Origin of the sequence: Streptomyces cyaneofuscatus, from assembly GCF_000718135.1 — a bacterium.
GTDB classification, from domain to species: Bacteria; Actinomycetota; Actinomycetes; order Streptomycetales; family Streptomycetaceae; genus Streptomyces; species Streptomyces cyaneofuscatus.
Map to the genome: position 1 here is coordinate 226,155 of NZ_JOEM01000005.1, position 113,479 is coordinate 339,633.

Here is a 113,479-nt window from a genome sequence, read left to right on the forward strand (position 1 = left end):
GCCCAGGCCGCCACGGCCAGGCCCTGTATCTGCCGCACATGGGCGTTGCAGGCGAGCGGGGTGGGCGGGACCAGGCGTATGTACCCGGCGATGCGCTTCCCGTCCACGTCGGTCGCGGCCTCGGCCACCAGGATGTCCTCGGGCCGGTGCCGCTCGTCGAAGAAGGGCTCGTACGGCGGCCGGGGCCGCGGCAGGACCGCGTGCAGCGTCGACCAGGTGGACCGGTCGAGCTCACCGAGGGTTTCCCCGTCGGCCGGCAGGGCGGGGCGGACGGAGACGGAGTGGAGGGTGGTGGTTGCGGACATGGCGCCACTGTCCCATGCCGGGTTCTTGGCACTCCATAGTGTTTTCCCCCGTATCCACTGCCGGGTTTCCCGTAATCGCCACTGCCGTGTTTCCCGTGATCCGTGGGGCAGGATGGCACCATGCCGACCTCCCGTATCGCCATCACTGGTTCCTCCGGACTCATCGGAGCGGCGCTCGTGCGCTCGCTGCGCGCCGACGGGCACGAGGTGGCCCGCCTGGTGCGACGGCCCGCCAGGTCCGGTGACGAGGTGGAGTGGGACCCCAAGCGCGGTTACGTGGACGTGGCCGGGCTGGTGGGCTGCGACGCGGTCGTCCACCTCGCCGGCGCCGGAGTCGGCGACCACCGCTGGACCGACGACTACAAGCGGGAGATCCGCAACAGCCGGGTGCTGGGCACGGCCGCGATCGCCGAGGCCGTCGCCTCGCTCGACACCCCGCCGCGCGTGCTGCTCTCCGGGTCCGCCATCGGCTACTACGGCGATACGGGAGACCGCGCCGTGGACGAGAACGCGCCCCCCGGGGACGGCTTCCTGCCCTCCGTCTGCGAGGAGTGGGAGGCCGCGACGGCCGCCGCCGAGGAGCGCGGCATCCGGACGGTGCACGCCCGCACCGGTCTGGTGGTGGCCCGCGAGGGCGGGGCGTGGGGGCGGCTGTTCCCCCTGTTCAAGGCGGGGCTCGGCGGGCGGCTGGGCAACGGCCGCCAGTACTGGAGCTACATCGCCCTGCACGACCATGTCGCCGCCCTCCGCCACATCCTGGACACCGAGTCGCTGTCCGGCCCGGTGAACCTGACCGGTCCCGACCCCGTCACCAACGCCGAGGTGACCGCCACGATGGGCCGGGTGCTGCGCCGCCCGACCCTGTTCACGGCCCCGGCGCCCGCGCTGCGGGTCGCGCTCGGGGAGTTCGCCGGCGATGTGCTGGGCAGTCAGCGGGTGATCCCCGGGCAGCTGCTGGACTCCGGCTTCTCGTTCGCGTTCCCCGGCATCGACGCGGCGATCCGCGCGGCGCTGCGCTGAGCGGCACGGTCCCGGGGCGGCACGCTCAGGAGCGTGGCACTCAGGAGCGGCACGGTCCCGGGGCGGCCAGGTCCCGGGGCGGCCAGGTGTGCGACCCCGTGCCCCGGTGCTCCCGGCCACGCGCGTCTGACCCACTATCAGCCATCCTCCTAACCTCGGTGCGAACTCCGGCATTCCGGGGACCTGTTGGGGGCAAGAAGCCCCCACCAGTCGCACCGACTCGGGGAGGGCCTTGTGCGCAGCACGGCACACCACGCGGACGTGATCATCATCGGGGCCGGGATCGCCGGCCTCTCAGCGGCCCATCTGCTGACCGGCGCCGGAGTCGGCGTCAGTGTCCTGGAGGCGGCCTCCACCGTGGGCGGCCGGCTCGCCACCCATGAGGTGGACGGCTTCCGCCTCGACCAGCTCGGCCCCCTGCTCTGCACCTCTTGGCCGGAGCTGACCTCCACCCCGGGTCTCGGCACCCCGGAACTGCGGAAGTTCGCGCCCGGGGTGCTGGTGCACAGCGAGGGCCGCCGCCACCGCACCGGTGACATACGGAGCGCGAGGGGCGCACTCAGAGCCGTACGCGCCCGATCGAGCGCCCCCCAGGCCTCGCCGGGCGGCTACGGGGGCCAGCTGCGGACCGCGTCCCGGAGCGGCCTGGGCGCGAAGACCTCGGGCCTGCGGAGCAGCACCACCGTGTCCGAGGCGATCGACCGGGCCCGGCTCGGCGCGGCGCTCTCCCGGCTGGCCGCCACCCCGACGGCCCGGCTCCTGGCCCGCCCCGAGCGGACGGCGCTCGCCGCCCTGAGGGCGGGTCAGATGCCGGCCCGTACGGTGGACGGCGTCCTGCGTCCGCTGCTGACCGCGCTGCTCGGCGACCCCGGCCTCACCACGTCCAGCCGGTACGCGGACCTGGCGCTGCGCGACTACGCGCGGGGCGGACTGTGTGTACCGGCGGGCGGTTCGGGAACGCTGCCGGATCTGCTGGCGGCCGCGCTGCCTCCCGGCACGGTCCGGACCGGGGTGCATGTCACGGCCGCCGACATCACCACCGTACGCACCAAGGAGCACGGTGAACTGGGGTGCCGTTCCCTGTTGCTGGCCACCGGGGCGGGGGCCGCGGCCGAGCTGCTGCCCGGGCTGCGGGTGCCGGCCTTCCGCGCGGTGACGGTCCTTCACCACACCGCGCCCGCGCCGCCGCCGACCGGCAGGTCGCTCGTGCTGGACGGGGACCGCTCGGGACCGGTGGCGTACACGGCGGTGATGAGCGAGGTCGACCCCTCGCGCGCGCCGGAGGGCCGGGCGCTGATCACCTCGACGGTGCTCGGGACGCCGCCGCCGGACCTGGACCGTTCCGTACGGACGCATCTGGCGGCGCTGTACGGGACCCCGACGGGCGACTGGGAGCTGCTGGCCGCCCACCACGACCCGGAGGCGGTGCCCGCGATGGAGGCCCCGCACGACCCCCGCCGGCCGGTGCGGGTGCTGGCGGGGCTGTACGTGTGCGGCGACCACCGGGACACCAGCTCGGTCCAGGGGGCGCTGCACTCGGGGCGCCGGGCGGCGGAGGCGATCCTGACGGATCTGGGGGTGGCTCCGGCGCGTCCGGGGGGTGCCCGGCTGCCGGAGGCGGCGTAGCTCCCTCGTAGGCGCCCGCCCCCGGGTTCAGCTTTCGAAGGCGCCCGCCCTGGGGCTCAGCCCAGCGCCGCCACCCGGTCGCGGTAGCCGCGTACGGGGGCGGCGTCCCGGTACGGCTCCAGGCTGCGCTCGAAGGCGCGTACGTACTCGGCGGCCCGGACCGAGCGCATCTCGGAGGCCTGCTGGGCGGCCTCGGCCCCCAGCCGGCAGGCCTGCTCCAGCTCGCCGAGGCCCAGCCGGGCGGAGGCGAGGACCACCCGGCAGAACAGCCGGCTACGAGCGTACGCCGGGGCCCGCAGCTGGAGCGAGCGCTCCGCGTGCTGGGCGGCGGCCCGGTACTGCTGGAGGTCGCGGTGGCAGTGGCCGAGCTCGTGGGCGAGCTGGGCCTCGTCGAAGGGGCGGGCCCAGGCCGGCGCTTCGTCCCCGGGGCGCGCGGTCTCCAGGGCGTGCTCGGCCCGGGTCAGCGCGGCGGTGCAGGCCCGCGCCTCGCCGAGGATCCCGTGGCCGCGCGCCTCGACAGAGTGCAGCAGGGCCTGGACGAGGGGCGGGGCGGCGGAGCCGATGCCCTGCTGGGCTACGCGTGCGAGCTGCACGGCCTCCCTGCCGTGGCCGAGGTAGACGGCCTGGCGGCTCATGGTGATCAGGACGTACGCCCCGTAACCGCGGTCCCCGGCGGCCTGGGCGAGCCGCAGGGCCTGGACGAAGTACCGCTGGGCCAGGCCGTGGGCGGCGATGTCGAAGGAGGTCCAGCCGGCCAGCCGGGTCAGGTCGGCGACCGCGGCGAAGAGGCGGCGCCCGGTGGCTTCGCCGTAGCTCCCGCGGAGCATCGGCTCGGCCTCGTGCTCCAGATACCGCACGAGGGCCTGGCGGGCGTGGCCGCCGCCGTAGGTGTGGTCGAGGGTGCGGAAGAGCTCGCCGACCGAGCGCAGCGCCGCGACGTCGCCGTTGCCGACGCGCAGGCCGGGCCCGCGCTCGGTCTGCCGCTGGCGCGGGACGACGGGGAGCACCTCCGTACCGGAAGAGGCTCCGGACGTACCCGAGGAGGCTCCGGACGTCCCGGAAGAGACTCCGGAGCCGGGCAGTCCGCCGGGCAGGGCCCCCGTCCCCGCCAGACCTGGCCGGGCCCTTCCGGACGGGTCCGCCGACGGCTGGCCACCGGCCGGGACAGGGTGGCCGGTGGCGGGCCGGCCCGCGGGGCGTACGGATCCGCCGGGGCGGGGCGCGCCGCGGAGGTCGGTGCGCAGGCCCCCATCCGTACGGCCCGGCGCCTGCGCCTCCGTACGGCCGCCGGGTGCCGGGGCTCCACCGGCGGCCCCGGCACCCGCCCTGCGGTGCGGGGCGGGCGGCTGGGCCGCCCCGCCGTCGCGGGCCACCCACTCGTCGGCGCGGCCGATCAGCCAGTCCCGGCTGGGGACGACGAGACCGGCGGGGGTGAAGGCGATCTTCCGCAGCTCGGTGTGCGTCCCCGAGTCCTTGCGCCACAGGCCGCTGACGATGTCGACGGCCTCGGTGGGGGTGGCCGCGAACTCCAGCCCCGCGTAGACGGGTGCGCAGGCGTCCAGGCCGAGGTCCTGCGCGGAGAGCCGCCGCCCGAGCCGCCGGGTGAAGACCTCGGCGATCAGGGCGGGGGTCGTGCCGCGCGGCTGCTGTCCCCGCAGCCAGCGGGTGACCGAGGTTTTGTCGTACCGCAGGTCCAGTCCGTGTTCGAGGCCGAGCTGATCGACCCGGCGGGCGAGGCCCGCGTGGGAGAACCCGGCTTCCGCGATGAGTGAGGCGAGGCGGCGGTTGGGCGTGCGCTGCGGGGGTCGTTCCGACATCAGCTGTACGGTCTCCTGCCTTCGGGGGCCCGGGCAGCCCCTGGGGAACGGCGCGAATTTAGCGTCCGCCGGGGCGGTCGGAGACACCCTTTGCTCCACGTTCATCCGATCGTGTGAGGATTGCGGACAGAGCTGACAGAAGGGACCGGACCTCCCTCACGTCGGAACACGCCGGAACACACGGCCAGGAGGCACCTCCTCCACCTGCCGGTGGGCCGGCCGGATGACGGCCGTACAGTGGATGCGGGCGCGATCAGTGCAGGGTGCCGTCATCCCGGGGACACCCCTTCGGGCACACGGCGCCCGACGTAGGGAGGCATCTGTCGTGAGCGAGCTGCGGTTCGTCCGTCTGGGCTTCGGTGACGAGGCCGTCGAGTACACGGAGGCCTGGCAGAAGCAGCGCGAGGTGCACGCGGCCCGGTTCGAGGACCTGGTGCCGGACACCTGTCTGCTCCTGGAACACCCGCCCGTCTACACGGCGGGCCGCCGGACCGCCGAGAACGAGCGTCCGCTGGACGGCACCCCGGTCATCGACGTGGACCGGGGCGGGAAGATCACCTGGCACGGCCCGGGGCAGCTCGTCGGCTACCCGATCCAGAAGCTGCCGCGCCCGGTCGACGTCGTCGCGCACGTCCGCCGCCTGGAGGACGCGCTGATCCGTACGGCCGCCGACTTCGGGGTGGAGACCTCGCGGGTCGAGGGCCGCAGCGGTGTCTGGGTGCTCGGCGACCCGGTCGAGGAGCGTCGTACGCTCGGCGGGCTCTCGCTGGACTTCGACCCCAGGCTCCAGGACGAGGAGTTCGACCCGCGGCTGAACGGCCCGGAGTACGCCCCGTCCAACGCGGGCCAGCGCCGCGAGGACCGCAAGCTGGCCGCGATCGGGATCCGGGTTGCCAAGGGCGTCACGATGCACGGCTTCGCGCTCAACGTGAACCCGGACAACACCTGGTTCGACCGGATCGTGCCGTGCGGTATCCGTGACGCGGGGGTGACGTCCCTCTCGAACGAGCTGGGCCGGGAGATCACCATCGAGGAGGTGCTGCCGGTCGCCGAGAAGCACCTGCGGGACATCCTGGAGAACGCGGAGCTCGCGCCCCGCGTGATCGAGCAGCCGGCCGAGCGGTCGGCGGGTCAGCCGAAGGCCGCGGCCCCGGCGTAGTACCGACCAGTAGCCCCGACCGGCGCCACCGGCCGGGGAGGGACCGGGGAATAGGCCCCGTCGGCCACAGGTTGGCCAGGCGTAAGGCCGTTTGATTTACGGGCGTACCCTGGTGTTCGCCGAAGAATCCCATGCGAATCCCACGCAGCAGAAAGCAAAGGGGAGCCGGAGTGTCCGCTGTCGCACCCGACGGGCGCAAGATGCTGCGCCTGGAGGTCCGAAACAGCCAGACCCCCATCGAGCGCAAGCCCGAGTGGATCAAAACGCGGGCGAAGATGGGCCCCGAGTACAAGCAGCTGCAGAATCTCGTGAAGGGCGAGGGGCTGCACACGGTCTGCCAGGAGGCGGGCTGCCCCAACATCTTCGAGTGCTGGGAGGACCGCGAGGCCACCTTCCTCATCGGCGGCGACCAGTGCACGCGGCGCTGCGACTTCTGCCAGATCGACACGGGCAAGCCGCAGGCGCTGGACCGTGACGAGCCCCGCCGGGTCGGCGAGTCCGTCGTCAAGATGGACCTGAACTACGCCACCATCACCGGCGTCGCCCGCGACGACCTGGAGGACGGCGGATCCTGGCTGTACGCCGAGACCGTCCGCCAGATCCACACGCTGACGGCGGAGCGGGAGGCGGGCGCGACCAAGGTCGAGCTGCTGATCCCCGACTTCAACGCCGAGCCCGAGCAGCTCGCCGAGGTCTTCTCCTCGCGCCCCGAGGTGCTCGCGCACAACGTGGAGACGGTGCCGCGCATCTTCAAGCGCATCCGCCCCGGCTTCCGCTACGAGCGGTCCCTGGAAGTCATCACGCGGGCCCGCGAGGCCGGCCTGGTGACCAAGTCCAACCTGATCCTCGGCATGGGCGAGACCCGCGAGGAAGTCAGCGAGGCGCTCCAGGACCTGTACGACGCGGGTTGCGAGCTCATCACGATTACGCAGTACCTGCGGCCCACCGTGCGCCACCACCCGGTGGAGCGCTGGGTGAAGCCGATGGAGTTCGTGGAGCTGAAGGACGAGGCCGACGCGATCGGCTACTCCGGCGTGATGTCGGGGCCGCTGGTGCGTTCCTCGTACCGCGCGGGTCGGCTCTTCCAGCAGGCGATGGAGGCCCGCGGCGCGGCCACCGGAAGCGTGCCGACGGCCCAGGCCGTGTGAGTGACCGTGTGAGTCCGCTCACCCGGGCTACCGAGCAGTAACCGCACGGCCGAGGCGGCCCGTGCGCTCCCCGCAGGTGAGGGACGCGTACGGGCCGCCTCGGCGTGCGGGGCGCCGGAATGAAGGGTTCATTGGTGTTTGACCCACCGGTCACGCACTGGTAACACCGAGCAGTGACCCTAGGTACACGTGCAGCGGCAGCTCCCACAGCCGTCGCCGTCACTGCTTCCCGTACTCAGTCCGCGCCCGGGTGGGCGCATCCACTCCGAGGGGGAACACCATGCAGGCCGCACCGGTCCGCGCCCACGCCCTTCCGTCCGTCACCACCGCCCTGCGCGCCGTCGAGTCGCTGCTGCTGAGCAGCGGCCAGCGCACCGCCCGCCGCAACGCCTGGACGGCCGTCCTGGAGGACCGCCGCCGGGCCAAGGACCGGGTGGAGTCCCCGTACGTACCGGACGCGGTGGCCGACCACCGTTCCTAGGTCGCTTCCACGCCACGTAAACTTCGGTACATGGCGAGGAAGGCAAAAACTGAAGGCGCGGACAGCGCCGAGAACGCAGGGCGGCTCAAGCAGATCGCCCTGACCTACAAGATGACCAGGCGGTCCGACAGCAAGATCGGGTTCATCGTCGCGGGCGTGGGAATCGCCACGTTCGGTGTCCTCCTCGGCATCGGCTTCGTGATCGGTCACCCGGTCTACCTGGGCATCCTGGGCTTCGTCCTGGCCGTCCTCGCGATGGCGATCATCTTCGGACGACGGGCCGAGCGAGCGGCCTTCGGACAGATGGAGGGCCAGCCCGGTGCGGCGGCCGCCGTCCTGGACCGGATCGGACGCGGCTGGACCACGACCCCCGCGGTGGCGATGAACCGCAGCCAGGACGTCGTGCACCGGTCCGTCGGCAAGGCCGGCATCGTCCTGGTCGCCGAGGGCAACCCGAACCGGGTGAAGGGCCTCCTGGCGGCCGAGAAGAAGAAGATGGCCCGCATCGTGGTGGACGTCCCGGTCCACGACATCATCGTCGGCAACGGCGAGGGCCAGGTGCCCCTGAAGAAGGTCCGCACCAAGATGCTGAAGCTTCCCCGCGTCCTGACCGGCCCGCAGGTGACCACCACCAACGACCGGCTGCGCGCGATGGGCGACCTGATGAGCAACATGCCGCTGCCGAAGGGCCCGATGCCCAAGGGCATGCGGATGCCGCGCGGCGGAAAGATGCGCTGAGCGCGGACGTACACGTCATACACAGCACGGCCCCGGACCGAGGAATCGGTCCGGGGCCGCTGCGTTCTCACGTACTGGTGGGGTGGGACTACATCCGGACCTGTACGGCGCGGCCGAGCCGGTCGTGGAGGCCGCGCCCGTCGCGGTCCCAGACGAGGGCGGGAATGACGAGCAGAAGCAGGACGGTGCGTACGAGAACCCGCCCGAAGCCGAGACGCCCGCCGTCCTCGGAGACCACGCGCAGCCCCAGGAGGCGCTTGCCGGGGGTGCAGCCGATGGTGCCGACGGTGAGGGCGCTCATGAGGAGGAAGACACCGAGCGCCCAGTTCCCCGCCGCCTGCTGGTCACCGCGAGCGAGCAGCCCGTATGCGATCACCATGCAGATCGACCAGTCGATGAAGACGGCCCCGAAACGGCGGCCGAGCGGGGCGATGGCCCCCGGCCCCTCCTCGGGCAGTCCGAGCCGCTTGCCTCGGTAGCCGAAGTCGGCGCCCATCTCTTCGGCGGCCGCGCGGGGCCCCGAGAGCCACGATCCGATTGCTTGCCTGTTGTCCACCCGTCCACGGTACTGCGCCCAGGTTTGGGCCAGGCAGGGCGGGGCACGGAAAAAGCCGCGCGGAGACAGCCGCTGAGATGCCGCCCACCCTCGCCCCGGTTAACTTGGGCGAAACAAATGGGTCATGCTTGAGAAATCACGCCTGCCTAAGGTCGGGTCCAGCGTGTGCCACCGCACTGGCCGCACCACGAGCTACAACCCCGTCCCGCCCGGGCCGGGAGTAGGAGGAGTTGGATGTTCCAGAACGCCGACGAAGTGCAGAAGTACGTAGCGGACAACGACGTCAAGTTCATCGATGTCCGGTTCTGCGACCTGCCCGGGGTGATGCAGCACTTCACGATCCCGGCAGCGACCTTCGACCCGGCCGAGGAACTCGCCTTCGACGGCTCGTCGATCCGCGGTTTCCAGGCGATCCACGAGTCCGACATGGCGCTGCGCGCGGACCTGTCGACGGCTCGGGTGGACCCCTTCCGCCGCGACAAGACCGTCAACATCAACTTCTTCATCCACGACCCGATCACGGGTGAGCAGTACAGCCGTGACCCGCGGAACATCGCCAAGAAGGCCGAGGCGTACCTCGCCTCGACCGGCTTCGCGGACACCGCGTACTTCGGCCCGGAGGCCGAGTTCTACGTCTTCGACAACGTCCGCTTCCAGACGTCGGCGAACGAGAGCTTCTACCACATCGACTCCGAGGCCGGCGCCTGGAACACCGGGTCGGAGGAGAACAACCGCGGCTACAAGGTCCGCTACAAGGGCGGCTACTTCCCGGTCCCGCCGGTGGACCACTTCGCCGACCTGCGTGCCGAGATCTCCCTGGAGCTGGACAAGAACGGCCTCCAGGTCGAGCGCCAGCACCACGAGGTCGGCACCGCCGGCCAGGCCGAGATCAACTACAAGTTCAACACGCTGCTCGCCGCGGCCGACGACCTGATGCTCTTCAAGTACATCGTGAAGAACGTCGCCTGGCGCAACGGCAAGACCGCGACCTTCATGCCGAAGCCGATCTTCGGCGACAACGGCTCGGGCATGCACGTCCACCAGTCGCTGTGGCAGGGCGGCACGCCGCTCTTCTACGACGAGCAGGGTTACGCCGGCCTGTCGGACATGGCGCGCTACTACATCGGCGGCATCCTGAAGCACGCCCCGTCGCTGCTGGCGTTCACCAACCCGACGGTGAACTCGTACCACCGCCTGGTCCCCGGCTTCGAGGCCCCGGTCAACATGGTGTACTCGCAGCGGAACCGTTCCGCCGCGATGCGCATCCCGATCACCGGCTCGAACCCGAAGGCCAAGCGCGTCGAGTTCCGCGCCCCGGACCCGTCCTCCAACCCGTACCTCGCGTTCTCCGCGCTGCTGATGGCTGGCCTGGACGGCGTCAAGAACAAGATCGAGCCGGCCGAGCCGATCGACAAGGACCTCTACGAGCTGGCTCCCGAGGAGCACGCCAACGTCCAGCAGGTCCCGACGTCCCTCCCGGCCGTGCTCGACGCCCTGGAGGCGGACAACGAGTACCTCCAGGCGGGCGGCGTCTTCACGTCGGACCTGATCGAGACGTGGATCGACTACAAGCGCACGCACGAGATCGCCCCGATCCAGCTGCGCCCGCACCCGCACGAGTTCGAGCTGTACTTCGACATCTAGGCCGCGGGGCGCGCTCACTGGGCGCCTGAGGCACTGAGCACCGAGGGCCGCCACTTCCTTCCGGGAGTGGCGGCCCTCGTTCGTGCTGTCAGCCGCGCTGGGCCCCGATCCAGAAGGACCGGGCCTTCTGGAGGAGTTCCTTGGCTTCGTCGCCGTCCAGCGCCGCGTCGCTCAGCCGGCTGAATGCCTTCCGGTAGAGGTCGAGTTCGCAAGGCTCGGTCACATTCAGGCCGGAGGAGACCAGCTCTACGTGGACCTCGTCGCCGTGCAGGTTGAAGGCATGGACGGGAAGCATGTTCACAGGTGCCGTGGCGGGGATGATGCCGAGGGTGAGTGAGGGCAGGTCGATGTCGCGGAGGATCCGGTCCATCTGCTCCCGCATGACCTCGGGCCCGCCGATGTTCGTGTAGAGGGCCTGCTCCCCGAGGATGACGTCGTAGTGGTGCTCGCCGTCGTACAGCACCTGCTGCCGCTGCATCCGTTTGGCCACCCCTGCGGGCACGTCGTCCGGAACCCCGAGGAAGTCGACGACCTGCCCCAGGATCACGGTGGCGTACGCCTCCGTCTGGAGCGTCCCCCAGATCATGGTCGGCACGTACGCCTGGCCCTCGGGCGTCTCCTGATACCAGCGGATCACTTCGTCCTGGACTGCTTCGGTGCCTGCGGACAGGCGCTCCTGCCATGGTACGGAACTGGTCACGGCGTCCCCCTGCTTCCCGAGTCGGCCGGATCGGCACGTCGGTCGTATGGCTCCGCGCGCGTGATCAGCGCTTCTTGGTCTTCCTCTTCTGGCGTGGTGTCCACTCGCCTCGGTGCAGTTGGCACCGGGAGTAGCCGACCATCGCCGGGTTCTTGCACGGCTTGCCGGACGTGGTCTTCGTCGATCCGCACGTGACCTGCTTGCCCATGAGCCCTCCCGTGCCGTCGGTCGGTGCACTGAAGACATCGTCAGGGGCGGGCGTGTTCTGTGTCCGTCGACCCGTGCGTTTCGGCTGGTTTCAGGCCTAGAGCGACCGGTTACCGACTCGGCCTCAGCGCAGCGACGGGCGCGGGCGGCCCGCCCAGTACTCGTCCGCCGTGATGCCCAGCAGGACCACGTCGTGGTAGGCGCCGGCGAAGAACTCGTGCTGGCGCAGGCGGCCCTCCTCCACGAAGCCGAGTTTGCGGTAGAGGGCGAGGGAGGCGTCGTTGAAGGCGTATACCTCGACCTCGCACTTGTGGCTGCGCTGTTCGGCGAACATGTAGGTGAGGACCAGTTCGGTGGCCTCGGCCGCGTAGCCCTGGCGGCGGTGTTCGCGGGTGACCTCGATGCCCGTACGGAAGCGGCCGGCGCGGGCGTCCGTCTCGCCGACCGACACCGCGCCGACGAAGGCGTGCTCGAAGCGGGTCTCGATGACCAGTTGGTACGCGGCCGGGTTCGGGGTGCGGTCGGCGCGTTCGGCGGTCCAGGATCGGAAGCTCTCGTCCGAGCGTGGCGGGTCGACCACGTCGGCGTTGCGGGCGTCCACGGTGTGCAGGGCCAGGGCCCGGAAGCCCTCCCAGTCCGCCGGTTCGATGCCTCGGAGGCGTACCCGCTCGCCGGTCCACAGGTCGCTCATCGTCCGGGTCCGTTCTTCGGCGTGGTGGCCGCCTTGATCGTCATCCGGTCAGAGTAGGGGCAACCGGGACCGCGTTCGATGCGTTTTCGGGCGTCACGGGCCCGCGAGGCTCGTCCGTGCCGCGCTCATGAACGCGGACTTGGACGCCTCCAGGTGCTCGTTGACCTCGACGTCCCCGATGTCCCGCCACACCGCGGCGTTGAGTGCGCGGCCGTACGTCGTCACGGGCTCGATCAGGGCCTCGTCGCACAGGAGCGTGACCTGGCCGGACGCGGTCCACAGTGCGGTCATGACCGGACCCGTCTGTGTCATCCAGCCGTCCTCGTCGTCGCCCCAGGGGTCGGGGCGGCGGTAGGCGGCCCGTTCGGCGGCCTGGGCGCAGGCGACGAACTCCTTGAGCGCCTCGATCTGTTCGGCCCGGCGGCTCTCCGTGGTGGCCACGGCCTGGCGGCGTTCCTCGACCCGTTCCGCCGAGCGCTGGGTGGCGCGCTGGGCGAGTGCCGTCAGACCGCCACCCAGCGCGACACCGGCGAGCGAGACGACTGACGTCCATAGATCTGCGGCCACGGTGATCCCCTTCGCCCGTTTCTCTGTGCGGTCGGGGGCCATGGTCCCGCATGGGCGGTCGGGGCAGCCGTGTGCCCCCGGGCCACGTTCGGTCCGGGGGCACAGGGCTGTCGGCGGGTGGGTGGTGGTGTCAGCGGCCGTAGCGGATCAGGGCGCGGACCATGCGGCACGTGGTGTCGGACGGCGGGTGCATGCCCAGGCGCTCGGCGGTGGTCCGTATGCGGTGGTTTCCGGCGCTGGACGGCTGGTAGACCCCGCTGTCGAGCAGGGCGATCGCCAGGCGCATGGCCTTGAGGCGGCGGTTGTGCGAGACGTACCACTCGCGGGGGCGGCCGGCGGGCAGGCGCTTCTTCGTCGGCGGAGTGGGCAGCGGCGGGTGGAAGGGCATCGGGAGCTGTCGGTCGAGCGGCTCGGTCGTGGCTGCGGCAACGGCCATCGGCATCCTCCTGGCAGGGTGGTGGAACCCTCACGAACTCCCTCCATTTTACTGCCCCCCACTGACAATCGCCCCTGGCCAGAGGCGCTTTCAGCAGTCCCTCGCGTAACCTTGGCCCCATGGAGATCTGGATCAATCCGGCCTGTTCCAAGTGCCGTGGCGCGGTGAGTCTGCTGGACGCCGAAGGGGCCGACTACACCGTCCGGCACTATCTGGAGGACGTGCCGTCGATCGAGGAGATCCGGGTCGTTCTGGACCGGCTCGGCCTGGAGCCGTGGGACATCACGCGGATGCAGGAAGCGGCGGCCAAGGAGCTGGGGCTCAAGGAGTGGCCTCGGGACGCCGGTTCGCGGGAGCGGTGGGTCACCGCCCTGTCCGAGCACCCCAAGCTGATCCAGCGGCCCATCATCACCGCCGACGACGGCACGGCTGTCGTGGCGCGGAGTGAGGAAGCCGTGCGGGATGCGTTGGGGCGGTGAGACCGGTTTTCAGCGTTCGTCCGTGCCCGCTCGCTTCGCCGTGGCCAGGGCTATGCGGTTCCAGGTGTTGATCGTGAGGATCAGGGCGAGGAGTTGGGCCAGCTCCTCGTCGGTGAAGTGCGTCGCCGCCCTGGTGTAGACCGTGTCCGGGACCCCGGCGTCCGCGAGCCGGGTGACCGCGTCGGTCAGGGCCAGGGCCGCCTGTTCCCGCTCCGTGAAGAAGTGCGGCGCCTCCTGCCAGACCGCCACCATGTGCAGCCGCTCCTCGCTCTCCCCCGCCTTCCGCGCGTCCGTCGTGTGCATGTGGAGGCAGTACGCGCAGTGGTTCAGGTGCGAGGACCGGATCTGGACCAGCTCGACCAGTGTCGGGTCCAGGCCCTCGCGGGCCGCCGCGTCCAGGCCGATCACGGCCCGGAACACCTTCGGGGCGGCCTTCGCGAAGTTGAGCCGAGCGGTGGGGGCGGGGGTGGCGGTGCGGTTCTGCGGCTTGGTCTCCGTCGTCTTCATGGGTACGAATCTAGGGGCGCAGGCGACTGGTTGTGGGGTGCATTCCGATGGCTGAATCGCGGGTCAATTCGGCGGAGATCCTGGGCAGTGATCTGCCGTTGGAGCTCTCCGGTACGGGCAATCGCCGGGCCGTCCTGATGGGCGCACTCCGCGAGGCCGTCCGCAGCGGGCGGCTCGCTCCGGGTACGCGGCTGCCGCCGTACCGTTCCCTCGCCGCCGACCTGGGGCTCGCCCGTAACACCGTCGCCGACGCCTACGCGGAGCTCGTCGCGGAGGGCTGGCTCGCCGCCCGCCAGGGCTCGGGCACCCGGGTCGCCGAGCGGGCCGCGCCCGTCACCCCGGCCCACCGCCCCCGCACCCCGGAACGCCCCTCCCGCCCCGTCCACGACCTGGTCCAGGGGCAGCCGGACCCCGCCGCCTTCCCGCGTACCGCCTGGCTGGCCTCCGCGCGGCGGGCGCTCGCCACCGCCCCCAACGACGCGTTCGGGCCCGGCGATCCGCACGGGCGGCCCGAGCTGCGGCGGGCACTGGCCGCATATCTGGCCCGGGTACGCGGGGTGCGGGCCTCCCCGGAACGCATCGTCCTCTGCTCGGGCGCCGCGCACGGGCTGCGGCTCCTGGCGGAGGTGGTGGGCGGGCCGTGGGCGGCGGAGGCGTACGGGCTGCCCTTCCACCGCAGGCTGCTCGCCTCGCACGGCGTCGGCACCCGGCCCGTGGGCGTCGACCGGGACGGGGCCCGGGTCGGTGAACTGACCCGCCGCGACCGGGCCGTCCTGCTGACGCCCGCCCATCAGTTCCCGACCGGCGGGCCCCTGCACCCGGCGCGGCGCGCGGCGGTGGTCGACTGGGCGCGGTCCACGGGCGGGCTCGTCGTGGAGGACGACTACGACGGGGAGTTCCGCTACGACCGGCAGCCCGTGGGCGCCGTTCAAGGGCTCGACCCCGAGCATGTGGTGCTGCTGGGGTCGGTGAGCAAGAGCCTCTCCCCCGCCCTGCGCATCGGCTGGATGGTGTTGCCGGAGCGGCTGGTGGCGCCCGTCGTCGCGGCGAAGGGCGAGCGCGAGCAGTTCTCCAGCGCCACCGATCAGCTGACGCTGGCGGACTTCGTGGAGTCGGGCGCGTACGACCGTCATGTACGCCGGATGCGGCAGCGCCACCGGCGGCGCCGGGACCAGCTGGTGGCGGCCCTGGAGCAGCGCGCGCCCCACGTCCGGGTCACCGGGATCGCAGCCGGACTGCACGCGGTGGTGGAGCTGCCGCCCGGCACCGAGCGGTCGGCGGTGCGGGCGGCAGCCTGGCAGGGGCTCGCGGTGGAGGGGCTCGCCGACTACCGGCACCCGGGGGCGGAGCAGGCAGCGCAGGCGGACGGTGCGCGGGACGGGCTCGTCGTGGGGTACGCCACGCCTGCCGAACACGCCTACCCGGAGGCGTTGGAGGCCCTGTGCCGGGCCCTTCCGCCGCCGGGGTGAGCCGATCCGTTACCGGCCCGCCTGGGTCTCCGCCTCCGCCAGCAGCTCCGTCAGCCGGAGGCCGAAGCGGGCGTCGCAGGCGTGCGGCACCCCCGTACGTACCGCTTCGGCCAGCGCGTCCACCGCTCCCCGGAACGCCGTCTCCGCCCCGTCCCAGCCCGGGATCGCTGCCGTACCGTGCTCGCCCCGCAGCTCGATGTCCACGCCCGCCGCGGCCGGCGGGGCGCTCAGGCCGAGGGTCACCGTGCTGGAGGCGCCGGAGGTGTGGCGCAGGATGAGGTGGGTGGTGTCGGCGGGGCCGCGGGCGGCGGTCAGGTGCTCGACCTCTCCCAGGACCGGGATCAGCACCGACAGCGCGTGCGGGCCGACGTCCCACAGGCCGCCCTTCTCGCGCCGCCACGGCGAGTCGGCGTACTCGCTGGCCGAACCCACGGCGTAGAGCGAGCCGAGCCACTGCGCGCGGGCGGTGAACCAGCCCTCCACCGCCGCCTGTTCAGCGATCCACGCGGCGGTCTCGGGCGCGAAGCGGAGCGTGCAGAAGACCACCGAGGCGACCTCCGCCTTCGCCGCCGCCTCCGCGACCGCGCGGGCCCCGTCCACCGTCGTGGCGACCGGCTTGTCCATCAGGAGGTGGCAGCCCGCCTCCGCCGCCCGGACCGCGAGCGGCGCCTGGATGTCCGGCGGCAGCGCGAACGCCACCGCGTCGCTCGTCTCCAGCAGCGCGTCGATCCCCGTCTCCCCTGTGTACGCCCGGGTCCCGTGGGCGGCGGCCAGGGCCTCGGCCGCCTCGGCCCGGCGGCCCCACACCCCGCTCAGCTCGACGCCGGGGTGGGCGGCCAGCGCGGGGGCCTGGGTGTTGCGCGCCCAGGGGCCCGTGCCGAGGAGGCCGATGCGGAGGGGGGTGGTGGGGGTGGTGGGGGTGGCGGGGGTGGCGGTGCTCGTAGTGCTGGTGGTGTCGGCGGGTGTCGTCATGGGGGTCAGTGTGCCCGGTGTGCCGCAACGCCGCGGTGCCGCCCGAATGCGGTGGCGAAGAACGGGCGGGCAAGGTTACGTTTCCGGGGCCGGCCGCGGGACTTCGGCTGCGACTACCGGGACTTGCCTGTGAAGCGATGATTTCGTTGTTCGCGCCTCCATTCCCCGGCCGGCGTCCGCACTCCGCACCGGGGGAAGTCCATGCGTACGTCCGAGAACTCCGCCGATCTCGTCGCCGCCGAAGACGTCCTGCTCTTCGCGAATGCGGCGATCACCGCGACCGGACAGCGCGAATTCCGTTCGGGCGCCCTCGACCAGCAACTGTCGCTGGACTTCCTGCACACTTACGTACGGGTCAACTACCGCCGTCTGTACGCCGCTTCGCTGGCCCTCGACATCAACGACCACAATGCCGCCCGCATCGTGCTCGGCCTCCTGGCTACCGCGGGCGAGGCGAGCGCCGAGGAGCGGCGCACCGAGGGCCGGCTGATCGCCGCGCGGCTGGCGCGGCTGCCTCCGCAGCGGGTCTACCGCCTCTTCGGCGAGGTGCGCCGGGCCGGGATCAACAACCGGCGCACCCGGGCGATCATGCGTGACTGGCTGGCGGCCCGGCCCGATCTGGGGCACGACGCGGTGAAGTACCGGAGCGGGGTGAAGACGGCCGCCCGCCATGTCCATCTGCGCTGCCCTCAGGGGGCGGAGCCGCTCGCCGAGGTCGGGGCGTTCCTGTTCCGGCCGGGGAAGCTGCCGCGCTACGAGCACCCGCTGCTGGACGCCTGGCGGCGCGCGCACTACGAGCAGGGGGCCGTGGCCGAGCTGCCGTTCACCGTCGCGGAGGGGTTCGCGGCCCGGCACGGGATGAAGCGCGAGGTGTTCCTGAAGCGGGCCGCGCCCCGGATGACCCGGCTGGAGCGGCTGCGCACCCACGCCGTGACTCAGCGGCCGGACGTCGACCTGGCTGCGATGCCGCTGACCCGGCTGGCGCTGTACGTCCTCGCGCTCCCCTTCGAGCAGCGTGCCGCCCTCCGCACCGAGCTGACCGGTGCCCTGCGTACGGCCGCGCGCCGGGCTGCGGGGAAGCACGCCGGGAGCTGGGGCCCGGTGCACGCGGTGCTGGACGACAGCTTCTCCTCGTCCGGGTCGGGGCAGAAGCGGCGGCGGCCGCTCGCCGTGGCCCTGGCCTGTCACCACCTGCTGGAGGTGCTCGCGGCGCCGGGCGCGTACCGGGGGCTGTGGACCTCGGGGCGGGGTGACGCCCTGCTCGTACGTCCGTGGGGGCCGACCCCGCTCGGGATGCGGGTCCTGGACGCGCTGGAGCCCGGGCCGGGCGGTGCGGAGCCGGACCGGCTGGTGATCGTGTCGGACGGCTGGGACAACGCCCCGGCGGGTCTGGCGGGCGAGGTGCTGCGGGTGTGGCGCGCGCAGCTGGATCCGGGGCGGCGGACGGCGGTGGTGCACGTCAACCCCGTATACGACGCGGACGGTTTCGACGTGCGGCGGCTCGCGGTGGGGGTTCCGACGGCCGGGATCCGGGATGCGGAGGATCTGCCCGCGCTGGTGGAGATCGCCCGGTTCGCGGAGGGCCGGACCGGGGCGGCGGAGCTGCACGCGTATCTGGACCGGCGGGTGGCGCTGTTCCTGGGAGAGAAGGCGACGGAGAAGGGGGCGGTGGCGTGAACCGGCTGGAGCTCACCGGGCTCACCACCCGGCCCGCGCAGGTGTGGGGCGGCGTCCGGCTCGTACCGCTGGTGCGTGAGGCGCCGGTGGAGGGGCTGCGGCTGCACCGGGAGGTGTACGAGCGGCTCGGGGCGGGGATCGTCGAGCTCGGGCCCCGTGACCACTACGTCTCGTACATCCCGCACGGGCTGGTCGCCGACTGGTCCACCGGGGACCTTGAAGTACCGGTGGGCGGCAGGCAGTCGGCCGCGTACGGGACTCAGCTCGGTGGCGGCCGGGATGTGCCCCGTACCCTCCGGCTGCCCCGGCCGCCCCTCCACCGCATGGCCAAGCGCCGCCCCGGCGACCGGCTGCGGTTCCTGCCGCTCCACCTGGCCCTGGAGGGCTACCTCGCGCTGCACTTCGGCGGCCCGACCACCGCCTGGGAGGAGTGGTCGCGCCGGGCGCTGCGTGACGGGCTGTCGCCGCGCGCGGAGGACGCGTACCTCGGGTGGTCGGTGCGCGGGCTCGGGGACGCGCTGCGGATCTTCGAGATCCACCCGGACCAGTGCGGGGTGATGGTGTACGTCTCCGACGCCCTCGCCGCCGCCTTCGTGGTGCCGCACCCGGAGGACTACCGGCTGCTGCACGCCTCGCTGGTGGAGGACCTGTACGGGGAGCTAATGCACCAGTACGCGCTGTACGGGGCGCCGGTGGCGGAGTTCGGGGCGCGGCTCGGGGACGGGGCGCACATCCGTACGCTCGCCGAACTGCGGGCAGCGGCGCGGGGGCAGCAGCGGGTGTGGGAGGAGGCGCACGAGAGCCTGTTCGCGCGGGAGCTGCTGGACTCCTCGTACGGCTTCGACCGGGTCTACCGGATGGGGTCGTTCACGCTGTGGCGGTTCCTGCCGCCGTTCGTCCGGGACGGCAGCGGGCAGCACATCGGCGAGACGGTCACCGACCACAAGGGGCGGGTCGCCTACCTCAAGACGTTCCGGCTCTCGGACGCCCAGATCCGGCGCGGCTATCTGCTGCACGTCCTCGCGGGCGCGGACTGGGAGCTGTCCCGGGCGGCAGCCACGCTGGGGTCGAGCAGGGAGGAGCTGGTGCTGCGGATCCGGGCCGCCGGGTTCTCGGAACTCCTCAAGGGCAACGTATGACGAGTCCCTACAAGGCGGCCTTTTATCGCAGGAAACCTCGGTAACACGGGGTTCACACTCGGGCAACGGACGGGAAATCGCGTCTTGCCAAGCTGCGCGGCATAGACCGCTGCACCCGCAAAGGATGGCGTCCGTGACGTTCAAGGCTGAGTACATCTGGATAGACGGCACCGAGCCGACCGCCAAGCTTCGCTCCAAGACGAAGATCATGGACGGCACGCCGTCGGGCGACGTGAAGGATCTCCCGATCTGGGGGTTCGACGGTTCGAGCACCAACCAGGCCGAGGGCCACGCCTCCGACCGGGTGCTGAAGCCCGTCTTCACCTGTCCGGACCCGATCCGCGGCGGCGACGACATCCTCGTGCTGTGCGAGGTCTTCAACATCGACATGACGCCGCACGAGTCCAACACCCGGGCCGCGCTCCGTCCGGTCGCCGAGCAGTTCGCGGGCCAGGCCCCGATCTTCGGCATCGAGCAGGAGTACACCTTCTTCGACGGCCACCGGCCGCTCGGCTTCCCCGAGGGCGGCTTCCCGGCCGCGCAGGGCGGCTACTACTGCGGGGTCGGCGCGGACGAGATCTTCGGCCGCGAGATCGTGGAGAAGCACCTCGACAACTGCCTGGCCGCCGGGCTCGGGATCTCCGGCATCAACGCCGAGGTCATGCCGGGCCAGTGGGAGTTCCAGGTCGGCCCGCTCTCCCCGCTGGAGGTCTCCGACCAGCTGTGGGTGGCCCGTTGGCTGCTCTACCGCACCGCCGAGGACTTCAACGTCTCCGCGACGCTGGACCCGAAGCCGGTCAAGGGCGACTGGAACGGCGCGGGCGCGCACACCAACTTCTCCACCAAGGCGATGCGCGAGGGCTACGAGGCGATCATCACCGCGTGCGAGTCGCTGGGTGAGGGCTCCAAGCCGCTGGACCACGTGAAGAACTACGGCGCGGGCATCGACGACCGGCTCACCGGCCTGCACGAGACCGCCCCGTGGAACGAGTACAGCTACGGCGTCTCCAACCGCGGCGCCTCGGTCCGTATCCCCTGGCAGGTCGAGCAGGACCAGAAGGGGTACATCGAGGACCGTCGTCCCAACGCCAACGTCGACCCGTACGTCGTCACGCGGCTCATCGTGGACACCTGCTGCACCGCGCTGGAGAAGGCCGACCAGGTCTGATCCCGACGCCACGGATGCCCCAACGGGCGTCCCAACGCGTGTCCCAACGGATGTCCCAGGGGCCCGCCGGTTCACACCGGCGGGCCCCTTCCCGTGTGTTTCCCCGCTCGTTCGAGACCCGGGGGAAGGAAAAGTGAGCAAGAAAAAGCGCAGCGTGAGGAAGGTAACGCCAAGAGGCCGTATCGACGGGTGAGAGGAGTCTGATGCATTGCCGCAATGTCTGCTTCAATGGAGCCATGGCCAGCTTCCAGTACATCGCGTCGGGTCGCAGCGACCTTGAGCCGTTCTGGCCTTCCCGTCAGCACCATGATTTCGACCGGGTGTGTTGCCGCGCGTGGAACGCGCAGGCCCTCTAAAGCCGCTCACCCCGGCCTTCGGTCCGCGCGCACGACGTAAGTCCGTCCTCGACGACTCCTCGCGCGAAAGAGCTGACCCTCCATGGCGAACACCCGTACTTTCTCCGCCACTTCCGCTGCCACCGCAGCCTCCCCGGCGCCCGCTGCGGCCAACCCCACCGCCCGCTCCCTCTCCCCCAACCGCCACCGCCTGCGCGCCGTCGACCGTGACGAGGTCGCCCGGCTCTCCGACGTGGCCGACTTCCTGCCGCCGGGCGCGACCTGGCTGCCCGCCCCCCAGCACACGCTGCCCGCCCTGCCGGGCCAGCCGCCGATGATCGGTTACCTGGTGCTCGTGCCGGCCGACCAGCAGCCGGCGCTCGCCGGTGCGGTCGCCGCCTCCCAGCACGCCCGGCAGCTCGACCGCCAGGGCGAGCGGCAGACCGACCGGCAGGGCGACCGTCAGGGCCGCGCGCCCTTCGCCCATCAGCCGGCGCCGGAGCCGGCCGAGGAGGCGGCGTCGCCCGGGCCGGTCCGGATCGACGCGACCCGGCGTACGGCCTCCGTCGACGGCGTCACCCTCGACCTCACGTACCTGGAGTTCGAGCTGCTGGCCCACCTGGTGGCGCACCCGCACCGGGTGCACACCCGGGACCAGCTGGTGACGACGGTGTGGGGGTACGGGCACGTGGGCGACGGGCGCACCGTCGACGTCCATGTCGCCCGGCTGCGCCGCAAGCTCGGTGCGGAGCACCGGCGTTCGATCCAGACGGTCCGCCGGGTGGGGTACAAGTACACGCCCTGACCGGCCCGTCGCACACGTGACGGCCCCGGGCCACGGTCTCGTACCGTGGTCCGGGGCCGTCCCCGTGTGTCACACCTTCCCGGCCACGGGGGTGGCGTCCGCCCTCAGGTCCGGCTCCCTCAAGTCCGGCTCCCTAAGTTCCGGCTCGTCGCCCTCCAGGCTCGGCAGCCGCGAAGGCCGAGCATGGCGATGAACACGACGATGATCGTGGCGAGGGCGAACCCCTTGAACAGCAGGAGCCCCGAAAGGAACATGCGGCCATCGCGGCCATCACGGTCAGCCCGGAGACGAGCACCGCCCGGCCGCTGGTGGCGGCGGCGATCCGCAGCGCGGTCTCGGCGTCCCGGCCCAGGGCGTCCTTGCCGTCCTCGGAGGGGAGGGGCGCGGCCAGGTCCCGTACCGCGCCGGTGTCGCCGGGGGCCCGCCCGCCCCAGCCGTCGGAACCCCCCTTCGCGAGGAGCCGGCACGAGGTCCCGGGGTGGTGCTGGCTACACCCCCGGGCGGGTGGCGTACCGGCTGCCGCCGCGGGGTGGGCGAGGGCGAGACTTGCAGCACGACGGGGGCCGGCTCGGGTCCCGTGAGGGGAGAGGGATCACGATGAACGCATTCGCGACACGGATACGGCCTCCGATGCTGGCGGCGGGACGAGGACTGGTCCTGTCGGTCTACGGGCTGGCGGTCTCCATCATCATGTTCGTCCTCGCGGTGCTCTCGATCACCTTCATCCTGCTGGGCATCGGGGTGTTCACCACCCCCGTCGTGCTGGAAGGGGTGCGCCGCCACGCCAACCAGCGGCGGCTGTGGGCGGCCGACTGGTCCGGCGTACGGATACCGGTGCCGTACCGCCCGTTCCCGCCGGATCTGCGGAAAGGCGTGACCGGGCAGGTGGAGCGGACCACGCTGCTGCTGAAGGACCCGGCGACCTGGCGGGACCTCCAGTGGCTGCTGGTCGACATGACGGCCGGGACCGTGCTGGCCGTGGTGGCCGCAGGGCTGATGATCTACCCGATCGAGTCGGTGGTGCTGGCGGCCGGGCTGTGGCGGGCGTTCCAGGACGACCCGTACTGGTACGGGTTCGTGCCGGTGAGCAGCCAGCTCACGGGGCTGGTCGCCCTGGCGCTCGGCATCGCGCTCTTCCACCTCGGCCTGCGGGCCGCCGAGCCGGTGCTGCGGGCGCACTTCCTGCTGGCCCGCACGCTGCTGGCGCCGACGCCCGAGCAGACGCTGGCGCGGCGGGTGGACCGGCTCACCGAGACGCGGCACGAGGCGGTGGACACCGCCGCCTCCGAGCTGCGGCGCATCGAGCGGGACCTGCACGACGGGGCGCAGGCGCGGCTGGTCGCGATGGGGATGAACCTGGGCACGATCGAGTCGCTCATCGAGAAGGACCCCGCGCAGGCGAAGAAGTTGCTGGCGACGGCCCGGGAGTCGTCGGCGGAGGCACTGACCGAGCTGCGTGACCTGGTCCGGGGCATCCACCCGCCGGTCCTCGCCGAACGGGGCCTCGGCGACGCGGTCAAGGCGCTGGCCCTGCGGCTGCCGGTGGCCACGGAGGTGACGGTGGAGCTGCCGGGACGGGCGGAGGCGTCGGTGGAGTCGGCGGCGTACTTCGCGGTGAGCGAGGCCCTGACCAATGCGGTGAAGCACGCCGACGGCGACCGGATCTGGGTGGACCTGCACCACGGCGAGGGGATGCTCCGGATCTCCGTGACGGACAACGGCGGGGGCGGTGCGCGGATCGGATCGGGCTCCGGTCTGAGCGGAATCGAACGGCGGCTCGGTACATTCGACGGCGTCCTGGCCGTCAGCAGCCCCGCGGGCGGCCCCACCATGGTCACCATGGAGCTGCCTTGCGCGTTGTCCTAGCCGAAGACCTCTTCCTGCTGCGCGACGGACTGGTGCGCATGCTGGAGGCGTACGGGTTCGAGATCGCCGCCGCCGTGGAGACCGGGCCCGAACTGAGCAAGGCCCTGGCCGAGTTGGAGCCGGATGTCGCGCTCGTCGACGTCCGGCTCCCGCCGTCCCACACGGACGAGGGGCTGCAATGCGCCCTGGCCGCCCGGCGGGCGCGGCCGGGGCTGCCGGTGCTGGTGCTCTCCCAGCACGTGGAGCAGTTGTACGCACGGGAGTTGCTGGCCGACGGCAACGGAGGCATCGGCTATCTGCTGAAGGACCGGGTCTTCGACGCGGACCAGTTCATCGGCGCCGTACGGCGGGTGGCGGCGGGCGGCACGGCGATGGACCCGCAGGTGATCTCCCATCTCCTGTCGCGCCGTTCGCAGGACAAGCCGATGGGCGGCCTCACCCCGCGCGAGCGGGAGGTGATGGAGCTGGTGGCCCAGGGCCGGTCCAACACGGCGATCGCCGCCCAGCTGGTGATCACGGAGCGGGCGATCGCCAAGCACACGTCGAACATCTTCGGGAAGCTCGGCCTGCCGCCCTCGGACGACGACAACCGCCGCGTGCTGGCGGTGCTGGCCTATCTGGACCGCGGCTGAGCGCCGGGTTGCTGCCGTATTGACCTTGTTCGCACGGCAGTTGGGCATTCGGGACCGCTTTCCCGCTGGAGCTTCGCACGAATCGGCCGGGAGGCTGAACAGCGCGCCGGGGCCGCGCGTATGGGACGTCACGCTTCTCCCTCGAAGCAGAGGAGTCCCATGCGACGCACAGCACGTACACCCCGTACGTCCCGCAAGAAACGCTCAAGCCTGGCCAACCGGGCCATAGCCGCCTCCGCAGCCCTGATCCTGGGCGGGGGCGGGCTGGTGGCGGTCAATGTCTACGCCTCCGCGGGGGAAGGGCCGTCCGGATCACCGCCCACCACCCGGGCCCAGAACACGGGCCGCCAGATGTCCACCATCGACTGTCCCGATGCCGGTAACGAACTGCCCGACGTGCCCGAGCAGGCACGCCCCGAGGTCGACCGCGAGCTCGCCGCGATGGATACCCAGATCACCGATGCCTACCGGCAGTTCGCCGACCGGAAGGAGCAGATATCCCGGGACCCCGGGCTCGCCGAGAACGCCGTGCTCGGCCCGTTGCGGAACAAGCGGACGGCGAGTCTCGACCGCATCGGCATCGCGATCGGACGCGTCGGAGAGCGGCCTGCGGGGATCGAAGGCCTCGCCGGGTGCAGCCTCCGCGCCGACGACAGCGCCTCCGGCAACCCCGGCGGCGATGCGGGTGACGGCGGCAACAGCAGCAATGGCGGTGACGGCGGCAGCGGCGATGGTGGCCAGGACGACGGCCAGGGGCAGGACCAGGGCCAGAATCAAGGCCAGGGCGATGACCAGGGCCAAGGTGACAACCAAGGCCAGGGTGACAATCAGGGCCAGGGTGATGACCAGGGTCAGGGTGATGACCAAGGCAACGGCCAGGACCCCGGCCAGGGTCAGGGCGGTCAGGGCGGCAACGGGCCCGAGCCGTCCGATTTTGTCGACATCCAGTCCGTCCAGCCCAATGTCCAGCGCCCCCGCCAGCGCCGCGGCGCCTCCCGGGGCACCTTCACCACCGACTGCGGCCGTAACGAGAACGGGAAGTTCAACCCGGACAACGTCATCGTCGCGCCCGGCGTGAGCAACGGCGCGCACCACATGCACGATTACATCGGCAACCAGGCCAACGACGCCTTCGCCAGCGACGACGATCTGGCGAACGGCGCCACCACCTGCCGCAACCAGGGCGACCGGTCGACCTACTACTGGCCCGTGCTGCGCCTGCAGAACGGGCAGGACGAGGCCGACGTCAACGCCGACGGCGGCGGCAAGGACCAGAACGTCGGCGAGATCCAGACGCCGTCCCAGGTGACCCTGAAGTTCGTCGGCTCCCCCGTCAGCAGGGTCACGGCCATGCCCCGCTTCCTGCGGATCATCACCGGGGACGCGAAGGCGTTCACCAACGGCGACGCCAACGCCAACGCCTCCTGGAGCTGCACCGGCTTCGAGGACCGGCAGCTGAAGGACAAGTACCCGATCTGCCCCGAGGGCAGTCAGGTGGTCCGTACGTTCGCCTTCCAGAACTGCTGGGACGGGCAGAACACCGACAGCGCCAACCACCGCACCCATGTGGCGTTCGCGCAGCCGAACGGGCGGTGCCCGAACGGGTTCCGGGCGGTTCCGCAGCTCGTCCAGCGGATCGTGTACGACGTGCCGCCGGGGCCCGGCTTCGCCGTCGACTCCTTCCCCGAGCAGCTGCACAAGCCGATCACCGACCACGGTGACTTCATCAACGTCTTCGACCAGAGGCTGATGAAGAAGATGGTGCGGTGCATCAACGACGGGCGCAGGTGCCGCTGATACGGCCCTGAGACACCTGGGACACCCGAGGGGGCCGGTGCCGGTGATTCGGCACCGGCACCGGCCCCCGTAAGGCCCGTCCCCCTCGACCTGCGCGGTCAGCTCCCGTGGTGACCGGAGTGCCCTTCCTCGCTCCCCCCATCCCCGCTCTCCCCCGAGTGGTGCGGCGAGGCGGTCTCCACCGTCCCCCCGAGCCGGCCGCGCAGCGCCGCGACCACCTTCGCGTCACCGACGGCGACCCAGCGCCGGCCGACGAGGTACGAACCGCCGTAGTCCTTGGCCTCGTTGATCCACTCGCGCTGGCCGCGGTCGGTCGCGAAGGTGGTCAGTACGTAACGCCCGTTCGAGGTCTTGCAGTTGGCCTGCCGGAGCTCCTGGGCGTCGGTCTGTACGTTGGGTTCGCAGCCGGCCTTCTCGGCCAGCTGCTCCAGGGTTCCCGTCGCGGTCGGCGGTGCCGAGGGACGGTCACTCCCGGGGCCGTCGGCCGCGTTCTGTTTGCCGTCCGCGCTGCACCCGCTCAGGAGCAGCAGCGCTGCCAGGAGGGTGCCCGCGGCCCGGGGGCCGGCTCCGCGTCGCCATTCCGGTTCTGTCGCCATCGGCCCATCCTGCACCCAAAACCGGTCTCAGGTACGGGTGACGGCCAGGCTCGTCACATAGGCCTCCCGGACCATCCCTCCGGGGAACGCGGCGGCCAGCAGGGCGCGTTCGCGCTCCAGCACAGGCTCCGCCACCGCCCGGTCCGCGACCAGGAAGATGGAGTGGCTGGCGAGGTTGGCCAGGTGGACGTCGAGCGTCACCTCACGGCTCCACTCCACCTGCCGGGTGCGGAAGTCGACCCCGGCGGGGAGCTCGGCCCGGAGCCGCGCGTCGGGATCGTACGCCGCCACGTGCTGGTCCTCCTGGCCCTCACCGAAGGCGTCCAGCACCCGCCGCCGCTGCTCGCCGATCCACGCCACGCGCGGGTCGGAGTCGTTCCACCACAGGGCGAGCGCCCCGCCGGGCCGCAGGACGCGGCGCGCCTCGGGGACCGAGCGGGCGGGGTCGGTCCAGTGCCAGGACTGGGCGTACGTGATCAGGTCCAGCGCCCCGGTCCGCAGCGGCAGCCGGTTGCCGTCACCCCGGACCACGGGCACGTGCGGCAGCCCCCGGCGGAGCTGCGCGGCCATCCCGTCGCCCGGCTCCACCGCCACCGCCCGGGCGCCCCGGCCGTCCAGCAGGGCGGTGGAGATACCGGTGCCGGCCCCGACGTCCGCGACCCGGGCTCCGGCCAGCGGGCGGCCGGACAGCTCCTCGATCGCGTCCAGCAGGGCGGGCGGGTAGGAGGGGCGGCTGGCGGCGTAGGAGGCGGCCACCGCGTCGAACGAGCGGGCACGGGCCGAGTTCGTCGTCGTCATGCCTTCATCATGGCCCGGCCCCTTCCCGTGCGGGACGGCGGGGAAATCCGTGCACACCTCTGGTCCCCCCGGGTACCCGTCAGTACATTGACACCATGTCTAACACGCAGCCAGCGGCGGTCGCGTCGGAGCGGACGACGCTCAAGGCCCGCAAGGTCTCCTTCGCCTGGGAGAAGACCCCCCTGCACTGGGTGCCGGGCGACCCCTTCACCACGCACACCATCAACGTGCTCCACCTGCTCCTCCCGGCCGGGGAGCGCTGGTTCATCCATGTGTACCGGCAGATCCTCCCGTACATCCATGACGAGCAACTCCGTGAGGACGTCGTCGGGTTCATCGGGCAGGAGGCCGTGCACTCGCAGGCACACGACGATGTGCTGCCGCACATGCGGGAGTTGGGGCTCGACCCGACGCCGTACACCGCGCAGGTCGACTGGTTCTTCGAGAAGCTGCTCGGGGACCGGACGCTGCCGCCGGGGCGGCCGTCGCAGTGGTGGCTGATGGAGCGGGTGGCGATGATCGCTGCGATCGAGCACTACACCGCCTTCCTCGGCGACTGGATCCTCAACGCCGAGGCGCTGGACCGCAAGGGCGCCGATCCGACCATGCTGGACCTGCTGCGCTGGCACGGGGCGGAGGAGGTGGAGCACCGGTCGGTGGCGTTCGAGGTGTTCATGCATGTCGACGGCGGCTACCGCAGGCGGGTGCGGACCTGGGCGGCGGCCTTCTCGGCGCTGGTCTTCCTCTGGCAGCGCGGGACCCGGTTCTTCATGGAGAACGACCCGAGCCTGCTGGACGGGAAGGCTTCGTTCAAGGCGTTCCACGCCAGCGGGAAGGAGGGGACGCTGCCCAGCACGGGCGCGATCCTGCGGTCCATCCCCAGCTACCTCAGCCGGTCGTACCACCCCTCCCAGGAGGGCAGCACGGCCCAGGCCGTCGACTACCTCGCCCACTCGCCCGCGGCGCTCGCCGCCGAGGCCCGTACGACGGGAACGTCCTGACCCATGGCCCTGCCCCGTCTGCGTACCGTCGCCGTTGTCGCCGGCGCCGCCCTGCTCACCCGCCGGGCGCTGCGCCGCCGGATCGCCCGGTCCCCGCTGTGGCCGATGCCCGCGCTGCCGGAGCCGATCTCCGGTCACCCGCAGCGGCGGGCCACCAGCATTCGCCGGCTGCTCATCACCGAGCGGGCTTCCGTCGCCGAGGGCGTCGTACAACTGCGCCTGGAGGGTACCGCGTTGCCGCGCTGGCAGCCGGGTGCCCACCTCGACCTCGTCCTGCCCTCGGGGCTCGTGCGGCAGTACTCGCTCTGCGGCGATCCGGACGACCCCGGTACGTACACGGTCGCGACCCGGCTGGTGGAGGACGGGCGGGGCGGGTCCCGTGAGGTGCACGAGCAGTTCCAGGAGGGCGTGGAGATCGAGGTGCGCGGGCCGCGCAACCGGTTCCCGCTGGTCGAGGCGGAGGCGTACGTCTTCGTCGCGGGCGGGATCGGGATCACCCCGATCCTGCCGATGCTGCGCTCGCTGGCCGCGCGGGGGGCCGACTGGCGACTGCTGTACGGGGGGCGATCGCGGGGGTCGATGCCGTTCCTGGACGAGATCGAGAAGCTCGGTGCCGAGGGCGGGCGGGTGACCGTGGTCGCGCAGGACGAGGCCGGGCATCCGGATGCCGTCGCCGCGCTGGCGGACATCGCGCCCGGCACGGCCGTCTACTGCTGCGGGCCCGAGCCCCTGATGGCCGCCGTCACGGCCGCGCTCCCCTCAGGCTGCACCTTGCACTTGGAGCGGTTCTCCGCCGCGACGGCCGACGCGGTGGGTGCGGTGGACTCTTCCGCCTTCGAGGTGGAGCTGCACCGCAGCGGGCGGACCGTGCAGGTCGCCGCCGGGCAGTCGGTGCTGGCAGCCGTCCGCGAGGAGCTGCCCCATGTCTCGTACTCCTGCGAGCAGGGCTTCTGCGGGACCTGCCAACAGCGCGTCCTGGAAGGCGAGATCGACCACCGGGACGAGCTGCTGACCGACGACGAGCGCGGCGACTCGATGCTGATCTGCGTCTCGCGCTGCCGGGGCGGGCGGCTGGTGCTGGACCTGTAGAAGCCACGCAGCCGCGCCCCGGTTAGGCTGTCCGGATGACGACCGGGGTACGGCGCAGGATGGGCGTCGATGAGCGCAGGCAGCAACTGATCGGCGTGGCACTGGACTTGTTCAGCCGGCGCTCCCCCGAGGATGTGTCGATCGACGAGATCGCCGCCGCCGCGGGCATCTCACGGCCGCTGGTCTACCACTACTTCCCGGGCAAGCAGAGCCTCTACGAGGCGGCGCTGCGGCGGGCGGCCGACGAGTTGGCCGCCCGCTTCCTGGAGCCCCTCGAAGGGCCCCTGGGCGCACGGCTGTTGCGGGTGATGGGGCGGTTCTTCGACTTCGTCGACGAGCACGGGCCGGGCTTCTCGGCGCTGATGCGCGGCGGCCCGGCCGTCGGCTCGTCCACGGCCAACGCCATGATCGACGGGGTGCGGCAGGCCGCGTACGAGCAGATCATCACCCACCTGGGGGTGGAAGACCCGCCCGCCCGACTGGAGTTGGTGGTCCGCTCCTGGGTCTCGCTCGCCGAGTCGACCGCGCTGATCTGGCTGGACGGGCGGCGCATCCCGCGCGAGGAGCTGGAGATCCAGCTCGTGCACGACTTCGCCGCGCTGGCCGCCGTCAGCGCCGCGTACGACCAGGAGATGGCGGGCATCGTACTGCGGGTGCTCTCCCAGGAGCCGGTGGAGGGCCCGTTCGGGGACCTGCTGAGCCGGCTCTCCGCCCTCGCCCCCGCCGTACCGGCCGTCCCGGCACAGCGGCTGCCCCGCGACGAAAGCCGCTGAGCCGACAACACCCCTACGCAGGAAGCCCGTTGCGGTGGGAGACGCGGCGGGCGGCGGCCAGGAGGGCATGGATTTGCGGGCCCGCCTGGTCGATGTCGGTCACGGGCTTGGGGAAGGGCAGCCGTACGTCGCGGTGGCTGCGCGGGTATTCCAGGCGCAGCGTCACGCCGTACCGGTCCATCGCCAGCGGCACCGCCCGCACCATCCCCCGCTCCGGGTGGGGGCGGACGAGGCGCAGCAGCAGGGGCACGAGCTCGCTGTGGTCGTCGACCAGGTGCGTCAGCATGCCCGCCTCGCAGGCGGCGACCGGGTCGGTCTCGGTCTGCTCCAGCTCTTCGAGGGTGATGAAGGTGCGGCCCTCGGTGTCCTCCAGGACCGCCTGGCCGAACTCCATGCAGGTGGAGCTCTCGGTGTCCGTGCTGTACGGGGCGGCCAGCAGGCCGGTCACCGTGACCCGGGCCCGCAGCCGCTCGCGTACGGGGGTGGGGGCGATGTCCGTGAACTCCAGGCGGGCCGGGACCCGCTCACCGGCCGGGGCGTGACCGCCCTCGGTGGGGGCGTGCAGGTGGATGTGGCCCATCGCCCCCGTGCCGTCCAGGCGGCGGACTTCGGTCTGCACCCCGTCGCTCACCACCGTCATCGAGTGGGCGACGACGAGGATCGACCGGACGCGCTCGGCGCGGGTCGGCTGCGTGGCACGGGCGCTGAAAGGACGCATCCGAGTTCTCCAGAGGCGGTCAGGAACCCAAGCGGTCACTTAGGTATGCCTAACCTAACCCACGATGCGCGGGTCGGGGTAGTCCGCTGCACGGATCGGTCCCCCGCGTCACTCCTGCGGGGTCCCCTCAGAGCTGGAGATCGCTGTGCAGCGCCGCCGCGAGGCCGACCTCCGTGTTGTCCGCCTGGCCCCGCTCGAAGGCGCGCTGGTACGCCTCGTCGCCCACCGCCGCCCGGGCCTGGAGCTCGCAGGTCTCGCGGACCGGGCCCAGCTCCGGCGTACCGCGCTGGGGGTGGCCGACCATCCGCCAGTACGCGTGCCCGGTGCCGTACACCCGGGCGGCCTGGGCCCCCGCGCCCTGGGCGGCGATCGCGGCGGCCAGAATGTCCAGGCCCAGCGCGATGCCGAAGCTGTCCCGGAGCCGGTGCTTGCCCGCGAGCATGGCCCGGGCGTGGACGGCGGAGGCCTCCGGGCGGCCCTGGAGCAGGGCGATCAGGGCGAGCTGGTAGTCGGCGTAGGAGCGGGTCCAGTATTCGCCGCCCCGCTCGCAGGACCGGCGCAGCGCGGCGGCGGCCCGCCCGGACTCGGCGAGCCGGCCGAGCGCGGTGAGCGCGAAGACGGTGATGAGGCGGCAGCGCAGCCGGTGGGCGGACTCCAGGGGCGCGGAGTCCCCGCCGGGCTCGGAGGCGGTGGACTCGGACGCGGTGGGCTCACAGGCGCCGGGCTCGTAAGCACCGGGACCGGAGGCGGCGGGGTCGCGCGCCGTGTCGGTCGCGGTGGCCCGCCGTCCCTCGGGACCCCCGTCCGGAGGGGCCGTCTCCGTCATCCGCAGCACCCGTTCCGCCGCCTCCAGGGCCGCCGCGGGCTCGCCGTTCATCAGCTGGGTGAGGCCGGAGAGGTACGTGGCGCCGAGCATGCCCTCGTCGTCGTGGTCGTACAGCGCGATGGCCGTGCAGAGCGCCCCGTACTTCTCGGCGGTCGCGAAGTCGCCCTGGAGCAGCGCCGCGACGCCCAGCACCCACTGGAGCCGGGTCCGGTGCGGGCCCTCCACCGGGCCGGCGTCCAGGGCCCGTTGGGCGTAGCCGCGGGCCTCCGACAGATGGCCGCAGCAGGCCCAGAAGAAGCCGACCCGGCCGGCCATCTCCTGGGCCCCCGCCACATCGTGGGCGAGCAGGTGGTCCAGGGCGGCGCACAGGTCCAGGTGGGCGTCGGCGACCGTGTGGTACCAGGTGATCTGGTCGGGGCCGGTCCAGCCTTCGTGGGCGCGGCGGGCCAGGCCGAGGAAGCTCTTCGCGTGCCGGTCGGCGGCGGCCCGCTCCTCGCCGAGTTCAGCGAGCCACATGCGGCCGTACTCGCGCAGGGTGTCGAGCATCCGGTAGCGGGTGCCGTCGCGCTGGACGACGGACTGGGCGACGAGCCCTTGCAGCGCCCGGTCCACGTCGTGAGGGGTGAGCGGCCCCCCGGTGCACACCTCGCGGGCGGTCTCCTCGTCGAAGTCCGTACGCAGCACGGTGAGGCGGGCCCACAGGAGCCGCTCCAGCGGGGTGCAGAGCTCGTGGCTCCACCCGATCGTCGTGCGCAGGGTGCGGTGGCGGCGAGGCCAGAGGGAGTTGTCGGCGAGGAGGTCGAGGCGGGAGGCGGTGAGGTCCTCGGCGTCGACCGGGGCGTCGAAGCGGGTCCCGATGCGGGTGGCGAGCTGGGCCACGGTGTGGCGGCCGATGCCCGCGGCGGCCAGTTCGATGGCGAGCGGGATGCCTTCGAGGCGGCGGCAGATGTCGGCGGCGGCCGCCCGGTCCCCCGGCGCGTCGAGCCCCGCCCGGGGGTCGCCCGCGCGGAGCCGGTCCTCGAAGAGCTGGAGCGCGTCGGGGGCGCCGTCCACCGGGAGCGGCTGAATGCGTACGGCGTGCTCGCCCCGGGTGCCCAGCGGTTGCCTGCTGGTGACCAGGACGGTCAGGCCGGGCGAGGTGGTGAGCAGCTCGGCCAGCAGGTGGGAGCAGGGGGCGCGGAGGTGTTCGGCGGAGTCCAGGACGAGCAGGAGGCGCTTGTCGCTGAGCCATTCGCAGAGCGCCTCGACGGGCATCCGCAGGGTGTGGTCCGCCAGCCCGACCGCGTCGGAGACGGTGGGGAGCAGGAGCGCGTCGTCGTAGAGCGGGGAGAGGTCGGCCCACCAGGCACCGTCCGGGTAGCGGTCGGCGGCCGCGCGGGCGGCGCGGAGCGCGAGCCGGGTCTTGCCGACGCCGCCGGGCCCGATCAGGGTGGTCATCCGCCGCGTGGCCAACGCGGTTTCCAGCCGGCCCAGTTCGGCCCGCCTCCCGACGAAGCTGCTCGTCTCATCGGGAAGGAATCCCACCTTGGTCATCATCACCGTCCGGCACGCTGGGGCAGAGGGCGCCGGTGAGCCGGCCGCCCCGGGGCGGGGCGCCTGCCGCACGGACCGGGCCGGTCCCGCCTCCCTCTGCCGGGGAGGCGGGACCGGCCCGGTGGTGGACCAGGACGGCTGTCGCGGCTCCATCGCCGACGTCTGCCGTCACCGTAGTGCCGGTGGGAGTCAGCGCAGGACGAAGACCGCCGCCGTGCGTCCCGGTACGGTGAAACTGGCTGATTTCGCGTCGTACCTGGCTCGTTTGACCGTAAGATCCGCCCCCTTGGCCTGGACCGGGTGCAGGGCGTACGCCTTCCCGACCGGCGCGGCGAGCCGTTGGGTCGCGGTGTCCGGGGTGGCGTTGAGGACGACCGCCAGCTTGCCCAGGCGCATGGTGATCACGCCGGGGGTCTCGTCCTTGCCGGAGAGCGGGAAGGACAGAGCGGACTGCACCTGCCCGGTGGTGGAGAGCGAGAACTCCTTCTCGGTCGTACGGATGGTGAGCAGGTCGCGATAGGCGGCCGAGGCGCCGTCGATCTGGGCGCACTGGGGGGCGATCGTGGCGGAGGCCGTCAGCAGCGGCTTCGCGTACGACCACTTGTCCTGGTTGTCGGCGGCGGGCGGCAGGCCCCGGCCGAAGCCGTTGCCGTCACAGCAGTCCCAGTGCAGGGCGTTGAACCAGTCGCCGCTGTCGTAGGAGTTGCGGTCCAGCGACTTGGAGCGCAGCAGGTCGGTGCCCGCCTGGGAAAGCGAGGGTCCCTGCGACAGGACGGAGGCGGCCATGGCGACCACCTGGGCCCTGGCCCGGCTCTCGGCCGTGGTGGAGACCGGGAGCTTGAAGGCGAGGGTGTCGAAGAGCGTCTCGTTGTCGTGGGCGTCGGAGTAGGCCAGCGCGTCGCCGGGGACGGCCGCGTAACCGGCGGGCGCCCCGTTGTAGTCGACGTCCGAGCCCTTGACCGTACGGCCGGAGGTGTCGGTGAAGGTGTAGTCGGCGAGGTTGCCGGTGAGCCCGACCTTGATCAGGTCCTGGTAGTGCAGCAGCCGGGCCTTCTGCTCGGCGCGGGTCCCGTTGGCGGGCGAGAAGTTGGGGTCGGTGTAGAGGCCTGAGGCGAAGCCCTGGACGCCGGGGTCCTCGTCGAAGGGGCCGCCGCCGCGCACGGCGTCACGGGCCCGGTCGGAGAAGGTCGCGATGCCGGTGCCGGCCATGTTCTTCTGGGTGGCCTGGACGAAGCGGGCGTCGTCCGCGATCTCGCCGAAGTTCCAGCCCTCCCCGTACAGGATGATCTTCTTGCCGTCGACGCCGTCCTTGGCGAGCGTGAGCCGGTCCAGCGCCTTGCGGACCTGCAGGATGTTGTCCTTGGGGTGGTGACCCATCAGGTCGAAGCGGAAGCCGTCGACCTTGTACTCCTTCGCCCAGGTGACGATCGAGTCCACGACGAGCTTGCCCATCATGGTGTTCTCGGGCGCGGTGTTGGCGCAGCAGGTGGAGGTGGCGACGGTGCCGTCCTCCAGGAGCCGCTGGTAGTAGCCCGGCACGATCCGGTCCAGCACCGACTTGTCGTCCTGGCCGGAGGCGACGGTGTGGTTGTAGACGACGTCCATGACCGTGCGCAGCCCGGCCTGGTTGAGGCCCTGGACCATCTGCCGGAACTCGACGGTGCGCTTGGTGCCGTCGGGGTCGGAGGCGTACGAGCCTTCGGGGACGGTGTAGTGGAAGGGGTCGTAGCCCCAGTTGAACCCGTCCTTGGCGGCGGCCTTGCTCACGCAGGCCTGCTGCTCCTCGGAGTCGGGGGCGTAGACGTGCAGGTCGCACGCGGGCTTGGCCCGGTCCTTCTTCTTCTCGGGGATGGTCCCGATGTCGAAGACGGGCAGCAGGTGGACGTAGCTGGTGCCGGAGTCCGCGAGCTTCTTCAGGTGCCGCATGCCCTTGGACCGGGTGTCGGTGAAGGCCAGATACTCACCCGGGTGGGTCGCCGTGCGGTCCGTGATCGAGAAGTCCCGGACGTGCAGCTCCTGGATCTGGGCGTCCCGCAGCGGGGTGGCGGCGGGCTTCTTCAGGCCGGACCAGCCGCTCGGCGCCAGCTTCGGGTCGGTGAGGTCGACGACGAGGCTGCGGGTGGAGTCGGCGGTCAGGGCTGTGGAATAGGGGTCGGTGACCTTGTTGGTGACGAGCTTCTGGACGGTGGGCGCCCAGACGGTGACGGCGTACCGGTAGGGCTTGCCCCGCCAGTCCTTCTTCCCGGTGACCGACCAGACGCCGGTGCGGTCGTCGCGCTTCATCTCGTGCGTACGGCCGTCGAGTTCGAGGGCGACGGCCTGGGCGGTCGGGGCCCACACGGAAAGGGTGGGCACCGACTTACGGAAGACCGGGCCGAGTTCGGCAGAGGCCGCCTTCTTCCCGTACAGGTCGTCCAGGATGCCCGCCGTCTGTACGCCGGTTGCCGCGAGCAGAGCGCCGTTGGCCGCGCGCTGGGTGGCGATGAGCTGGCCGCGCAGGGACTCGCGGACCCGGTCGCGGTCGCGCGGGTCGACGGTGAAGGCCGGATAGTCCTTCAGGTGCGGGAACTTGGCCTTCTGCGCGTCACTGAGCGCGGCCGCGGTGAGCCGCAGCCACTGGCCCTCGTCGGAGAGCGCCCCGCCAACAACGGAGATGCCGCCCTTCTTGGCATACACGAGCTGCTGGCTGGTGGCGTCGGTCGTCTTCACCTTCCAGACGACGGTGTCCGCGTCGATCCACTGCGCCTCGGCCTTGGTCAGGTCTGGGGCCGCGCCCCCACCGACCTGCGGGAGCAGGTAGCCGGGCTTTCCGCCGAGCATCCAGACCTCGTGGCCGTACGTCGCCAGGTCGAGGGACTGGTCGCTGGGGAGGTCCTTCTCGTCACCCTTGTGCAGGATGTAGCTGAGCGAGGTGGCCCCGTCGACGAGCGGCACCTCGAAGGTGACCCCGTACGCGTTCTTCTTCACCGGCATCAGCGGCTTGGCCCAGTCGGTGGGCTCCTTGGCACCGGTCCAGGTGTGCAGCCCCCAGCCGTCGTAATTCCCGTCGGCCCGGTGGTAGTTGAGGACGGCCTTCGTCTTGTCCTGCGGCGGCGCCTCGGGGGCTTCGACCGCCTGCCCGTCCTTGCCCTGCTCGATCCAGACCTGCCCGGTCCCCCCGAGGTCGATGGTCCGCCGCGGCCCGTCCGCCGTGCCGTTCTTCTCGACGGTGTACGGGACGGAGTCCGTGCCCTTCTCCAGGTCGATCCAGGCGAACGCACCGTACGCGTCAAGCCCGATGAACTCGGCTGTCTTGTCACCGGACTTGAGCTGCCAGCCCTCGTAGTCGTCGTCCGCACGCTGGTAGTGGACGACGGCCCGGTCCCGCTCGATCGCGACGGGCTTCGGCGTCGGCGGGGTCTGGCCGGCGGTGGTGGCGGCGAGAGCACTGGAGGTGCGGCCCGCCCGGTCGATGACAACGGCCTTGTAGCGCAGGGGCGTTCCCGCCTTGACGGTCTCGTCAAGATACTGCGTGACCTTGTACGGGGCGTGGTCGGCCGAACCGAGCGTCTGCCACTTCCCGTTGCCCACCTGGGCGGCGAAGACGACCCGGTTGAGCTGCCCGCCGTCCACGTCGGCCGTGATCTCGACGGTGCCGGTGGCGCCGGCGGCCGGGGCCTTCAGCGCGATCGCGGGCTTGGCGGCGGGAGCGCCGAGGGGCTTGTCCGCGCGCAGCACGATGCTGGAGAGGTCGGGCACGGTGACGGTGACCTTCTTGTCCGCGCCACTGCGGACCGCGCCGGAACCGCCGTACAGCGTACGGAAGTTGGTCCCGGCCGACTCGGTGGTCAGCTGGACCTTCTTCGGGGTTGCCGCGTTGTTGGAGGCGACGAGGTACTCGTACGGCCGCTTGGCGTCGATACGGGAGGTGGCGTACACGGACCCCTCTGCATACCGCTCGCTCTGCGCGCCGTCCCGCAGCGCCGGGTGCTCCTTGGTGAGCTTCGCGAGCCCGGCGATGGAGCGGTAGATCGGGTGCTTCGTGTCGTACGCGTCCGAGGCGTGGGTACGGTCGGTGCCGAGCTGGTCGTCGTCCAGGTAGTCGGCGGTCTGCGAGGCGAAGAGGGTCTGGCGGGAGTCCTTGTCGCCGCCCGCGCCGGTGAAGCCCTGCTCGTCGCCGTAGTAGATCACCGGGTTGCCGCGGCCGAGGAACATCAGCTCGTTGGCGAGCCGGGCCCGCTTCAGCAGCTCCGCGTCATCGGCCTGCGGGTTGTCCTGCTTGAGGAAGGTCCCGATGCGGCCCATGTCGTGGTTGCCGAGGAAGGTGACCTGCTCGTAGGCGTTGGCCTTGTCCGTGGTGTAGCGGTAGTCGTTGCCGTACACCGAGGCGAGCCGGTCCGCCGGGGCGCCCTGGGAGGCGAACTGGCGGGCGGCCTCCTGGAAGGGGAAGTCGAGCGTCGAGTCCAGGCGGCCCCGCGTGACGTACGGCGAGGTGATCGCCGGGTCGGCGGAGTAGACCTCACCGAACATGAAGAAGTCGTCCCGGCCCCGCTTGGCGGCGTACGCGTCGAGCGCGGTGGCCCACTGGGTCCAGAAGTCCAGGTCGACGTGTTTGACCGTATCGATGCGGAACCCGTCGATATCGAAGTCGCGGACCCACTTCTCGTAGATCTTCTCCATGCCCTTCACGACCTCGGGACGCTCGGTCCACAGGTCGTCGAGGCCGGAGAAGTCGCCGTACTCGTTGGACTCGCCGGCCCACGTCGAGTCGCCCCGGTTGTGGTACATCGTCGGGTCGTTGAGCCAGGACGGGACCTTCTTCTCCGTGCCGGCGGTCTGCACCGGGGTGTACGGGAAGGAGTCCTCGTCCACCTTCTTGACGCCGTCGCGGTCGTCGAAGGGGCGACCGGTGCTGTCGAGGTAGGGGAAGGCGCCCTTGGGCTTGTAGCCGTAGGCCTTCTCCGCGTAGTCGACGGTGTCGGCGGTGTGGTTGGTGATGACGTCGAAGAAGACCTTCATGCCCTTGGCGTGGGCCTTGTCGATCAGCTTCTCCAGGTCGGCGTTGGTGCCGAAGTGCGGGTCGACCTCGGTGAAGTCGGTGATCCAGTAACCGTGGTAGCCGGCCGAGGCGTCCTTGCCGGTGCCCTGGACGGGCCGGTTCTTGAAGATCGGGGCCATCCAGATGGCGGTGGTGCCGAGGCCCTTGATGTAGTCGAGCTTCTGGGTCAGGCCCTTGAGGTCGCCGCCTTGGTAGAACCCCTTGTCGGTGGGGTCGAAGCCGTGCTCCAGGCGCGAACCCTTCAGCCCGCCCCGGTCGTTGGCGGTGGTGCCGTTGGCGAACCGGTCCGGCAGCACGAAGTAGAACTGCTCGCGCGTGAGGTCGTGCCGGGCTGCCTCCTTCGCCAGTTTCGCGTCGGACGGCGGTGCGGGCGGTCGGGGCGATGCGGCGGCGGTGGCCGCAGGGACGACGGGCAGCAGCGCCACGCAGAGCGCGGCGATCACCCCTCGCCTGAGGGTGGTTGTGGACACGAGAGGGGTGCTCCTCGGCTGGTGTGGCAGGAGGGTTGGCTGTGGGCCGGAGGCAGCGCGCCTCCGGCCCACGGGGAGCTACGGGTCAGCTGCGCCAGACGTCGGCGGTCAGCGTGACCTTTCCGGAGGTCGGGACGGTGGCGGTGCGGTTGGCGCCGCTCTCCCAGGTGACGTTGCCTTGTCCGTCCTTGCGGAGGTACTTGTACGCGAACGACGTCCCGGCGGGCAGGTTCACGTCCAGCTTCCAGACGGGGTACGTGGCCGGGTCGAGCTTCAGGGCGGCCGCCGGGTTCCAGTTGCCGAGGGCGGCCTGGTCACCGGTGACGTAGATGTTCTGGCCGAGCTGGGTGGTGGCGTTGACGCCGAAGGAGGCGCCGGACTGGCCGTTGCCCGGCCCCGGGTCGGGGTTGGAGCCGCCGCCACCGGAGCACGTACGGGCGTTGGCGTGCAGGGCCACGGCCGTACCGGCGCCGAGCGTGGCGGTGAACTGGCCGGAGCCGTTGACCGTGACGCCCCGGCCGCTCTGCACGTCGCAGTAGTCACCGGCCGGCAGCGAGGTCTGGAAGGTCCGGGTGAGCGAGGAGCCCTCGTGGTTGATGGCCACGTACGCCTTGTTCCCCCGGCCGAAGGCGATCTGGTCGGCGCCGTTGTCCCACCAGTTGGTGACGGCCTGGCCGCGTGCGGTGTTACGGAAGCCGACCATGGAGGAGATCTCACGCCAGTCGTGCTGGCACTTCCAGCCGTCGGCGTAACAGGCGTTCACCTGACCGCCGTTGGGAGGCCCGGCGTCGTGGTTGCTGAACTCGTAGCCGGAGTGGACGTCCGGAGAGCCGTAGGGCCAGGCCAGCATGAAGACGTTGGCGAGGGTGTAGGCGGAGCCGTATCTGTAGTTGAGGGTGTCGCCGCCGCGCTCGGTGTCGTGGTTGTCGACGAAGACACCGGACTTCCCGGACTCCATGAAGCCCCAGCCCTCGCCGAAGTTCTTCAGGTGGGCCAGGTTCTCGTTGAGGAAGACCTGCTTGAGGCTCCGCCCGTAACGGAACTCCTGGACGTCTCCGCTGCCGAGGTACTCGGAGGGCGAGACGGCCTCGCCGGCCCCGTAGATCGCCTCGTGCTTCCAGTAGACGTTCGGGTTGGTGAGCCGGGTCTTGATGTTGGCGAGGTCGGCGGCGGGCATGTGCTTGGCCGCGTCGATCCGGAAGCCGTCGACGCCGAGCGAGAGCAGGTCGTTGAGGTAACCGGCGATCTTGCCGCGTACGTAGTCCTCGCCGGTGTCCAGGTCGGCGAGGCCGACCAGTTCGCAGTTCTGGACGTTGGCGCGGTCGTTGTAGTTGGTGATCTGGGCGCGGCAGTCGTCGAGATCGCTGCCGGAATAGAGGCCCGGATAGTCGTACTTCGTGTACGACGAGCCGCCGGTGCCCGTGCCGTTGCCCGCCGCCATGTGGTTGATGACGGAGTCCGCGATGACCTTGACCCCGGCCGAGTGACACGTGTTGACCATGGCGGAGAAGGCGGCGCGGTCCCCGAGGCGACCGGCGATCTTGTAGCTGACGGGCTGGTACGACGTCCACCACTGGCCGCCCTGGATGTGCTCCTGGGGCGGCGAGACCTGGACGTAGCCGTAGCCCGCCGGACCGAGGGTGTCCGTGCAGGCCTTGGCTATGGAGGCGAACTTCCACTCGAACAGCACGGCGGTGACGTCCTTGTCGCCCGGAGCGGCGGCCTGCGCGGGGGACGCGGTGCCGAATCCGGTGGGGATGACAAGAGCGGCAGCGGCGCCGGCCACGAGGGCGAGCGCGGCAGACAGGGGTCTGCGTGCCATGTCTTTCCTCCTGCGGGGGTGGGGGAAACGCGGGTGACGGTGCAGCCTCAGCCGGCAACGCGCCATGCCCTCAAGGCTCCTGAAGGTTCTTGCTGCAAGAATGCAAACCTTGCCGCGGACCAGACCGTACGAGGCCGTCAGGCGCCGGTCAACCCTTTGGACATGCCCCGCTCACATCCACGAAACAAGCCATTTTTCTTCGTGGTTTCTTGCTGCAAGGTCTTTCGCAAGATATTGCGGGCCTGTTACGTTTCACCTGACTCCGGTCCGGTCGGCCGAGGGTTCCGGCGCTTCACCGTGCCCGGACTCCACGCGCCCGGCCGGCCGGGCCGGTCACGACAAGAGAGGCGTCCAGGAGTCGCACAACTCCCCGCCGGCCCTTCCTGGGCCGACTCCTGGACGCCTCTCTGTACGTGTCCTCCCGTCTCCGGGTCAGTCGCTCCGTACCGCCGCCGTCGAGCCCCGTACGACCAGCTCCGGCTGGAAGACGTACTCGGTGCGCTGCACCGGACTTCCGCCGATCTCCTCGAGGAGCGCGCCCACCGCGGCCGCCGCCATCGCCTGCACGGGCTGGCGCACGGTGGTCAGCGGCGGGTCGGTGAACGCGATGAGCTGCGAGTCGTCGAAGCCGACGACCGAGACGTCACGCGGAACGTCGAGTCCCCTCCCCCGGGCGGCGCGCACGACGCCCAGGGCCATCAGGTCGCTGCCGCAGACGATGCCGGTGCACCCGGCGTCCAGCAGCGCGCCCGCCGCCACCTGGCCGCCCTCGACGCTGAACAGGGTGGAACAGACGAGCCCTTCGGCCTCCGCCCGGTCCATGCCGAGCAGCGAGATGGCCGCCTCCACGAACCCGTCCCGCTTCCGCCGGGAGGGGACGTACCGCTGCGGGCCGATCGCCAGGCCGACCCGGCGGTGGCCGAGGTCGGCGAGGTGGCCCACGGCCATGCGTACGGCAGCGTTGTCATCGGGCGAGACGAACGGGGCGCTGATGCGCTCGTTGTAGCCGTTGATCAGGACGAACGGCACACCGCGCTCGGTGAGCGCGGCGTACCGGGCCGGGTCGGCCGAGGTGTCGGCGTGCAGCCCGGAGAGGAAGACGATGCCGCCGACGCCCCGCTCCACGAGCTGTTCGACGAGCTCGTCCTCCGTTGCCCCGCCCGGGAGTTGGGTGCAGAGCACGGGCGTGTAGCCGTGCCCGGCCAGCACCTGTTCCACGGACTGCGCGAACGCCGGGAAGATCGGGTTGGTGAGTTCGGGCGTCACCAGGCCGATCAGTCCGGCGCTGCGCTGCCGCAGCCGTACGGGCCGTTCGTAGCCCAGGATGTCGAGCGCCGCGAGCACCCGCTGACGCGTGGTGTCCGCGACGCCCTGCTTCCCGTTCAGGACCCGGCTGACCGTCGCCTCGCTGACCGCCGCCTGGCCGGCGATGTCGGAGAGGCGGGGCGCCGCCGTGGTCCTGGGTGCGGGCAGTGTCACACCGTCCACCACACCGTGGTGTCGGCGGGCAGGACGGCCTCGGCGCCGTCGACGGTGACCGGGGAGCTGGCGAGCAGCACCCGGCCGCGGGCAGCGATGCGGACCGGGGCGCCGGTGGTGTTGACGGTGCAGACGAAGCCGGGGCGGGCGAGGACGAGGACGCCCTCGGGGCCGTCCAGCCACTCCACCTCGGAGCCCGCGCCGAGGCCCGGGTGCTCGCGGCGGGCGGCGATCGCGGTCCGGTACAGCTCCAGGGTGGAGCCCTCCACGCCGGTCTGCGCCTCCACGGACAGCTCGCCCCAGCCGGCGGGCTGCGGGAGCCAGCTGCCGCCTTCGCCGAACCCGTACGACGTGCCCTCGCGGTTCCACGGGATCGGGACGCGGCAGCCGTCGCGGAAGCCGTCCTGGCCCTCGGCGCGGAAGAACGAGGGGTCCTGGCGGGCCTCGTCGGGCAGGTCGGTGACGTCGGGCAGGCCCAGCTCCTCGCCCTGGTAGACGTAGGCGGAGCCGGGGAGGGCAAGCATCAGGAGGGTGGCGGCGCGGGCCCGGCGCAGGCCGAGTTCGCGGTCGCCGGGGGTACGGATCTGGGTGCCCAGGCCCGCCGGGTTGGCGAAGCGGGTGGCGTGCCGGGTGACGTCGTGGTTGGAGAGCACCCAGGTGGTGGGGGCGCCGACCGGGCGCATCGCGTCGAGCGAGGTGTCGATGACCTTGCGGAGCTCGGCGGCGTCCCAGGCGGTCCCGAGGTACTGGAAGTTGAACGCCTGGTGCATCTCGTCGGGGCGCACGTAGTTGGCGGTCCGCTCGACGGTCGGGGTCCAGGCTTCGGCGACGGCGATGCGCTCGCCGGGGTACTCGTCCAGGATCGTGCGCCAGCTGCGGTAGATCGCGTGCACGCCGTCCTGGTCGAAGAAGGGCATGACGTCGTTGCCGAGCAGCTTGAGCTGGTCGTGGGCGCCGAGGTCGGGCAGGCCCTCGGCCTTCACGAGGCCGTGGGCGACGTCGACCCGGAAGCCGTCGACGCCCATGTCGAGCCAGAACCGCAGGATGGAGCGGAACTCGTCGGCGACGGCCGGGTGCTCCCAGTTGAAGTCGGGCTGCTCGGGGGCGAAGAGGTGGAGGTACCAGTCGCCGGGGGTGCCGTCCGGGTTCACCGTACGGGTCCAGGCGGGGCCGCCGAAGATGGACTCCCAGTCGTTGGGCGGGAGTTCGCCGTTCGTGCCCTTGCCCGGGCGGAAGTGGTAGCGCTCGCGCAGGGCGGAGCCGGGGCCCTCGGCCAGGGCGCGCTTGAACCACTCGTGCTGGTCGGAGGAGTGGTTGGGGACCAGGTCGACGATGATGCGCAGGCCCAGGCCGTGCGCCTCGCGGATCAGGGCGTCGGCGTCCAGCAGGGTGCCGAACATCGGGTCGATGGCCCGGTAGTCGGCGACGTCGTACCCGGCGTCGGCCTGCGGGGAGGCGTAGAACGGGGAGAGCCACACCGCGTCGACACCGAGGTCCCGCAGGTAGGGCAGGCGGGCGGTGACGCCGGGGAGGTCGCCCATGCCGTCGCCGTTGCCGTCGGCGAAGCTCCGCGGATAGACCTGGTAGATCACCGCGTCCTGCCACCAGCCGGTGCGGTGGCCCGGGGCGTCGTCGGACGTGCCGGTGGAGGGGGCAGCGAGGTGCTGGGTCATGTCGTCCCTGGGGTGTCTGGGTGGGGAGCGGCGCCGGTGGCCGGGTCGGGGTTTCCGGCGCCGCCGTGACGAATGCGGTGGTGCGTGCGGGTTCTGGTGGTCCAGGAGGGTGCCCAGGAGGGTGTCCCGGAGGGGTCGCTCAGCCCTTGACGGCTCCGGCGGACATGCCGGTGACCAGGTGCTTCTGCGCGAACAGGAACACCAGGGCGGCCGGGATGGCGATGAGCACGGAGGCCGCGGTCATCGGGCCCCACTGGGCGCCGTACTGGTTGACGAACTTCTGGAGCCCGCCGGCGAGCGTCAGGTTCTCGTCACCGACCAGGAACGCGGAGGCGTACGCCACCTCGCCCCAGGCGGTGATGAAGGAGTAGAACGCGGTGACCGCGAGGCCCGGCTTGGCCAGCGGCAGGATGAGGCGCCAGAAGGTGCCGAACGGGGTGAGGCCGTCGACCTCGCCCGACTCGTCGATCTCGCGCGGGATGGTGTCGAAGAAGCCCTTCATCATCCAGGCGCAGAACGGCACCGAGATGGTGAGGTAGGTGATGACGAGGCCGGCGGGCTGGTTGAGCAGGCCCAGGCTGGCCATGATGTTGTAGATCGGCACGATGAGGACGGCGACCGGGAACATCTGCGTGATCAGCAGCGTCCACATCAGCCCGCGCTTGCCGGGGAAGCGGAAGCGGCTCACCGCGTAGCCGGTGGTGGCGGCGACGAAGACACCGATGACGGTGGAGAGCCCGGCGATGATCGCGGAGTTGGCGAACCAGGTGAGGAACTCGGTGTCGCGGATCAGGTTGGTGTAGTTGACGAACGTTGTCTCGCGGAAGAAGTCCGTGGTGGTCGCGTACTTGGCGGGCTTGAGCGAGGTCAGCAGGACCCACAGCACCGGGAAGACCGCGATCACCGAGGTGACGATCAGGGTGAGGTGCAGGGCGACGGAGGCGAGGGGCGAACGGTCGCCGCGGAGGCGGACCTTGGCCCCGGCCTGACGCGCGCGGGTGTCGGCGGTGGTGGTCACCAGTTGTCTCCCTGGGAGCGCAGGACTCGCCGGTAGACCACGGCGAAGAGCATCAGGAGTACGAGGATCAGCACGCCCCACGTGGAGGACTGCGCGAAGTCGCGCGGGCTGATCTCGAAGGAGAACTTGTACGCCTGAGTGACGAGGATCTGGGTGGCCTCACCGGGTCCGCCGCGGGTCAGCAGGAAGATCACCGGGAACATGTTGAAGGTCCAGATGGTGGAGAGCAGGATCACCGTGGTGGAGACCGGGCGCAGGCCGGGCAGCGTGATGTGGCGGAACCGCTGCCAGGCGGTGGCCCCGTCCATCTCGGCGGCCTCGTACTGCTCCGAGGGGATGGACTGCAGCCCGCCGAGCAGGGCGACCATCATGAAGGGGACGCCGAGCCAGACGTTGACGGCGATGACCGCGAACTTGGCCCAGGTCGGGTCGTTCAGCCACGGGATGCCGTCGATGCCGATGCCGCCGAGGACGGTGTTGAGCAGGCCGCGCTCCTCGTTGTAGAGGAAGCGCCAGGCGAAGACCGAGACGAAGCCGGGGATGGCCCAGGGCAGGATCAGGGCCATGCGGTAGGCGGAGCGGCCGGCGATGCGGCGGTTGAGGATGTTGGCGAGCGCCATGCCGAGCACGAACGTGATGCTCACGCAGGAGACCGTCCACACCAGCGTCCAGCCGAGCGTGCCGAGGAACTGCGAACCGGTCAGCGCGTCGATGTAGTTGTCGGCACCGACGAACTCGTAGGTGGCGGGCAGTTCGTTGACGCCGATCGTGCGCGCGACGTTGCGCTCGTTGGCGTCGGTCATCGACAGGTAGATCCCGCGCAGCAGCGGGTAGCCGATGATCACGCTGATCACGAGGACGACCGGGGCGACCATGGTCCAGGCGTACCAGTGGGTCGACAGGCCGCGCCGGATACGGCCGGGGGCCGGTGGTGGGGTGCCAGTACCGCGGCTCCGGCCGCGGGCGACGTCATCGCCCGCGGCCTTCACCACCGACTGGCTGGTGTGGACAGCCATCAGTCGGCCAACCTTCCTGTTACTTCCAGTCCTTCAGGAGCTTGCGGTACGCGTCGCCGGTGGCCTTGGCGGCCTTCTCCGGCGTGGTCTGGTTGGTGAGGACCTTGGTGTACTCGATGCCGAGCGGGGCGAAGAGGCTGCCACCCTCGGGGATCCAGGGGCGCTCGACGGCGGTCTCGACGACCGGCTTGAAGAAGCCGACGATCTCGCTGTTGACGGCTTCCTTCTTGGCATACGCGGAGGTGCGCGTCGGCAGCAGGTTCAGCTCACCGGCGGCGGTGGCCTGGGACTCCACGGACGTCATGTACTCGACGAAGGCGTAGGAGGCTTCCAGGTTCTTCGAACCGGCGTAGACGGCGAGGTTGTGACCGCCCTGCGGGGCGCCGTGGGCGGCGGAGCCGGCCGGGACCGTGGCGATGCCCAGGTTGTCCTTGTCCGTGAACTCCTTGCCGGTCAGCGTGTCGGCGACGGCCCAGGGGCCGTTGATCATCATCGCGACGTCGCCGTTCTTGAACGCCTGCATCATGTTCTCCCAGCCGTCCGAGGCATCCGTCTTCGCGGTGCCGTCCTCGACCAGGGCCTTGACCGCCTTGAACGCCTTGACGCCCTCGGGCTTGTCCACGGTGACGGTCTTGGACTCGGCGTCGACCAGGTCGCCGCCCTCGCCGTACAGGAAGGAGAGGAAGAAGTACGGGTCGTCGCCGCGCAGGTAGAGGCCGGTCTTGCCGGTCTTGTCCTTGATCTTCTTCGAGACGCTCTTCAGCTCGTCCAGGTTGGTGGGCGCCTCGACGCCCGCCTTCTCCATCAGCTTCTTGTTGTAGAAGATGCCCATGGAGTCGATGACCTGCGGAACCGCGAAGGTCTTGTCCTCGTACTTGGTGGACGCGACGGCCTGCGGCAGGAAGTCGTCCTGGTTCTTCAGGGCGGCGGTGCCGTCCAGCGGGGCCAGGTAGCCGAGGGCGGCGAAGTCCGGCGTCCAGGCGACCTCGGAGCGGATCACGTCGGGGGCGGAGCTGCCGGCCTGGGCCGCGTTCTTGAACTTGTTCTGCGCGTCACCGAAGGGGACGCTGACGTACTTGACGTCGACCTTCGGGTGCTTCTTCTCGAAACCTTCGGCAAGCCTCTTGAAGACCTTGTCCTCGCTGCCGACGCTGGAGGTGTCCCACCAGGTCACGGTGCCGGAGAGCTCGCCCGAGCTCTTGCTGCCGCCGGTCTCGTCGCCGCTGCCGCAGGCGGTCGCCGCGAGCGCCAGGGCCGCGACCAGGGCGGTGGCCGTTATGCCACGTCGCATCTGAACTCCTTCAACTGCCGTACCGCTCCGTCGCGGCGCCGGGTCGACGTGAACGTAACAAGGATGAAAGACCACCGAAAGACCTTGCGGAAGATTTCTGCAAGCCCTGCTGATCGTTACATTCGCGTGTCCTCAAGGTTGCCGTCAAGCCCCTTGACGGAACCGGTGGACCCCTGGCAAGGGCAGGCCACGCACGGGATACGTACGGCATCACCGCAGTGCGACGATCCGACCGCAGCCCGCAGCGGCGGCCGCAAGAGCTTGCAAGGCCTTGCCGGGGCGGAGGACTGGGGCGGGGCCGGTACGGGGGTGCGGGCGCCCGGGCGACACGCAGTGGGCAATCCGACACCGGCCCGGTACAGTCCACTGACATGACCGCACGGCTTGCCGATATCGCAACTCAGGCGGGGGTCAGCGAAGCGACGGTCAGCCGAGTCCTGAACGGCAAGCCGGGGGTCGCGGCGACCACCCGCGAATCCGTCCTCGCGGCGCTCGACGTCCTCGGCTACGAACGCCCCGTACGGCTGCGCCGGCGCAGCGCGGGCCTGGTCGGACTGATCACCCCCGAGCTGGAGAACCCGATCTTCCCGGCGCTGGCCCAGGTCATCGGCCAGGCGCTGACCCGGCAGGGGTACACACCGGTCCTCGCCACCCAGACCCCCGGCGGCTCCACCGAGGACGAACTCACCGAGATGCTGGTGGACCGGGGCGTCTCGGGCATCATCTTCGTCTCCGGACTCCACGCCGACACCTCGGCCGACATGCAGCGCTACGAACAACTGCGCGGCCAGGGTGTCCCCTTCGTCCTGGTCAACGGCTTCTCCGCCAAGGTGCAGGCCCCCTTCATCTCCCCCGACGACCGGGCGGCGATGCGGCTGGCGGTGACCCACCTGGTGGCGCTCGGCCACACCCGGATCGGCCTCGCGGTCGGCCCCAAGCGCTTCGTCCCCGTCCTCCGCAAGATCGAGGGCTTCCACGCCACGATGCAGGAGCAGCTGGGCCTCACGCCGGAGGCGGTGGAGGAGTTGATCCAGCACTCCCTGTACACGCTGGAGGGCGGCCAGGCCGCCGCCTCCGCCCTGATGGAACGCGGCTGCACAGCGGTCGTCTGCGCGAGCGACATGATGGCGCTCGGGGCGATCCGGGCGGCCCGCCGGCTGTCGAAGGAGGTCCCCCGGGACCTCTCCGTGGTCGGCTACGACGACTCGCCCCTCATAGCGTTCACCGACCCGCCGCTGACCACCATCCGGCAGCCGGTGACGGCGATGGGCCAGGCCGCGGTGCGCACACTGCTGGAGGAGATCGGCGGGACCCCGGCTCCGCACAGCGAGTTCGTCTTCATGCCCGAGCTGGTGGTCCGCGGGACGACTGCTTCGGGACCCGGTACGGGGAACGGCCCGGGACCCGTAGGTGGCACTGGGTCCCACCCTCGTCCTTGAGGTGCAGAACGTGCGACCGGAACCCGACCGGAGGATGATCGGGGGCAGGGGAATCTCTATGGAAGACTCTCTGCCTATGGGTGAAACGGACGTGACAGCACAGGAAGACGGGAAGACCGGCTGGTCGGACCGGCTCCGCTCCCTGCGATCGCCCGGCCGCCCCCGGCTCTGGTTCGAGATCCTGCTCATCGCGGTCAGTTACTGGCTGTACTCGCTCGTGCGCAACGCCGTACCGGAGCAGAAGGCCCAGGCCCTGAGCAACGCGGACTGGATCTGGTCGGCGGAGAAGGCCCTGGGCCTCGCCTTCGAGGAAACGGTCAATCACGCGTTCAATTCCGTGACATGGCTGATCGTGTCGATGAACTACTACTACGCGACCCTGCACTTCGTCGTGACCATCGGCGTCCTCGTCTGGCTCTTCCGCCGCCACCCCGGCCGGTACGCGGCCACCCGCCTCGTCCTCTTCGCGACGACGGGCGTGGCCCTGCTCGGCTACTACCTCTACCCGCTGGCGCCGCCCCGTCTGATGAACGGCGCGAACTTCATCGACACCGTGCTCGTGCACGAGACGTGGGGCTCGATGGCGTCGGGCAACTTCAAGAACATGTCGAACCAGTACGCGGCGATGCCGTCGATGCACATCGGCTGGTCCCTCTGGTGCGGCCTGACGATATTCGCCCTGGCCTCGGCGCCCTGGGCCCGCATCCTGGGCCTGCTCTACCCGACGCTCACCCTGGTCGTCATCGTGGCCACGGCCAACCACTTCTGGCTGGACGCAGTGGGCGGCATGGTCTGCCTCGCCTTCGGTTACGCGGTCTCCCGCGCCTGGTACGGCTCGCTGCCGCAGCACCTGCCGAAGTGGGTGCCGTCGAAACAGGGCGCCCGGCTGACGGGGGTGCGGGCGGCGGCACGGCTGCCACGGCCGGCCGAGGAGCCGTCGGGAGAGCCGGAGCCCGCGGGAGCGCGGAGACAGTAGGCGGTACGGCGGTACGGCGGTACGAGGGGGGCGCGGGTGATCGTGAGGTCACCCGCGCCCCCCTCGTAGCGTGCTCAGCCGCCGGTCGAGGCGGGGGCGTGCGGTCCGCCGGCGAGCATGCGGTCCACGACGCGCGCTGTGGCCTGACCGTCCCTGGGCTCGCAGAAGTCCTTCTTGAACCGCGTGTACTTGTCCCGGTACTCCGCTTCGACGGCGTCGAGGCCGCGCAGGGCCTTGACCAGCTCCTCGGAGGTCTCCAGCAGCGGCCCGGGGGCCCGGGTGGTGAAGTCGAAGTACAGGCCGCGCAAGGTGTCCCGGTAGTGCTCCAGGTCGTAGGTGAAGAAGAGCATCGGCTTGTCGGAGTGCGCGAAGTCGAAGAGCGCCGAGGAGTAGTCGGTGATCAGCACATCGGCTACGAGATAGAGATCCGCGATGTCCGGATAGCGCGTGACGTCCCAGACGAAGCCCTGGCCGGCCCCCGGCACGTTGCCGTGCACGCTGGAGTGCTTGCGGAAGAGCAGCACATGGTCGTGGCCTAGTTCGGCCTGCGCCGCCGCGAGATCGATCCGCAGATCGAGCTTGTACAGCTTGCTCGCGTGCCGCTGGTCCTCCCGCCAGGTGGGAGCGTAGAGCACCACCTTCTTGCCCTCGGGGAGCCCGAGCTGCTCCCTGACCCGCGCGGCCCGTATGTCGCGGTCGGCGGCGTGGAAGATGTCGTTGCGCGGATATCCGCTCTCCAGCATCTCGCCTTCGATGGAGTACGCCCTGCGCATGATCTCCGTGGTGTGTGCGTTCGGTGACACCACGAAGTCGAACTGCCGGTAGCTGTGCGGCAGACCGGCGATGTAGGCGGGGCTCGACTGGGGAGAGCCGAGCAGGTCCTTGCCGACCTTCTTCAGCGGCGTACCGTGCCAGGTCTGCACGACCTTCTGCCCGGGACGGGTGACGAACCAGTCACCCACGGGCGTGTTGACGACGACGTAACGGCTGCGCGCCAGCGCCTCGTACCACGCGCGGCTGCCCCAGCCCACCACACGCGCTTCCGCCGGCATCTCCGGCAGCCCTTCGTCCTGGGTCCAGATGTGCTCGACCGCGACCCCTCGGCGTACCAGCTCGTCGTAGACGAACCGAGGTGAGTCCGAGAACTGCTTCCCGCCGAAGCTGAGGTAGAGCACCGCGTCGCGCAGGGGAAGCTTGCGCTGCTTGTGGAAGTGCGCCTCGCGCAGGATGCGCTGGCGGTACGTGCCGTGCTCGTCGGGGGCGAGCAGCCGTTCCGGCTCGATGAAGATGCGGTCGAAGTTGCGGCGGTCCACGGTGAAGGCGCGCGGCTGCCCACCGGCGCGCTGCGGGCCGTTGAAGCGCAGGGGAAGCTCCCCCACCTGCTCCGGCCGCAAGGTCACCGGAACGTCCTCGGACTTGTCCCAGGCGTCCACATCGCGGAAGAACAGATACCAGCGGCCGGGGCAGAGAGGAAGCGCGGGGCCGTGCACCTGAGGGGCCGCCTCGGGGTCGATCCGGACCGTGAACCGCCCGTCGGCCATCTCGACCGGCAGCTCCTTCTCCTCGAAGCGGGTGCCGTGCCGCAGGACGACCTTCTTCCCGGCCGCCTCCTCACGGGGGTAGGCGCCCGTGAGCACCAGCTCTCCCGCATCCGTCACGGTCATCGCGTCGACAACGGCTCGGACGGCCCGCGTGGCCAGCACCAGCCTGCCGGGCCCGTCGCGGTGGACGGCCAGCTCACGGCCGGCGGCGAACCGGTGTCTCCCGGTCGTGAAGCCTTCGGCGAGGTGGGCCGCCTGGCCCCGGCCCTCGGCTCCGCGGAACGTCACCTTGAACTGGCGGGTCTTGATCCCCGGCGGGTCGTCGGCGGTCAGCCGGTCGAGGCTGAAGACCGCTCGGTAGCGCCGGAACGCGTCGTCGGCGGAACCGGACGGGGCGGAGAGGGCGGTGAGCGGGCTGTCCAGCCGGGTCTCGCCCTCGACGACGCTCACGGTGGTGGGAGCCTTGTGGCCACTCCGCACCCGGGCGACCAGCACCAGCTCGCCGTCCACCACGGTGCAGGACTCGACCTCGACCGGAGGCTGCTGAACGGTGATGCCCACAGCGTCCTTGGTGAAGCCCACGACGAGACGTGAGCCGTCCGCCAGATGACGCACCTGGTTGTGCCCGGCCGTCCCCACCTCGCGCTGACGCACCCGCGTCTCGTACGCCCCGCCCGGTCCCGGTATCCCGACGCTCAGGAACCACTGACCGGCACCGCGCCCGGCGAGCTCACGCAGCCGACGGGCGGGGACGGCGACCTCGAAGCCCGTCCGGTCGTAGCAGTGCAGCGCCTGTCCCGAGGCGGCGGTGGCCTCCTCGTTCTTGGTACGGCGCAGACGCAGCTTGATGCGCTCCCCGGTATCAGCGTGCTCCAGCACCGCGAACCGGCCGATCGTGCGACCCGACGGGCGCGGCAGGTTCGCGACGAACGCGTACCCTCCCCACACCAGATCGTCGCCGCGCCACTCGACCGAGGTGAGCTGCGCGGTCATCTTCAGATCAGGACGTTCGAGCGCAGTGATCCGGTCCGGCAGCGCAAGGCTTCGCAGGCCCGGTAGCACCAGCCGTGGCCGCCGGGCACCCGCCACGAGGAAGACGCCCGGGTCTCTGCGCTGGCCCCGGACCACCTCGACCAGATCCTCGGCACGCCCCTCGGACGCGAGGTACCACAGGACGCGCTCGACCGGCCGGAGGGGAGTGAGCACCTTCTCGCCGTGCGTGTCGAGGAGTCTTCGCGCCGTGGCACGCAACTCCTCGCGCTCGGCCTGGGAGCTCTCGGGAAAGAATCGCAGGATCCTCTGCACTCCGGCCGATGTGAGATCGGCGAGAGACTGCGCCATGGGTAACGCCCCTCTTCAACGTGCGGGTCAACTCCGGGCCATCGCACGTTAACCGAGTCGCTAGGGGGGCCTACACTTCGCGCGATAACAGTACGGGCACATGCGGCGCGGATTCGTCGGCCTTGAAGCGGCAAGGACCGCCCCTTGGGCGTGTCCGCCGGACACGCCCTAGACCACCGCCCCGTAGAACCGCTCCTCCACCACCGCCCGGGCCCGCCGCGTGATCCGCCGGTAGTCGTCCAGCATGTCCCCGACATGCCCCGGCTCGTACCCCAGGTACCGCCCCACGGCCGTCATCTCCCGGGGGTCGGACGGAAACGTGTCCCCCGCCCGCCCCCGCACCAGCATCACCGCGTTCCGGACCCGCGTCGCCAGCACCCACGCCTCGTCCAGCATCTCCGCGTCCTCACCCGGGATCAGCCCCGCCGCGCACGCCGCCGCCAGCGCCTCGCGCGTACGCGTCGTCCGCAGCCCCGGCTCCGCCCAGCCGTGCTGCATCTGCATCAGCTGCACGGTCCACTCGACGTCGCTCAGCCCGCCCCGCCCCAGCTTCGCGTGGAGCGTGGGGTCCGCGCCGCGCGGCATCCGCTCGGACTCCATCCGCGCCTTGAGCCGGCGGATCTCGCGTACGGCGTCCTCACCGAGCCCTTCCGCCGGATACCGCAACGGGTCCACCAGCTCGATGAAGTCGCGCCCCAACTCCTCGTCGCCCGCCATGTGTTCGGCCCGCAGCAGCGCCTGGCTCTCCCAGACCAGCGACCAGCGCCGGTAGTACGCCCCGTACGACTTCAACGTCCGCACCATCGGCCCGGTCTTGCCCTCGGGCCGCAGATCGGCGTCGATCAGCAAGGGCGGGTCGGCAGTGGGCAGTTGGAGCAGCCGCCGCATCTCCCCCACGACCGAGTTCGCCGCCCGGGCGGCCTCCTCGTCGCTCACGCCCTCGCGCGGCCGGTGGACGAAGAGGACGTCGGCGTCGGAGCCGTAACTCAGCTCGTGCCCGCCGAAGCGGCCCATGCCGATGACGGCGAACCGGGTCGGCAGGGTGTCGCCCCACCGCTCGCGTACGGCGGCCCGCAGCGCGCCCGCGATGGTGGCGGCGTTCAGGTCGGTGACGGCGGAGCCGACCCGGTCGACGAGGGCCCCGTGGTCCTGCTCGGCCGGGCTGTCCTCGGTGCCGTACGAGCCGATGATGTCGGCGGCCGTCGTACGGAACAGCTCCCGCCGCCGCACCCCGCGCACCACCGCGACCGCCGACTCCGCGTCCCCGGCGCGCCCCACCGCCGCCAGCACCTCCTGCTCCAGGTGCTCGCGGGTGCGGGGCGTGAGACCCTCCGGGTCGCCCAGGATCGCCACCGCCTCCGGGGCCCGCATGAGCAGGTCCGGGGCGAGGCGGCCGGCGGAGAGGACCCGGGCGAGGTTCTCCGCCGCCGCCCCCTCGTCGCGCAGGAGCCGCAGGTACCACGGGGTCTTGCCCAGCGCGTCGGACACCTTGCGGAAGCCGAGCAGCCCGGCGTCCGGGTCGGCGGAGTCCGCGAACCAGCCGAGCAGCACCGGCAGCAGCGTGCGCTGGATCGCCGCCTTGCGGGAGACCCCGGAGGAGAGTGCCTCCAGGTGGCGCAGGGCCGCGCCGGGGTCCGCGTACCCGAGGGCCTCCAGCCGGATCGCGGCCGCCTTCGCGCTGAGCCGGGACTCGGCGGGGGCCAGCTGCGCGACGGCGTCCAGCAGCGGCCGGTAGAAGATCTTCTCGTGCAGCCGCCGCACCACCGAGGCGTGCCGCCGCCACGCCTTGTTGAGCTCGGCGACCGGGTCGGTCCGCATCCCGAGCGAGCGCCCGAGCCTCCGCAGATCGGCCTCGTCCTCGGGAACCAGGTGGGTGCGGCGCAGGCGGTAGAGCTGGATGCGGTGCTCCATGGAGCGCAGGAAGCGGTAGGCCTCGTCCAGCTGGGCGGCGTCCGCACGCCCCACGTACCCGCCACCGGCGAGCGCCCGCAGGGCCTCCAGCGTGGTCCCGCTGTGCAGCGAGGCGTCGCTGCGCCCGTGCACCAACTGGAGGAGCTGGACGGCGAATTCGACGTCCCGCAGCCCGCCGGGTCCGAGCTTCAGCTCCCGCTCGATCCGGTCGGCGGGGATGTTGTCGACGACGCGGCGGCGCATCTTCTGCACGTCGGGGACGAAGTTCTCCCGGTCGGCGGCCTGCCAGACGAGCGGCGAGACGGCGTCGACGTACTCCTGGCCGAGCTCCGGGTCCCCGGCGACCGCGCGCGCCTTCAGCAGCGCCTGGAACTCCCAGGTCTTCGCCCACCGCTGGTAGTAGGCGAGGTGGGAGGTGAGGGTGCGCACGAGGGGCCCGTTGCGGCCCTCGGGGCGGAGGTTGGCGTCGACCTCCCAGATGGTGCCCTCGGCGGTGTTCTCGGAGCAGATCCGCATCATGTGGGCGGCGAGCCGGGTGGCGGCCTGCATGGCCTTGTTCTCGTCGACGCCGTCGCGCGCCTCACCGACGAAGATCACGTCGACGTCGGAGACGTAGTTCAGCTCGTGGCCGCCGCACTTGCCCATCGCGACGACGGCGAGCCGGCACTGCGCCGCGTCCTCGGGGGCCGCCGTCCGGGCGATGGCGAGGGCGGCGCGGAGGGTGGCGGTGGCGAGATCGGCCAGTTCGGCGGCGGTCTGGGCGAGGTCGGTGGTCCCGCAGACGTCACGGGCGGCCAGGGTGAGCAGGCAGCGCCGGTACCCGACGCGCAGCGAGTCCGGGTCGACGGCCTCGGCGAGCCCGCGCTCGAACTCGGCGACCCCCGGGTGCAGGTCCACCGCCTCGTACGTGACGAGCGCCTGCCAGTCGCGCGGGTGCCGGGCCAGGTGGTCGCCGAGCGCCTCGGACGCCCCGAGGACCCCGAGGAGCCGGTCGCGCAGGGGCTTGGCGGTGACGAGGGTGTCCAGCAGCACCTGCCGCTCGCCCTCCTCCTCGGCCTCCACGAGCCGGACGAGGCCGCGCAGGGCCAGATCGGGGTCGGCGGTGGCGCCGAGCGCCTCCAGGAGGACGGGATCGGACCGTACGGAGGCGAGGTCGTCCAGCTCCAGGAGCTGCTCGGCGGCGGACGGGTCGGTGAATCCGTGCCGCAGCAGCCTGGTGAACGTACTGCTTCTGCGCCCCGGCACCGTCGTCATTGCACGCTCTCCTGCCGCCCGAACCGATCTGCGTAGCCGCGACGCCGCCCCTTCGCCACGCCACAGCTCTCCGAGCCTAGTCCTGTACCGATGAATTCGGGGCGGGGGCGGAGTCCACCCACGGGGAAAGCACCTGACAGCACCCCCTGACGCCCTCCGGAGGAACGATGTCCAGGACCGAGCAGCCCCTCTCCGCCACTCTCCCGGCCACCGAGCTGGATGCCCGCTACAGCAGCGAGGGCGCCACGGCCCGCCCCTGGCCGGAGACGGCCGCCGTACTCGCCGACGCCCCGCTCTACTGGCTCTCCACGGTCCGCCCCGACGGCCGCCCCCATGTCACCCCGCTCATCGGCGTCTGGTCACAGGGCGCCCTCCACTTCTGTACGGGCCCGGCGGAGCGCAAGGCGCGCAACCTGGCGGCCAACCCCGAGGTGGTCCTGACGACGGGGGCCAACGCCCTCGACTCGGGGATCGACGTGGTGGTCGAGGGCCGGGCGGACCGGGTGACGGACCACGCCCGGCTGACGGCGCTGGCCCGGGAGTGGGAGGCGAAGTACGGCGCCGACTGGCACTTCGATGTCGCGGACGGCAGCTTCGTCCAGGCGGAGGCGGGCCACGCCCACGTGTTCGCGGTCCGCCCCCGTACGGTGTTCGGCTTCGGCAAGGGGGACCCGTACAGCCAGACGCGCTACAGCTTCACGTGACCGGCCGATCTGGTCCCGATGACGACGGTGGCGTACAGCTCCTCGCAGACCACCACGCGCGGCACCAGCCCGGCGCCGCGCAGGACTCCCACCGCCGCGTCCCGCTGCCGCTCACTGGCCTCCACCAGCAGGCTGCCGCCGGGGGCGAGCCACCCGGGGGCCTCGGCGGCGACCCGGCGCATGACGTCGAGGCCGTCGCCGCCGCCGTCGAGGGCGACCCGGGGTTCGTGGACGCGGGCCTCGGCGGGCAGCAGCTCGACATCGGCGGTCGGAACGTAGGGAACATTGGCCAGCAGTACGTCGACACGACCGCGCAGCCCGACGGGGAGGGGCTCGAACAGGTCGCCCTCGTAGACCTGCCCGAGACCGCCGATGTTGCGCCGGGCGCACCGTACGGCGGCGGGTTCGACATCGCAGGCGTGCAGGTCGACCGGGCCCAGGGTGGTGGCCAGGGCGGCACCGAGCGCACCCGAACCACAGCAGAGGTCGACGACGACGGCCCGGCGGGGTGCGAGGGCGGCGGCCTGCGCCACGAGGAACTCCGTACGGCGGCGGGGCACGAAGACACCGGCGTCCACGGCGAAGCGCCGACCGCGGAACTCCGCCCAGCCCAGGACATGTTCGAGCGGAAGCCCGGCGACGCGGCGCTCGACGAGGAGGGACAGTTCGTCCGGGGACGCGGCGGCCTCATGGAGGAGGGAGGCCTCGTCCTCGGCGAAGACGCAACCGGCGCGGCGCAGGGCGGCGACGGTGGCGGAAAAGGAACTCAAAGGGTGAACCGGCATACGGGGAAACGCCTTTCGGGAAATCCGATGGGCGCTCCGCGATCGCTCGGTGCCGTTCCGCCCGGCCGCTATGGCGGTGGGTCGACGCGATCGTGCGAGGTGAGCACCCAGCCTGATCCAGCGGTAATGGGTCTCACCTCCCCGGTCCGTCCCCGTACCGGTGCACGAGGGGTCGTAACACTACAACAGCCCGTGCCGGGTGGCGCGGGCTGTTGCAGTGCGGGCTACAGATCCACGCTGTCACGCAGCTTGGTCGGCGTCAGGAACAACGACGCGACGACACCGACCACCGCGATGCAGGCGGAGATGAGGAAGATGTGCCCGGTGGCGTCCCCGTAGGCGGCCCGGACGACCTCCTGGATCTGCGGCGGCATGGCGGCGACGTTCAGGGTGGACCCGCCGGAGCCGGAGGCGGCCGGGTCGATGCCGAGCTCCGCCAGCCCGTGGGCGATCTTGTTCGCGACCTGGTGGGCGAGGACCGCGCCGAGGACGGAGACGCCCATGGTGCCGCCGAGGGAGCGGAAGAAGGTGATGGCTCCGCTGGCCGCACCGATCTCGCTGAGGGGCACGGTGTTCTGGAGGACGAGCACCAGGTTCTGCATGGACATACCGACGCCGGCCCCCACCCCGAGCATCCCCAACGACACGGCGACCAGCGGCGTTTCGTGGTCGATGAAGGAGAGCCCGAGGAAGCCGAGAGCAAGAACGACGACACCGGTGACGATGTACGGCTTGACCTTGCCGGTCTTGGAGACGAGACGTCCGGCGACGGTGGAGGAGACGAGCACGCCCGCCATGAGCGGAATGGTGAGGAGCCCCGCCTCGGTCGGTGAGTACCCGCGCCCGATCTGGAAGTACTGGCCGAGGAAGACGGCCCCGCCGAACATCGCCATGCCGACCGCGAGGCTCGCGACGATGGCGAGCGCGGGATCGCGGCGCCGGACGACGTGCAGCGGAACGACGGGCTCCTTGACGCGCGCCTCGACGAGGACGGCCGCGCCGAGGATGACGACACTCCCGCCGACCATGAGGCCGGTCTGCCAGGAGATCCAGTCGAAGTCGCCGCCGACGAAGGTGACCCAGAGGAGCAGGAGGCTGACCCCGGCGGCGATGAGCGAGGCGCCGAGGTAGTCGACCTTGGTGTCGGGCCGGCGGACCTCGGCGAGGTGGAGGGTGCGGGCGAGCATCACGGAGGCGAGCAGGGTGAAGGGCACGGCGATGAAGAAGCACCAGCGCCAGCCGAGCCAGGAGGCGTCGGTGATGAACCCGCCGAGCAGCGGCCCGCCGACGGTGGCGACGGCCATGACACCGCCGAGGTAACCGTTGTAGCGGCCGCGCTCCTTGGGGCTGATCATCGCGGCGATGATCACTTGCACGAGCACCTGGAGCGCCCCCATGCCGAGCCCCTGGACGGCGCGGAAGGCGATGAGCTGCTCGGTGGACTGAGCAAAGCCGCAGGCGATCGAGGAGACGACGAAGAGCCCGATGGCTATCTGGAGGAGCAGCTTCTTGCTGAAGAGGTCGGCGAGCTTGCCCCAGATCGGGGTGGAGGCGGTGGAGGCCAGGAGGGTCGCGGTGACGACCCAGGTGTACTGCGACTGGGTGCCGTCGAGGGACCCGATGATCTGCGGGAGCGCGACCGAGACCACGGTGGTGCTGATCATCGCGACGAACAGCACGATGAGCAGCCCGCTGAGGGCCCGCAGGATGTGCCGGTGGTCCATCGGCGCGGGGGCGGGGGCCCCGGCCGGGGCGGCGGTGGTGTGTGCTGCGCTCACGCGCAACCTCCGGAAGGTTCGTACGAGGGGGAGAAGGCTTCACCATACATGCACACTGAGCAATTTTGCCCACTGAGCAACAATCCGAACCCCGGGGGATAATGCCCCCATGGACAGCAGCACCGCGGGACCAGGACTCCGGGAACGCAAGAAGGAAGCCACCCGGCAGGCCGTGCACGAGGCGACCCTGCGCCTGACCGTGGAGCACGGCTTCGACCAGGTGACGGTGGAGGCGGTGGCGGACGCGGCCGGGATCTCGCGCCGGACGTTCTCGAACTACTTCACCAACAAGGAGGACGCACTCCTCTACGGCGAGGAGCAGCAGATCCGGGCCCTGGTCCGCACGGTCCAGAGCCGCCCCGCCGAGGAACCGGCCTGGCCGGCCCTGCGCGCGGCGGTGGCCCAGTTCTCAGAACGGGTCGCCCCTCCGGAGCGCGACTGGGCGGTCCGCACCCGCCTGGCGATGCGCCACCCCTCGCTCCTGGCCCGCCAGTTGGCCAACCACGCAGCCCTGGAACGCGACCTGGCCGAAGCGGTGGCCGCCCGCCCGGGCCCGACCTCGGCCCCGGTCCGCCCGATCGTGCTGGCGGCGGGGTTCCTCGCCTCGCTGCGGATCGCGATGCGGATGTGGATCGAGGAGGACCTCGCGCGGGAGCCGGCGGCGGTGATCGACGAGGTGCTGGACGAGATGGGGCGGCGGTTCGGGTGAGAATCCAACCACTGCCCCTCCCTTGGAGCCCGCCATGAACACCGCTCCTGACCCCATCCTCTGGCTCGGCACGGACACCTGCGCGCTCGGCCCCTACCGGGCGGACCTGGTGGAAACGTACTGGCGCTGGGAGCAGGACCCCGCGCTCCTCGTCGGCTACGGGCGCCAGCAGCCGGAATCACTGGAGGCCCGCACGGAGGGCATGGTCCATCAACTGCGCGGGGACAACATCCGCTTCACGGTGTACGACCTCGCCACCGGCAGCCCGGTCCCGGCCGGGGTGGCGACGCTGCTGCCGAACTCGTCCGTCCGCACGGCGGAGTACGTCGTGATGCTGGCCCCCGAGGCGCGCGGACGCGGCCTGGGCACGGCCGCCACCCGGCTGGTGCTGGACTACGCGTTCCACATCACCAACCTGCGGATGGTCTGGCTGAAGGTCCTGGCCCCCAACAAGGCAGGGCTGCGCGCCTACGACAAGGCAGGCTTCCGGACCGCCGGGACCTTGCGGGAGGCGGGCTACTGGCTCGGCACGGTCTGCGACGAGATCCTGATGGACACGCTGGCAGGCGACTTCACGGGCCCGTCCGTCATCCAGGCCTGACGGCCCGAAGGCGGCTCACCGCACCGTGGCACGGAAGCCTCCCTCAGGACCGCACCGGCTCAGAACCGGGAGTCGTCGACATCGATCTCGTACGCGATCTCCCAGCGGATGTCCGGGACGATGATGTCGGCGGTCTCGACCGGACGGCCATCCGAGTCGAAGTAGATGCGCTCCAGTTGGGTGACCAGGCTGCCCACGGAGATGTTGAGGAAGTTGGCCTGCTCGCGCGTGGCACGGGCCGGTCGTGGCATCTCCAGAGCGGTGGAGATGTTCACGTTGATGGAGCGCATACGGGCGACCACGCCGATCTTGCCCCGCGGCCCCATCTCCGGGAGCAGGACCTCCGTACCGCCGGTGATGGCCATCGGTTCCCAGCTCGTGGCGAGCTGCGCGGGCTGGCCGTCCGCGAGGAACTCGTAGTGGGTCATGACGCAGAGGTCACCGGGCTCGATCGCCAGCCGGGCGGCGATGTCCTCCGTGGCGGGGACCCGTGCGCGGCTGTTGCACTCCCAGGTGCCGTCGCCGCCCTGGTCCTTCAGGTCGGCGCGGAACGGGGAGCCGGTCCGCTCCTGACGGAGGCGTGAGCGGACCATCCTGAGGCGCTGGCGGGCTTTGCGGACGTACGTGCCGGAACCGGCACGGCCTTCGAGGATGCCCTCGATGATCAGGCGTTCCATGGCGCGCTGGGCGACAGACTGACCGACGCCGTACTCCTCGGCGAACCGGGAGCGGGACGGCAGCTTGTCGCCGACCGCCCATTCACCCGACAACACCCGGGCACGGATCTTGTCGGCCACCTGCAAGTACGGGGTATCGCGAGGCATTTCGGCGGCTCCGTGAGGGTGCGGCGTTCAGGGCTCGATATTGACAAAGCTAACCCATCAGGTTGAAGCTGAGTATTCAGCATTACATGGAGTGACATCGACTTCACCAGGGGAGAAGTGTGCGCTCAGCACAAGCGCGGGCAGCGGCACTGACCGGCATGCTCACCGCCGCCCTCGGCACCGAGCCGCGCGTGGCCGACACCGAGGCCGGCATCCGCGTCGAAGCGGACCTCCCCACCGAGCTCACCGAGGCCGAGCACACGGCGGTCCTCGCCGCCCTGGCCACGGCCGACCACTTCGGACACACCCTGACCCGCACCGCCGAATTCGTCTGGGCCGAGATCAGCAGAGAGGCGACCGTGACCACGACCGATTCCCCCGACGCGGCCTACCGCGACCTGCTCGCCCACACGACGACGTGCGGATCCTGCCGAGCGGGAGCGGTCTGCTCCACGGCGGCCAAGCTCGTCCGCACCTGGCGCGAGACGCGCGCGTAGGGGCGCCTCCTGCCGACCGGCACAGCCCGCCCACTCCCCCAGAGACGGAGGCACCTCATGCGTACGTCCGCCCCTCACTCCTTACTTCCGGCCCGGCCCGGGAGGCCCCGATGATCACCTTGTCCGCCACGGACGTCCGCACCTGCGAGGCCTGCTGGACCGCCCCGGTGACGGCGGCCCGCCACACGGGGGCCGGCCGCGACCTGCTCTGCGAGGAGTGCGCGGAGGGGAACTACCCGCGCCGCGTGGACCTGTTCCCCCCGCTCGGCATCTACGGCCTGCCGGCCCGCAAGGTCCAGCGGGACGCCAAGCACCGAGGCAACCCGGGCCCTCCCCCACCCAACCCGGGCCCACCGCTGCCCAACCCGCCGCCGGCGCCTTCACCACCGGGGGCGCCGCCGGTGTAGAGCTTCTTCGGGCCCGCCCCTCCACAGGGGGGTGCGGGCCGTGAACCAGAAGGTCGGTGAACTGAAGGTCGGTGAACTGGGGCTACAGCCGATCAGGCGGCGCCGTTGCGCGTCACCACGTGGCAACAGTCGCCGCATGGTGATCAGCGATCGCCGCGCGGTCTATCGGTGAGTCCCCCGGAATGCGCAGACGAGCTCCGGCCAACGAGCTGTACAGCTCGTGTCCCGCCAAGCTCGGCGCGATGCGCACCACCAGGTCGGAGTCGATGGCGAGCAGGCCGCTGTCGAACAGGCGATGCACATCGGACCTCAGCATCAGCCCCTCCTCCACTCGGTGCCGCTCCGTATCGGCGAAGGGGCGGAGGTGGGCTGCCTCCAGCACTTCCGCCGGAGCTGCGCCGGTGACGGCACAGATCAATCCGTACTGCCGGACCAGCGCCCGACGGAAGGCATCCTGGCCCCGCCGTATCGCTGCCGTCGTCCGCCGCCGCCCTCCCGGCAGCTCGGACGGGCGGTGCCCACCCCTGTCGAGCACTTTCCGCTGCCGTGGGAGCCGAACGCCACGTGATGCGATCGCCTTCAGAGTCCTGGCCCTGTCCATCGCCTTGATCGACTGCTGGTCGGACCGGCTCAAGCTCAGCTCGTTCAACTGCGCCTTGTCCAAGCAGCCGTCCAGCGGTTGCCAGGTCCCGCCGTAGTGTGCCCGGAAGGCCGTGACCTGCAGCATCTCGACGGTCGGCCGGTCGAACGCGTTCCCGCAGGGGCTGCACCGGAAGCGGGGCAGTTCCGTGGTGCGCTCCTTGAACCCCGTACTCCGGCAGTAGGGGCACCGGCTGCGTAGCTTCTCCTGGCCGGGAAGGACGTGCAGCGCCTCCACGTACCCCACTCCAAGGGCTTCCCTGCCGCTCCGTACGACCACCAGGTCACCGACCGACACACGCCGGTAGTTGCCCACGGTCGAGTCGTAGCTGTAGGACTCCTCGACGATGTCTTCATAGCCGATGTTCCCCTGGAACTGACGCTCCTCCCCCGCAACGAGGAACGACCAGGCTCCGCCCGGTGCGCGTGGTGCCGCGAACTCTGCCTCCGTCATGCCGGGAGCATACGAGCGCCCACTGACAATGCGGCCGCCACCAGAACTCAGTCCTCGACCGGCGCTTCCCCTTCCAGGAGCCGTTCGGCAATGTCATGAGACCACTCCTGCGCCCACAACCGCAGTGCGGCAATCTCCTGCTCACCGAGGCCGTACGCGGCGAACTCGGCGTCATCGATCCAGTCGGTTCCGTCCAGTCGCCCCTGGAGCTCGGCGAGATCGAAGGAGTCGCGGGCGTGCCGCCGCCCGAGCTCTTCCAGCTCGACGTGGCTCCAGCGGTCGACGGCGGCCCGTACATCGATCAGATCGCGCGCGAGCCCACGATCGGCCAGTGCACGGACCTTGGTACCGACGACATCCTCAAGCGAAAGCACCAGACCGTGGGAGGTCTGTACCGGCGGACGCCATAGCGTCTCCTTCAGGATGTCCACCTCGCACTCCCCACCGTCAGCCGGATCGGTGACGATCAGCCGCGCAGAGAGCGGATCTGCCTCCAGCGCCCGGACCTTCCAGCCACGCTGCACCAGCCCGACCCGTACGGTGGAGGCGATGTCCTCCATGGGTCGGGATTCTCGGTGGCAACGTCAAGGTCTTGGCTGAGCCGGTCGACCAGTCCGTGCGCTTGCACGGCGTAGCCACCGGTGAGCGCGAGTGGATAGGCGCCGCCCACGGCCAGTACGTCGAACAGTAGTCGCCGGTGAAGATCGGTGAGGTTCACGCAGCGGCCCGAGCCCTGATCGCCAACTCGTCGAAGGCGCTCTCCCAGACGTCACGGATATCGCGGCTGATCAGCGTCCGCAAGGTGGGCCACATGGTGAGGAGCAGATCGCGATCGAGGTACTCGACCAGGTCGTCCTGCATGCCCTCGGCAAGCACGATGCGGTAGTAGCTCATCCGCAGCCGCGGCTGCTCGAGATCGAACTCTCTCAGTCCTGACCACGCCAGATGAAGAGGCAGCGATACAACCCCGTGGCGTGGTCCGGCAAGCGCCCCCAGAGTGGCGGGCACCCGCCGGGCGAACCTGGCGCGACGGAGACCGGAAATGTCGAGAGCTGATGCCATGCTCCGATTATCGCGCACAGGTCGGCAGAGGGTTCGCTGCTCCGGCCACCGCAGGGAGCTCTGCGGAGGCCTTTCCTACGGGCGCATCAGGTGCAGGTCCTCGCCCCATGCGTCCAGCACCGCGCCGTGTCCGGCGCTCCGGGCCGCTGTCTCGGTTCGGGCGAAGAGGCGGCGCCGGTTGGGAACGTCGCCCGTACCTGAGATGCGGTCCAGGCAGTCGAGGAGCATGCCCGTGTCCCAGCCCGGCAGAGGAATCGGGTGAGCTCCCATTCCAGGTACTTGTTGTAGGGGCGGGGCGGCGGTCGAGGGTGAAGAGCAACTCCAGCAGGAACCCGATGGCGGCGGTGGCGTCGAGTCGAGCGGCGAGCGCTTGTCCGTCGCGGTGGTTCTTGATCGAGCGGTAGACGGAGTTCGCGTAGGCATCGAGCCACTCCCCCGCCCCTTGGAAGGCTTCGTCGGCGTCGAGACGGGTCGCCGTCGGCGAGGCCGACGTACAGGTCATGGTCGGAGCGTGGGGTGGCCATGCCTTCGTGGGCCTAGGAGCCCTTGAGAACGAGACCGACGACAGCTGAATCGTCAGCGGCGAGGTCGATGAAGGCGTCATAGGCGATGGGTGCCTGAGCAGTCATTACGTGATCTCCGGGAGTGTCATGACGGGCATGCCGGCCAGCGGCTCGCCCGGTCCGTCTGCGGCGGCACTCGGCCGACGCCGGAAAGATCAACGCACGTATGAACTCTACTGCTGGGCCGACCGGGATGTCTCCTAGGTGGCGCCTTCGAGCACGGGCCCCGGACGGCCCACGAGGACGGAAACGGCTTCGGGCCGACCGGCACACAAAGGGCACGGTCGGCCCGAGGCCTTGCATCCAGGCTTACGTCTGTCGAACAGGCCTTACAGCACCGGCAGCAAGTTCTTCAGCTCGAAGGCCGTGACCTCGCTGCGGTACTCCTCCCACTCCTGCTTCTTGTTGCGGAGGAAGAAGTCGAAGACGTGCTCGCCCAGCGTTTCGGCGACCAGTTCGCTCTTCTCCATCAGGGAGATCGCCTCGCCCAGGTTCTGCGGGAGCGGTTCGATGCCCATTGCTCGGCGTTCCGCGTCGGAGAGGGCCCAGACGTCGTCGTCGGCGCCGGCCGGGAGTTCGTAGCCCTCCTCGATGCCCTTGAGGCCGGCGGCGAGCAGGACCGCGTACGTGAGGTACGGGTTGGCGCCGGAGTCGATGGAGCGGACCTCCACGCGGGCCGAACCCGTCTTGCCGGGCTTGTACATGGGGACGCGGATCAGGGCCGAGCGGTTGTTGTGGCCCCAGCAGATGTACGAGGGAGCCTCGCCGCCCGCACCGGCCGCGCGGGACGAGCCGCCCCAGATGCGTTTGTAGGAGTTGACCCACTGGTTGGTGACGGCCGAGATCTCCGCCGCGTGCGTCAGCAGGCCCGCGATGAAGGAGCGGCCCACCTTGGAGAGCTGGTACTCCGCGCCCGACTCGTAGAACGCGTTGCGGTCGCCCTCGAAGAGGGAGAGGTGGGTGTGCATCCCCGAACCCGGGTACTCCGAGAACGGCTTCGGCATGAACGTGGCCTGCACGCCCTGCTCCAGCGCCACCTGCTTCATCACCAGACGGAACGTCATGATGTTGTCCGCCGTGGAGAGCGCGTCCGCGTAGCGGAGGTCGATCTCCTGCTGGCCGGGGGCGCCCTCGTGGTGGCTGAACTCGACCGAGATGCCCATCGATTCGAGCATGGTGATCGCCTGGCGGCGGAAGTCCATGCCGACGTTCTGCGGGGTGTGGTCGAAGTAGCCCGAGCTGTCCGCCGGGGTCGGGCGGGTGCCGTCGACCGGCTTGTTCTTCAGGAGGAAGAACTCGATCTCTGGGTGGGTGTAGAACGTGAAGCCGAGGTCGGACGTCTTGGCGAGGATGCGCTTCAGTACGTAGCGCGGGTCCGCGAAGGACGGGGAGCCGTCCGGCATCAGGATGTCGCAGAACATCCGCGCGGTCCCGGGGGCCTCCGCGCGCCACGGCAGGATCTGGAAGGTGCCCGGGTCCGGCTTGGCGATCATGTCCGATTCGTACACCCGGGCGAAGCCCTCGATCGCCGAGCCGTCGAAGCCGATGCCCTCGTCGAAGGCCTGCTCCAGCTCGGCCGGGGCCACGGCGACGGACTTGAGGAACCCGAGGACGTCGGTGAACCACAGCCGCACGAAGCGGATGTCGCGCTCCTCAAGGGTCCTGAGGACGAATTCCTGCTGCTTGTCCATTGCCACATCCTTGCAGTTCAGACGGTCCGTGCACCACCGCCCGGGGTAGGGGGACACTTCAGTATCGCGACCCGGGATTTCCCCCAGATTACGCACACGGTGTGAGAGAGAGCACTCGGCCACCCACTACGATCGGCGACCGTGGCGTACGGGGGCCGCGGCGGCTCTCCCGCCCGCCCGTGCGCGCCGGTCACCGGACCGGCCCCCACCCCTCCCGACTCTTCGCAGAAGGACTCGACGCCATGAGTTTCGGCCCCGGCGATCCCCTGTACGCCACCCCGCCCCAGCAGCCCTCCGGCGGTGCCCGCTCCACCCGTAACCGGGCCATCGCCATAGGGCTCAGCGCCGCCGTCGTGGCCGGTCTGGCCGTCTTCGGTACGTACATGGTGCTGGAGACGTCCGAGGCCAAGGAGAACCGGAGCAGCGGTTCCGCCGGGCAGGACGACAAGCCGTCCGGCGGAGACAGCGGCGATACCGGTGGGGCCATCGCCGGGCTCAAGTCCTGGGACGCCGCCGAGCTCGGACGCAATCACTCCGCCGGGGACGTCGATTATCCGATGACCCCTCCCGTCGGCGGCGACCACCATCCGTCCTGGCTCAACTGCGACGGCGACGTATACGAAAAGGCCGTCCCCAACGTCAACGCGGTGCACTCCCTGGAGCACGGCGCGGTCTGGGTCACGTACAGCGCCAAAGCCGCCGAGGGGGATGTGGCCAAGCTCGCCGAGCGGGTCCGGAGCACCCCGTTCACCCTCATGAGCCCGTACGCGGACCAGGAAGGCGCCATCACGCTCAGCGCCTGGGGCAAGCAGGTCACCGTGGACAGCGCCGACGACCGGCGCGTGGACCAGTTCCTCGCGCAGTACGTACAGGGGCCGCAGACCCCCGAGCCCGGCGCCCCCTGCACCGGCGGGCTGCCCACGGTGCCTCAGTGACAGCCGACAGCGAGGGGCGGAGGCGGACGCGTCGTGTGCGGTGGGTCGCCGGGGGTGTTGTCGTCCTCGTCCTGGTCCTCGCCGGGGTCGCCGCCTTCGCCTCGGCGCGTGGGGGCGGGGAGAGCGGTGTTCCCGCCGTCGATTCCGCCGATGCCGGGTTCGCCCGGGACATGGCCGTCCACCACCAGCAGGCCGTAGAGATGTCCTTCATCGTCCGCGACCGTACGGACGACGAGGACGTACGCCGTCTCGCCTACGACATCGCCAACACCCAGGCCAACCAGCGCGGCATGTTCCTCGGCTGGCTCGATCTGTGGGAGCTGCCCAAGGTCGCCCCGGATGGAGCCGGTCCCATGGCGTGGATGGGGGGTGAGGACGGGCACGGTGGTCATGCGGCCGGGCATGGGGGCGGCAGTGGCGCCGGGGCCATGCCGGGGATGGCCACCAAGGACGAGCTCAAGCGGCTCGGGGCGCTGCGTGGGGAGGAGGCCGAGGTCTTCTTCCTCCAGTTGATGACCGATCATCACAAGGGCGGCGTCTCCATGGCCGGGGCGTGCGCGTCGCTGTGTGCCGTACCGGTGGAGCAGCGGCTCGCCCGGGGCATGGTCGAAGGGCAGCAGTCCGAGCTGGGGCTCATGCGCGACATGCTGGCCGCACGTGGGGCGAAGCCCCGTACCTGAGCCGGTCCCCGTCAGTCCTCGCCCCCGTATCAGCGCACCCGAACGGGTGATTGCGGTCGCGCGGGCCGGGCGTGCCGATGACGATGGGTTGCGCTCGGGGCCGTACGGCAGTGCCATCGGCACGCAGGAGGAAATCCCCCATGACGACCGCTAAAGACATCATGCACAGCGGGGCCCGCTGGATCCCCGCCCACGAGACCCTCGACCGTGCGGCGCAGCTGATGCGTGAGCACAACGTGGGCGCGCTGCCCGTCTCCGCCAACGGCGACTCGGACCGGATGGTCGGCATCATCACCGACCGGGACATCGTCGTCGGCTGTGTGGCCAAGGGCCACGACCCGTCGAAGGTGACCGCGGGCGACCTCGCCCAGGGCACACCCCGCTGGATCGAGGCGGACGCCGATGTGAACGCGGTCCTGGAGGAGATGCAGAACCACCGCATCCGCCGGCTTCCCGTCGTCGAGAACAAGAAGCTCGTCGGCATGATCAGTGAGGCCGATCTCGCGCAGCACCTCACGGAGGAGCAGATCGCGGCCTGGGCGGAGAAGGTGTATTCGCGCAGCTGAGAGGCCCGTGTCTTCGAGTGGCCCGGTGCCCGCAGGGGCGCCGGGCCACTGTTCGTTCGTATACCCACCGGGGGTAGGGTGGCGACATGGTGAGCACGGTCGGCGGAGTCCGGAGCGGGGGCGGGGGCGTGGTGTGCGGGCAGCTCCTGCTGCTCGCCGCGCTGCTCTTCGGCATCGTCACCATGCATACCGTCGGGCATCCGGCTGAGCATGCCCCCTCCTCGCCTTCGGCGCCCGCGGTCGTGGCCGTGAGTGAAGCCACCCCCGATGCCGCGCATCCCTCGCACCCCTCACCCGAACACTCCCCCATGAGCGGCATGGATCCGCTCTCCGTCTGCCTCGCCGTCCTCGGCGCCTGGGGGCTCGCCCTCGTCGGTGCCTGGCTGTTGCTCGGGCTGCGCGCGGACAGGAGGCCTCTCGGTACGCCGGTGGGTGCGGGGCTTCGGCACGCACTGCGGCCGAATCCGCCGCCCTCGATATCGGTCCTCGCCAGCGTTTCGGTGCTGCGTATTTAGGAGTGGGCGTCTCACCTCCGCCCCTTCACCCGAACCACAGCACTCCAGAGGTGTCTTCAGCATGCCCATGCACCGACCCACCCGACGCGCCGTGCTCGGCGCCGCTCTCACCGTCGCCGGTACGGGAGTCCTCGCCGCCTGTTCCGACGGCGGCGGCCACGGCGGGGCCCACGCCCCCGGCGGCGCCCAGGACTCCGGTACGTACGTCTCCCCCGGCGGCAAGGAGGTCGCGGCGGCCGAGAAGGCGCGCGGCTCCGGTCCCGTACGCAAGGTCTCCCTCACCGCCACCCGCACCCGGCTCGATCTGGGCGGTGGCACCACCGTCGCCTCCTGGGCGTACGGGGACCGGCTGCCCGGCCGTGAGGTGCGGGTGACCGCCGGGGAGACCCTCGATCTGACCCTGGCGAACCACCTCCCCCAGCCCACCTCGATGCACTGGCACGGGCTCGCCCTGCGCAACGACATGGACGGCGTCCCTGGGCTCACCCAGCGGGCCATCGCACCGGGAGGCGACTTCCGGTACCGGTTCGCGGTGCCGCACCCGGGGACGTACTGGTTCCACCCGCACTCCGGCGTCCAGCAGGACCGGGGGCTGTACGCGCCGCTGATCGTGGAGGACCCGAAGGAGCCGTTGGCGTACGACAAGGAGTGGGTCGTCGTCCTTGACGACTGGGTCGACGGGGTGGATGGGTCGACGCCCGACGCCGTGCTCAAGGAGCTGTCCGGGGGGATGGGTGGTGGCGGGATGGATCATGGCGCGCACACCATGTCGGGGGTCGAGGCATCGGAAGCGGAGGATCCGGACGGCGGCTCGCCCTCGCGGATGATGATGGGTGCCCGCAGTGCGCTGCTCGGCGGGGACGCCGGTGATGTCGCCTATCCGTACTACCTCGTCAACGGGCGGGTGGCCGACGATCCGGAGACGTTCCGCGCGCGGGCCGGTGACCGGATCCGGCTGCGGATCATCAACGCCGGCGGCGACACCGCCTTCCGCGTCGCGCTCGGCGGGCACCGGCTGACCGTCACCCACACCGACGGCTTCCCCGTCCGGCATGCCGAGGGGGACGCGCTGCTGCTGGGGATGGGCGAGCGGTACGACGTCCTCGTCACCGCCGGGGACGGGGTCTTCCCGCTCGTCGCCCTGGCGGAGGGGAAGGACGCGGCCGCCCTCGCCGTGCTGCGGACCAGGAGCGGTGCCGCGCCCGGCGTCTCCGTACGGCCCAAGGAGCTGGACGGGAAGCTCGTCGAGGCGGGGCGGCTGGTGCCGGATCCGTCGGTGGCCCTCACCGAGCGGGCGCCGGACCGGACCATTCGGATGCGGCTCACCGGGGGAATGGCGGACTACGACTGGGCCTTCGACGGGCAGCCGTACGACGCGAAGCAGCGGCGGCCCGTGGAGGCGGGCGAGCGGGTGCGGGTCGTCTTCGACAACGGGACGGCCATGTGGCATCCGCTGCATCTGCACGGGCACACGTTCGCACTGGGCGGGAACGCCGCCGGGGCCCGTAAGGACACCGCGATCGTCCTGCCGCACCGGTCGCTGACCGTGGAGTTCGACGCCGACAACCCGGGGCTGTGGATGGTCCACTGCCACAACGTCTACCACGCGGAGGCGGGGATGATGACGGTCCTGGGGTACCGGGGCTGACCTGCGGTTCCTGGTGGCCCGGGCAGATTTTGCCCGGGCCACCAGGACATCGCGTCAGAAAGACGATTACACTGGCGGACGTGCCTCAACTACGCCTCGCACTGAATCAGATCGACTCGACCGTCGGCGACCTCGCCGGTAACTCCGAGGCGATCGTCCACTGGACCCGACACGCCGCCGAGCAGGGCGCCCACCTCGTGGCGTTCCCCGAGATGGTGCTGACCGGATACCCCGTCGAGGACCTGGCGCTGCGGTCGTCCTTCGTCGAGGCCTCGCGGGAGGCGCTGCGTGCGCTGGCCGCCCGGCTCGACGCGGAGGGCTTCGGCGAGCTGCCGGTCGTCGTCGGCTACCTGGACCGCTCCGAGCACGCCGCCGCGCGGTACGGGCAGCCCGCCGGGTCCCCGCGCAACGCGGCGGCCGTGCTGCACCGCGGCGGGATCGCGCTCAACTTCGCCAAGCACCACCTGCCGAACTACGGGGTGTTCGACGAGTTCCGGTACTTCGTGCCGGGCGACTCGATGCCCGTCGTACGCGTCCACGGCATCGATGTCGCCCTCGCGATCTGCGAGGACCTCTGGCAGGACGGCGGGCGCGTCCCGGCCGCCCGGTCCGCCGGGGCCGGGCTGCTGCTGTCGATCAACGCCTCGCCGTACGAGCGGGACAAGGACGACACCCGGCTCGACCTGGTCCGCAAGCGGGCCCAGGAGGCCGGCTGCACCACCGCGTACCTCGCGATGATCGGCGGGCAGGACGAGCTGGTCTTCGACGGGGACTCGATCGTCGTCGACAAGGAGGGCGAGGTCATCGCCCGCGCCCCGCAGTTCTCCGAGGGCAGCGTGATCCTCGATCTGGAGCTGCCGGCGGCGGCCACCGTGGCGCCCTCGGGTGTGGTGGACGACGGGCTGCGGATCGACCATGTGGTGCTGTCGGACCGGCCCGTGGACGCGTACGAGCCGGAGCTCACGGGCGGGTACGCGGAGCGGCTGGACGACGACGAGGAGATCTACTCGGCGTTGGTCGTGGGGCTCCGTGCGTACGCTGCGAAGAACGGTTTCAGCAGTGTGCTGCTCGGGCTCTCCGGCGGGATCGACTCGGCGCTCTGCGCGGCCATCGCGTGCGATGCGCTCGGGGCGGAGAACGTGTACGGCGTGTCCATGCCGTCCAAGTACTCCTCGGACCACTCCAAGGGGGACGCCGCCGAGCTGGCGCGGCGGACCGGGCTCAACTTCCGTACGGTGTCGATCGCGCCGATGTTCGACGCCTACATGGAGGCGCTGGGGCTCACCGGGCTCGCGGAGGAGAACCTCCAGGCGCGGCTGCGCGGGACGACGCTGATGGGCATCTCCAACCAGGAGGGGCAGATCGTGCTGGCGCCCGGCAACAAGTCGGAGCTGGCGGTCGGTTACTCCACGCTGTACGGGGACGCGGTGGGCGCGTACGGGCCGATCAAGGACGTGTACAAGTCGTCGGTGTTCCGGCTGGCGAAGTGGCGCAACCGGGCGGCGGAGGAGCGGGGGCAGACCCCGCCGATCCCCGAGGCCTCGATCACCAAGCCGCCGAGCGCGGAGCTGCGGCCGGGGCAGGTGGACACGGACTCGCTGCCGGACTACGACGTGCTCGACGCGCTGCTTGAGCTGTACGTGGACCGGGATCAGGGGATGGATGCCATCGTGGCGGCCGGGTTCGATGCGGAGCTGGTGGCGAAGACGTTGCGGATGGTGGATACGGCGGAGTACAAGCGGCGGCAGTATCCGCCGGGGACGAAGATCTCGCCGAAGGGGTTCGGGAAGGACCGGCGGTTGCCGATCACGAACCGGTGGCGGGAGTCGTCCTAGCGGGTCGATTCGGCGGGGGTGGCGGTCACCGGGTGCGTCCGGTGGCCGCCTTCGTCCTCAAACGCCGGACGGGCTTGATGTGGCGGCCCGGTCGCGGGTGCCTGGCCCGTCCGGCCGAACGGTTCCGTCCTCAACCGCCGGACGGGCCGGATGTGCGGCCCCGCTCGCAGGTGCCCGGCCACCCCCGCACACCGGTTCCGTCCTCAAACGCCGGACGGGCTTGGTGTGGTCCAGGTAGCCCGCCGTTGCCGCTATCGCCAGGCCCAGCACCGCCAGGACCGCGCCCACGAACGCCGGGGACGTCCAGCCCCAGCCCGCTGCGATCGCCACGCCGCCCAGCCAGGCGCCGCCCGCGTTGGCCAGGTTGAAGGCCGAGTGGTTGGAGGCGGAGGCCAGGGTCGGGGCGTCCTTCGCCTTGTTCATGACCAGCATCTGGAGCGGGGTCGTCGTCGTGAACCCGACGCCGCCCAGCAGCACCACCATCACCAGCGCCGCCCACTGCACGTGCACCGTGAACGGGAACGCCACCAGCACCACCGCCAGCGCGCCGAGCGAGCCGTACAGGGTCGGGCGCAGGGCGCGGTCCGTGAGGGGGCCCGCCGCCAGGGCGCCCAGGGTCATGCCGATGCCGAAGAGGGCCAGGACGATGGTGACCGAGGACTCGCCGAAGCCCATCGCCTTCGTGGTCATGGCCGAGAGATACGAGTAGACCGCGAAGACCCCGGCGAAGCCGAAGACCGCGGTGAGCAGGCCGAGGAGCACCTGGCGGTTACCGAGGGCGCGGAGTTCGCGGCGTACGTCCTGGTGGGCCTCGACCGGGATGCGGGGCACCAGGCGGGCCAGGGCCGCCATCGCCGCCAGGCCGATCGCCGCGACCACCAGGAAGGTGGCGCGCCAGCCGAGGTGCTGGCCGAGCAGGGTCGCGGCGGGTACGCCGACGATGTTGGCGACCGTCAGGCCGAGGAACATCGTCGCCACCGCCCGCGCCTGGCGGCCCTCGGCGACCAGCCGGGCGGCGACGACCGCGCCGACGCCGAAGAACGCGCCGTGCGGGAGTCCGGCGAGGACGCGGCCCGCGAGCAGCCAGCCGAAGTCGGGGGCGAGTGCCGAGGCCAGGTTGCCGATGGTGAACAGCGCCATCAGGAGCAGCAGCATCTTCTTGCGCGGGACGCGGGAGCCGAGGCCGGTGAGCAGGGGTGCGCCGAGGACGACCCCGATCGCGTACGCCGATACGAGGTAGCCGGCGGTCGGCACGGAGGTTCCGAGGTCGTTCGCCACGTTGGGCAGCAGGCCCATCATGACGAACTCGGTCGTGCCTATGCCGAAGGCGCTCACGGCCAGGGCGAGCAGGGCCAGGGGCATGGGGAGCCTTCACAATCTCGGGGCGGGGGGCGGGGCAGAACGAAGAGCCGTCGCCCGGTGTCCGCACCGGGGCGACGGCTCAGTCTTCGCTTATGTATGCGACTGGAACAAATTGTCGCAGATGATTTATGCCGCGAGGTGAACGGGCGGTTGCCTGATCGTTGTCACAGCTCCACGCGTGCCGCTATCGGCAGGTGGTCGCTGTCCGTGGCCGCCAGGGTCCACGAGGATTTCGGCTCCACGCCCTTCACCATGATCTGGTCGATCCGGGCCATCGGGAACGACGCGGGCCAGCTGAAGCCGAAGCCGTCGCCCGCCGCGCCCTGGGTGGAGCGCATCTGGGAGGTGACCGCGTTCAGGGAGCGGTCGTTCATCGTGCCGTTGAGGTCGCCGAGCAGGACGACGCGCTCGACGGGTTCGTCGGCGATGGCCTCGCCGAGGGCGTCGGCGCTGTTGTCGCGCTGGTTGGCGGTGAAGCCCGCGTGCAGCTTCACCCGGACCGACGGCAGGTGGGCCACGTACACCGCGACCTCGCCCTGCGGGGCCTTGACCGTGGAGCGCATGGCCCGGGTCCAGCCCATCTTGATGTCGACCGGCCGGGTGTCGCTGAGCGGGTACTTGCTCCACAGCCCGACGGTGCCCTGGACCGAGTGGTACGGGTAGCGGGCGGCCAGCGACTTCTCGTACGTGGACACCTGCCCGCCCGGCAGCTCCTGGAGGGCCACCACGTCGGCGCCGGAGCCCGCGACCTGCTGGGCGGTGCCCGCCGGGTCGGGGTTGCCCGCGTTGACGTTGTGGGTGGCCACGGTCAGGTCGCCGCCGGTGCCGGACTTGTCGGTGATCAGGCCGCCGAACATGTTGAGCCAGACCACCGCCGGGAGCAGCAGGGCGATCAGCGCGGTGGCGGAGCGCCGCAGCAGGGCCAGGAGCAGCAGGAGGGGGATGAACAGCGCTATCCACGGCAGGAACGTCTCGATGAGGCTGCCGAGGTTGCCCACCCGGTTGGGGATCTGCGCGTGGACGACCATCACGAGGGTCAGCACCACCGAGCAGAGGGCCAGCACGATCCCGCGCCGCCAGATTCCCCGGTCCCGGGCCGCTCTCTTCAGGAGGCTCCGGAAGCGGGATTCGTCGGGCTGCGGCCGCTCCGCGCTGCCGTTGCCCGTGTCCGCCCCGTACGCCTGCACCATCGCGCTCGTCCTCACTGCCTTGCCCTACACATCGCCGCGCCCCTCGACCCTAGGTGATGGGTGGCGTCTTTCCCTCCGTCGACGTCTCTCTGTCGACGTCCCTCTGTCGACTCCCTCTGTCGACGGCGGCTCTCCGTCAACAGGACGAGCCGAACGGGACGGGAGGTTCCGGTTCGGGCCCGGCCGGTGGGGCCTTGTGACAGAACGATCACACTCGCCCGGCCGCCGGGGCCAGCCCTTGGAGCAGCGTCGTGATGATGCGGTCGACGAGGTCGTCGGGGAGGGGTGCGTCGGGGCGGTGGACGGTACGGACGAGCACCGCGCCCACGAAGAGGTCGTCCATCAGCTCCACGTCGAGGTCGTCGCGCAGTTCTCCGGCGGCGACGGCCCGGCGGACCGCCGCGAGTATCGCGGCGCGGCGGGGGGCGATCACCGTGCCGAAGTACTCGTCCCAGAGCTTCGGGTGGCTCTTCATCTGGGCGAAGATGTTGTGCAGCAGCACCGAGGAGCGCTGGGCGAGGCCCCGGGTGCGCAGGGATTCCAGCATGATCCGCAGGTCGGCGAGGCCCTCGGTGCCGGAGACGGGCGGGTCGACGGGTTCCATGTCCCGTACGACGTCGACGAAGAGCTCCTCCTTTCCCGTCCAGCGGCGGTAGATCGTCGCCTTGCCCACGCCTGCCGTACGCGCGATGCGTTCGATGGAGAGGCCGGCCAGGGGTTCGCCCGCCTCCAGGAGGGCGATGACGGCGTCCAGGATCGCCCGTTCGGCCGCGGCGGAGCGGGGGCGGCCGCGGCGGGGCTCGGGGCCGGGGGCAGGGTCGGGGCCGGGGGCTGCGTCGGGATCGGGGGCGGGGGCGGCGGGTGTCCCGTCGCCCCGCATGACGCGGTCGCGCTGCTCGCCGTCGTCCTGGTCCCGCACCTGAAGCCGCCTCTCGCCGTGCCGCCGTACGACCGTCGCCGTACGGCCCGTCCCGCCCCGATTCTCGCCGACGGGGCGGGGCGGGCCTGCCACGGCCCTCCGTACCGTCAGCGGCCCACCGGCTCCTCCGCGGGCCGGGGCGCCTGGTCCACCGGCTCCCCGGTGCCCGCGCGGGCCCGTCCCGGCAGGTACAGGCCGACGACGAGGGCGCCGATGAGGGCGACGGCCGCCGAGCCGAGCGCGGTCACGTGCATGGCGCTGATGAAGGCGTCGTGGGCGGCGGCGACCAGCGGCTTTCCGGCCACCGGGCCGAGCTTCTCGGCGACGCCGAGCGTGGCCTCGATGGACTCGCCCGCCACCGCCCTGGCCCCGGCCGGGACCGCGCCGAGGTGGCCCTCGATGTCACCCCGGTAGACGGTGGAGAGGACCGAGCCGAGGACCGCGATCCCGAGCGCTCCGCCGACCTGGCGGAAGGTGTTGTTGATGGCCGATCCGGAACCGGCCTTCTCGCGGGGCAGCGCCTGCATCACGGCCACGGTGACGGGCGGCATGATGTGCGCCATCCCGGTGCCCTGGACGAAGAAGACGAGGCACAGCACCCACACCGGCGTACCGGTGCCGAACAGGGCGAACGACGCCAGTCCTGCGGCGACCAGCAGCATGCCGACCGTGCAGACCGCGCGGGCGCCGAAGCGGTCCACGACCAGCCGGGCCCGGGGCGCGAAGATCATCTGGGCGGCGGCGAGCGGAACGATCAGCAGGCCCGACTGGAGGGCGCTGTAACCGCGCACGCTCTGGAGGTAGAAGGCGGAGAAGAACGTCACACCCATGAGCGCGAAGAAGACCAGCGCTATGGCGGCGACGGCGGCGGAGAACGCGGGCTTCCGGAAGTACGTGATGTCGATCGCCGGGTGGCTGCTGCGCTTCTCGTGCCACACGAATCCGGCCAGCACCAGCAGTCCGCCGACGATGGAGAGCAGCACGGTGGTGTCGGTGAAGTCGGCGAGCTCGCCGCCCCGGATGATCCCGTACACCAGCAGGACCAGGCCGACGATGGAGAGCGCGACGCCCACCGGGTCGACCTTGCCGGGCTTCGGGTCGCGGGAGTCGGGGACCAGGATGGCCATGGCGACCAGCGCCAGGATCACCACGGGGACGTTCACCAGGAAGATCGAGCCCCACCAGAAGTGCTCCAGCAGCAACCCGCCGGTGATCGGGCCGATCGCGATGCCGAGGCCGACGCTGCCCGCCCAGATGCCGATGGCCTTGGGCTGTTCGTCGCGCTCGAAGACGTTCATCAGGACGGCGAGGGTGGCGGGCATCACGAAGGCCGCGCCGAAGCCCATCAGGGCACGCCAGGTGATGAGCTCGCCGGGCGAGGCGGACAGGGCGGCCAGAGCGGAGCCGATGCCGAAGACCAGGATGCCGAAGAGGAGGACCTTCTTGCGGCCGATGCGGTCGCCGAGCAGGCCCGCGGTGAAGAGGAGACCGGCGAAGACGAGCGTGTAGGAGTTGATCGCCCACTCCAGCTCGCTCTGGGTGGCGCCGATGCCGGTGGGGGCGGGGCTGGCGATCGTCTTGACCGCGACGTTCAGGATCGAGTTGTCCAGCACCACGATGAGCAGGCTGAACATGAGGACGGTGAGGATCCACCAGCGGCGGTGGTGGATCGCCTCGGGTATGCGGGACCCGGGGGCCGGAGCGTGCGCGGAGGCGGAAGGTGACGGTGCGGGCATGGGGACGAGCCTAACTCCGTTTCGATACGATACCGTCTCGTATTGTAAAAACTTTGCCCAACGGGAGCCGGCCGGCCGGCGTCGTGCGCACCCACTTCCCGTTTGCCCGGGCGGGATGCCACCATGGAAGGGATCCGGGGACGCCGTCAGGGCGCCTCGAGATGACGAAGGAGTTCACCAGCCATGTCACTTTCGGCTGCACAGAACCAGTCCTCCCCCGCGGGAACCACCGCTTCCGCCCCCGACAGCAGCAAGGCGCTGTACGGAGGGAAGTCCACCCGCCGCATCACGATCCACGACATCGCCGCCGCCACCGAGCGCGGCGAGAAGTGGCCCATGCTCACCGCCTACGACGCGATGACCGCGTCCGTCTTCGACGAGGCGGGTATCCCGGTCATGCTCGTCGGGGACTCGATGGGCAATGTGCACCTCGGCTACGAGACCACCGTGCCCGTCACGATGGACGAGATCGCCATCCTCTCCGCCGCCGTCGTACGCGGCACCAAGCGCGCCCTCGTCGTGGCCGACCTGCCCTTCGGCTCGTACCAGGAAGGCCCCGTCCAGGCGCTGCGCAACGCCACCCGGCTGATCAAGGAGTCGGGCGTCGGCGCGGTCAAGCTGGAGGGCGGCGAGCGGTCCCTGGAGCAGATCCGGCTGCTGGTCGAGGCGGGCATCCCGGTCATGGCCCACATCGGCCTGACCCCGCAGTCCGTCAACGCCATGGGCTACCGGGTGCAGGGCCGCGGCGACGAGGCGGCCCACCGGCTGCTGCGCGACGCCAAGGCGGTCCAGGACGCGGGCGCGTTCGCCGTCGTGCTGGAGCTGGTGCCCGAGGAGCTGGCCACCCAGGTCACCCGGACGCTCCACATCCCGACCATCGGCATCGGCGCCGGTGCCGGGACCGACGCGCAGGTGCTCGTCTACACCGACATGGTCGGGCTGACCGGCGGCAAGGTGCCTCGCTTCACCAAGCAGTACGCGAACCTGCGCCAGGTGCTCGGGGACGCGGCGAAGGAGTTCGCCGAGGAGGTCGTGGGCGGTACGTTCCCCGCGCCGGAGCACACCTTCCACTGATGCGCCGGCCCTCCGGGGCCCGCACCTTCCGCTGACCCCGGTCCCCGGGGCCCCATCAGCCATTTCCCGCACCACCGACAGCCCGCCGACATCCCCCATCGGCGGGCTGTCGCACGTGCGGAGCACGTATCGGTCGCCTGTCGGTGAGCTGTCGGTCGGCGCTGGTCCCATGGTGGACATGGAACGCATCGACACGAACCCCAGGAGCGGCACGAACGCCGTCGAGGTACGGGGACTGGTCAAGCACTACGGCGCGACCAAGGCACTGGACGGCGTGGACCTCGACGTCCGCGAAGGCACCGTCCTCGGTGTGCTCGGCCCCAACGGCGCCGGCAAGACCACCCTCGTACGCTGCCTCTCCACGCTGATCACCCCCGACGCCGGACACGCGGTCGTCGCGGGCTACGACGTGGTGCGCCAGCCCCGCCAGCTGCGCCGCCGGATAGGCCTGACCGGGCAGTACGCCTCGGTCGACGAGAAGCTCTCCGGCTGGGAGAACCTCTACATGATCGGGCGGCTCCTCGATCTGCCCCGCAAGCAGGCCCGGGCCCGGGCGGACGAGCTGCTTGAGCGGTTCTCGCTCACCGAGGCCGCCAAGCGGGCCTGCATGGAGTACAGCGGCGGGATGCGCCGCCGCCTCGACCTGGCCGCCTCGATGATCGGCAGCCCGTCCGTGCTGTACCTGGACGAGCCGACGACCGGGCTCGACCCCCGGACCCGTAACGAGGTCTGGGACGAGGTCCAGCGGATGGTCGCCGAGGGCGCGACCGTCCTGCTGACCACCCAGTACATGGAGGAGGCCGAGCAGCTCGCCAAGGAGCTGACGGTCATCGACCAGGGGAAGATCATCGCCCGGGGCGGGGTCGACGAGCTGAAGGCCAAGGTCGGCGGCCGCACCCTGCACCTGAGGCCCTCGGACCCGGCGGAGCTGTCCGCGATGGCCCAGGCGATCCGGGAGGCCGGACTCGACGGCGTCGCCGGGGCGCAGGCCGTACCGGACGAGGGGCTGCTGTACGTGCCCATCCTCAGCGACGAGCAGCTGACCGCCGTCATCGGGCTGCTGGGTGCCCGGGGCTTCTCCCTCGCCCATGTCTCCACCGCCCTGCCCAGCCTGGACGAGGTGTTCCTCGCGATCACCGGCGACAAGGCCGCCCCCCTCACCGACGCCGCTCCCCAGGAGGTCGCCGCATGAGCACCACCACCCTGACCCCCGCACCCGTGGGCCCCGTACCGACGAAGGCGGCGGTGGCCGACGAGGGCCGGATCGGGCTGCGGGCCAACCTCCGGCACATCGGGGCCCTGGTCCGGCGCAATCTGCTCCAGATCAAGAAGGACCCGGAGTCGATGTTCGACGTCCTCCTGATGCCGATCATCTTCACGCTGCTGTTCGTGTACGTCTTCGGCGGCTCGGTCGGCGGCAGCCTCGGCGGTGACCGGCAGGACTACCTGAACTACCTGGTGCCGGGGCTGATGGCGATGATGGGCATGAACATCGCCATGGCCGTCGGCACCGGGGTCAACGACGACTTCCGCAAGGGGGTCATGGACCGGTTCCGGACGATGCCGATCGCCCGCTCCTCGGTCCTCATCGCCAAGATCGTGGTCGAGCTGGGCCGGATGATGGTCGCCATCGCCATCCTGCTCGCGATGGGTTTCGCCCTCGGTATGACGCTGGGGACGTCCGTGCTCGGGCTGCTGGAGGCCGTCGCGCTGGCGGCGGTGTTCGGCGCCGCCATCATGTGGATCTTCATCGTGCTCGGGCTGTCCATGAAGACGGCCCAGGCGGTCCAGGGGATGGGGATGCTGGTGCTGATGCCGCTGCAGTTCGGCTCGTCCATCTTCGCGCCGCCGCAGACCATGCCGGGCTGGCTCCAGACCTTCACCGACTACAACCCGCTGTCCAACCTGGCGGACGCGGTGCGGGGCCTGATGATGGGCGGCCCGGTCGCCGGCTCCGTCTGGACGACGCTGGCGTGGGCCGCGGGCATCACCCTGGTGATGGCTCCGCTGGCGGTGTCCAAGTTCCGCAAGAAGGCCTGAGCGCCCGGTAGTCACTCCGCCGGACGCCGCCGGTACGTCTCCACCAGGGCGGTGGCCTCATCCAGGGTGAGGCCGCCGCCCTGCTCGTACGCCGCCGTGAACACCGCGTCGTCGAGCCGCGCCCGGACGGCCTCCTCGGCCTGGGCCAGGTTGCGGCGCTCCATCATGCTCGGCACATGCCCCTTCGGCAGGAGGGCCGCCTGGAGCGCCAGCAGCCGGGCTCCGGCTTCGGCGGCCCCGGGGGCGTCGAGTCCGGCGAGCGCGCGGGCGGCGGCCGTCAGATGGGACGACGGCAGCTGCGGGGCCACCATCATCGACAGCCGGTCCCGCGAACTGTCCAGCGCGGTCAGCGCGTTGTCCAGGGCGGAGGCGTACGCGCCGTCTAGGTTGTCGAGCCAGGCCAGCACGCCGTAGACGAACCCGCCGAAGATGGCGACATCGCGCGACCTGAAGTCCTCGTGGACCAGGTTCGTCTCCCTGCGGGCCTCGTCCACCCGCCCCTGGAGCCCGAGGACGTATCCCAGGTGCATCCGGGCCATCGGGGTGGCCTCGTGGCCCGACTGCCGCCTGTTCCCGGTGATGTCGCGCAGGATGGCCTCGGCCTCCGGGAGGCGGCCGAGTTCGATGAGCGCCCCGGCGTACCGGGCGCGCAACAGCGCCACCTGGCTCTGGGCGCCGATCTTCTGCGCGTACTCCACGGCCGCCCCGTAGTCCTTCAGCGCCGCGGCGAAGTCGCCGGCCCGCTCGTCGGTCTCGCCGCGCGAGGAGAGCGCTTCGGCCGCGCCCCAGTCGTCGCCGAGCCGGGTGTAGATCTCCAGGCTCTCGTCGGCGTCGGCGCGTGCCTCGCCCACCCGCGCGGGGTCGTTGGCCCGGAAGTTGGCGCGGGTGTGGAGGGCCGAGCCGAGCTCCCACTCGTACCCGAGCGTCCGGCAGGTCTCGACCGTCGCGTCCAGCAGCTCGTAGACCCGGTCCATGTCGCCGCCGAGCAGGATCGCGAACATCCACAGCGTTCCGGGCATGCGACAGGTCTGCGGCTGCCCGGGGCGGTAGGTCTCGGCGATGATCCTCAGGCGCTCCTTGCCCTCGGGGGTCGACCATTCGCTGATCGCGTTGTCCACACCGGCCAGCTGGATCAGCCCCACCCCGCGCCGCGCCTCCGCGAGCTGTTCGTCGTCCATCGGCGGCGGCCGGTCGGTGGCCCGCTCCAGCAGGGAGGGGGCCCGGACACCGGGCGCGGCGAACGGGTCGGGGCCGAGCGAGGAGGCGGCCTCGCCCCACTGGCGGGCGTCCGCGCGCAGGTCGCGCAGCATCCAGTACCAGGACATCGACAGCACCATGCACAACGCCTCGTGCTCGTCCCGTACGGCGACGGCGTGGCGGAACGCGGTGCGCAGGTTCTCGTACTCGCGCTGGAAGACCGCGATGGCGGCCCGCTGTCCGGCGCCGCGCATCTTCGGGCCGGTGATACGGGCCAGCTCGCGGAAGTGGACCAGGTGGCGGCGGGCCACCGCCTCCCGCTCGGCGGCCTCGTCGAGACGCTCGGCGGCGTACTCCCCGACCGTCTCCAGCAGCCGGTAGCGCATCTCCCCGTCATCGCCGGGCGCGGCGACGACGAGCGACTTGTCGACCAGGGAGCCGAGCAGCCCCGCGACGTCCAGGGAGTCCACGGCGGCGGTCCCGCCCTGGCCGGGCAGGGCGCAGACCTCCTCGGCGGCGGCGAGGGAACAGCCGCCGGCGAAGGCGGCCAGGCGGCGCAGGACGGCCCGTTCTCCTTCGTCCAGCAGCTCCCAGGACCAGTCGACGACCGCGCGCAGCGTCTGCTGGCGGGGCAGCACGGTCCGGCTGCCGTTGGTGAGGAGGCGGAAGCGGTCGTCCAGCCGGTCGGCGATCTGGCGCGGGGTGAGCATCCGCAGCCGGGCGGCGGCCAGTTCGATGGCGAGCGGCAGCCCGTCCAGCCGGCGGCAGATCTCGGCGCAGGCGGCCGCGGTCTCCTCGTCGGTGTCGGTACGGAACCCGGGCCGGGCCGCCGCCCCGCGCTCGGCGAGCAGGCGCAGCGCCATCGGGTCGGGCAGCGGGTCGACGGGGCGGACGAACTCGCCCGGTACGCCGAGGGGTTCGCGGCTGGTCGCCAGGACGGTGAGCTGCGGGCAGTGGGTGAGCAGGTGGTCGGTGAGGGCGGCCGCCGCCCCGACGACGTGCTCGCAGTTGTCCAGGAGGAGCAGCATCCGGCGCGGGGCGCAGTGCTCGGTGAGGCGTACGAGGGGGTCGTCGCCGGTGCGGTCGACGGCCCGCAGCTCCTCGGCGCCGGCCCCCCGCAGCACGGTCTCCCGGGCGCCGAGGGCGCTGAGGACGGCCTCGGGCACGGCGTCCGGGTCGTCGACGGGGGCCAGCTCCGCCAGCCAGACGCCGTCGGGCCAGGCGTCGGCGACGGCCTCGGCGGTCTCCTGCGACAGCCGGGTCTTGCCCGCGCCGCCGGGGCCGAGGAGGGTGACGAGCCGGGCGTGGGTGAGGTCCTCGCGCAGGGCCGCGATGTCGCCGTCCCGGCCGACGAAGCTGGTGAGCCGGGCGCGGAGGTTGCCGGGGGCGGGCGGGGGCTTCGAGGCGGCGGGCGGCTCCTGGGGAGCGGGCGCGGCCGGTCCCTGGTGGAGGAGCTCGGCGTACAGGCCGCGCAGTTCGGGCCCGGGGTCGGTGCCGAGGCGGTCGGAGAGCACGGTGCGGACCTCCTCGTACGCCGCCAGCGCCTCGGCCGTCCGTCCGGCGTCCCGCAGGGCCCTGATGCGCAGGGCCTGGAGCGGTTCGTCGAGCGGGTGGGCGGCGCAGAGCGCGGCCAGCTCCCACAGGGCCTCGTCCGCCCGCCCGAGGACGCGCAGCGCCTCCAGCCGGGCCCGCCGGGCGCCGAGCCTGCGGGACTCCAGGCGGGAGGCGGGCGCCGCACGGTCGGGCAGGTCGTCGAGCGGCGGCCCGTCCCAGAGCGCCAGGGCCTCGTCGAGGACGGTGACGGCTTCGACCGGGTCGCCCTGCTCCAGGGCCCGGCTCCCCTCCCCCGCCAGCCGCTCGAACCGGTGCAGGTCCACGGCGTCCGGCTCGGCGGCCAGCCGGTAGCCGCTCTCCACCGACTCGACGGCACTCCGTCCCAGCGCCCGCCGCAACCGCCCGACCAGCGCCTGGAGCGCACCGGCCGCGTCGGCGGGCGGGTCGCCGTCCCACACCTCGCCCACCAGGACCCCGGCCGGGACGGTCCGACCCGGGTGCAGGGCGAGGACGGTGAGCAGGGCGCGCAGCCGCGCCCCGCCGAGGGCGACGGCCGTACCGTCGTCGCGGAGTGCCCGGGTGGTGCCGAGGATGCAGTAGCGCACGGGCCCATTGTCCGCGACGGACGCGGCCACGGTGTTGACCGGGTGGAACTCCTGCCGGGGTCGCCGTCGTTCCCGCCGTGTCGGCGTACGTACGATGTCGCCGCCGCTTCTCCCTGTCGTCGCCGCCGTTTCCCCCGTCCCACAGTCCCAGGAGTTGTGCCGATGACCACCGCAGCCACCCGCGGGGACCGGAGGATCAGCCCGGTCTTCCTCGGGATCGCCGCCGTCACCGCCGTCGCGGGCTGGGCCGTGTGGGCCGGCTTCGCGGGGGCCACCAGCTTCGCGGTGTTCCTCTTCGTCACCGGGGCGTGGATCGTCTCGCTCTGCCTCCACGAGTACGCCCACGCCCGCACCGCCCTGCACAGCGGGGACCTCTCGGTGGGGGCGAAGGGCTATCTGACGCTCAACCCGCTGAAGTACACCCATGCCCTGCTCAGCATCGTGCTGCCGGTCCTCTTCGTCGTCATGGGCGGGATCGGCCTGCCCGGCGGCGCCGTCTACATCGAGCGGGCCCGGATCCACGGGCGGTGGAAGCACAGCCTGATCTCCGCGGCGGGCCCGCTGACGAACGTGGCGTTCGCCATCGTGTGTACGGCCCCGTTCTGGCTGGACGCGCTCGACGGCGTCCCGCTCGCCTTCCAGTACGCGCTGGCGTTCCTGGCGATGCTCCAGGTGACGGCGGCCATCCTGAACTCCCTGCCGATCCCGGGTCTTGACGGCTACGGCGTGATCGAGCCCTGGCTCTCGTACAAGATCAGGCGCCAGGTCGAACCGATCGCGCCGTTCGGGCTCATCGCCGTGTTCGCGATCCTGTGGATCCCGGCGGTGAACATCGCGTTCTTCGACGTGATCGACGCGCTGCTGGGCGTCCTGGGCGTCGACGACCTCCAGCGGTACTGCGGGTACGACCTCTACCGCTTCTGGAAGGCGTTCTTCGACGAGCAGAACCCGGGGTGCGCGGTGGGGTGACCGCGCGCCGTCCTCACACCGGGGCGGTCACGGGCTCCGGCTCCGGGCGGGGGCCTCGTCGCCGCCCGTCGCGCAGGGCGGCGGCGAGGATCGCCACGACGACCCCGCCGAACGCCCAGGCGCCCAGGATCCACAGGGCGCCGGCGGTGGCGTTGCCGTCGAAGTAGACGGTGTTGCGGACCACCGTCGTACCGGCCCCCGGAGGCAGCGCCTGGCCGATCGCGCTCCAGAACGGTGGCAGCAGCGAGGACGGGTACACCCCGCCGGAGCTGGGGTTGCCCAGGATCGTGAAGATCAGGATGGTGAGGCCCAGGCCGACCGTCCCCGCCACCGACTGGAGGGCGACCCCCACGGCGCCGGAGGCGAAGACCACCAGGGTGCCGATGCCGACCAGCTCCCAGAAGGCGCCCGGCAGGCAGTCCAGCACCGGGCCCACGATGATCGCGCCGCCGATGCCCGAGACGAGTCCGTACGGGAGCATCGCCGTCAGCCGGACCAGGGTGCGGCTCAGGGTGGGCTTCTTGGAACCGGCCGCCATGTTGAGGGCGGAAGCGGCGAGGTAGCCGCCGATGGTCCAGCTGAGGACCAGGTAGAAGGACGACAGGCCCCGCGAGTCGCCTGCCGAGGGCGCGCGGAGGTCGCGGACGAGGATCGTGCGGTTCTGGGCGCGGGCGACCTCCTGGAGGATCTCCGTGGCCGCCGTGGTGGCCGACGGGCCGCCCGCCGAGGCGACGAGCAGGGTGTCGGTGCGGGTCGCCGGGTCCACGACGAGGGCGGCGTCGGTGCGCCGGTCCAGCAGCCGCGCCCGCGCCTCGGCGCGGGTCGCGACGGGGGTGACGTGGAGGGGGTCGCCGGGGAGCGCGTCGAGGCGGGCCACCAGGTCGCTCTCGACGGCGGGCGGGGCGACCAGGGTGATCGGGACCTGGTGCGGCTTCGGCGCGTGGAAGGCGCCCATGTAGGAGAGCGCGAAGCCCAGTTGGAGCAGGAGCACCCCGAGCATGACGAGCGCGGCCCGGGTGGTGACGGCGTCGCGCACCTCCCCCAGGATGCCCCGGTCCCCGTCACCCGTCCGTGCGGTCGATCCGGATCCGTACCCGTCGTCCCTCGCGTCTGCCACGCGGTCCTCCCTCGTCGGCCCGGCCACGGCCGTGGCGAGGCCGTCACATGGTCGGCCCCGGGCGGCGTCCGGGCTCCGGGGCGCGCCCGCGAGGCAGGGCCCTCGACCCGAACGGCTCAGGGCCCGTGGCGGGGGCGCCGGGAGGGGGCGCGGAGAAGGGGTGCGGGGAAGGGGGGTGCGGGGAGGGTTCAGCTGGCCTCGGCGGCCGCCTCCATGCGCTGCTTGCGCACGTAGAACCACACCATGTTCGACGAGAGCCCCGCGATCAGCACCCAGATGATCCCGAGCAGGCTGCCCTGGACGAAGGAGACCACGGCCGCCGTGGCGGCGAGGACGCAGACGACGAGGGCGTAGAGAGCGAGGCGGGGCATGGGGGGCGGCTCCTGTCGGGGAACGGTCGCGGTCCCGTCCAGTGTCCCCCATGCCCCGTTGTGCCCCGCCTCTGGCCCGGGCCGGAGGCGGGGCGCCGGAGCCCGAGGCGGGGCGCCGGAGGTCAGACGTCGGTGGTGCGCAGTCCGGCGTGGACCTTGTAGCGGCGGTTGACGGAGATCAGGTTCGCCACCAGCGACTCGACCTGGTGGGCGTTGCGCAGCCGGCCCGCGAAGATGCCGCGCATCCCGGGGATACGGCCCGCCAGCGCCTGCACGATGTCCGTGTCGGCCCGCGCCTCGCCCAGGACCAGGACGTCGGTGTCGATCTCCTCGATGGACTCGTCCTGGAGCAGCACCGCCGAGAGGTGGTGGAAGGCGGCGGTGACCCGGGAGTCCGGCAGCAGGGCGGCGGCCTGCTCGGCGGCGCTGCCCTCCTCCGGCTTGAGGGCGTAGGCGCCCTTCTTGTCGAAGCCGAGCGGGTTGACGCAGTCGATGACGAGCTTGCCCGCCAGCTCCTCGCGCAGGGATTCCAGGGTCTTGGCGTGGCCGTCCCACGGCACGGCGACGATCACGATGTCGCTGCGCCGGGCGCACTCCGCGTTGTCCGTGCCCTCGACGCCGTGGCCGAGCTCGGCGGCCGCCTCGGCGGCGCGTCCGGCGTCCCGGGAGCCGAGGGTGACCCGCTGTCCGGCGCGGGCGAGCCGGTAGGCGAGGCCGCGCCCCTGCGGGCCGGTCCCGCCGAGTACGCCGACGCTCAGGGCGGAGACGTCGGGGAGGTCCCAGGGGTCCTTGGCGGGGGGCTTGGGCGCGCTGCCGCTGTCCTGTGTAGTCATGGGCCGACCCTACTGCCAGGTAGGGCCCGGAATCCCGCCCCCGGAGGCCCGATCCCGCCCACCGCATGGCCCGATCCCGCCGACCGTACGACCCGATCCCGCCGACCGCACGGCCCGATTCCGCCCTCCGTACGGCCCGGACTCCCCCACCGTACGGCCGACGGGGAAATCGGTTTGCCCGGAGCGCCCCCGAGTACCGATCATGGCCCTTCGTGACCGAAGCTCCCCCTGCCTCCCCTCCCCCGTCTCCCCCGTCGCGGTTCCGCGCCCTGCTGCCGGACCTCTCGCCGTGGCGTTCCTCGCCCGACTTCCGGCTGCTGTGGATCCAGGGGCTGATCACGTACTTCGGCAGCTTCATGGCGCTCATCGCGCTGCCGCTCCAGATCAAGCACCTCACCGGCTCGCCGCTCGCGGTCGGGGCGATGGGGGCGGTGGAGCTGGTGCCGCTGGTGGTGTTCGGGCTGTACGGCGGGGCGCTCGCCGATGCCGTGGACCGGCGGCGGGTCATCCTGCTCACCGAGGCGGGGCTCGGCGTGCTCGCCGCGATCCTGCTGGTGAACGCGCTGCTCCCGGAGCCGCTGCTGTGGCCGCTGTACGTGGTGGCGGGCGGGGTCGCCGCCCTGGCCGGGCTCCAGCGGCCCGCGCTGGACTCCCTGATGGCCCGGATCGTGCCGCACCAGCAGCAGACGGCGGCGGCCGCCCTGAACTCGCTGCGCTGGCAGATCGGGGCGATCGCGGGCCCGGCGCTGGCCGGTCTGGTGGTGGCGTACGCCGGTCACGGGACGGCGTACGCGGTGACGGTGTGCACGTTCGCCGCCTCCGTGCTGCTCTGCCTGCGGCTCTCCCCCGCGCCGCCGTCCCGGGACGCGGCGAAGCCGTCGTTGCGCGGGATCGTGGAGGGGGCGCGGTACGCCTGGAGCCGGCCGGTGCTGCTGGGGACGTACGCGATCGACCTGGCGGCGATGTTCTTCGCCTTCCCGAACACCATCTTCCCGTTCCTGGCGGACGAGCTGGACGCGGAGTGGTCGCTGGGGCTGATGTACGCGGCGGGCTCGGTGGGCTCGCTGGCGCTGGGGCTGACCAGCGGCTGGACCTCCCGGGTGCGCAGGCACGGGCTGTTCGTGGTGTTCGGGGCGGCGGTGTGGGGGCTGGCGATCGCGGCGGCGGGCTGGTTCTCCAGCGTGTGGGTGGTGCTGGTCTGCCTGGGTGTGGCGGGGGCGGGCGACATGCTGAGCGGGCTGGGGCGCTCCACCATCTGGAACCAGACCATTCCGGAGGAGCTGCGGGGGCGGCTGGCGGGCATCGAGGTGCTCTCGTACAGCGTGGGGCCGCAGCTGGGGCAGGTGCGGGCCGGGGCGATGGCGGGGTGGACCGGGACCCGGTCGGCGATCTGGACGGGCGGGGTGGCGTGCGTGGCGTCGGTGGTGCTGCTGACGGCGGCGCTGCCGAAGCTGGTGCGGTACGACTCGGAGACGGATGAGGACGCGGTGCGGAGGCGGGAGGCCCGGGCGGAGGGGTGACCCGGGGCTCCGCCCCGCACCCCGCTCCTCAAGCGCCGGAGGGGCTGAAAGACGTCCTCAATCGCCGGACGGGCTGGGTTTGCCCCCGGACGGGCTTGAGGGGCCCTTGTCCTCGTCGTGCCACTTCGGGTCTGTGTCCCACTCCAGGTTGCGGTCGCGGGCCGTGTCCATCGCGTGCTGGGCCGCCTCGCGGGAGGTGTAGGGGCCGAACCGGTTCTGGGCAGGGCACTCCGGGCCCTCCTCGACCTTCTTGTGCTCCAGGCAGTAGTACCATTCGCCCGGTTTGCCGACCGTGCGCTTCTTGAACAGGGCCATCAACGGCTCCTTTCCTCCCTGCCATGGTGCCCCGAGGGCGCTGGTTAGACTCGCTGGCATGTCTGGCCAGTCGCTTCTCGTACCAGGGGAGATCACTCCCGTCCGTTCCGTACCCGGAAACATCCGGCGCCCCGAGTACGTGGGGAAGCCGGCCCCGAAGCCGTACACCGGCCCGGAGGTCCAGGACGCCGACACCATCGAGCGGATGCGGATCGCGGGCCGCATCGCCGCGCAGGCGATGGAGGAGGCCGCCAAGCACATCGCCCCGGGCGTGACCACGGACGAGCTCGACCGGGTCGCGCACGAGTTCATGATCGACCACGGCGCGTACCCCTCCACCCTCGGCTACCGGGGCTTCCCGAAGTCGCTGTGCAGCTCGCTCAACGAGGTCATCTGCCACGGCATCCCCGACTCCACGGTGCTGCGCGACGGGGACATCGTGAACCTGGATGTCACCGCGTACATCAACGGGGTGCACGGCGACAACAACGCCACCTACCTCTGCGGTGACGTGGACGAGGAGTCGCGGCTGCTCGTCGAGCGCACCCGGGAGTCGCTGAACCGGGCCATCAAGGCGGTCAAGCCGGGGCGGCAGATCAACGTCATCGGCCGGGTCATCGAGTCGTACGCCAAGCGGTTCGGCTACGGCGTCGTGCGCGACTTCACCGGGCACGGGATCAACTCCTCGTTCCACTCCGGCCTGATCATCCCGCACTACGACAGCCCGAACGCCACCACCGTGATGCAGCCCGGCATGACGTTCACCATCGAGCCGATGCTGACGCTGGGCACCCACGAGTACGACATGTGGGAGGACGGCTGGACCGTGGTCACGAAGGACCGCAAGCGGACCGCGCAGTTCGAGGAGACGCTCGTCGTCACGGAGACCGGGGCGGAGATCCTCACCCTGCCGTAATCGGGACGAATGATCCGTAAAGGGGCCGCACCTCGGTTTGTCGCGTAGTTTTTTACCGACAAGCAGTCGGGAACCAATTGACTTAGGTAAACCTAAGTAGGAGGATCGGCGTACCGGCACGCGCCGCCGCAGCGTTGCGGCGGTCGCCTGCCGATATTTCCGTCTGTTTCTGGACTTCCCGTCCCCCTCGGTCCCCGGAGGCCCGCCTTGGACGCAACCGCCACCGTCACTCCCTTCTCGACGCTCATCCGCACCGCGTCGCACGAACAGCACACCGAGGCCGAGACCTCGACCTTCATGGGTGACCTGCTCGGCGGGCGGCTGGGTGTCGACGCGTACGCGCGCTACACCGAGCAGCTGTGGTTCGTCTACCAGGCACTGGAGGAGGGCGCGGAGGCCCTGCGGAACGACCCGGTCGCCGGGCCCTTCATCCAGCCCGAGCTGATGCGCTCCGCCGAGCTGGCGCGCGACCTGGCGCACCTGCGCGGGGAGAACTGGCGCGAGGGCCTGGAGCCGCTGCCGGCGACCGCCGCGTACGCCGCCCGGGTGACCGAGTGCGCGCGCACCTGGCCCGCCGGTTACATAGCGCACCACTACACCCGTTACCTCGGCGACCTCTCGGGCGGCCAGATCATCCGCGACAAGGCGGAGAAGGCCTGGGGCTTCGAGCGCAAGGGCGACGGCGTGCGGTTCTACGTCTTCGAGGAGATCACCAACCCGGCCGCCTTCAAGCGGGGCTACCGCGAGCTGCTGGACGCGGTGAACGCGGACGACCTGGAGAAGCAGCGGATCGTCGAGGAGTGCAAGCGCGCCTTCGCGCTGAACACCGCGGTCTTCCGGGAGCTGGGCGAGGTGTTCCCGCTCAGCGCGTGACGCCCGCACTCCGGCGTGCGGCCGCCCGGGTTCAGCCCCGGGCGGCCATCAGGACGCGGCCTCCTACCTCCACCGTGCCGTCCGGCGCGGGTGCTGTGAGGATCTGGGAGCCGCGTCCTTGTGTGATGTTCAGGGCCCGGCCGAGGTGTGCGCTCAGCAGCAGGGCCGCCGCGCCCGTCGCCTCGTCCTCCACGATGCCCTCCCCGCGCCGCGGGAAGGCCCGCGCACGGACCCGCCCGGCGGCCTCGTCCTCCCAGGCCCAGGCGTAGAGCCAGCCCTCCCCGGGCGGCGGCCCCGGCAGCGCCTCCACCTCGTCCGCGCTCGCGTACTGCTGGAACATCCGCGGCGGGGCCCACTCGGGGCGGGCGGAGATCCAGGTGAACTCCCCGTCCTGGCGGGCGAACACGTCCCCGACGGCCAGCTCCAGGACCTCCAGGTCCAGCAGCCAGGCGGCGCCGACCAGCGGGTGCCCGGCGAACGGCAGCCGGAGCCCGGGGGTGTGGATGTCCACCCGGCCGCGCTCCGGGTCGTCGACGAACACGGTCTCGCTGAAGCCCAGTCGGCGGGCCAGCTGCTGCCGGGACGCCTCGTCGGGGTGGCTGCGTCCGTCGCGTACAACGCCGAGGGCGTTGCCGTGGCGTCCGTCGGGTCCGCAGAACACCCGCAGGACGTCGATGCCCCGGGGTACGTCGTAGTGGTTCACGTGCGCATTCAAGCACCACCCGGGAACGGCCGCGGGGCCGTACCCGGTGGATACGGCCCCGCGGGTGGTGCGGAGTTGATCAGGCGGTGGCGCCACGGCGGCGGCGCGCCGCGATCACGAGGCCGGCACCGGCCGCCACGACGAGGCCGGAGGCGCCGATCAGGGCGCCGGTCGGGACGTCGGAGCCGGTGGCGGCCAGGGAGCCGGAGCCGCCGACCGAACCGCCGGTGGTGGAGCCGCCGGTGGTCGAACCGCCGACCGTGCCGCCGCCGGTGGTGGAGCCGCCCGTGGTGGAACCGCCGGTGGAGCCCGAGCCGCCCGTCGAACCGGAGCCGCCGGTGGAGCCACCCGACGAGCCGCCGGTCGAGCCGCCCGGGGGCAGCGTGGCGTCCTCGTCGAGCGAGACGGCCGCGTTCAGGGCGTCCAGCTCGTCGCCCTTGTCGTACTGGCCGATGAAGGCCTCGGCGCCCTCCTCGGTGAGCGTCGCCGGGATGTCCTTGAGGGTGACGATGCCCTCCTTGGCGGCGAGCGCGCCCGCGGGCACCTTCAGGTCGGCGAAGGGCAGGCCGGTGAAGGTGTCGACCTTGCCGGTCGCCATGTCCTTGCTGGAGAGGTCGGCGAAGAGCTTGCCCGTCGTGCCCTGGATGTCGATCTTCAGGTTGCTGAGGGAGAGGTCGAGCTTGTAGTCACCGGCGGTCTCGTGGCCGAGGAAGCGCACCTTGCCCTGGAACTGGGCGTCGAGGCTGTTCTTCTCGGCGTCGAGGTGGCCGGTGGCCTTGGTGAAGCGGTAGCCGTCCGCGTTGGCGGTGGCGCCGTCGCTCGTCTCGACCTTGCCTTGCGCGATCGGGCCGACGACGTACGAGCGGAACGACTTCTTGAGGCCCCAGTCCAGGGTGCCGTCGACGACCGGGCCGCTGGTGGGCTTGGCGGTCCCGGTGGGGTCCTGCTCGACGGGGGGCTTCACGGGAGGCTTGACCGGCGGCTTCACGGGGGGCTTGACCGGCGGGTCGACCGGGGGGTCCACGGGCGGCGGCGGCTCGACCGGAGGCTTGGCCGGCTTGACGGCCAGCGTGGCCGGGTCGGCGGGCATGCCCTCGGTGTAGCGGGCGAAGACCGCGCCGCCCTCCTTGGTGAAGGCGGTCGGAATGTCCGCGAACTTCATGCCCTCGGCACCGTTGGTGGGTTCGACACCGCTGAGGTCGAGCGTGACCATCGCCAGGTCGTCGCTGACCACGGGCTCCTTGCCCGGGGACTTGGTGGTGACGTCGACAGTGATCTTCCCGGTCTTGCCGACCGTGACGACCTTGACGTCGGACAGCTTGATGTCCAGGATCCCGCCGTGCGCCTCGTAGTGCACGCTGCCCTTGAAGGAGGACGTCACGCCGTGGTTGCCGAGGTCGTACTCCCCCTTGTCCAGGGGGAACTTGTACGTGCCGTCCGCGTTCTGCGTGACGCCGTCGGCCAGGGTGGCGGTGCCCATCTTGCCGATCATGTCGCGCCAGCCGCTGAAGAGGCCCCAGTCCAGGGTCCCCGACTCCAGCTTGAAGACGGACGGTGCGGGGGCTCCGGCAGCGGCGGGGGCGTCAGCCGTGGTTTCGGCGCGGGCGCCGTCGGCCGCGAAAGCCGGGATGGCGAAGGTCGCGCCCAGGGCGGCGGCCGTGGCGACGGCTGCTGCGAGGGCTATGGGGCGGCGAGTTGCTGCCATGTCGGTGGGTCTCCTAAGGCAACGGGGGGAGGAAGGGAGGCGTGGGGGGAGGGGATGAGGAACCGTAAAGCGCTCATGAGGGGCGCCGTCAGGAGGTCTGGGGGGCGTCGGGGCCCGTAGAGGTGGCGTCGGGGGCCTGGCCGGCCTTGCGGCGGCGCAGCGCGAAGAACGTCGCGGCCGCGGCGAGGAGCAGCACACCGCCGCCGATCACGGCGTACGTGCCGGCGCCCGGGCCCGAGTCGGACGTGGCGGCGGCCGGTGCGGCGGAGGGTTCGGCCGAGGGCTTCGCGGTGGGCCCGGCGGCGGCCGTCGGCTCGCTGCCGAGGTCGGGCAGCGGGGGCAGCTGGGCCTGGTCGTCGACGGCGACGGCGAGCGAGACGGGGTCCATCTCCGTGCCCGCCTTGTACATGGAGCCGAACGCCTTGGCCCCGTCCTCGGTGAGGGTGGCGGGCACCTCGGTGAGGACGGCGAGGCCCTCCTTCGGCGCGAAGTCCTTGGCGGTGAAGGTGATCAGGGGGACGTCCTTGCGGGTGGTGCCCGCGCTCGTGACGTCGGCGGAGAGGGTGCCTTCGCCCTTGGTCACGGCGACCGTGACACCGGCGAACTTCAGGTCGAGGTCATGGGCGCCGGTGAAGTGGATGCTGCCGCCGAAGTCCGCGTCCAGCGTCTGCTTCTTCGCGTCGTACGTGCCCTTGCCCTGCGGGAAGCGGAAGAGTGCCCCGCCGTCCTGGGCGCCGTCGGCGAGCGTCCACTTGCCCTGGCCGATGGAGCCGGTGACGTACTCGCGGAAGGTGCGGCGGACGCCCCAGTCGACGGCGGCGTCCTCGAAGCGGCCCGCCTTCTCCTTGTCCTTGGCCTTCTCGGCGTCCTTCTTCTTCTCGTCCTCGGCCTTCTGGGCGTCCTCCTCCTTCGTCGCGGACGGGGCCGGCTTCGGCTGCTCGGCCGGAGCCTCGGTGTCCACGGAGAGGCTGATCGGGTCGAGCGGTGTGCCGGCGGTGTAGTAGCCGGCGAAGGCGGACGCGCCCTGCGCGGTCAGCGTCGTGGGGACGTTGGTGAGGGCGATGGGCGTGGAGCCGCCCTTCATGTTGATGCCACCGAGGCCGAGCGTGGCGAGCGGCACCTGGGAGCGGTTGCTGACCTTGCCGGTCCCCCGCTCCTTGCTGACCATGTCGGCGAAGAGCGTGCCGCTGCCACCGCCGATCTTGATGGTGGGGCGGCTGATGACGAGGTCCAGCTCGTTGGTTCCGTCGGCCTTCTTGTGGCCGGTGAAGTGGACCCCGCCGGAGAAGCCGGAGCTGAAGGCGCCGGTCGCCGGGTCGTAGGAGCCGTTGGCGGAGTGGAAGCGGAACTGGCTGCCGCCGACCGTGGCGGCGCCGCCGGTCAGGCTCCAACTGCCCTGGGCGATGGGGCCGGTGACGTAGCTCTGGAAGGAGGATTTGATGCCCCAGTCCAGCCGTCCACCCTGCACCGTGCGGTCGGCCGCTTGCGCGGTGGCGGCGGGGAGCATCGCTCCCAGCAGCACCGCGAGGAGCGCGACGGCGAGCGCGCGGGCGGATCTGGACGGCAGCATGAGGGACCCCTCCGAGGGCTAGAAGTGAAGGTAAGGCTAACCTAAGGTATTCGCAGCCTGTGCCGGAACCCCTCCGGCACCTCCACACAACTGACACATCCGTCACATCCGAACCAGCCGCCCCGCCACCTCATTCATCACTCACCGCACGCCGCAGAACGACAGGACGGTGCCCAGTGCGCATCACGCAGGACTTCGCCCCGAGCGGCCCTCAGGGCCCGGGCAGCGGGCAGGCATTCGGCCGTCGGCCGGTCCGCGGCCGGGCGGGCGCCGCCCTCACTGCCGCGATGGCCCTCGCCCTGCTGCTGACGGGCTGCGGTGGAGGCAACGGTTCCGCATCGGCGGGGCCGAAGGGCGCCCAGAGCTCCGCCCACGCGGACCGGGTCGAGCCGCTGGCCGCCGCGCCCGCGCCGAAGCTGCCGGTGACGGTGGACTCGGCGGACGGCACGAAGGTGACGGTCGACTCCACCGACCGGATCGTGCCGCTGACCGGGTCGCTGAGCGAGATCGTCTTCACCCTGGGCTTCGGAAAGCAGGTCGTCGCCCGGGACATCACCGCCACCTTCGAACAGGCCGAGAAGCTCCCGGTGGTGACCCGCGCCCATGACGTCTCGGCGGAGAGCGTGCTCTCGCTGAAGCCGACCGTCGTCCTCGCGGACACCACCACCGGACCGGCCGAGGCGATCGACCAGATCCGCGACGCGGGCATCCCGCTGGTCGTCGTCGACCCCGCCAAGGGACTGGACGACGTCGGCCGCCGGATCGACACGGTCGCCGAGGCGCTCGGCGTACCGGCGGCCGGCACCGAGCTGAAGAAGCGGACCGAGTCCCGGATCGCGGCCGTGCAGAAGACCATCCCGGATCACGCGGACGGCAAGAAGCCCCGCGTCGCCTTCCTCTATCTGCGCGGTTCGGCCTCCGTCTATCTGCTGGGCGGCGCGGAGTCGGGGGCCAGTTCGCTGCTGGAGGCGGCGGGTGCCGTCGACGCCGGCAAGGCGTCCGGGCTGAACAAGGACTTCACCGCCATCACCAGCGAGGCGCTCGCCAAGGCCGCGCCCGACGCGATCCTGCTGATGAGCAAGGGGCTCGACTCGGTGGGAGGCATGGACGGTCTGGTGAAGATCCCCGGTATCGCGGAGACGCCCGCCGGGATGGACCGCCGGGTCGTCTCGATCGACGACGGCGTGCTGCTGAACTACGGCCCGCGCACCGACCGGGTGCTCGCCGAGATCGTCGAGCAGCTGCACCCGAAGGGCGGCAAGGGCCAGTGACCACCTCGTACGAGGAACGCACCGGGGAGCCGCTCTCCAAGGAGGACCCCTCCGGTGCGGCCGATCTGAAAGCCGCCGCCCCCAAGTCCCCGCGCAGCAAAGCGTTCGTGCTCACCGCCGGGCTCTCGCTCGCGCTGCTCGCCGGGTGTCTGCTCTCCGCCGCGATCGGTGCGTACTCCATCCCCATCGGGGACGTCCTCAGCTCGCTCCAGCACCGGATCGGGCTCGGCGGACAACCGCTGGACCGGGTCGGGGAGAGCGTCCTGTGGAACGTCCGGCTCCCCCGCGTCGTCCTCGCGCTCCTCGTCGGCGCCTCGCTCGGCTGCGCGGGCGCCCTGATGCAGGGCGTGTTCGGCAACCCGCTGGCCGAGCCCGGCGTCATCGGGATCTCGGCCGGCGCGGCCGTCGGCGCGGTCGCCTCGATCGCGCTCGGCCTGACCTTCTTCGGCAACTGGACGATCACCGTCTTCGCGTTCATCGCCGGTCTCGCCACCGTCCTGCTCGTCTATACGCTCTCGCGCTCCGGCGGCCGGACCGAGGTCGTGACGCTGATCCTCACCGGTATCGCCGTCAACGCCTTCGCGGGCGCGCTGATCGGGCTGTTCATCTTCTTCGCGGACAACGCGCAGATCACCCAGATCACCTTCTGGCAGCTCGGTTCGCTCTCCCAGGCGACCTGGCCCAAGGTGCTGGCGGTTCTGCCGTGCGCGCTGGCCGGACTGCTCATCGCCCCGTTCTACGCCCGCAAACTGGACCTCCTGGCCCTCGGCGAGCGGCCCGCCCGCCACCTGGGCGTGGACGTCGAGCGGCTGCGGATCACACTCGTCCTGGTGGTGGCGCTGCTGACGGCCGCCGCGGTGGCCGTGGCCGGGATCATCTCGTTCGTCGGGCTGCTCGTGCCGCACCTGCTGCGGATGGCGAACGGCCCCGGCCACCGCTTCCTGGTCCCCGGGAGCGCGCTCGGCGGCGCCCTGGTGCTGGTGGCGGGCGACCTCGCGGCCCGGACCGTGGCCGCCCCCGCCGAGCTGCCGCTCGGGGTGCTGACCGCGCTCTTCGGCAGTCCGTTCTTCTTCTGGCTGCTTCGCAGGACCCGTCGTAAGCAAGGTGGTTGGGCATGAGGACGCTGAGAGATCTGTTCGCGGTACGGAGCCGGGAGCTGCCCTCGCCCGTCGCGCCCGGCTCCGCCGCCGTCGAGGCCGCCGGGCTGTCGGTCCGGCTGGGCGGGCGGCAGGTGCTGGATGCCGTCGACCTCGCCGCGCACGCCGGTGAGGTGGTGGCGCTCGTCGGCCCGAACGGGGCCGGCAAGTCCACGCTGCTGGCCGCGCTCGCCGCCGACCTGGCCCCGGGGAGCGGTGAGGTCCTGATCGGCGGCCGCCCGGCCACCGCCTGGACCGCACCCGAACTGGCCCTGCGCCGCTCGGTGCTGCCGCAGTCCGCCGTGCTCTCCTTCCCGTTCCCGGTGGAGGACGTCGTACGGATGGGGCGGGCGCCCTGGGCCGGTACGGAGCTGGAGGACGAGGACGACACGGCCGTGGCGGCGGCGATGGCGGCCACCGAGGTGACCCGGTTCGCCGCCCGCCCGTTCTCGGAGCTGTCCGGCGGTGAGCGGGCGCGGGTGGCGCTGGCCCGGGTGCTGGCGCAGCGGGCCCCGCTGATGCTGCTGGACGAGCCGACGGCCGCCCTGGACCTGCGCCACCAGGAGCTGGTGCTGCGGATCTGCCGTGAGCGGGCCGCCGCCGGGGACGCGGTGGTGGTGGTCCTGCACGATCTGGGGCTGGCAGCGGCGTACGCGGACCGGGTGGCCGTGCTGCACGAGGGGCGGATCGCGGTGGTGGGGCCGCCTCGGGAGATCTTCGACGGGGAGCTGCTCGGCGAGGTGTACCGGCAGCCGGTGGAGGTGTTCCCGCATCCGCGTACGGGGGCCCCGCTGGTCGTTCCCGTACGCCACTGAGCCCGAACACCGGGCCCTGGGGCGCCAGGTCACGTTGTGGACGCTGTATCCGGACCGCGCCCGCACGCCGTTCGCCGCCCCGGTAGGGTTTCGACGGTCAGTGCGGGCGACGGATGCAGAAGGCGCAGAAGCAACGGATGACGACACCCCCCAGGGCGGGCCGGCTGACGGCGGCGCTCGCCACGGCGACGGTCCTGTGCGTGACCGCGAGCGGCTGTGTGACCGTCCACGGCGAGCTGGAAGTGCTGCCGGGGGCGACGGAGGCCGAGGCCGCCCAGGCGCTGACGGACTTCATCACCGCCTACAACGCGGCGGACAGGGCGTACGATCCGGCGCTCGACGCGGACCGGGTGACGGGCTCGCTCGGGGCGATCAACCAGGCCGGGCTGAAGGCGCGCCAGACGTACAGCCCCGGCGGCAACAAGGCGCACAAGCCTCTGGAGTTGACGGACGCCACCTACATCATCCCGAAGAAGGCGGGCTGGCCGCGCTGGTTCCTGGCGGACACCGACTCCAACCGGGACGAGGACGGCGGGAAGCTGGACACCCGCTGGCTGGTGGTGTTCGTACGGAGTGGTCCCGGCGCACTGTGGAAGGCGTCCTATCTCGGGGTCGTCCCGCCGTCCCAGGTGCCGGAGTTCACCCGGGACAAGGACGGGCTCGCCACGCCGGTGGAGCCGCAGAGCGGTGAACTGACCGTTTCTCCGGCCGACTTGAGCATCGCGTACACGGAGTACCTGCAGAAGGGCACCCCGGACGTCTTCGCCCCGAGCACGGCGACCTCGCAGTGGCGCGAGACGCGCCGGACGACCCGGCGGGCCGGGTTCTCGTACCAGTACATCGACCAGCCGCTCTCGGGCTCCACGTTCGGGCCGCTCGGGCTGCGCACCGAGGACGGCGGGGCGCTGGTCTTCTTCAGCAGCAAGCACTTCGAACGGCAGGTCACGGCGAAGGGGCTGAAGCCGGAGGTCAACGCGGACGTGAAGGCGCTGATGACCGGCGAGGTCACCAACAGCCTCACCAAGGAGCGGATCTCCAGCCAGCTGGTCCATGTGCCGGCGCGCGGGCAGAGCTCCGACTCCGGCGGCCGGGTGCGGATGCTGAACCGGCTGCCGGGTCTGGTCGCGGCGAAGGGCGAGTAGGAGAGGGAGGGGCCCTTGGGCCCTTGATCCCGGCCCCCTCTCCCCTGGTAACAGCTCAGCCGGTAACAGCTCAGCGGCTCAACGACTCAGCGGCCAGGCGATCGAGTCGTGGTCCAGCTCGCTCTGCTCGGCGCTGCCCGCATAGCGCGCGCAGGCGTCGGTGAGCGTCTCCAGCAGGGTCAGCGGGTCAGGCAGCTCGTGCTCGGGGCCGCGCACCCAGCGGACGTCGAGCTCACCGGGGAGCCGGGCGGGCGGCAGGAGGACGTAGCTGCCGCGGCAGTGCCAGCGCAGGCCCGGGTGGGCGTCCATGGTCTCGGGGTGGCAGTCCAGCTCGCAGGGCCACCACTCGTCCTCGTCCTCGGGGGTGCCGCGGGTGGCGGTGAAGAAGAGCATCCGGTCCTCGCCGGACTGGGCGACCGGGCCGACGTCGATGCCCGCCGCGAGAAGACGCTCCAGGGCGCTGCGGCCGGCGGTGAGGGGGACGTCCAGCACGTCGTGGATCATGCCGGTCGCGGTGATGAAGTTGGCCAGCGGCTGGCTGCGGGCCCAGCGCTCGATCTGGGCACGGTCGGTGGTCGACTGCGTCTGCCAGGCGAAGGAGATGGGGTGCCGGGCGGGGGTGGGACAGCCGATGCGTTCGCACGAACATCGGTATCCGAGGGGGTGGGCGGCGGGGGCGATGGGCATGCCCGCGTCGGCGACCGCCAGGAGCAGCGCCACTCTGGCCGTCTCGTCGGCTTCGGCCCCTGGTGATTTGGGACGTCGCCGCAGCCACTGGGAGATCCTGCTCTCTGTGCCGCGGAAACGGCCGGAATCGGCGCCCATCTATCCCCTCACCTCAGCATTTCACCTCAGCGTTGCCTCTCCATCGTCGCACCATCTGGCGGCGGGGGTGGCCAGAGTTCACCAGCGGGGCCGTGTACCACTGCACCGAGTGAGCACCATCACGCCCGATGTCGCCACATAACGGATAAGGATTAAGAGCGGGGGGCCAGCCCGCCGAGGGCGTAGTCGACGATCGTGTCGGCGTACGCATGGGTGAGCGGGAGGGTCCTGAGCAGCCAGCGGTGGGTCAGTGGCGCGATCAGGAGCTCCAGGGCGATCCGTGGATCGGCGTCGGGCCTGAGCTGTCCGGCCTCCTGTGCGGCCCGCAGCCGTGTGACATACAACGCGAGCTGCGGGTCGAGCAGCTTCTCGACGAATTCGGCGCCCAGTTTCGCGTCGACGATGCCCTCGGCGGTCAGGGCCCGGGTGGGGGCCTCCATCAGCGGGTCGTTCAGCTCGTCGACGGTGGCCCGGAGGACGAGCTTGAGGTCGGCGGCCAGGTCCCCGGTGTCGGGGATGCCGTACTCGGCGGCACCGGCCTGCGGGTCCGTACCGCCGGTCTCTCCGCCGGTCTCTCCGCCCGTACCGCCGGCCTGCGGGGACGCCTCCTCGGCGGCCCGGGCGGCCAGGTCCAGGAAGGCCTCCATCAGGACGGCCGCCTTGGAGGGCCACCAGCGGTAGATCGTCTGCTTGCCGACCCCGGCGCGGGCGGCGATACCCTCGATCGTCGTACGCCGGTAGCCGCTCTCGCCGACGAGGGCCAGGGCGGCGTCGTAGATGGCCCGGCGGGAGCGGTCGCTGCGGCGGCTGGAGTCGGGTGCCTTGTGGGGTGCCATGCGGCCAATCTAGCGCCGGACGAGCCGATACGTATCGTCTTGCCCGGATCCCGTGCCCCGTATTCCGTGACCGGGCGGCTTCCGTGACCGGGCGGCTTCCGTGACCGGGCGGCTTCCGTGACCGGGCGGCTTCCGTGACCGGGCGGCCGGAAGATGGCCCCAACAGGACGATCCGATGAACCACCCGATCGGTCCACTGCGGATCTCGCCCGCACGGCGCACCATGGGCTCACGCGCAGACCGTGCGCATCCCACCGTTCCGCGGCCCCGGTCGCCGTTCGCGAGGAGCCCCAGTTGAACCGTGACGCCACCCCTCGTCGCTACCTGATGTGCGCCCCGACGCACTTCCGGGTCACCTACTCCATCAACCCGTGGATGGACCCGTCCAAACCCGTCGACCTGCCGCTGGCCCAGACCCAGTGGGAGGACCTGCGCGACCGCTACCGCGCCCTCGGCCACACCGTCGAGCTCCTCACCCCCCGCCCGGACCTGCCGGACATGGTCTTCGCGGCCAACGGCGCCACGGTGATCGACGGGCGGGTGCTCGGCGCCCTGTTCGCCTACCGGGAGCGGTTCGAGGAGGCCGAGGCCCACCGCGAGTGGTTCCGGGAGAACGGTTTCACCGACATCCGGGAGCCGGACCACGTCAACGAGGGCGAGGGCGACTTCGCGGTCACCGCCTCCTACCTCCTGGCCGGACGCGGCTTCCGCTCCAGCCCGCTCTCGCACGACGAGGCCCAGGAGTTCTTCGGGCTGCCGGTCATCGGCCTCGATCTGGTGGACCCGCGCTACTACCACCTGGACACCGCGCTGTGCGTGCTGGACGCGGCGGCCGACGAGATCATGTATTACCCGGACGCCTTCTCCCCCGGCAGCCGGGCCGTACTGCGCCGGCTCTTCCCGGACGCACTGCTCGCCCGGGAGGCGGACGCGGCGGCGTTCGGCCTCAACTCGGTCAGCGACGGCCGCCACGTCCTGCTGCCCCAGGCGGCGACGGGGCTGCTGGACCCGCTCCGGGACCGGGGCTTCGAACCGGTCCCGATGGACCTGGGCGAGCTGCTCAAGGGCGGCGGCAGCGTGAAGTGCTGCACGCAGGAGCTGCGGGGTTAGCCCTCCCCGCCCTCCGGCGGCCAGGGGTCGCCCCAGGCGATGTCCCTGGCCGCCCGGTACAGCTCGCCGTGGCGCTTGGTGACCGTGGAGCGGGCGAGGCCATCGTCGCGCGTGCAGAGCTCCAGCAGGACCTGGCCCTTGCGGAGTTGCGGCTTGCGGGTGATCCGGGCGGGCGCCGGGGTGGCGGGGAAGCGGGTGGCGACGACGTAACTGAACTTCTCGTCCTCGTGGCTGAGCGAGCCGCCCTTGACCTGCCGGTGCAGCGAGGAGCGGCTGACCCGGGCCGAGAAGTGGCACCAGTCGGTGCCGGGGGCGATCGGGCAGGCGTCGTCGTGCGGGCAGGGGGCGGCGATGCTCAGGCCGGCGGCGATGAGCCGGTCCCGGGCCTCGATGATCCGGCCGTACCCGTCGGGGGTGCCCGGCTCCACGATCACCACGGCCTGCCCGGCCGCGGCGGCCGCGTCGACCAGCCCGGTCCTGGCCTCGGCGGTCAGCTCCTTGAGTACGTAGCTGACGGTGACCAGGTCCGCCGGTGCCAGCTCCAGCGCCGCGCCGATCCGGGCCCGCTCCCAGCGCGCCTCCCGCAGGGCCGGCACCCCGGACGCCTCGGCCAGTTCGCGGCCCAGGGCGAGGGCGGGCTCGGCCCAGTCCAGGACGGTGGTCGCCGCCCCCTCCCAGGCCCCGGCCACCGCCCAGCTCGCCGCTCCCGTGCCGCCGCCGACGTCGGTGTGGGTGGCGGGGGACCAGTCGGGCGCGGCCTCGACGAGAGCGTCGAGGGCGGACCGTACGGCTTCGAAGGTGGCGGGCATCCGGTACGCGGCGTACGCGACGACGTCGGAGCGGTCCCGCAGGATCGGGGCGCCGGTCGGGGTCTCCCCGCGGTAGCTGGCGATCAGCCGGTCGACGGCCTGCGCGGCCTGCTTCGGCGGCAGCCCGTCGAGCAGCCCGGCCAAGGCCGCGCGCAGGGACTGGGCGGTGGGGAGGGTGACGTTCACCGGCGAATTGTAGGCGGCGGGGGAAGCCTCGGGCGCATTCCTCCCGGCCCGGGCCGGGATGGGTACGGGGTCCCTGTGGCGGGTCCGCGTCACCGGTCCGGAACAGGTTTTCCGCGAACTCCACGCGGTCAGAAGGTGGTTGCTACGCTGGCCCGCGCGAGATCGGGAAGAGGCCGGAAGAGGCCACGAGACCGGGTTCGGTCCATCGGGGGAGCCATGAGACAGAAAGCCGTGCGGCTGACCCTGGTCGGCGGGGTGGTCTTCCTCGCCCTGCTCCTCCTCCTGGCGACCTGCGGCGGCAACCCGGAGAGCCAGCGAAAGAAGGACGCCGTCCCGGTGAAGCGGGTCATGCCGAGCGCGGGGCCGGTCACCCGGCTCACCGTCCCGCCGCAGTACGCCACCGACCGGGGCTGGGAGATCATCGGCTCCTCCCCCGAGGTCGCCGTCTCCCACGCGACGGGCCGCCTCGCCTACCTGGAGCGGCTGAACGGCAACCGCTACCGGCTGCGCACCGTCGACACCGCCACCGGGAGGCTGGGCTGGCAGGGCCAGGCGTGGCGGCCGCCGGACCCGCTGCACTACCCGAGGCTCGCCACGGTCACCGCGGGCGACCGGCAGTACTTCGTGACCTGGTCGTACGGGAAGGTCGGCGACGGGCTGACCCCGGCGTCCACCTTCGTCTCCCTCGACGTGTACGACGTGACGGACGGCGCCCGGCAGCGCGTCGAGGTGCCGTGGTCCGGCGCCCCGGACGTCGACACGAACGGCCCGGAGATCGTGATCAGCGACGGCAAGGCCAACAGCACGCTGGTCGACCCGGTCACGGGCACGGTCTCCGAGCTGAGCGCGGACGAGCTGAAGTACCCCAAGGGCTGCCCGGCCTGCAAGCAGCTCACCGAGGTGTACGGGCAGACGGCGGCGGGGCTGCTCGTCGGCGGGGCCCGGGAGTTCTGGGTGCGCGGCGGCTGGTTCAGCCGGAACGTGGCGCCCCGGGGCGCCGACCCGGGCAGCGGCGTGGTGACGTCGGTGGCCGGGGACCGGGTGCTGGCGAAGTGGGCCCTGGCGAAGAAGGCGAAGCAGGCGGCCACCCACGAGCTGTGGACGGTGCACGACGCGGTGACCGGCAAGCCGCTGGTCTCGGTGGAGTGCCACCGGCCCGCCATAAAGCCGGGGCGCTACCCGCAGGCGGTCCTCTCCCCCTCGGGCGACCACCTGATCGCCGGGAACCTGGCCTTCGACCTGGAGGCGGGCCGGGGCCACTGCTTCGAGGCGGAGGACGGATCCAGCCATCTGGCGCTGGCCTCGGTGACGGACGACGGGATCGCGTACGGGGCGGAGAACGCGCGCGACGCGGCGGAGGCGCTCTCCGGGGGCGGGCTGCCGGTCGCGGTGGACCTCGCGAACTGGACGACCGAGCAGCTGTCGCGCAACGCCCGGCTGCCGGGTCTTGAGACGACCGGCGTCGGGGTGTTCCGCTGGACGGACCGGCAGGAGCGGACGCGGCTGATCGGGTATCCGCGTACCGACTGAGGCCGCGGAGGTCCGGAGGCGCCTACAGCCCGCCGACCTCGCGTCCCGCCCGCTGCCACGGCCGGCACAGCCCGAGGAAGCAGCCCACAGCCGCCACCGCGCACACCACCTGCACGACCGCCATCGGCACGGCCGTGTCCTCGCCCGCGATACCGACCAGCGGCGAGGCGATCGCCCCGATCAGGAACGAGGACGTGCCGAGCAGCGCGGAGGCCGAGCCCGCCGCGTGCTTGGTCCGCATCAGCGCCTGGGCGTTGGTGTTGGGCATCGCCACACCCATCGCCGACATCAGCACGAAGAGCCCGGCCGCGATCGGCACGAGCCCGACCTCACCGAACACGCCCGTGGTCATCAGCAGCAGCGCCACCGCCGCGAGCACGATGACGGCGAGGCCGAAGCCGAGCACCTTGTCCAGGCTGATCCGGCCCACCAGCAGCTTGCCGTTGATCTGCCCGACGGCGATCAGGCCGATGGAGTTGAGGCCGAACAGCAGGCTGAAGGTCTGCGGGGAGGCCCCGTAGATCTCCTGCACGACGAAGGGGGACGCGGAGATGTAGGCGAACAGGACGGCGAAGGCGAGCCCGCCGGTGATCATGTAGCCGGCGAAGACCCGGTCCGCGAGCAGCCCGCGCATCGTGCGCAGGGCCTCACCGACCCCGCCCGTGTGGCGGCTGCCGGGCGGCAGGGTCTCGTGCAGCCACTTCCAGACGACGAGGGTGAGCACGATGCCGACGCCGGTCAGGACGACGAAGATGCCGCGCCAGTCGGTGAAGCGCATCACCTGCCCGCCGATCAGCGGGGCGATGATCGGGGCGACGCCGGAGATCAGCATCAGGGTGGAGAAGAACCGGGCCATCTCCACGCCGTCGTAGAGGTCGCGGACCACCGCCCGGGCGATCACGATGCCCGCGGCGCCCGCGAGTCCCTGGAGGAGGCGGAAGCCGATGAGGAGTTCGGCGGAGGGGGCGAGCGCGCAGATCGCGGTGGCGATGACGTAGACGACCATGCCGAGGAGCAGCGGCCTGCGGCGGCCCCACCGGTCGCTCATCGGTCCGACGACGAGCTGGCCGAGCGCCATTCCGGCCAGGCACGCGGTCAGTGTGAGCTGGATGGTGGCGGCGGGGGCGGCGAGGGAGTCGGTGACCGCGGGGAGCGCCGGGAGGTACATGTCCATGGAGAGCGGCGGCAGGGCGGTGAGCCCGCCGAGGACCATGGTGACCAGGAACCCGGTGCGCCGGGCCGCCTTGACGGCGGGGGCGGTGAGGCCGCCTGCCTCCGGGGCTGCCGGGAGACCGGCGGGGGCGGTGACCTGCGGGGCGCCCGGGTCGACGGAGAGGGCGCCGGCGTCCCCGTGCGGGGGGAGCGGCGCGCTGTCGGATCCGGGACCGGTCCCGGAGGTGGGTATGTGTTCTCGCTGGGCCCGGCTGCCGCCGCTGTCCGGCATTCTCGTCTCCACATCGTTGAATCCGCATCTATGCTCTCAGCTCGGCCGGAGTGGTCGATACCTTTTTCGGGCTGGTTGGGGTGGCGGGCATGGGCGGGACGGTGCGCTGGGGTGTTCTGGCGACGGGCGGCATAGCCGCGACCTTCACGGCGGACGTACAGGCGCTGCCGGGCGCCGAGGTGGTGGCGGTCGCCTCGCGTACGGAGGCCTCGGCGCGGGCCTTCGCCGAGCGCCACGGGATCGCGCGGGCCTACGGGAGCTGGGCGGAGCTGGTCGCCGACGACGCGGTCGACGTGCTGTACGTGGCCACCCCGCACTCGGCGCACCACGCGGCGGCCGCGCTGGCGCTGAAGGCCGGGAAGCATGTGCTGTGCGAGAAGGCGTTCACGCTCAACAGCCGGGAGGCGCGGGAGCTGGTGGCGCTCGCCCGCGACCATGACCTCTTCCTGATGGAGGCCATGTGGACCTACCTCAACCCGGTGGTCCGCCGGCTGACCGAGCTGGTCCGGGACGGGGCGATCGGCGAGATCCGTACCGTACAGGCGGACTTCGGCTTCGCGGGCGACTTCGCCCCCGGCCACCGGCTGCGCGACCCGGACCTGGGCGGCGGGGCCCTGCTGGACCTCGGGGTCTACCCGGTCTCCTTCGCCCACCTGCTCCTGGGCGAGCCGGACCGCATCCAGGCCGACGCGCTGCTCTCCCCCGAGGGCGTCGACCTGAACACGGGGATGCTGCTGGGCTGGGAGTCGGGCGCGACGGCGCTGCTCTCCTGCTCGATCGTCGGCCACCACCCGACGGCGGCCACCGTCATCGGCACGGAGGGCCGGATCGATCTCCCGCGCGACTTCTTCCACCCGGACCACTTCGTGCTGCACCGGCCCGGCAAGGAGCCGGAGACGGTCACCTCGGGGCCCGGTCCTGAGGGCCTGTCCGGCATGCAGTACGAGGCGGCCGAGGTGATGCGCGCGCTCCGGGCGGGTGAGACGGAGTCCCCCCTCGTACCGCTGGAGGGGACGCTCGCGGTGATGCGGACGCTCGACGCGGTACGGGACCGCACCGGCGTCCGCTACCCGGCGGACAGCTGACCTGCCTTTACGGCTGCCTTTACGGCTGCCTTCACGCGGGCTTGAGCCCCGGGTTCCCCGCCTCGGTGACGAAGGAGGCGGCCGTGGTGACCGGCGCTCCGGGGGTCGTGACGGCCGACACCGTACGGAAGTCGGCGCGGGCCTGCTTCTCCGTGAGGGTGACGACCGCGTAGCCGCGGCGCCCGTTGTAGTGCTTCATGTGCGGGTTGGCGCGGGTCTGGTTCTCCCAGTTGGCGGGCCGCTCCGCGCCGTCCTTGCCGCTGGAGACGGACGTGGTGACGATCTCGGTGCCGACGGTCCGTGAGGCGGGGTCGGCGAAGTCCTTCTTCAGGTCGAAGGCGTAACTGACATGGACGTCGCCGGTCAGCACCATCAGGTTCTCCACGCCCGCCGACTCGGCCCCGGCGAGCACCCGCTGCCGGGAGGCCGGGTAGCCGTCCCAGGCGTCCATGGAGAGCTTGTAGGCGGCGGTGGGCACATCGCGTCGCTGGGCGAAGGTGACCTGCTGCGGCACGACGTTCCAGGTGGCGTCCGAGGCGCGCCAGCCGTCGATCAGCCAGCGCTCCTGGGCGGCCCCGGTCATCGTCCGCGCGGGGTCCTCGGACTCCGGGCCGGGGGTGCGCCAGCCGTCCCCGTACGCCTGGTCGCTGCGGTACTGGCGGGTGTCGAGGATGTCGAACTGGGCGAGCCGGCCGAAGGTGAGACGGCGGTAGAGGCGCATGTCGGGGCCGGTGGGGCGCTGCGGGGTGCGCAGGGGCTGGTTCTCCCAGTACGCGCGGTACGCGGAGGCCCGGCGCAGCAGGAACTCCTCGGGCTCCACGTCGTTCTCGGGGATCTCGCCCGCGTAGTTGTTCTCGGTCTCGTGGTCGTCCCAGGTGACGACGAAGGGATGGGCGGCGTGGGCGGCGCGCAGGTCCGGGTCGGACTTGTAGAGGGCGTAGCGCAGCCGGTAGTCCTCCAGGGTGACCGTCTCGCGGTTGTAGTGGGCGGGGAGGCGGCGGTCGGTGTAGTTGCGGGCGCCGCCGGTGGCGGTGACGGCGTACTCGTAGAGGTAGTCCCCGAGGTGGAAGACCACGTCGACGTCCTCGGCGGCGAGGTGGCGGTGGGCGGTGAAGTACCCGTCGTGGTACGCCTGGCAGGAGACGGCCGCCAGGGTGAGGGAGCTGTTACGGGTCCCGGCGGCGGGCGCGGTGCGGGTGCGGCCGGTCGGGCTGGTCCAGCTGCCGGTGCGGAAGCGGTAGAAGTAGCCGCGGCCGGGGTCGAGGCCCTGGACGTCGGCGCGGACGCTGTGGGCGAACTCCGCGTGGGCGGTGACCGATCCGCGCCGCACGATCCGGCGGAAGGCCTCGTCGTGGGCGAGCTCCCAGGTCACCTGGACGCGGCCGGCCGGGAGGCCGCCTGCGGGCTCGTAGGGGCGGGGCGCGAGCCGGGTCCAGATGAGGACGGAGCCGGGGAGCGGGTCGCCGGAGGCGACGCCGAGGGTGAAGGGGTTCTCGGTGATCCGGCGGGCGTCCAGCTCGGCGGCGCTCGCGGTGCCGGCGGCGGGCAGGTTCATCGTGAAGGCGAGCGCGGCGACGGCTCCCGCCCCGGTGAGCAGACGGCGGCGGTCCAGGCCGCCGGGCCGGGATAACCGGGCGGCGGTGGTCTCCGCGACGGGAACGTTCTGAGCGGTTCGGACGGTTCGGACGGTTCGGACGGTTCGGACGGTTCGGACACCCTGGCCGGGCGCCATGAAGGTCTGTGCGGCTGTCATATGCCCCTCGCTTGCCGGATGCTGCCGGATGCTGTCGGAATCCAGCGCACCGCCGGCGCACGACGCGCCGTTGTCGCGTGCACAACATCCGCATGGCGGGTCGATGAGCACCGCGTGCCCTGTGCACCGACCTCTCCCGTACGCTGCCGGGCCATGAACACTGATCAACGAGTCGCTGTGGTCACGGGTGCCGGTTCGGGAATCGGGCGGGCCGTCGCGCTCGCCCTCGCGAGTGCGGGGTGGTCGCTCGCGCTGGCGGGACGGCGGGCGGAACCGCTGGCGGAGACGGCCGCCGCGGCCGGAGCCCCGGACGCGCTGTGCGTCACCACGGACGTGACCGACGAGGACGAGGTCGGTGCGCTCTTCGCCGCCGTGCGGGAGCGGTTCGGCCGGCTGGACCTGCTGTTCAACAACGCGGGCACGTTCGGCCCCGGCGGCGTACCGCTGGAGGACCTCGCGGCGGCGGACTGGCGGGCGGTGGTGGACGTGAACCTGACGGGGGCGTTCCTCTGCGCGCAGGCGGCGTACCGGCTGATGAAGGAGCAGGACCCGCAGGGCGGCCGGATCATCAACAACGGCTCCATCTCCGCTCACGCCCCGCGCCCGGACTCGGTCGCCTACACGGCGACCAAGCACGCGATCACCGGGCTGACGAAGTCGCTGTCACTGGACGGGCGTCCGTACCGGATCGCCTGCGGCCAGATCGACATCGGCAACGCGGCGACCGAGATGACCGAGCGGATGCAGACCGGCATCCTCCAGGCGAACGGCGAACTGGCGGTGGAGCCGGTGATGGCGGCGGCCGATGTGGCGCGGACCGTGGTGCACATGGCGGAACTGCCGCTGGAGGCGAACATCCCGTTCCTGACGGTGATGGCGACGAACATGCCGTACGTGGGGCGGGGCTGAGGGGCGCCGCCGCACCGCGTTTCGCCTGCGACCGTTTCCGTCGGAACTCGCCTCAGGAAGACCGACTTTGCGGATTTCCGCACTCCTGGGTGAGCAAGCGCGTACTGACCGTATGATCGCATCTCGTCATACCTTCACCTGAACGACACAGAAGGAACACCGCATGCGCATACGCACCGCCGCCCCGATCGCCCTGGCCGCCGCCACCGCCCTGGCCGGCTCGCTCCTCGCCACGGCAGCACCGGCCACGGCGGCCGCCCACCAGGGCGGGCTGCACTTCGGCACCATCCAGTACGACGGTCCCGGCAAGGACGACCGGTCGAAGAAGTCGCTCAACGCCGAGTGGGTGAACATCCACAACAACGGCAAGAAGAAGGTCCAGCTCAAGGGCTACAAGGTGAAGGACAACACCGGCTACACCTACACCTTCGGCAGCTACACGATCGGCGCGGGCAAGACCGTCAAGGTCCGCACCGGCAAGGGCAAGAACGTCGCGGGCACCGTGCACTGGAACCGGGGCTCGTACGTCTGGAACAACACCGGCGACAAGGCCCGGCTGATCAAGCCGAACGGCAAGCTCCAGGACCCCTGCTCCTGGGGGAAGTCGACGCCGAAGAACAAGGGCGTCAAGAACTGCCACTGACCGGTCGCTGTACCGGTCACCGCACCGGTCACCGTGCTGGTGGGGCTGCCGCGGTCCGGGGGGCCGCGGCAGCCGTACGGCGAGGAGCCCGGCGGGAATGCCGGGAGCGGCGGCAGAGTTGGACAACTCCATGACACCTGATCATGGCCACGGCCCCGGCCACCGCCCCGAGATCCTGCGCTACACCGCCTTCTCCGCCGACCCCGAGGGCGGAAACCCGGCGGGGGTCGTCCTGGACGCGTCGGGGCTGGACGAGGAGCGGATGCTCGCCGTCGCGGCGGAGCTGGGCTACAGCGAGACGGCGTTCCTCACGGAGCGGACCGGCGAAGGCGCGTACACGATCCGCTACTTCAGCCCCAAGGCCGAGGTGCCGTTCTGCGGCCACGCCACGGTCGCCACCGCCGTCGCGCTGGCCGAGCGGGACGGACCGGGCGCGCTGGAGTTCGCCACGGCCGCGGGCCAGGTGCCGGTCACCGTCGTCCGGGAGGGCGGCGAGCTGCGGGCCACCCTGACCAGCGTGGTCCCGCACGTCACGGAGATCGGCGCGGCGGACCTCACGGAGGCGCTGGCGGCCCTGGACTGGCCGGCCGCCGATCTCGACCCCGCCCTGCCGCCCCGGATCGCCTACGCGGGCGCCCGCCACCTGGTGCTGGCCGCCGCGACCCGTGAGCGGCTCGCGGACCTGGCCTACGACTTCGCCCGGCTGGAGGCGCTGATGCGCCGGCTCGACCTGACGACCCTGCAACTGGTCTGGCGTGAGGCGCCGGAGGTCTTCCACGTCCGGGACCCGTTCCCGGTGGGCGGGGTGGTCGAGGACCCGGCGACGGGGGCCGCGGCGGCCGCGTTCGGCGCGTACGTACGGGAGCTGGGGCTCGTCCCGGAGGCGGCCACGCTCACGCTCCACCAAGGCACGGACCTGGGCCGGCCCGGCGTGCTCACGGTGGAGCTGCGCGCCGGGGACGACCGGGTCAGGGTGAGCGGAACGGGAACCAGGATCGGCTGACCCGTGGGGGAACGGGTCAGCCGGTGAGCTCCTTGGCCGGGGAGACATGGGCGAACCAGCGCTCCGTCTCCTCCGGTTCGAGGGCGCGTTCCAGGATGACGTCACCGCGCATGCCCGGGAAGAAGCGGCCCGCGGGCCAGGACCGCCGGTAGGACGGCTCGTCCAGCACCAGCAGCCGTACGCCGTCGACCACGGGGATGTCCGCCGGGGCGCCCTCGTTCCAGAGCCGGCCGCCGTCCGGGGCGGTCAGGTCGAAGGAGCCCACGGTGTCCACTTGGCCCGGGGTCTCCCGGCAGACGGCGACCTCCTGCGGCGAGGGGGCGTGGCCCTTCACATGGCCGCCGCCTATGAGCGCGTCGGCGAGCAGGGTGTGCAGCTGGAAGTTGTCGCCGATACCGAAGAACCGCAGGGCGTAGCCGGTGCCGCTGGTCCGGTGGAGGGCGACGAGCGGTTCGTCGTCCAGCACCCGGAGGGCGTGGCCGAGGGACCTGAACTGCCGTCCGGACGCCTGCTCCACGTCGGTGAGCAGCCGCAGCAGCTCCTCCCGCTCGCCGCCGGTCCCGGCGCGTACGGCCCGGTGGTTCAGCAGGGCGACGGCGGCCATCTCCCACTGGGGCAGCGTCCACCAGCCGACCGCCGCGTCGAACCCCGTCCGCTCGACGATCTCCTCGCCCGGCTCGCCCGCGTCCGGTACGGGGAACGGGCCGCCGCCGGTCGCCGCCCACGCCTCGGCGAAGGCGGCGGCGGCCTCAAGTGCCGCCCGCAGCCCGGCCCGTACGCCCGGGGCGCAGCACCCGGCGTCCGCACCGCGCTCCACGCAGGCCCCGACGAGGACGGCGACGACGGCACGGGGGCCGGGCGGGACCTGCTCCAGTACGGCGGCGAGGCGCGGCCCGCCGTCCAGCAGATCCGCCTCCTTGGCCTGCCCGAAGGTCTCCTGCAGCCGGACGAACGCCTTGCCGGACCGTTTCGCGTCCTGGGCCACCACCGCGGCCTCGAAGTCCGCGACCGCTCCCCCGAACCCGGCCTTGCTGAATATCATTCCAGCACTTTATCGACGCCCCTCCGGGCACCGTGAAGCCGGTCGCCGACCGGGGCCTCCGCGGCCCTCACCGGACGAAGACCCCGGCCCGGGCGGCGGCGGCCGCGGCGTCGGCGGCACGGTCGGCGGCGGCCTCGTCCAGGGGGGCACCGCTGGCCAGCAGCCGGTAGTACAGCGGCGCCGAGACGGCCGCGACCACCTCGCCCGGATCCGTCCCCCCGGGCAGCTCGCCGCGCGCGACGGCCGCCTCGACACAGCCGGACCACTCCCCGATGCGTACCGCGTAGAAGCGGTGGAGGGCCTCGGCGGCGCGGGGGTCGCAGGTGGCGGCCGCGACGACGGCCGTGAAGAGGGCCCCCTGACGGGGATCGGTCAGCGTCCGGACGACGAGGCGGGCGTTGGCCCGGAGGTCCTCGGCCAGCGAACCGGTGTCCGTGCGCGGCAGCGACTGCTCCGCCATGTCCGTGAGCAGGTCCGCGACCAGCCCGGCGGGGGTGGACCAGCGGCGGTAGACAGTCGTCTTGCCGACCCCGGCGCTGCGGGCGACCTCGGCCAGGTCGAGGCGGTCGAAGCCGTCCCGGGCCAGCGCGTCGCCGGCCGCGCGCAGCACGGCTTCCCGCACCCGTGCGGTGCGGCCGCCGGGCCGCACGGTGCCGGGTTCGCCGCCGTCGGCGGTGATGTCGCCGTCGGCACCTTCAGACGTCATAACGGTTCTCCAGTTCCATTAATGCCTCTCCCCCTGTTACGGTGACACCACTCTAACGGAACTCTAGACCCGTTAGCGCGTCGTGCTCGCTGCCCCGCTCCAGGAAGGCGCCTTTGCCATGTCCGGACCCGGACCCATACCTGTCCCTGATGCCGCTCCAGTCCCGGTCACCCCGGTTACCCCCTCCCCCACGGCCTCCGGCCCTCGTATGACGAGCCGCCAGAGACT

General features: G+C 71.6%; 97 protein-coding genes and 4 pseudogenes (2 of these 101 only partly in view). 50 read left to right on the top strand and 51 right to left on the bottom strand.

What is annotated here, in order from left to right:
* Positions 1–305, bottom strand: the 5' portion of a protein-coding gene (locus IF17_RS0110085) for a GNAT family N-acetyltransferase (RefSeq protein WP_030564310.1). The gene continues 223 nt to the left of window position 1, outside the view; only the first 305 of its 528 coding nucleotides appear in the window; it begins with the start codon at positions 303–305; its stop codon lies beyond the left edge, outside the window.
* Positions 306–425: 120 nt separating this feature from the next.
* Between IF17_RS0110085 and IF17_RS0110090 the strand changes: the two genes are divergently transcribed.
* Together IF17_RS0110090 and IF17_RS0110095 are read left to right on the top strand one after the other, a co-directional pair.
* Positions 426–1,325: a TIGR01777 family oxidoreductase gene (locus tag IF17_RS0110090; protein ID WP_030564313.1), complete on the top strand. Its 900-nt coding sequence runs from the start codon at positions 426–428 to the stop codon at positions 1,323–1,325.
* A gap of 234 nt (positions 1,326–1,559) precedes the next feature.
* The gene (locus IF17_RS0110095) at positions 1,560–2,951 is read left to right on the top strand and encodes an FAD-dependent oxidoreductase (protein ID WP_030564315.1); all 1,392 of its coding nucleotides are present in this window, start codon (positions 1,560–1,562) and stop codon (positions 2,949–2,951) included.
* A gap of 56 nt (positions 2,952–3,007) precedes the next feature.
* Here IF17_RS0110095 and IF17_RS0110100 read toward each other — a convergent pair whose 3' ends face one another.
* Positions 3,008–4,768 carry an NsdA family TPR-like regulatory protein gene (locus tag IF17_RS0110100; RefSeq protein ID WP_030564317.1) on the bottom strand — a complete coding sequence of 587 codons (1,761 nt, stop codon included), beginning with the start codon at positions 4,766–4,768 and terminating at the stop codon, positions 3,008–3,010.
* Positions 4,769–5,093: 325 nt separating this feature from the next.
* Between IF17_RS0110100 and lipB the strand changes: the two genes are divergently transcribed.
* From lipB to IF17_RS0110120, 4 genes are all read left to right on the top strand, one after another.
* On the top strand, positions 5,094–5,927 hold the full coding sequence (lipB, locus tag IF17_RS0110105) for a lipoyl(octanoyl) transferase LipB (RefSeq protein WP_030564319.1): 834 nt from the start codon (positions 5,094–5,096) through the stop codon (positions 5,925–5,927).
* A gap of 170 nt (positions 5,928–6,097) precedes the next feature.
* Entirely contained in the window at positions 6,098–7,075 is a 978-nt protein-coding gene (gene lipA / locus IF17_RS0110110; protein ID WP_030564321.1) for a lipoyl synthase, read from the top strand.
* A gap of 280 nt (positions 7,076–7,355) precedes the next feature.
* A complete protein-coding gene (locus IF17_RS0110115; protein ID WP_030564323.1) occupies positions 7,356–7,556 on the top strand; it encodes an SCO2195 family GlnR-regulated protein in 201 nt (66 codons plus the stop codon).
* Positions 7,557–7,586: 30 nt separating this feature from the next.
* Complete coding sequence (locus IF17_RS0110120) at positions 7,587–8,294, top strand: DUF4191 domain-containing protein (protein ID WP_030564325.1); 708 nt, start codon at positions 7,587–7,589, stop codon at positions 8,292–8,294.
* 88 nt (positions 8,295–8,382) lie between these two features.
* Here IF17_RS0110120 and IF17_RS0110125 read toward each other — a convergent pair whose 3' ends face one another.
* Positions 8,383–8,790 (bottom strand): RDD family protein, encoded by a 408-nt coding sequence (locus IF17_RS0110125; RefSeq protein ID WP_030564327.1) that lies wholly within the window; start codon positions 8,788–8,790, stop codon positions 8,383–8,385.
* A gap of 294 nt (positions 8,791–9,084) precedes the next feature.
* Here IF17_RS0110125 and glnA (IF17_RS0110130) point away from each other — a divergent pair, with 294 nt between their 5' ends.
* Positions 9,085–10,494, top strand: coding sequence for a type I glutamate--ammonia ligase (glnA, locus tag IF17_RS0110130; protein WP_030564329.1), 1,410 nt, complete (start codon positions 9,085–9,087; stop codon positions 10,492–10,494).
* An 88-nt stretch (positions 10,495–10,582) separates the two neighbouring features.
* On the opposite strand, the gene IF17_RS0110135 is transcribed toward glnA (IF17_RS0110130), so the two are convergent.
* The 5 genes from IF17_RS0110135 to IF17_RS0110155 form a co-directional block, all read right to left on the bottom strand.
* Positions 10,583–11,194: a DUF5753 domain-containing protein gene (locus tag IF17_RS0110135; protein WP_030564331.1), complete on the bottom strand. Its 612-nt coding sequence runs from the start codon at positions 11,192–11,194 to the stop codon at positions 10,583–10,585.
* 64 nt (positions 11,195–11,258) lie between these two features.
* Positions 11,259–11,402: an HGGxSTG domain-containing protein gene (locus IF17_RS1000000139240; protein ID WP_167344512.1), complete on the bottom strand. Its 144-nt coding sequence runs from the start codon at positions 11,400–11,402 to the stop codon at positions 11,259–11,261.
* A gap of 123 nt (positions 11,403–11,525) precedes the next feature.
* Positions 11,526–12,092 (bottom strand): GNAT family N-acetyltransferase, encoded by a 567-nt coding sequence (locus tag IF17_RS0110145; RefSeq protein WP_030564332.1) that lies wholly within the window; start codon positions 12,090–12,092, stop codon positions 11,526–11,528.
* Positions 12,093–12,185: 93 nt separating this feature from the next.
* A complete protein-coding gene (locus IF17_RS0110150) occupies positions 12,186–12,659 on the bottom strand; it encodes a hypothetical protein (RefSeq protein ID WP_030564334.1) in 474 nt (157 codons plus the stop codon).
* Between the two features lie 130 nt (positions 12,660–12,789).
* Positions 12,790–13,095, bottom strand: coding sequence for a hypothetical protein (locus tag IF17_RS0110155; RefSeq protein ID WP_018511887.1), 306 nt, complete (start codon positions 13,093–13,095; stop codon positions 12,790–12,792).
* Positions 13,096–13,214: 119 nt separating this feature from the next.
* Between IF17_RS0110155 and IF17_RS0110160 the strand changes: the two genes are divergently transcribed.
* The gene (locus tag IF17_RS0110160) at positions 13,215–13,574 is read left to right on the top strand and encodes an ArsC/Spx/MgsR family protein (protein ID WP_030564336.1); all 360 of its coding nucleotides are present in this window, start codon (positions 13,215–13,217) and stop codon (positions 13,572–13,574) included.
* Between the two features lie 9 nt (positions 13,575–13,583).
* Here the strand turns inward: IF17_RS0110160 and IF17_RS0110165 are convergent, their stop codons facing one another.
* Positions 13,584–14,081, bottom strand: a complete 498-nt coding sequence (locus tag IF17_RS0110165; protein WP_030564338.1) for a carboxymuconolactone decarboxylase family protein — start codon at positions 14,079–14,081, stop codon at positions 13,584–13,586.
* A 47-nt stretch (positions 14,082–14,128) separates the two neighbouring features.
* Here IF17_RS0110165 and pdxR point away from each other — a divergent pair, with 47 nt between their 5' ends.
* The gene (pdxR, locus tag IF17_RS0110170; protein ID WP_030564340.1) at positions 14,129–15,550 is read left to right on the top strand and encodes a MocR-like pyridoxine biosynthesis transcription factor PdxR; all 1,422 of its coding nucleotides are present in this window, start codon (positions 14,129–14,131) and stop codon (positions 15,548–15,550) included.
* A 9-nt stretch (positions 15,551–15,559) separates the two neighbouring features.
* Here the strand turns inward: pdxR and IF17_RS0110175 are convergent, their stop codons facing one another.
* Entirely contained in the window at positions 15,560–16,522 is a 963-nt protein-coding gene (locus tag IF17_RS0110175) for a Gfo/Idh/MocA family protein (RefSeq protein WP_051883942.1), read from the bottom strand.
* 201 nt (positions 16,523–16,723) lie between these two features.
* Between IF17_RS0110175 and IF17_RS0110180 the strand changes: the two genes are divergently transcribed.
* The 4 genes from IF17_RS0110180 (at position 16,724) to IF17_RS0110200 (ending at position 21,646) form a co-directional block, all read left to right on the top strand.
* On the top strand, positions 16,724–18,199 hold the full coding sequence (locus IF17_RS0110180; protein ID WP_030564344.1) for a hypothetical protein: 1,476 nt from the start codon (positions 16,724–16,726) through the stop codon (positions 18,197–18,199).
* The gene (locus tag IF17_RS0110185) at positions 18,196–19,338 is read left to right on the top strand and encodes an ARPP-2 domain-containing protein (protein ID WP_030564346.1); all 1,143 of its coding nucleotides are present in this window, start codon (positions 18,196–18,198) and stop codon (positions 19,336–19,338) included. Before IF17_RS0110180 ends, IF17_RS0110185 begins: the two co-directional genes overlap by 4 nt.
* A gap of 133 nt (positions 19,339–19,471) precedes the next feature.
* Entirely contained in the window at positions 19,472–20,506 is a 1,035-nt protein-coding gene (gene glnII / locus IF17_RS0110190; protein ID WP_030564348.1) for a glutamine synthetase, read from the top strand.
* Between the two features lie 438 nt (positions 20,507–20,944).
* The gene (locus IF17_RS0110200; protein WP_030564350.1) at positions 20,945–21,646 is read left to right on the top strand and encodes a winged helix-turn-helix domain-containing protein; all 702 of its coding nucleotides are present in this window, start codon (positions 20,945–20,947) and stop codon (positions 21,644–21,646) included.
* Positions 21,647–21,822: 176 nt separating this feature from the next.
* On the opposite strand, the pseudogene IF17_RS1000000139695 reads toward IF17_RS0110200, so the two are convergent.
* Positions 21,823–22,001: pseudogene (locus IF17_RS1000000139695) on the bottom strand (MMPL family transporter); the annotation flags it as partial.
* 242 nt (positions 22,002–22,243) lie between these two features.
* Here IF17_RS1000000139695 and IF17_RS0110210 point away from each other — a divergent pair.
* The 3 genes from IF17_RS0110210 to IF17_RS0110220 all read left to right on the top strand — a co-directional run bounded on the left by IF17_RS0110210 (position 22,244) and on the right by IF17_RS0110220 (position 25,941).
* The gene (locus tag IF17_RS0110210) at positions 22,244–23,512 is read left to right on the top strand and encodes a sensor histidine kinase (protein ID WP_030564352.1); all 1,269 of its coding nucleotides are present in this window, start codon (positions 22,244–22,246) and stop codon (positions 23,510–23,512) included.
* Complete coding sequence (locus tag IF17_RS0110215) at positions 23,497–24,144, top strand: LuxR C-terminal-related transcriptional regulator (protein WP_030564354.1); 648 nt, start codon at positions 23,497–23,499, stop codon at positions 24,142–24,144. Before IF17_RS0110210 ends, IF17_RS0110215 begins: the two co-directional genes overlap by 16 nt.
* 159 nt (positions 24,145–24,303) lie before the next feature.
* Positions 24,304–25,941 (top strand): DUF1996 domain-containing protein, encoded by a 1,638-nt coding sequence (locus IF17_RS0110220; protein WP_030564356.1) that lies wholly within the window; start codon positions 24,304–24,306, stop codon positions 25,939–25,941.
* Positions 25,942–26,039: 98 nt separating this feature from the next.
* Here the strand turns inward: IF17_RS0110220 and IF17_RS0110225 are convergent, their stop codons facing one another.
* Positions 26,040–26,537, bottom strand: coding sequence for a hypothetical protein (locus tag IF17_RS0110225; RefSeq protein ID WP_030564359.1), 498 nt, complete (start codon positions 26,535–26,537; stop codon positions 26,040–26,042).
* Positions 26,538–26,564: 27 nt separating this feature from the next.
* Positions 26,565–27,335 (bottom strand): class I SAM-dependent methyltransferase, encoded by a 771-nt coding sequence (locus IF17_RS0110230; RefSeq protein WP_030564361.1) that lies wholly within the window; start codon positions 27,333–27,335, stop codon positions 26,565–26,567.
* 95 nt (positions 27,336–27,430) lie between these two features.
* Here IF17_RS0110230 and IF17_RS0110235 point away from each other — a divergent pair, with 95 nt between their 5' ends.
* Genes IF17_RS0110235 through IF17_RS0110245 form a run of 3 tightly spaced genes read left to right on the top strand, consistent with a single transcriptional unit; the run spans position 27,431 to position 30,198 of the window.
* Positions 27,431–28,336 carry a metal-dependent hydrolase gene (locus IF17_RS0110235; RefSeq protein ID WP_030564363.1) on the top strand — a complete coding sequence of 302 codons (906 nt, stop codon included), beginning with the start codon at positions 27,431–27,433 and terminating at the stop codon, positions 28,334–28,336.
* A gap of 3 nt (positions 28,337–28,339) precedes the next feature.
* A complete protein-coding gene (locus IF17_RS0110240) occupies positions 28,340–29,425 on the top strand; it encodes a PDR/VanB family oxidoreductase (RefSeq protein WP_030564365.1) in 1,086 nt (361 codons plus the stop codon).
* 35 nt (positions 29,426–29,460) lie between these two features.
* Positions 29,461–30,198, top strand: coding sequence for a TetR/AcrR family transcriptional regulator (locus IF17_RS0110245; protein WP_030564367.1), 738 nt, complete (start codon positions 29,461–29,463; stop codon positions 30,196–30,198).
* Between the two features lie 13 nt (positions 30,199–30,211).
* Here the strand turns inward: IF17_RS0110245 and IF17_RS0110250 are convergent, their stop codons facing one another.
* The 9 genes from IF17_RS0110250 to IF17_RS0110290 form a co-directional block, all read right to left on the bottom strand.
* Positions 30,212–30,916: a DUF2470 domain-containing protein gene (locus IF17_RS0110250; RefSeq protein WP_030564369.1), complete on the bottom strand. Its 705-nt coding sequence runs from the start codon at positions 30,914–30,916 to the stop codon at positions 30,212–30,214.
* Positions 30,917–31,043: 127 nt separating this feature from the next.
* A complete protein-coding gene (locus IF17_RS0110255) occupies positions 31,044–33,278 on the bottom strand; it encodes an ATP-binding protein (RefSeq protein ID WP_030564371.1) in 2,235 nt (744 codons plus the stop codon).
* 186 nt (positions 33,279–33,464) lie between these two features.
* On the bottom strand, positions 33,465–38,783 hold the full coding sequence (pulA, locus tag IF17_RS0110260) for a pullulanase-type alpha-1,6-glucosidase (protein WP_030564373.1): 5,319 nt from the start codon (positions 38,781–38,783) through the stop codon (positions 33,465–33,467).
* Between the two features lie 85 nt (positions 38,784–38,868).
* A complete protein-coding gene (locus IF17_RS0110265) occupies positions 38,869–40,605 on the bottom strand; it encodes a carbohydrate-binding module family 20 domain-containing protein (protein WP_030564374.1) in 1,737 nt (578 codons plus the stop codon).
* 432 nt (positions 40,606–41,037) lie between these two features.
* The gene (locus IF17_RS0110270; protein WP_030564376.1) at positions 41,038–42,096 is read right to left on the bottom strand and encodes a LacI family DNA-binding transcriptional regulator; all 1,059 of its coding nucleotides are present in this window, start codon (positions 42,094–42,096) and stop codon (positions 41,038–41,040) included.
* Entirely contained in the window at positions 42,081–43,757 is a 1,677-nt protein-coding gene (locus tag IF17_RS0110275; RefSeq protein ID WP_030564378.1) for a glycoside hydrolase family 13 protein, read from the bottom strand. The genes IF17_RS0110270 and IF17_RS0110275 overlap by 16 nt, the downstream gene beginning before the upstream one ends.
* A gap of 139 nt (positions 43,758–43,896) precedes the next feature.
* Positions 43,897–44,775, bottom strand: a complete 879-nt coding sequence (locus IF17_RS0110280) for a sugar ABC transporter permease (protein ID WP_030564380.1) — start codon at positions 44,773–44,775, stop codon at positions 43,897–43,899.
* Positions 44,772–45,791 (bottom strand): carbohydrate ABC transporter permease, encoded by a 1,020-nt coding sequence (locus tag IF17_RS0110285; RefSeq protein WP_030564382.1) that lies wholly within the window; start codon positions 45,789–45,791, stop codon positions 44,772–44,774. Before IF17_RS0110285 ends, IF17_RS0110280 begins: the two co-directional genes overlap by 4 nt.
* A 19-nt stretch (positions 45,792–45,810) precedes the next feature.
* Complete coding sequence (locus IF17_RS0110290; protein ID WP_030564383.1) at positions 45,811–47,082, bottom strand: extracellular solute-binding protein; 1,272 nt, start codon at positions 47,080–47,082, stop codon at positions 45,811–45,813.
* Between the two features lie 371 nt (positions 47,083–47,453).
* On the opposite strand from IF17_RS0110290, the gene IF17_RS0110295 reads away from it, so the two are divergent.
* A complete protein-coding gene (locus tag IF17_RS0110295; protein WP_030564385.1) occupies positions 47,454–48,521 on the top strand; it encodes a LacI family DNA-binding transcriptional regulator in 1,068 nt (355 codons plus the stop codon).
* A gap of 58 nt (positions 48,522–48,579) precedes the next feature.
* Positions 48,580–49,497 (top strand): phosphatase PAP2 family protein, encoded by a 918-nt coding sequence (locus tag IF17_RS0110300; RefSeq protein ID WP_030564387.1) that lies wholly within the window; start codon positions 48,580–48,582, stop codon positions 49,495–49,497.
* Between the two features lie 74 nt (positions 49,498–49,571).
* Here the strand turns inward: IF17_RS0110300 and IF17_RS0110305 are convergent, their stop codons facing one another.
* The gene (locus tag IF17_RS0110305) at positions 49,572–52,379 is read right to left on the bottom strand and encodes a CDP-glycerol glycerophosphotransferase family protein (protein WP_030564389.1); all 2,808 of its coding nucleotides are present in this window, start codon (positions 52,377–52,379) and stop codon (positions 49,572–49,574) included.
* Between the two features lie 168 nt (positions 52,380–52,547).
* Positions 52,548–55,544, bottom strand: a complete 2,997-nt coding sequence (locus tag IF17_RS0110310) for a bifunctional [glutamine synthetase] adenylyltransferase/[glutamine synthetase]-adenylyl-L-tyrosine phosphorylase (RefSeq protein WP_030564391.1) — start codon at positions 55,542–55,544, stop codon at positions 52,548–52,550.
* Positions 55,545–55,711: 167 nt separating this feature from the next.
* Between IF17_RS0110310 and IF17_RS0110315 the strand changes: the two genes are divergently transcribed.
* A complete protein-coding gene (locus IF17_RS0110315) occupies positions 55,712–56,248 on the top strand; it encodes a pyridoxamine 5'-phosphate oxidase family protein (RefSeq protein WP_030564393.1) in 537 nt (178 codons plus the stop codon).
* On the opposite strand, the gene IF17_RS0110320 is transcribed toward IF17_RS0110315, so the two are convergent.
* Together IF17_RS0110320 and IF17_RS0110325 are read right to left on the bottom strand one after the other, a co-directional pair.
* Positions 56,233–57,033, bottom strand: a complete 801-nt coding sequence (locus IF17_RS0110320) for a putative protein N(5)-glutamine methyltransferase (protein WP_030564395.1) — start codon at positions 57,031–57,033, stop codon at positions 56,233–56,235. The genes IF17_RS0110315 and IF17_RS0110320 overlap by 16 nt on opposite strands.
* Before the next feature lie 224 nt (positions 57,034–57,257).
* Positions 57,258–58,757, bottom strand: a complete 1,500-nt coding sequence (locus tag IF17_RS0110325) for an MDR family MFS transporter (RefSeq protein WP_051883956.1) — start codon at positions 58,755–58,757, stop codon at positions 57,258–57,260.
* Positions 58,758–58,920: 163 nt separating this feature from the next.
* On the opposite strand from IF17_RS0110325, the gene IF17_RS0110330 reads away from it, so the two are divergent.
* The gene (locus IF17_RS0110330) at positions 58,921–59,520 is read left to right on the top strand and encodes an acyl-CoA-like ligand-binding transcription factor (protein ID WP_030564399.1); all 600 of its coding nucleotides are present in this window, start codon (positions 58,921–58,923) and stop codon (positions 59,518–59,520) included.
* A gap of 34 nt (positions 59,521–59,554) precedes the next feature.
* The gene (locus tag IF17_RS0110335; protein ID WP_030564401.1) at positions 59,555–60,121 is read left to right on the top strand and encodes a GNAT family N-acetyltransferase; all 567 of its coding nucleotides are present in this window, start codon (positions 59,555–59,557) and stop codon (positions 60,119–60,121) included.
* 59 nt (positions 60,122–60,180) lie between these two features.
* On the opposite strand, the gene IF17_RS0110340 is transcribed toward IF17_RS0110335, so the two are convergent.
* On the bottom strand, positions 60,181–60,945 hold the full coding sequence (locus IF17_RS0110340; protein WP_030564403.1) for a GntR family transcriptional regulator: 765 nt from the start codon (positions 60,943–60,945) through the stop codon (positions 60,181–60,183).
* A 158-nt stretch (positions 60,946–61,103) separates the two neighbouring features.
* Between IF17_RS0110340 and IF17_RS0110345 the strand changes: the two genes are divergently transcribed.
* Together IF17_RS0110345 and IF17_RS0110350 are read left to right on the top strand one after the other, a co-directional pair.
* On the top strand, positions 61,104–61,442 hold the full coding sequence (locus IF17_RS0110345; protein ID WP_030564405.1) for a hypothetical protein: 339 nt from the start codon (positions 61,104–61,106) through the stop codon (positions 61,440–61,442).
* 110 nt (positions 61,443–61,552) lie between these two features.
* On the top strand, positions 61,553–61,849 hold the full coding sequence (locus IF17_RS0110350) for a hypothetical protein (RefSeq protein ID WP_030564407.1): 297 nt from the start codon (positions 61,553–61,555) through the stop codon (positions 61,847–61,849).
* 112 nt (positions 61,850–61,961) lie between these two features.
* Here IF17_RS0110350 and IF17_RS0110355 read toward each other — a convergent pair whose 3' ends face one another.
* From IF17_RS0110355 to glnA (IF17_RS0110375), 5 genes and pseudogenes are all read right to left on the bottom strand, one after another.
* Complete coding sequence (locus IF17_RS0110355) at positions 61,962–62,942, bottom strand: HNH endonuclease (protein WP_030564409.1); 981 nt, start codon at positions 62,940–62,942, stop codon at positions 61,962–61,964.
* A gap of 47 nt (positions 62,943–62,989) precedes the next feature.
* Positions 62,990–63,660, bottom strand: a pseudogene (locus tag IF17_RS01000000136275) (nucleotidyl transferase AbiEii/AbiGii toxin family protein).
* Complete coding sequence (locus tag IF17_RS0110365) at positions 63,657–64,004, bottom strand: hypothetical protein (RefSeq protein WP_030564411.1); 348 nt, start codon at positions 64,002–64,004, stop codon at positions 63,657–63,659. Before IF17_RS0110365 ends, IF17_RS01000000136275 begins: the two are co-directional and overlap by 4 nt.
* Before the next feature lie 75 nt (positions 64,005–64,079).
* Positions 64,080–64,633: pseudogene (locus IF17_RS01000000136280) on the bottom strand (hypothetical protein).
* Between the two features lie 263 nt (positions 64,634–64,896).
* On the bottom strand, positions 64,897–66,258 hold the full coding sequence (gene glnA / locus IF17_RS0110375) for a type I glutamate--ammonia ligase (protein WP_003969536.1): 1,362 nt from the start codon (positions 66,256–66,258) through the stop codon (positions 64,897–64,899).
* A gap of 242 nt (positions 66,259–66,500) precedes the next feature.
* On the opposite strand from glnA (IF17_RS0110375), the gene IF17_RS0110380 reads away from it, so the two are divergent.
* The 6 genes from IF17_RS0110380 (at position 66,501) to IF17_RS0110405 (ending at position 72,437) form a co-directional block, all read left to right on the top strand.
* The gene (locus IF17_RS0110380) at positions 66,501–67,193 is read left to right on the top strand and encodes a thioredoxin-like domain-containing protein (protein WP_030564413.1); all 693 of its coding nucleotides are present in this window, start codon (positions 66,501–66,503) and stop codon (positions 67,191–67,193) included.
* Positions 67,190–67,873, top strand: coding sequence for a DUF305 domain-containing protein (locus IF17_RS0110385; protein ID WP_030564415.1), 684 nt, complete (start codon positions 67,190–67,192; stop codon positions 67,871–67,873). Before IF17_RS0110380 ends, IF17_RS0110385 begins: the two co-directional genes overlap by 4 nt.
* Positions 67,874–68,013: 140 nt before the next feature.
* Complete coding sequence (locus IF17_RS0110390; RefSeq protein WP_030564417.1) at positions 68,014–68,439, top strand: CBS domain-containing protein; 426 nt, start codon at positions 68,014–68,016, stop codon at positions 68,437–68,439.
* Between the two features lie 86 nt (positions 68,440–68,525).
* Complete coding sequence (locus IF17_RS0110395; RefSeq protein WP_051883944.1) at positions 68,526–68,954, top strand: DUF6153 family protein; 429 nt, start codon at positions 68,526–68,528, stop codon at positions 68,952–68,954.
* Positions 68,955–69,015: 61 nt separating this feature from the next.
* A complete protein-coding gene (locus tag IF17_RS0110400; RefSeq protein ID WP_030564420.1) occupies positions 69,016–70,602 on the top strand; it encodes a multicopper oxidase family protein in 1,587 nt (528 codons plus the stop codon).
* 80 nt (positions 70,603–70,682) lie between these two features.
* Positions 70,683–72,437, top strand: coding sequence for an NAD+ synthase (locus IF17_RS0110405; RefSeq protein ID WP_030564422.1), 1,755 nt, complete (start codon positions 70,683–70,685; stop codon positions 72,435–72,437).
* Positions 72,438–72,494: 57 nt separating this feature from the next.
* On the opposite strand, the gene IF17_RS0110410 is transcribed toward IF17_RS0110405, so the two are convergent.
* From IF17_RS0110410 to IF17_RS0110425, 4 genes are all read right to left on the bottom strand, one after another.
* Entirely contained in the window at positions 72,495–73,799 is a 1,305-nt protein-coding gene (locus IF17_RS0110410) for an MFS transporter (RefSeq protein WP_030564424.1), read from the bottom strand.
* Positions 73,800–73,963: 164 nt separating this feature from the next.
* Positions 73,964–74,989: an endonuclease/exonuclease/phosphatase family protein gene (locus tag IF17_RS0110415; RefSeq protein ID WP_030564426.1), complete on the bottom strand. Its 1,026-nt coding sequence runs from the start codon at positions 74,987–74,989 to the stop codon at positions 73,964–73,966.
* Positions 74,990–75,197: 208 nt separating this feature from the next.
* Entirely contained in the window at positions 75,198–75,908 is a 711-nt protein-coding gene (locus tag IF17_RS0110420; protein ID WP_030564428.1) for a TetR/AcrR family transcriptional regulator, read from the bottom strand.
* Between the two features lie 107 nt (positions 75,909–76,015).
* On the bottom strand, positions 76,016–77,644 hold the full coding sequence (locus tag IF17_RS0110425; protein ID WP_030564430.1) for an MFS transporter: 1,629 nt from the start codon (positions 77,642–77,644) through the stop codon (positions 76,016–76,018).
* A 183-nt stretch (positions 77,645–77,827) separates the two neighbouring features.
* Here IF17_RS0110425 and panB point away from each other — a divergent pair, with 183 nt between their 5' ends.
* The 3 genes from panB to IF17_RS0110440 all read left to right on the top strand — a co-directional run bounded on the left by panB (position 77,828) and on the right by IF17_RS0110440 (position 80,758).
* Positions 77,828–78,718 (top strand): 3-methyl-2-oxobutanoate hydroxymethyltransferase, encoded by an 891-nt coding sequence (panB, locus tag IF17_RS0110430; RefSeq protein ID WP_030564432.1) that lies wholly within the window; start codon positions 77,828–77,830, stop codon positions 78,716–78,718.
* A gap of 169 nt (positions 78,719–78,887) precedes the next feature.
* On the top strand, positions 78,888–79,910 hold the full coding sequence (locus IF17_RS0110435) for an ATP-binding cassette domain-containing protein (RefSeq protein ID WP_030564434.1): 1,023 nt from the start codon (positions 78,888–78,890) through the stop codon (positions 79,908–79,910).
* On the top strand, positions 79,907–80,758 hold the full coding sequence (locus IF17_RS0110440; RefSeq protein ID WP_030564436.1) for an ABC transporter permease: 852 nt from the start codon (positions 79,907–79,909) through the stop codon (positions 80,756–80,758). Before IF17_RS0110435 ends, IF17_RS0110440 begins: the two co-directional genes overlap by 4 nt.
* A gap of 11 nt (positions 80,759–80,769) precedes the next feature.
* Here IF17_RS0110440 and IF17_RS0110445 read toward each other — a convergent pair whose 3' ends face one another.
* On the bottom strand, positions 80,770–84,114 hold the full coding sequence (locus IF17_RS0110445; protein ID WP_030564439.1) for an ATP-binding protein: 3,345 nt from the start codon (positions 84,112–84,114) through the stop codon (positions 80,770–80,772).
* A gap of 162 nt (positions 84,115–84,276) precedes the next feature.
* Between IF17_RS0110445 and IF17_RS0110450 the strand changes: the two genes are divergently transcribed.
* On the top strand, positions 84,277–85,083 hold the full coding sequence (locus IF17_RS0110450; RefSeq protein ID WP_030564441.1) for a site-2 protease family protein: 807 nt from the start codon (positions 84,277–84,279) through the stop codon (positions 85,081–85,083).
* 13 nt (positions 85,084–85,096) lie between these two features.
* Here the strand turns inward: IF17_RS0110450 and IF17_RS0110455 are convergent, their stop codons facing one another.
* From IF17_RS0110455 to npdG, 3 genes are all read right to left on the bottom strand, one after another.
* Positions 85,097–86,200, bottom strand: a complete 1,104-nt coding sequence (locus IF17_RS0110455) for an ABC transporter permease (RefSeq protein WP_030564443.1) — start codon at positions 86,198–86,200, stop codon at positions 85,097–85,099.
* 188 nt (positions 86,201–86,388) lie between these two features.
* Entirely contained in the window at positions 86,389–86,571 is a 183-nt protein-coding gene (locus IF17_RS0110460) for a hypothetical protein (protein ID WP_030564445.1), read from the bottom strand.
* 122 nt (positions 86,572–86,693) lie between these two features.
* Entirely contained in the window at positions 86,694–87,404 is a 711-nt protein-coding gene (npdG, locus tag IF17_RS0110465; RefSeq protein WP_030564447.1) for an NADPH-dependent F420 reductase, read from the bottom strand.
* 212 nt (positions 87,405–87,616) lie between these two features.
* Between npdG and IF17_RS0110470 the strand changes: the two genes are divergently transcribed.
* Positions 87,617–88,924 carry an MFS transporter gene (locus IF17_RS0110470; protein WP_030564448.1) on the top strand — a complete coding sequence of 436 codons (1,308 nt, stop codon included), beginning with the start codon at positions 87,617–87,619 and terminating at the stop codon, positions 88,922–88,924.
* A gap of 57 nt (positions 88,925–88,981) precedes the next feature.
* On the opposite strand, the gene IF17_RS0110475 is transcribed toward IF17_RS0110470, so the two are convergent.
* The gene (locus tag IF17_RS0110475) at positions 88,982–89,239 is read right to left on the bottom strand and encodes a hypothetical protein (protein WP_030564450.1); all 258 of its coding nucleotides are present in this window, start codon (positions 89,237–89,239) and stop codon (positions 88,982–88,984) included.
* A 58-nt stretch (positions 89,240–89,297) separates the two neighbouring features.
* Here IF17_RS0110475 and map point away from each other — a divergent pair, with 58 nt between their 5' ends.
* Positions 89,298–90,155: a type I methionyl aminopeptidase gene (gene map, locus IF17_RS0110480; RefSeq protein WP_030564452.1), complete on the top strand. Its 858-nt coding sequence runs from the start codon at positions 89,298–89,300 to the stop codon at positions 90,153–90,155.
* 207 nt (positions 90,156–90,362) lie between these two features.
* The gene (locus IF17_RS0110485) at positions 90,363–91,028 is read left to right on the top strand and encodes a biliverdin-producing heme oxygenase (protein ID WP_030564454.1); all 666 of its coding nucleotides are present in this window, start codon (positions 90,363–90,365) and stop codon (positions 91,026–91,028) included.
* A gap of 31 nt (positions 91,029–91,059) precedes the next feature.
* Here IF17_RS0110485 and IF17_RS0110490 read toward each other — a convergent pair whose 3' ends face one another.
* From IF17_RS0110490 to IF17_RS0110500, 3 genes are all read right to left on the bottom strand, one after another.
* Positions 91,060–91,731 carry a PhzF family phenazine biosynthesis protein gene (locus IF17_RS0110490; RefSeq protein ID WP_030564455.1) on the bottom strand — a complete coding sequence of 224 codons (672 nt, stop codon included), beginning with the start codon at positions 91,729–91,731 and terminating at the stop codon, positions 91,060–91,062.
* A gap of 79 nt (positions 91,732–91,810) precedes the next feature.
* On the bottom strand, positions 91,811–93,436 hold the full coding sequence (locus IF17_RS0110495; protein WP_030564457.1) for an HtaA domain-containing protein: 1,626 nt from the start codon (positions 93,434–93,436) through the stop codon (positions 91,811–91,813).
* 88 nt (positions 93,437–93,524) lie between these two features.
* Positions 93,525–95,006, bottom strand: a complete 1,482-nt coding sequence (locus tag IF17_RS0110500) for an HtaA domain-containing protein (RefSeq protein WP_030564459.1) — start codon at positions 95,004–95,006, stop codon at positions 93,525–93,527.
* Positions 95,007–95,182: 176 nt separating this feature from the next.
* Between IF17_RS0110500 and IF17_RS0110505 the strand changes: the two genes are divergently transcribed.
* From IF17_RS0110505 to IF17_RS0110520, 4 genes are all read left to right on the top strand, one after another.
* A complete protein-coding gene (locus IF17_RS0110505; RefSeq protein WP_030564461.1) occupies positions 95,183–96,277 on the top strand; it encodes a heme/hemin ABC transporter substrate-binding protein in 1,095 nt (364 codons plus the stop codon).
* Positions 96,274–97,395, top strand: a complete 1,122-nt coding sequence (locus tag IF17_RS0110510; protein WP_030564463.1) for a FecCD family ABC transporter permease — start codon at positions 96,274–96,276, stop codon at positions 97,393–97,395. Before IF17_RS0110505 ends, IF17_RS0110510 begins: the two co-directional genes overlap by 4 nt.
* Positions 97,392–98,228, top strand: coding sequence for a heme ABC transporter ATP-binding protein (locus IF17_RS0110515; protein WP_030564465.1), 837 nt, complete (start codon positions 97,392–97,394; stop codon positions 98,226–98,228). The genes IF17_RS0110510 and IF17_RS0110515 overlap by 4 nt, the downstream gene beginning before the upstream one ends.
* Before the next feature lie 137 nt (positions 98,229–98,365).
* Positions 98,366–99,370: an SCO2278 family lipoprotein gene (locus IF17_RS0110520; protein ID WP_030564467.1), complete on the top strand. Its 1,005-nt coding sequence runs from the start codon at positions 98,366–98,368 to the stop codon at positions 99,368–99,370.
* A 78-nt stretch (positions 99,371–99,448) separates the two neighbouring features.
* On the opposite strand, the gene IF17_RS0110525 is transcribed toward IF17_RS0110520, so the two are convergent.
* Positions 99,449–100,195 (bottom strand): bifunctional DNA primase/polymerase, encoded by a 747-nt coding sequence (locus tag IF17_RS0110525; RefSeq protein ID WP_030564469.1) that lies wholly within the window; start codon positions 100,193–100,195, stop codon positions 99,449–99,451.
* A 152-nt stretch (positions 100,196–100,347) separates the two neighbouring features.
* Positions 100,348–101,031, bottom strand: a complete 684-nt coding sequence (locus IF17_RS0110530; protein WP_030564471.1) for a TetR/AcrR family transcriptional regulator — start codon at positions 101,029–101,031, stop codon at positions 100,348–100,350.
* A gap of 273 nt (positions 101,032–101,304) precedes the next feature.
* Between IF17_RS0110530 and ddaH the strand changes: the two are divergent.
* A pseudogene (gene ddaH / locus IF17_RS0110535) lies at positions 101,305–102,141 on the top strand (dimethylargininase); the annotation flags it as partial.
* On the opposite strand, the gene IF17_RS0110540 reads toward ddaH, so the two are convergent.
* Positions 102,138–103,136 (bottom strand): small ribosomal subunit Rsm22 family protein, encoded by a 999-nt coding sequence (locus IF17_RS0110540; RefSeq protein WP_030564474.1) that lies wholly within the window; start codon positions 103,134–103,136, stop codon positions 102,138–102,140. The pseudogene ddaH and the gene IF17_RS0110540 sit on opposite strands and share 4 nt — an antisense overlap.
* Before the next feature lie 216 nt (positions 103,137–103,352).
* Here IF17_RS0110540 and IF17_RS0110545 point away from each other — a divergent pair, with 216 nt between their 5' ends.
* Positions 103,353–104,666 (top strand): hypothetical protein, encoded by a 1,314-nt coding sequence (locus IF17_RS0110545; RefSeq protein WP_030564476.1) that lies wholly within the window; start codon positions 103,353–103,355, stop codon positions 104,664–104,666.
* A 22-nt stretch (positions 104,667–104,688) separates the two neighbouring features.
* Here IF17_RS0110545 and IF17_RS0110550 read toward each other — a convergent pair whose 3' ends face one another.
* Positions 104,689–106,110: a multidrug effflux MFS transporter gene (locus tag IF17_RS0110550; protein ID WP_030564478.1), complete on the bottom strand. Its 1,422-nt coding sequence runs from the start codon at positions 106,108–106,110 to the stop codon at positions 104,689–104,691.
* Between the two features lie 89 nt (positions 106,111–106,199).
* Here IF17_RS0110550 and IF17_RS0110555 point away from each other — a divergent pair, with 89 nt between their 5' ends.
* Positions 106,200–107,195, top strand: a complete 996-nt coding sequence (locus tag IF17_RS0110555) for a Gfo/Idh/MocA family protein (RefSeq protein WP_030564480.1) — start codon at positions 106,200–106,202, stop codon at positions 107,193–107,195.
* A gap of 31 nt (positions 107,196–107,226) precedes the next feature.
* On the opposite strand, the gene IF17_RS0110560 is transcribed toward IF17_RS0110555, so the two are convergent.
* Entirely contained in the window at positions 107,227–108,948 is a 1,722-nt protein-coding gene (locus IF17_RS0110560; RefSeq protein WP_030564482.1) for an alkaline phosphatase D family protein, read from the bottom strand.
* A 153-nt stretch (positions 108,949–109,101) separates the two neighbouring features.
* On the opposite strand from IF17_RS0110560, the gene IF17_RS0110565 reads away from it, so the two are divergent.
* The 3 genes from IF17_RS0110565 to IF17_RS0110575 all read left to right on the top strand — a co-directional run bounded on the left by IF17_RS0110565 (position 109,102) and on the right by IF17_RS0110575 (position 111,503).
* Positions 109,102–109,857 carry an SDR family oxidoreductase gene (locus IF17_RS0110565; protein ID WP_030564484.1) on the top strand — a complete coding sequence of 252 codons (756 nt, stop codon included), beginning with the start codon at positions 109,102–109,104 and terminating at the stop codon, positions 109,855–109,857.
* A 163-nt stretch (positions 109,858–110,020) separates the two neighbouring features.
* Entirely contained in the window at positions 110,021–110,500 is a 480-nt protein-coding gene (locus IF17_RS0110570) for a lamin tail domain-containing protein (RefSeq protein ID WP_030564486.1), read from the top strand.
* 130 nt (positions 110,501–110,630) lie between these two features.
* On the top strand, positions 110,631–111,503 hold the full coding sequence (locus IF17_RS0110575) for a PhzF family phenazine biosynthesis protein (protein WP_030564488.1): 873 nt from the start codon (positions 110,631–110,633) through the stop codon (positions 111,501–111,503).
* A 16-nt stretch (positions 111,504–111,519) separates the two neighbouring features.
* On the opposite strand, the gene IF17_RS0110580 is transcribed toward IF17_RS0110575, so the two are convergent.
* Positions 111,520–112,545, bottom strand: coding sequence for a hypothetical protein (locus tag IF17_RS0110580; RefSeq protein ID WP_030564490.1), 1,026 nt, complete (start codon positions 112,543–112,545; stop codon positions 111,520–111,522).
* A 67-nt stretch (positions 112,546–112,612) separates the two neighbouring features.
* On the bottom strand, positions 112,613–113,251 hold the full coding sequence (locus IF17_RS0110585; RefSeq protein WP_030564492.1) for a TetR/AcrR family transcriptional regulator: 639 nt from the start codon (positions 113,249–113,251) through the stop codon (positions 112,613–112,615).
* 208 nt (positions 113,252–113,459) lie between these two features.
* Between IF17_RS0110585 and IF17_RS0110590 the strand changes: the two genes are divergently transcribed.
* Positions 113,460–113,479, top strand: partial view of an MFS transporter gene (locus tag IF17_RS0110590; RefSeq protein ID WP_051883945.1) — the 5' portion only. The gene runs 1,375 nt beyond the window's last position; only the first 20 of its 1,395 coding nucleotides appear in the window; it begins with the start codon at positions 113,460–113,462; its stop codon lies off the right edge, out of view.

Coding starts and splice junctions, on each gene's coding strand:
- IF17_RS0110090 (WP_030564313.1), top strand. CDS start 426: ATGCCGACCTCCCGTATCGCCATCACTGGTTCCTCCGGACTCATCGGA.
- IF17_RS0110100 (WP_030564317.1), bottom strand. CDS start 4,768: ATGTCGGAACGACCCCCGCAGCGCACGCCCAACCGCCGCCTCGCCTCA.
- IF17_RS0110115 (WP_030564323.1), top strand. CDS start 7,356: ATGCAGGCCGCACCGGTCCGCGCCCACGCCCTTCCGTCCGTCACCACC.
- IF17_RS0110120 (WP_030564325.1), top strand. CDS start 7,587: ATGGCGAGGAAGGCAAAAACTGAAGGCGCGGACAGCGCCGAGAACGCA.
- IF17_RS0110125 (WP_030564327.1), bottom strand. CDS start 8,790: ATGGGCGCCGACTTCGGCTACCGAGGCAAGCGGCTCGGACTGCCCGAG.
- glnA (WP_030564329.1), top strand. CDS start 9,085: ATGTTCCAGAACGCCGACGAAGTGCAGAAGTACGTAGCGGACAACGAC.
- IF17_RS1000000139240 (WP_167344512.1), bottom strand. CDS start 11,402: ATGGGCAAGCAGGTCACGTGCGGATCGACGAAGACCACGTCCGGCAAG.
- IF17_RS0110145 (WP_030564332.1), bottom strand. CDS start 12,092: ATGAGCGACCTGTGGACCGGCGAGCGGGTACGCCTCCGAGGCATCGAA.
- IF17_RS0110155 (WP_018511887.1), bottom strand. CDS start 13,095: ATGGCCGTTGCCGCAGCCACGACCGAGCCGCTCGACCGACAGCTCCCG.
- IF17_RS0110160 (WP_030564336.1), top strand. CDS start 13,215: ATGGAGATCTGGATCAATCCGGCCTGTTCCAAGTGCCGTGGCGCGGTG.
- IF17_RS0110165 (WP_030564338.1), bottom strand. CDS start 14,081: ATGAAGACGACGGAGACCAAGCCGCAGAACCGCACCGCCACCCCCGCC.
- pdxR (WP_030564340.1), top strand. CDS start 14,129: ATGGCTGAATCGCGGGTCAATTCGGCGGAGATCCTGGGCAGTGATCTG.
- IF17_RS0110175 (WP_051883942.1), bottom strand. CDS start 16,522: ATGACGACACCCGCCGACACCACCAGCACTACGAGCACCGCCACCCCC.
- IF17_RS0110180 (WP_030564344.1), top strand. CDS start 16,724: ATGCGTACGTCCGAGAACTCCGCCGATCTCGTCGCCGCCGAAGACGTC.
- IF17_RS0110200 (WP_030564350.1), top strand. CDS start 20,945: ATGGCGAACACCCGTACTTTCTCCGCCACTTCCGCTGCCACCGCAGCC.
- IF17_RS0110210 (WP_030564352.1), top strand. CDS start 22,244: ATGAACGCATTCGCGACACGGATACGGCCTCCGATGCTGGCGGCGGGA.
- IF17_RS0110220 (WP_030564356.1), top strand. CDS start 24,304: ATGCGACGCACAGCACGTACACCCCGTACGTCCCGCAAGAAACGCTCA.
- IF17_RS0110225 (WP_030564359.1), bottom strand. CDS start 26,537: ATGGCGACAGAACCGGAATGGCGACGCGGAGCCGGCCCCCGGGCCGCG.
- IF17_RS0110230 (WP_030564361.1), bottom strand. CDS start 27,335: ATGACGACGACGAACTCGGCCCGTGCCCGCTCGTTCGACGCGGTGGCC.
- IF17_RS0110235 (WP_030564363.1), top strand. CDS start 27,431: ATGTCTAACACGCAGCCAGCGGCGGTCGCGTCGGAGCGGACGACGCTC.
- IF17_RS0110240 (WP_030564365.1), top strand. CDS start 28,340: ATGGCCCTGCCCCGTCTGCGTACCGTCGCCGTTGTCGCCGGCGCCGCC.
- IF17_RS0110245 (WP_030564367.1), top strand. CDS start 29,461: ATGACGACCGGGGTACGGCGCAGGATGGGCGTCGATGAGCGCAGGCAG.
- IF17_RS0110250 (WP_030564369.1), bottom strand. CDS start 30,916: ATGCGTCCTTTCAGCGCCCGTGCCACGCAGCCGACCCGCGCCGAGCGC.
- IF17_RS0110255 (WP_030564371.1), bottom strand. CDS start 33,278: ATGATGACCAAGGTGGGATTCCTTCCCGATGAGACGAGCAGCTTCGTC.
- IF17_RS0110265 (WP_030564374.1), bottom strand. CDS start 40,605: ATGGCACGCAGACCCCTGTCTGCCGCGCTCGCCCTCGTGGCCGGCGCC.
- IF17_RS0110275 (WP_030564378.1), bottom strand. CDS start 43,757: ATGACCCAGCACCTCGCTGCCCCCTCCACCGGCACGTCCGACGACGCC.
- IF17_RS0110285 (WP_030564382.1), bottom strand. CDS start 45,791: ATGGCTGTCCACACCAGCCAGTCGGTGGTGAAGGCCGCGGGCGATGAC.
- IF17_RS0110290 (WP_030564383.1), bottom strand. CDS start 47,082: ATGCGACGTGGCATAACGGCCACCGCCCTGGTCGCGGCCCTGGCGCTC.
- IF17_RS0110295 (WP_030564385.1), top strand. CDS start 47,454: ATGACCGCACGGCTTGCCGATATCGCAACTCAGGCGGGGGTCAGCGAA.
- IF17_RS0110300 (WP_030564387.1), top strand. CDS start 48,580: ATGGAAGACTCTCTGCCTATGGGTGAAACGGACGTGACAGCACAGGAA.
- IF17_RS0110305 (WP_030564389.1), bottom strand. CDS start 52,379: ATGGCGCAGTCTCTCGCCGATCTCACATCGGCCGGAGTGCAGAGGATC.
- IF17_RS0110310 (WP_030564391.1), bottom strand. CDS start 55,544: ATGACGACGGTGCCGGGGCGCAGAAGCAGTACGTTCACCAGGCTGCTG.
- IF17_RS0110315 (WP_030564393.1), top strand. CDS start 55,712: ATGTCCAGGACCGAGCAGCCCCTCTCCGCCACTCTCCCGGCCACCGAG.
- IF17_RS0110320 (WP_030564395.1), bottom strand. CDS start 57,033: ATGCCGGTTCACCCTTTGAGTTCCTTTTCCGCCACCGTCGCCGCCCTG.
- IF17_RS0110325 (WP_051883956.1), bottom strand. CDS start 58,757: ATGGACCACCGGCACATCCTGCGGGCCCTCAGCGGGCTGCTCATCGTG.
- IF17_RS0110330 (WP_030564399.1), top strand. CDS start 58,921: ATGGACAGCAGCACCGCGGGACCAGGACTCCGGGAACGCAAGAAGGAA.
- IF17_RS0110335 (WP_030564401.1), top strand. CDS start 59,555: ATGAACACCGCTCCTGACCCCATCCTCTGGCTCGGCACGGACACCTGC.
- IF17_RS0110340 (WP_030564403.1), bottom strand. CDS start 60,945: ATGCCTCGCGATACCCCGTACTTGCAGGTGGCCGACAAGATCCGTGCC.
- IF17_RS0110345 (WP_030564405.1), top strand. CDS start 61,104: ATGCTCACCGCCGCCCTCGGCACCGAGCCGCGCGTGGCCGACACCGAG.
- IF17_RS0110350 (WP_030564407.1), top strand. CDS start 61,553: ATGATCACCTTGTCCGCCACGGACGTCCGCACCTGCGAGGCCTGCTGG.
- IF17_RS0110355 (WP_030564409.1), bottom strand. CDS start 62,942: ATGACGGAGGCAGAGTTCGCGGCACCACGCGCACCGGGCGGAGCCTGG.
- IF17_RS0110365 (WP_030564411.1), bottom strand. CDS start 64,004: ATGGCATCAGCTCTCGACATTTCCGGTCTCCGTCGCGCCAGGTTCGCC.
- glnA (WP_003969536.1), bottom strand. CDS start 66,258: ATGGACAAGCAGCAGGAATTCGTCCTCAGGACCCTTGAGGAGCGCGAC.
- IF17_RS0110380 (WP_030564413.1), top strand. CDS start 66,501: ATGAGTTTCGGCCCCGGCGATCCCCTGTACGCCACCCCGCCCCAGCAG.
- IF17_RS0110390 (WP_030564417.1), top strand. CDS start 68,014: ATGACGACCGCTAAAGACATCATGCACAGCGGGGCCCGCTGGATCCCC.
- IF17_RS0110395 (WP_051883944.1), top strand. CDS start 68,526: ATGGTGAGCACGGTCGGCGGAGTCCGGAGCGGGGGCGGGGGCGTGGTG.
- IF17_RS0110400 (WP_030564420.1), top strand. CDS start 69,016: ATGCCCATGCACCGACCCACCCGACGCGCCGTGCTCGGCGCCGCTCTC.
- IF17_RS0110410 (WP_030564424.1), bottom strand. CDS start 73,799: ATGCCCCTGGCCCTGCTCGCCCTGGCCGTGAGCGCCTTCGGCATAGGC.
- IF17_RS0110415 (WP_030564426.1), bottom strand. CDS start 74,989: ATGGTGCAGGCGTACGGGGCGGACACGGGCAACGGCAGCGCGGAGCGG.
- IF17_RS0110425 (WP_030564430.1), bottom strand. CDS start 77,644: ATGCCCGCACCGTCACCTTCCGCCTCCGCGCACGCTCCGGCCCCCGGG.
- panB (WP_030564432.1), top strand. CDS start 77,828: ATGTCACTTTCGGCTGCACAGAACCAGTCCTCCCCCGCGGGAACCACC.
- IF17_RS0110435 (WP_030564434.1), top strand. CDS start 78,888: ATGGTGGACATGGAACGCATCGACACGAACCCCAGGAGCGGCACGAAC.
- IF17_RS0110440 (WP_030564436.1), top strand. CDS start 79,907: ATGAGCACCACCACCCTGACCCCCGCACCCGTGGGCCCCGTACCGACG.
- IF17_RS0110450 (WP_030564441.1), top strand. CDS start 84,277: ATGACCACCGCAGCCACCCGCGGGGACCGGAGGATCAGCCCGGTCTTC.
- IF17_RS0110460 (WP_030564445.1), bottom strand. CDS start 86,571: ATGCCCCGCCTCGCTCTCTACGCCCTCGTCGTCTGCGTCCTCGCCGCC.
- npdG (WP_030564447.1), bottom strand. CDS start 87,404: ATGACTACACAGGACAGCGGCAGCGCGCCCAAGCCCCCCGCCAAGGAC.
- IF17_RS0110475 (WP_030564450.1), bottom strand. CDS start 89,239: ATGGCCCTGTTCAAGAAGCGCACGGTCGGCAAACCGGGCGAATGGTAC.
- map (WP_030564452.1), top strand. CDS start 89,298: ATGTCTGGCCAGTCGCTTCTCGTACCAGGGGAGATCACTCCCGTCCGT.
- IF17_RS0110495 (WP_030564457.1), bottom strand. CDS start 93,436: ATGGCAGCAACTCGCCGCCCCATAGCCCTCGCAGCAGCCGTCGCCACG.
- IF17_RS0110500 (WP_030564459.1), bottom strand. CDS start 95,006: ATGCTGCCGTCCAGATCCGCCCGCGCGCTCGCCGTCGCGCTCCTCGCG.
- IF17_RS0110515 (WP_030564465.1), top strand. CDS start 97,392: ATGAGGACGCTGAGAGATCTGTTCGCGGTACGGAGCCGGGAGCTGCCC.
- IF17_RS0110520 (WP_030564467.1), top strand. CDS start 98,366: ATGACGACACCCCCCAGGGCGGGCCGGCTGACGGCGGCGCTCGCCACG.
- IF17_RS0110525 (WP_030564469.1), bottom strand. CDS start 100,195: ATGGGCGCCGATTCCGGCCGTTTCCGCGGCACAGAGAGCAGGATCTCC.
- IF17_RS0110530 (WP_030564471.1), bottom strand. CDS start 101,031: ATGGCACCCCACAAGGCACCCGACTCCAGCCGCCGCAGCGACCGCTCC.
- IF17_RS0110545 (WP_030564476.1), top strand. CDS start 103,353: ATGAGACAGAAAGCCGTGCGGCTGACCCTGGTCGGCGGGGTGGTCTTC.
- IF17_RS0110550 (WP_030564478.1), bottom strand. CDS start 106,110: ATGCCGGACAGCGGCGGCAGCCGGGCCCAGCGAGAACACATACCCACC.
- IF17_RS0110555 (WP_030564480.1), top strand. CDS start 106,200: ATGGGCGGGACGGTGCGCTGGGGTGTTCTGGCGACGGGCGGCATAGCC.
- IF17_RS0110560 (WP_030564482.1), bottom strand. CDS start 108,948: ATGACAGCCGCACAGACCTTCATGGCGCCCGGCCAGGGTGTCCGAACC.
- IF17_RS0110565 (WP_030564484.1), top strand. CDS start 109,102: ATGAACACTGATCAACGAGTCGCTGTGGTCACGGGTGCCGGTTCGGGA.
- IF17_RS0110570 (WP_030564486.1), top strand. CDS start 110,021: ATGCGCATACGCACCGCCGCCCCGATCGCCCTGGCCGCCGCCACCGCC.
- IF17_RS0110575 (WP_030564488.1), top strand. CDS start 110,631: ATGACACCTGATCATGGCCACGGCCCCGGCCACCGCCCCGAGATCCTG.
- IF17_RS0110580 (WP_030564490.1), bottom strand. CDS start 112,545: ATGATATTCAGCAAGGCCGGGTTCGGGGGAGCGGTCGCGGACTTCGAG.
- IF17_RS0110585 (WP_030564492.1), bottom strand. CDS start 113,251: ATGACGTCTGAAGGTGCCGACGGCGACATCACCGCCGACGGCGGCGAA.